The 111,752-nt window shown below is 64.4% G+C and carries 109 protein-coding genes, 3 tRNA genes and 1 pseudogene (1 of these 113 running past the window's edge); 41 read left to right on the forward strand and 72 right to left on the reverse strand.

Going from position 1 to position 111,752, the window contains the following annotated elements; all coding sequences use genetic code 11:
• Nucleotides 1-73: 73 nt before the first annotated feature.
• Nucleotides 74-688 (reverse strand): EamA family transporter RarD, encoded by a 615-nt coding sequence (gene rarD, locus ACS5Q0_RS04985; protein WP_473125505.1) that lies wholly within the window; start codon nt 686-688, stop codon nt 74-76.
• 394 nt (nt 689-1,082) lie between these two features.
• On the opposite strand from rarD, the gene ACS5Q0_RS04990 reads away from it, so the two are divergent.
• The 7 genes from ACS5Q0_RS04990 (at nt 1,083) to ACS5Q0_RS05020 (ending at nt 8,705) form a co-directional block, all read left to right on the forward strand.
• Nucleotides 1,083-2,279, forward strand: coding sequence for a tyrosine-type recombinase/integrase (locus tag ACS5Q0_RS04990; RefSeq protein WP_473125506.1), 1,197 nt, complete (start codon nt 1,083-1,085; stop codon nt 2,277-2,279).
• A gap of 623 nt (nt 2,280-2,902) precedes the next feature.
• Entirely contained in the window at nt 2,903-3,109 is a 207-nt protein-coding gene (locus tag ACS5Q0_RS04995) for a helix-turn-helix domain-containing protein (RefSeq protein WP_473125507.1), read from the forward strand.
• 78 nt (nt 3,110-3,187) lie between these two features.
• Complete coding sequence (locus ACS5Q0_RS05000; protein ID WP_473125508.1) at nt 3,188-3,529, forward strand: transcriptional coactivator p15/PC4 family protein; 342 nt, start codon at nt 3,188-3,190, stop codon at nt 3,527-3,529.
• Nucleotides 3,477-4,412, forward strand: coding sequence for a hypothetical protein (locus ACS5Q0_RS05005; RefSeq protein WP_473125509.1), 936 nt, complete (start codon nt 3,477-3,479; stop codon nt 4,410-4,412). Before ACS5Q0_RS05000 ends, ACS5Q0_RS05005 begins: the two co-directional genes overlap by 53 nt.
• A 1,715-nt stretch (nt 4,413-6,127) precedes the next feature.
• Nucleotides 6,128-7,561, forward strand: coding sequence for a TadE/TadG family type IV pilus assembly protein (locus ACS5Q0_RS05010; RefSeq protein WP_473125510.1), 1,434 nt, complete (start codon nt 6,128-6,130; stop codon nt 7,559-7,561).
• Between the two features lie 9 nt (nt 7,562-7,570).
• The gene (locus tag ACS5Q0_RS05015) at nt 7,571-8,014 is read left to right on the forward strand and encodes a TadE/TadG family type IV pilus assembly protein (RefSeq protein ID WP_473125511.1); all 444 of its coding nucleotides are present in this window, start codon (nt 7,571-7,573) and stop codon (nt 8,012-8,014) included.
• The gene (locus ACS5Q0_RS05020) at nt 7,989-8,705 is read left to right on the forward strand and encodes a TadE/TadG family type IV pilus assembly protein (protein WP_473125512.1); all 717 of its coding nucleotides are present in this window, start codon (nt 7,989-7,991) and stop codon (nt 8,703-8,705) included. Before ACS5Q0_RS05015 ends, ACS5Q0_RS05020 begins: the two co-directional genes overlap by 26 nt.
• Nucleotides 8,706-8,983: 278 nt before the next feature.
• On the opposite strand, the gene ACS5Q0_RS05025 is transcribed toward ACS5Q0_RS05020, so the two are convergent.
• Nucleotides 8,984-9,373, reverse strand: a complete 390-nt coding sequence (locus ACS5Q0_RS05025; protein ID WP_473125513.1) for an ester cyclase — start codon at nt 9,371-9,373, stop codon at nt 8,984-8,986.
• Between the two features lie 746 nt (nt 9,374-10,119).
• Here ACS5Q0_RS05025 and ACS5Q0_RS05030 point away from each other — a divergent pair.
• Nucleotides 10,120-10,470 carry a response regulator gene (locus ACS5Q0_RS05030; RefSeq protein WP_473125514.1) on the forward strand — a complete coding sequence of 117 codons (351 nt, stop codon included), beginning with the start codon at nt 10,120-10,122 and terminating at the stop codon, nt 10,468-10,470.
• Between the two features lie 28 nt (nt 10,471-10,498).
• Here the strand turns inward: ACS5Q0_RS05030 and ACS5Q0_RS05035 are convergent, their stop codons facing one another.
• Complete coding sequence (locus tag ACS5Q0_RS05035; RefSeq protein WP_473125515.1) at nt 10,499-10,711, reverse strand: hypothetical protein; 213 nt, start codon at nt 10,709-10,711, stop codon at nt 10,499-10,501.
• Nucleotides 10,712-10,874: 163 nt separating this feature from the next.
• On the opposite strand from ACS5Q0_RS05035, the gene ACS5Q0_RS05040 reads away from it, so the two are divergent.
• The gene (locus tag ACS5Q0_RS05040; protein WP_473125516.1) at nt 10,875-11,183 is read left to right on the forward strand and encodes a ComEA family DNA-binding protein; all 309 of its coding nucleotides are present in this window, start codon (nt 10,875-10,877) and stop codon (nt 11,181-11,183) included.
• 330 nt (nt 11,184-11,513) lie between these two features.
• On the opposite strand, the gene ACS5Q0_RS05045 is transcribed toward ACS5Q0_RS05040, so the two are convergent.
• Entirely contained in the window at nt 11,514-12,017 is a 504-nt protein-coding gene (locus ACS5Q0_RS05045) for a helix-turn-helix domain-containing protein (RefSeq protein ID WP_473125517.1), read from the reverse strand.
• Nucleotides 12,017-12,442 (reverse strand): hypothetical protein, encoded by a 426-nt coding sequence (locus ACS5Q0_RS05050; protein ID WP_473125518.1) that lies wholly within the window; start codon nt 12,440-12,442, stop codon nt 12,017-12,019. Before ACS5Q0_RS05050 ends, ACS5Q0_RS05045 begins: the two co-directional genes overlap by 1 nt.
• 365 nt (nt 12,443-12,807) lie before the next feature.
• Here ACS5Q0_RS05050 and ACS5Q0_RS05055 point away from each other — a divergent pair, with 365 nt between their 5' ends.
• Nucleotides 12,808-13,368 carry a hypothetical protein gene (locus tag ACS5Q0_RS05055; protein WP_473125519.1) on the forward strand — a complete coding sequence of 187 codons (561 nt, stop codon included), beginning with the start codon at nt 12,808-12,810 and terminating at the stop codon, nt 13,366-13,368.
• Between the two features lie 168 nt (nt 13,369-13,536).
• Here ACS5Q0_RS05055 and ACS5Q0_RS05060 read toward each other — a convergent pair whose 3' ends face one another.
• On the reverse strand, nt 13,537-13,851 hold the full coding sequence (locus ACS5Q0_RS05060; RefSeq protein ID WP_473125520.1) for an integration host factor subunit alpha: 315 nt from the start codon (nt 13,849-13,851) through the stop codon (nt 13,537-13,539).
• A 354-nt stretch (nt 13,852-14,205) separates the two neighbouring features.
• Here ACS5Q0_RS05060 and ACS5Q0_RS05065 point away from each other — a divergent pair, with 354 nt between their 5' ends.
• Together ACS5Q0_RS05065 and ACS5Q0_RS05070 are read left to right on the forward strand one after the other, a co-directional pair.
• Entirely contained in the window at nt 14,206-14,856 is a 651-nt protein-coding gene (locus ACS5Q0_RS05065) for a hypothetical protein (RefSeq protein WP_473125521.1), read from the forward strand.
• Nucleotides 14,857-15,202: 346 nt separating this feature from the next.
• Nucleotides 15,203-15,421, forward strand: coding sequence for a hypothetical protein (locus tag ACS5Q0_RS05070; protein WP_473125522.1), 219 nt, complete (start codon nt 15,203-15,205; stop codon nt 15,419-15,421).
• A gap of 358 nt (nt 15,422-15,779) precedes the next feature.
• Here ACS5Q0_RS05070 and ACS5Q0_RS05075 read toward each other — a convergent pair whose 3' ends face one another.
• A complete protein-coding gene (locus tag ACS5Q0_RS05075; RefSeq protein WP_473125523.1) occupies nt 15,780-16,031 on the reverse strand; it encodes a DUF6894 family protein in 252 nt (83 codons plus the stop codon).
• A gap of 588 nt (nt 16,032-16,619) precedes the next feature.
• Here ACS5Q0_RS05075 and ACS5Q0_RS05080 point away from each other — a divergent pair.
• Nucleotides 16,620-17,000 (forward strand): response regulator, encoded by a 381-nt coding sequence (locus tag ACS5Q0_RS05080; RefSeq protein WP_473125524.1) that lies wholly within the window; start codon nt 16,620-16,622, stop codon nt 16,998-17,000.
• 55 nt (nt 17,001-17,055) lie between these two features.
• Here ACS5Q0_RS05080 and ACS5Q0_RS05085 read toward each other — a convergent pair.
• Nucleotides 17,056-17,255: pseudogene (locus ACS5Q0_RS05085) on the reverse strand (transposase); the annotation flags it as partial.
• A 456-nt stretch (nt 17,256-17,711) separates the two neighbouring features.
• Here ACS5Q0_RS05085 and ACS5Q0_RS05090 point away from each other — a divergent pair.
• A complete protein-coding gene (locus ACS5Q0_RS05090; RefSeq protein WP_473125525.1) occupies nt 17,712-20,015 on the forward strand; it encodes a VCBS domain-containing protein in 2,304 nt (767 codons plus the stop codon).
• Nucleotides 20,016-20,172: 157 nt separating this feature from the next.
• On the opposite strand, the gene ACS5Q0_RS05095 is transcribed toward ACS5Q0_RS05090, so the two are convergent.
• Nucleotides 20,173-20,409 (reverse strand): hypothetical protein, encoded by a 237-nt coding sequence (locus tag ACS5Q0_RS05095; protein WP_473125526.1) that lies wholly within the window; start codon nt 20,407-20,409, stop codon nt 20,173-20,175.
• A 152-nt stretch (nt 20,410-20,561) separates the two neighbouring features.
• On the opposite strand from ACS5Q0_RS05095, the gene ACS5Q0_RS05100 reads away from it, so the two are divergent.
• Complete coding sequence (locus ACS5Q0_RS05100; protein ID WP_473125527.1) at nt 20,562-20,777, forward strand: hypothetical protein; 216 nt, start codon at nt 20,562-20,564, stop codon at nt 20,775-20,777.
• 181 nt (nt 20,778-20,958) lie between these two features.
• Here ACS5Q0_RS05100 and ACS5Q0_RS05105 read toward each other — a convergent pair whose 3' ends face one another.
• From ACS5Q0_RS05105 to ACS5Q0_RS05115, 3 genes are all read right to left on the reverse strand, one after another.
• Nucleotides 20,959-21,093, reverse strand: a complete 135-nt coding sequence (locus tag ACS5Q0_RS05105) for a hypothetical protein (protein ID WP_473125528.1) — start codon at nt 21,091-21,093, stop codon at nt 20,959-20,961.
• Nucleotides 21,094-21,125: 32 nt separating this feature from the next.
• Nucleotides 21,126-21,374, reverse strand: coding sequence for a hypothetical protein (locus ACS5Q0_RS05110; protein WP_473125529.1), 249 nt, complete (start codon nt 21,372-21,374; stop codon nt 21,126-21,128).
• Nucleotides 21,375-22,180: 806 nt separating this feature from the next.
• Nucleotides 22,181-22,271 (reverse strand) — tRNA-Ser (locus ACS5Q0_RS05115).
• Nucleotides 22,272-22,451: 180 nt separating this feature from the next.
• On the opposite strand from ACS5Q0_RS05115, the gene ACS5Q0_RS05120 reads away from it, so the two are divergent.
• Nucleotides 22,452-22,805, forward strand: a complete 354-nt coding sequence (locus ACS5Q0_RS05120) for a RidA family protein (RefSeq protein WP_473125530.1) — start codon at nt 22,452-22,454, stop codon at nt 22,803-22,805.
• A gap of 9 nt (nt 22,806-22,814) precedes the next feature.
• On the opposite strand, the gene ACS5Q0_RS05125 is transcribed toward ACS5Q0_RS05120, so the two are convergent.
• Entirely contained in the window at nt 22,815-23,624 is an 810-nt protein-coding gene (locus ACS5Q0_RS05125) for a glycosyltransferase family 2 protein (protein ID WP_473125531.1), read from the reverse strand.
• Nucleotides 23,625-23,765: 141 nt separating this feature from the next.
• On the reverse strand, nt 23,766-24,611 hold the full coding sequence (locus tag ACS5Q0_RS05130) for an endonuclease/exonuclease/phosphatase family protein (RefSeq protein ID WP_473125532.1): 846 nt from the start codon (nt 24,609-24,611) through the stop codon (nt 23,766-23,768).
• A 213-nt stretch (nt 24,612-24,824) separates the two neighbouring features.
• Here ACS5Q0_RS05130 and ACS5Q0_RS05135 point away from each other — a divergent pair, with 213 nt between their 5' ends.
• The gene (locus tag ACS5Q0_RS05135) at nt 24,825-27,356 is read left to right on the forward strand and encodes a heavy metal translocating P-type ATPase (protein ID WP_473125533.1); all 2,532 of its coding nucleotides are present in this window, start codon (nt 24,825-24,827) and stop codon (nt 27,354-27,356) included.
• Entirely contained in the window at nt 27,353-27,799 is a 447-nt protein-coding gene (gene cueR, locus ACS5Q0_RS05140; RefSeq protein ID WP_473125534.1) for a Cu(I)-responsive transcriptional regulator, read from the forward strand. Before ACS5Q0_RS05135 ends, cueR begins: the two co-directional genes overlap by 4 nt.
• A gap of 50 nt (nt 27,800-27,849) precedes the next feature.
• Here the strand turns inward: cueR and ACS5Q0_RS05145 are convergent, their stop codons facing one another.
• Both ACS5Q0_RS05145 and ACS5Q0_RS05150 read right to left on the reverse strand, forming a co-directional pair.
• Nucleotides 27,850-28,272 carry a VOC family protein gene (locus ACS5Q0_RS05145; protein ID WP_473125535.1) on the reverse strand — a complete coding sequence of 141 codons (423 nt, stop codon included), beginning with the start codon at nt 28,270-28,272 and terminating at the stop codon, nt 27,850-27,852.
• 172 nt (nt 28,273-28,444) lie between these two features.
• Nucleotides 28,445-29,023 (reverse strand): tyrosine phosphatase family protein, encoded by a 579-nt coding sequence (locus ACS5Q0_RS05150; RefSeq protein WP_473125536.1) that lies wholly within the window; start codon nt 29,021-29,023, stop codon nt 28,445-28,447.
• A 286-nt stretch (nt 29,024-29,309) separates the two neighbouring features.
• Between ACS5Q0_RS05150 and ACS5Q0_RS05155 the strand changes: the two genes are divergently transcribed.
• The 4 genes from ACS5Q0_RS05155 to ACS5Q0_RS05170 all read left to right on the forward strand — a co-directional run bounded on the left by ACS5Q0_RS05155 (nt 29,310) and on the right by ACS5Q0_RS05170 (nt 31,848).
• Nucleotides 29,310-30,014: a L,D-transpeptidase gene (locus ACS5Q0_RS05155; RefSeq protein WP_473125537.1), complete on the forward strand. Its 705-nt coding sequence runs from the start codon at nt 29,310-29,312 to the stop codon at nt 30,012-30,014.
• 109 nt (nt 30,015-30,123) lie between these two features.
• Nucleotides 30,124-30,327, forward strand: coding sequence for a YgaP family membrane protein (locus ACS5Q0_RS05160; protein ID WP_473125538.1), 204 nt, complete (start codon nt 30,124-30,126; stop codon nt 30,325-30,327).
• Nucleotides 30,328-30,405: 78 nt separating this feature from the next.
• Nucleotides 30,406-30,792, forward strand: coding sequence for a DUF1622 domain-containing protein (locus ACS5Q0_RS05165; RefSeq protein WP_473125539.1), 387 nt, complete (start codon nt 30,406-30,408; stop codon nt 30,790-30,792).
• Between the two features lie 243 nt (nt 30,793-31,035).
• Entirely contained in the window at nt 31,036-31,848 is an 813-nt protein-coding gene (locus ACS5Q0_RS05170; protein WP_473125540.1) for an alpha/beta fold hydrolase, read from the forward strand.
• Nucleotides 31,849-32,005: 157 nt separating this feature from the next.
• Here ACS5Q0_RS05170 and ACS5Q0_RS05175 read toward each other — a convergent pair whose 3' ends face one another.
• The 4 genes from ACS5Q0_RS05175 to galE form a co-directional block, all read right to left on the reverse strand.
• A complete protein-coding gene (locus ACS5Q0_RS05175; RefSeq protein ID WP_473125541.1) occupies nt 32,006-32,980 on the reverse strand; it encodes a phosphoribosylaminoimidazolesuccinocarboxamide synthase in 975 nt (324 codons plus the stop codon).
• Nucleotides 32,981-33,197: 217 nt separating this feature from the next.
• Complete coding sequence (locus ACS5Q0_RS05180; RefSeq protein WP_473125542.1) at nt 33,198-34,286, reverse strand: LolA family protein; 1,089 nt, start codon at nt 34,284-34,286, stop codon at nt 33,198-33,200.
• A 232-nt stretch (nt 34,287-34,518) separates the two neighbouring features.
• Nucleotides 34,519-35,049, reverse strand: a complete 531-nt coding sequence (locus ACS5Q0_RS05185) for a DoxX family protein (RefSeq protein WP_473125543.1) — start codon at nt 35,047-35,049, stop codon at nt 34,519-34,521.
• A gap of 146 nt (nt 35,050-35,195) precedes the next feature.
• Nucleotides 35,196-36,188: a UDP-glucose 4-epimerase GalE gene (gene galE, locus ACS5Q0_RS05190; protein ID WP_473125544.1), complete on the reverse strand. Its 993-nt coding sequence runs from the start codon at nt 36,186-36,188 to the stop codon at nt 35,196-35,198.
• Nucleotides 36,189-36,299: 111 nt separating this feature from the next.
• Between galE and ACS5Q0_RS05195 the strand changes: the two genes are divergently transcribed.
• Entirely contained in the window at nt 36,300-36,611 is a 312-nt protein-coding gene (locus tag ACS5Q0_RS05195; RefSeq protein WP_473125545.1) for a hypothetical protein, read from the forward strand.
• Between the two features lie 159 nt (nt 36,612-36,770).
• On the opposite strand, the gene ACS5Q0_RS05200 is transcribed toward ACS5Q0_RS05195, so the two are convergent.
• From ACS5Q0_RS05200 to ACS5Q0_RS05230, 7 genes are all read right to left on the reverse strand, one after another.
• A tRNA-Phe gene (locus tag ACS5Q0_RS05200) sits at nt 36,771-36,846 on the reverse strand.
• A 96-nt stretch (nt 36,847-36,942) separates the two neighbouring features.
• Nucleotides 36,943-37,149 carry a DNA gyrase inhibitor YacG gene (yacG, locus tag ACS5Q0_RS05205; protein ID WP_473125546.1) on the reverse strand — a complete coding sequence of 69 codons (207 nt, stop codon included), beginning with the start codon at nt 37,147-37,149 and terminating at the stop codon, nt 36,943-36,945.
• Between the two features lie 20 nt (nt 37,150-37,169).
• The gene (locus tag ACS5Q0_RS05210; RefSeq protein WP_473125547.1) at nt 37,170-37,820 is read right to left on the reverse strand and encodes a Maf-like protein; all 651 of its coding nucleotides are present in this window, start codon (nt 37,818-37,820) and stop codon (nt 37,170-37,172) included.
• A 105-nt stretch (nt 37,821-37,925) separates the two neighbouring features.
• Nucleotides 37,926-38,777 carry a CDP-diacylglycerol--serine O-phosphatidyltransferase gene (gene pssA, locus ACS5Q0_RS05215; RefSeq protein WP_473125548.1) on the reverse strand — a complete coding sequence of 284 codons (852 nt, stop codon included), beginning with the start codon at nt 38,775-38,777 and terminating at the stop codon, nt 37,926-37,928.
• A 252-nt stretch (nt 38,778-39,029) separates the two neighbouring features.
• Nucleotides 39,030-39,731: a phosphatidylserine decarboxylase gene (locus tag ACS5Q0_RS05220; protein ID WP_473125549.1), complete on the reverse strand. Its 702-nt coding sequence runs from the start codon at nt 39,729-39,731 to the stop codon at nt 39,030-39,032.
• A gap of 156 nt (nt 39,732-39,887) precedes the next feature.
• Nucleotides 39,888-41,813 (reverse strand): ABCB family ABC transporter ATP-binding protein/permease, encoded by a 1,926-nt coding sequence (locus ACS5Q0_RS05225; protein ID WP_473125550.1) that lies wholly within the window; start codon nt 41,811-41,813, stop codon nt 39,888-39,890.
• Nucleotides 41,814-41,902: 89 nt separating this feature from the next.
• Complete coding sequence (locus tag ACS5Q0_RS05230; RefSeq protein WP_473125551.1) at nt 41,903-43,225, reverse strand: LysM peptidoglycan-binding domain-containing protein; 1,323 nt, start codon at nt 43,223-43,225, stop codon at nt 41,903-41,905.
• A 129-nt stretch (nt 43,226-43,354) separates the two neighbouring features.
• On the opposite strand from ACS5Q0_RS05230, the gene ACS5Q0_RS05235 reads away from it, so the two are divergent.
• Nucleotides 43,355-43,963: an LOG family protein gene (locus ACS5Q0_RS05235; RefSeq protein ID WP_473125552.1), complete on the forward strand. Its 609-nt coding sequence runs from the start codon at nt 43,355-43,357 to the stop codon at nt 43,961-43,963.
• A gap of 461 nt (nt 43,964-44,424) precedes the next feature.
• On the opposite strand, the gene ACS5Q0_RS05240 is transcribed toward ACS5Q0_RS05235, so the two are convergent.
• The 4 genes from ACS5Q0_RS05240 to cysS form a co-directional block, all read right to left on the reverse strand.
• Nucleotides 44,425-44,874 carry a DMT family transporter gene (locus ACS5Q0_RS05240; RefSeq protein ID WP_473125553.1) on the reverse strand — a complete coding sequence of 150 codons (450 nt, stop codon included), beginning with the start codon at nt 44,872-44,874 and terminating at the stop codon, nt 44,425-44,427.
• Between the two features lie 232 nt (nt 44,875-45,106).
• Nucleotides 45,107-46,702, reverse strand: coding sequence for a citramalate synthase (gene cimA / locus ACS5Q0_RS05245; RefSeq protein ID WP_473125554.1), 1,596 nt, complete (start codon nt 46,700-46,702; stop codon nt 45,107-45,109).
• Nucleotides 46,699-47,208, reverse strand: coding sequence for a GNAT family N-acetyltransferase (locus ACS5Q0_RS05250; RefSeq protein ID WP_473125555.1), 510 nt, complete (start codon nt 47,206-47,208; stop codon nt 46,699-46,701). Before ACS5Q0_RS05250 ends, cimA begins: the two co-directional genes overlap by 4 nt.
• Nucleotides 47,209-47,335: 127 nt before the next feature.
• Nucleotides 47,336-48,805, reverse strand: a complete 1,470-nt coding sequence (cysS, locus tag ACS5Q0_RS05255) for a cysteine--tRNA ligase (RefSeq protein WP_473125556.1) — start codon at nt 48,803-48,805, stop codon at nt 47,336-47,338.
• A gap of 293 nt (nt 48,806-49,098) precedes the next feature.
• Here cysS and ACS5Q0_RS05260 point away from each other — a divergent pair, with 293 nt between their 5' ends.
• Complete coding sequence (locus ACS5Q0_RS05260) at nt 49,099-49,425, forward strand: hypothetical protein (protein WP_473125557.1); 327 nt, start codon at nt 49,099-49,101, stop codon at nt 49,423-49,425.
• Between the two features lie 132 nt (nt 49,426-49,557).
• Here ACS5Q0_RS05260 and ACS5Q0_RS05265 read toward each other — a convergent pair whose 3' ends face one another.
• Nucleotides 49,558-50,064, reverse strand: coding sequence for a CreA family protein (locus ACS5Q0_RS05265; RefSeq protein WP_473125558.1), 507 nt, complete (start codon nt 50,062-50,064; stop codon nt 49,558-49,560).
• A gap of 244 nt (nt 50,065-50,308) precedes the next feature.
• On the opposite strand from ACS5Q0_RS05265, the gene ACS5Q0_RS05270 reads away from it, so the two are divergent.
• From ACS5Q0_RS05270 to ACS5Q0_RS05280, 3 genes are all read left to right on the forward strand, one after another.
• Nucleotides 50,309-51,433, forward strand: coding sequence for a DUF2865 domain-containing protein (locus ACS5Q0_RS05270; RefSeq protein ID WP_473125559.1), 1,125 nt, complete (start codon nt 50,309-50,311; stop codon nt 51,431-51,433).
• Nucleotides 51,434-51,584: 151 nt separating this feature from the next.
• Nucleotides 51,585-52,556, forward strand: a complete 972-nt coding sequence (locus tag ACS5Q0_RS05275; RefSeq protein ID WP_473125560.1) for an ABC transporter ATP-binding protein — start codon at nt 51,585-51,587, stop codon at nt 52,554-52,556.
• Nucleotides 52,553-53,314 carry an ABC transporter permease gene (locus ACS5Q0_RS05280; protein WP_473125561.1) on the forward strand — a complete coding sequence of 254 codons (762 nt, stop codon included), beginning with the start codon at nt 52,553-52,555 and terminating at the stop codon, nt 53,312-53,314. The genes ACS5Q0_RS05275 and ACS5Q0_RS05280 overlap by 4 nt, the downstream gene beginning before the upstream one ends.
• 122 nt (nt 53,315-53,436) lie before the next feature.
• Here the strand turns inward: ACS5Q0_RS05280 and gltX are convergent, their stop codons facing one another.
• The 5 genes from gltX to gor form a co-directional block, all read right to left on the reverse strand.
• Entirely contained in the window at nt 53,437-54,777 is a 1,341-nt protein-coding gene (gltX, locus tag ACS5Q0_RS05285) for a glutamate--tRNA ligase (protein WP_473125562.1), read from the reverse strand.
• A gap of 66 nt (nt 54,778-54,843) precedes the next feature.
• Nucleotides 54,844-55,407: a hypothetical protein gene (locus ACS5Q0_RS05290; RefSeq protein ID WP_473125563.1), complete on the reverse strand. Its 564-nt coding sequence runs from the start codon at nt 55,405-55,407 to the stop codon at nt 54,844-54,846.
• A 14-nt stretch (nt 55,408-55,421) separates the two neighbouring features.
• Entirely contained in the window at nt 55,422-57,155 is a 1,734-nt protein-coding gene (locus ACS5Q0_RS05295) for an NAD+ synthase (protein ID WP_473125729.1), read from the reverse strand.
• Nucleotides 57,156-57,532: 377 nt separating this feature from the next.
• Nucleotides 57,533-58,918 (reverse strand): class II 3-deoxy-7-phosphoheptulonate synthase, encoded by a 1,386-nt coding sequence (locus tag ACS5Q0_RS05300; protein ID WP_473125564.1) that lies wholly within the window; start codon nt 58,916-58,918, stop codon nt 57,533-57,535.
• Nucleotides 58,919-59,099: 181 nt separating this feature from the next.
• A complete protein-coding gene (gene gor, locus ACS5Q0_RS05305) occupies nt 59,100-60,485 on the reverse strand; it encodes a glutathione-disulfide reductase (protein WP_473125565.1) in 1,386 nt (461 codons plus the stop codon).
• A 288-nt stretch (nt 60,486-60,773) separates the two neighbouring features.
• On the opposite strand from gor, the gene ACS5Q0_RS05310 reads away from it, so the two are divergent.
• From ACS5Q0_RS05310 to ACS5Q0_RS05320, 3 genes are all read left to right on the forward strand, one after another.
• Entirely contained in the window at nt 60,774-61,745 is a 972-nt protein-coding gene (locus ACS5Q0_RS05310; RefSeq protein ID WP_473125566.1) for a Bug family tripartite tricarboxylate transporter substrate binding protein, read from the forward strand.
• Nucleotides 61,746-61,814: 69 nt separating this feature from the next.
• The gene (locus tag ACS5Q0_RS05315) at nt 61,815-62,285 is read left to right on the forward strand and encodes a tripartite tricarboxylate transporter TctB family protein (protein ID WP_473125567.1); all 471 of its coding nucleotides are present in this window, start codon (nt 61,815-61,817) and stop codon (nt 62,283-62,285) included.
• 7 nt (nt 62,286-62,292) lie between these two features.
• Nucleotides 62,293-63,792: a tripartite tricarboxylate transporter permease gene (locus ACS5Q0_RS05320; RefSeq protein WP_473125568.1), complete on the forward strand. Its 1,500-nt coding sequence runs from the start codon at nt 62,293-62,295 to the stop codon at nt 63,790-63,792.
• A 247-nt stretch (nt 63,793-64,039) separates the two neighbouring features.
• Here ACS5Q0_RS05320 and ACS5Q0_RS05325 read toward each other — a convergent pair whose 3' ends face one another.
• The 3 genes from ACS5Q0_RS05325 to ACS5Q0_RS05335 form a co-directional block, all read right to left on the reverse strand.
• Nucleotides 64,040-64,543, reverse strand: a complete 504-nt coding sequence (locus ACS5Q0_RS05325) for a DUF2059 domain-containing protein (protein ID WP_473125569.1) — start codon at nt 64,541-64,543, stop codon at nt 64,040-64,042.
• 30 nt (nt 64,544-64,573) lie between these two features.
• Nucleotides 64,574-65,269, reverse strand: coding sequence for a ribose-5-phosphate isomerase RpiA (gene rpiA / locus ACS5Q0_RS05330; RefSeq protein WP_473125570.1), 696 nt, complete (start codon nt 65,267-65,269; stop codon nt 64,574-64,576).
• Nucleotides 65,270-65,392: 123 nt separating this feature from the next.
• Nucleotides 65,393-65,848, reverse strand: a complete 456-nt coding sequence (locus ACS5Q0_RS05335) for a hypothetical protein (RefSeq protein WP_473125571.1) — start codon at nt 65,846-65,848, stop codon at nt 65,393-65,395.
• Between the two features lie 93 nt (nt 65,849-65,941).
• On the opposite strand from ACS5Q0_RS05335, the gene ACS5Q0_RS05340 reads away from it, so the two are divergent.
• The gene (locus ACS5Q0_RS05340) at nt 65,942-66,643 is read left to right on the forward strand and encodes an HAD family hydrolase (protein ID WP_473125572.1); all 702 of its coding nucleotides are present in this window, start codon (nt 65,942-65,944) and stop codon (nt 66,641-66,643) included.
• A 128-nt stretch (nt 66,644-66,771) separates the two neighbouring features.
• Here the strand turns inward: ACS5Q0_RS05340 and ACS5Q0_RS05345 are convergent.
• Nucleotides 66,772-66,846: transfer RNA gene (locus ACS5Q0_RS05345), tRNA-Val, on the reverse strand.
• 185 nt (nt 66,847-67,031) lie between these two features.
• The gene (locus ACS5Q0_RS05350) at nt 67,032-67,400 is read right to left on the reverse strand and encodes a gamma-butyrobetaine hydroxylase family protein (protein ID WP_473125573.1); all 369 of its coding nucleotides are present in this window, start codon (nt 67,398-67,400) and stop codon (nt 67,032-67,034) included.
• A 100-nt stretch (nt 67,401-67,500) separates the two neighbouring features.
• Here ACS5Q0_RS05350 and moaA point away from each other — a divergent pair, with 100 nt between their 5' ends.
• The 3 genes from moaA (at nt 67,501) to ACS5Q0_RS05365 (ending at nt 70,538) form a co-directional block, all read left to right on the forward strand.
• Nucleotides 67,501-68,538: a GTP 3',8-cyclase MoaA gene (moaA, locus tag ACS5Q0_RS05355; protein ID WP_473125574.1), complete on the forward strand. Its 1,038-nt coding sequence runs from the start codon at nt 67,501-67,503 to the stop codon at nt 68,536-68,538.
• A gap of 102 nt (nt 68,539-68,640) precedes the next feature.
• Complete coding sequence (locus ACS5Q0_RS05360; RefSeq protein ID WP_473125575.1) at nt 68,641-69,456, forward strand: transporter substrate-binding domain-containing protein; 816 nt, start codon at nt 68,641-68,643, stop codon at nt 69,454-69,456.
• Nucleotides 69,457-69,605: 149 nt separating this feature from the next.
• Nucleotides 69,606-70,538, forward strand: coding sequence for an NAD(P)-dependent oxidoreductase (locus tag ACS5Q0_RS05365; protein ID WP_473125576.1), 933 nt, complete (start codon nt 69,606-69,608; stop codon nt 70,536-70,538).
• 81 nt (nt 70,539-70,619) lie between these two features.
• Here ACS5Q0_RS05365 and ACS5Q0_RS05370 read toward each other — a convergent pair whose 3' ends face one another.
• From ACS5Q0_RS05370 to cobT, 6 genes are all read right to left on the reverse strand, one after another.
• Entirely contained in the window at nt 70,620-73,067 is a 2,448-nt protein-coding gene (locus tag ACS5Q0_RS05370; protein ID WP_473125577.1) for a caspase family protein, read from the reverse strand.
• Between the two features lie 99 nt (nt 73,068-73,166).
• A complete protein-coding gene (locus ACS5Q0_RS05375; protein WP_473125578.1) occupies nt 73,167-73,373 on the reverse strand; it encodes a hypothetical protein in 207 nt (68 codons plus the stop codon).
• Between the two features lie 10 nt (nt 73,374-73,383).
• Nucleotides 73,384-74,175, reverse strand: a complete 792-nt coding sequence (locus ACS5Q0_RS05380; RefSeq protein WP_473125579.1) for an enoyl-CoA hydratase-related protein — start codon at nt 74,173-74,175, stop codon at nt 73,384-73,386.
• A 6-nt stretch (nt 74,176-74,181) separates the two neighbouring features.
• Entirely contained in the window at nt 74,182-74,826 is a 645-nt protein-coding gene (locus ACS5Q0_RS05385) for a uracil-DNA glycosylase family protein (protein WP_473125580.1), read from the reverse strand.
• Nucleotides 74,827-74,871: 45 nt separating this feature from the next.
• Nucleotides 74,872-75,375, reverse strand: coding sequence for a thermonuclease family protein (locus ACS5Q0_RS05390; protein WP_473125730.1), 504 nt, complete (start codon nt 75,373-75,375; stop codon nt 74,872-74,874).
• A 2-nt stretch (nt 75,376-75,377) separates the two neighbouring features.
• Complete coding sequence (gene cobT, locus ACS5Q0_RS05395; RefSeq protein WP_473125581.1) at nt 75,378-76,403, reverse strand: nicotinate-nucleotide--dimethylbenzimidazole phosphoribosyltransferase; 1,026 nt, start codon at nt 76,401-76,403, stop codon at nt 75,378-75,380.
• Between the two features lie 78 nt (nt 76,404-76,481).
• On the opposite strand from cobT, the gene cobS reads away from it, so the two are divergent.
• The 3 genes from cobS to ACS5Q0_RS05410 are packed head-to-tail and all read left to right on the forward strand — an operon-like array spanning nt 76,482 to nt 78,245.
• Entirely contained in the window at nt 76,482-77,318 is an 837-nt protein-coding gene (gene cobS / locus ACS5Q0_RS05400) for an adenosylcobinamide-GDP ribazoletransferase (RefSeq protein WP_473125582.1), read from the forward strand.
• Nucleotides 77,319-77,334: 16 nt separating this feature from the next.
• Nucleotides 77,335-77,532, forward strand: a complete 198-nt coding sequence (locus ACS5Q0_RS05405; RefSeq protein WP_473125583.1) for a DUF1289 domain-containing protein — start codon at nt 77,335-77,337, stop codon at nt 77,530-77,532.
• Nucleotides 77,532-78,245, forward strand: a complete 714-nt coding sequence (locus ACS5Q0_RS05410; protein ID WP_473125584.1) for a retropepsin-like aspartic protease family protein — start codon at nt 77,532-77,534, stop codon at nt 78,243-78,245. The genes ACS5Q0_RS05405 and ACS5Q0_RS05410 overlap by 1 nt, the downstream gene beginning before the upstream one ends.
• A gap of 3 nt (nt 78,246-78,248) precedes the next feature.
• Here the strand turns inward: ACS5Q0_RS05410 and ACS5Q0_RS05415 are convergent, their stop codons facing one another.
• From ACS5Q0_RS05415 to dusA, 3 genes are all read right to left on the reverse strand, one after another.
• Entirely contained in the window at nt 78,249-79,046 is a 798-nt protein-coding gene (locus tag ACS5Q0_RS05415) for an ADYC domain-containing protein (protein WP_473125585.1), read from the reverse strand.
• Nucleotides 79,047-79,097: 51 nt separating this feature from the next.
• The gene (locus ACS5Q0_RS05420) at nt 79,098-79,328 is read right to left on the reverse strand and encodes a hypothetical protein (RefSeq protein ID WP_473125586.1); all 231 of its coding nucleotides are present in this window, start codon (nt 79,326-79,328) and stop codon (nt 79,098-79,100) included.
• Nucleotides 79,329-79,520: 192 nt separating this feature from the next.
• Nucleotides 79,521-80,531, reverse strand: a complete 1,011-nt coding sequence (dusA, locus tag ACS5Q0_RS05425; RefSeq protein ID WP_473125587.1) for a tRNA dihydrouridine(20/20a) synthase DusA — start codon at nt 80,529-80,531, stop codon at nt 79,521-79,523.
• A gap of 235 nt (nt 80,532-80,766) precedes the next feature.
• Here dusA and ACS5Q0_RS05430 point away from each other — a divergent pair, with 235 nt between their 5' ends.
• On the forward strand, nt 80,767-81,087 hold the full coding sequence (locus ACS5Q0_RS05430) for a hypothetical protein (RefSeq protein ID WP_473125588.1): 321 nt from the start codon (nt 80,767-80,769) through the stop codon (nt 81,085-81,087).
• A gap of 56 nt (nt 81,088-81,143) precedes the next feature.
• Here ACS5Q0_RS05430 and ybaK read toward each other — a convergent pair whose 3' ends face one another.
• The 7 genes from ybaK to ACS5Q0_RS05465 form a co-directional block, all read right to left on the reverse strand.
• Nucleotides 81,144-81,614: a Cys-tRNA(Pro) deacylase gene (gene ybaK / locus ACS5Q0_RS05435; RefSeq protein WP_473125589.1), complete on the reverse strand. Its 471-nt coding sequence runs from the start codon at nt 81,612-81,614 to the stop codon at nt 81,144-81,146.
• A gap of 25 nt (nt 81,615-81,639) precedes the next feature.
• Nucleotides 81,640-82,248, reverse strand: a complete 609-nt coding sequence (locus ACS5Q0_RS05440) for an urease accessory protein UreE (protein ID WP_473125590.1) — start codon at nt 82,246-82,248, stop codon at nt 81,640-81,642.
• Nucleotides 82,249-82,304: 56 nt separating this feature from the next.
• On the reverse strand, nt 82,305-82,790 hold the full coding sequence (locus ACS5Q0_RS05445; RefSeq protein ID WP_473125591.1) for a nucleoside deaminase: 486 nt from the start codon (nt 82,788-82,790) through the stop codon (nt 82,305-82,307).
• Between the two features lie 5 nt (nt 82,791-82,795).
• Complete coding sequence (xdhC, locus tag ACS5Q0_RS05450; protein ID WP_473125592.1) at nt 82,796-83,761, reverse strand: xanthine dehydrogenase accessory protein XdhC; 966 nt, start codon at nt 83,759-83,761, stop codon at nt 82,796-82,798.
• Nucleotides 83,758-86,085 (reverse strand): xanthine dehydrogenase molybdopterin binding subunit, encoded by a 2,328-nt coding sequence (gene xdhB / locus ACS5Q0_RS05455; RefSeq protein ID WP_473125593.1) that lies wholly within the window; start codon nt 86,083-86,085, stop codon nt 83,758-83,760. The genes xdhC and xdhB overlap by 4 nt, the downstream gene beginning before the upstream one ends.
• Nucleotides 86,086-86,089: 4 nt before the next feature.
• Nucleotides 86,090-87,583: a xanthine dehydrogenase small subunit gene (xdhA, locus tag ACS5Q0_RS05460; protein ID WP_473125594.1), complete on the reverse strand. Its 1,494-nt coding sequence runs from the start codon at nt 87,581-87,583 to the stop codon at nt 86,090-86,092.
• Between the two features lie 100 nt (nt 87,584-87,683).
• Nucleotides 87,684-88,124, reverse strand: coding sequence for a VOC family protein (locus ACS5Q0_RS05465; protein ID WP_473125595.1), 441 nt, complete (start codon nt 88,122-88,124; stop codon nt 87,684-87,686).
• A gap of 200 nt (nt 88,125-88,324) precedes the next feature.
• On the opposite strand from ACS5Q0_RS05465, the gene pepN reads away from it, so the two are divergent.
• Complete coding sequence (gene pepN, locus ACS5Q0_RS05470) at nt 88,325-90,976, forward strand: aminopeptidase N (RefSeq protein WP_473125596.1); 2,652 nt, start codon at nt 88,325-88,327, stop codon at nt 90,974-90,976.
• 306 nt (nt 90,977-91,282) lie between these two features.
• Nucleotides 91,283-93,502, forward strand: a complete 2,220-nt coding sequence (locus ACS5Q0_RS05475; RefSeq protein WP_473125597.1) for a PAS domain-containing sensor histidine kinase — start codon at nt 91,283-91,285, stop codon at nt 93,500-93,502.
• A gap of 244 nt (nt 93,503-93,746) precedes the next feature.
• Here ACS5Q0_RS05475 and ACS5Q0_RS05480 read toward each other — a convergent pair whose 3' ends face one another.
• The 14 genes from ACS5Q0_RS05480 to ACS5Q0_RS05545 form a co-directional block, all read right to left on the reverse strand.
• Nucleotides 93,747-96,713: a bifunctional [glutamine synthetase] adenylyltransferase/[glutamine synthetase]-adenylyl-L-tyrosine phosphorylase gene (locus tag ACS5Q0_RS05480; protein WP_473125598.1), complete on the reverse strand. Its 2,967-nt coding sequence runs from the start codon at nt 96,711-96,713 to the stop codon at nt 93,747-93,749.
• A 78-nt stretch (nt 96,714-96,791) separates the two neighbouring features.
• A complete protein-coding gene (locus ACS5Q0_RS05485; protein WP_473125599.1) occupies nt 96,792-98,213 on the reverse strand; it encodes a HAMP domain-containing sensor histidine kinase in 1,422 nt (473 codons plus the stop codon).
• A gap of 10 nt (nt 98,214-98,223) precedes the next feature.
• Entirely contained in the window at nt 98,224-98,922 is a 699-nt protein-coding gene (locus ACS5Q0_RS05490) for a winged helix-turn-helix domain-containing protein (RefSeq protein WP_473125600.1), read from the reverse strand.
• 208 nt (nt 98,923-99,130) lie between these two features.
• A complete protein-coding gene (locus ACS5Q0_RS05495) occupies nt 99,131-100,336 on the reverse strand; it encodes a S1C family serine protease (protein WP_473125601.1) in 1,206 nt (401 codons plus the stop codon).
• 108 nt (nt 100,337-100,444) lie between these two features.
• Nucleotides 100,445-100,906 carry a cytochrome c-type biogenesis protein gene (locus ACS5Q0_RS05500; protein ID WP_473125602.1) on the reverse strand — a complete coding sequence of 154 codons (462 nt, stop codon included), beginning with the start codon at nt 100,904-100,906 and terminating at the stop codon, nt 100,445-100,447.
• Nucleotides 100,907-100,910: 4 nt separating this feature from the next.
• Nucleotides 100,911-102,893: a heme lyase CcmF/NrfE family subunit gene (locus ACS5Q0_RS05505; protein ID WP_473125603.1), complete on the reverse strand. Its 1,983-nt coding sequence runs from the start codon at nt 102,891-102,893 to the stop codon at nt 100,911-100,913.
• A gap of 15 nt (nt 102,894-102,908) precedes the next feature.
• Nucleotides 102,909-103,367 (reverse strand): cytochrome c maturation protein CcmE, encoded by a 459-nt coding sequence (gene ccmE, locus ACS5Q0_RS05510; protein WP_473125604.1) that lies wholly within the window; start codon nt 103,365-103,367, stop codon nt 102,909-102,911.
• Nucleotides 103,364-104,479, reverse strand: coding sequence for a c-type cytochrome biogenesis protein CcmI (gene ccmI / locus ACS5Q0_RS05515; protein WP_473125605.1), 1,116 nt, complete (start codon nt 104,477-104,479; stop codon nt 103,364-103,366). Before ccmI ends, ccmE begins: the two co-directional genes overlap by 4 nt.
• A gap of 71 nt (nt 104,480-104,550) precedes the next feature.
• Nucleotides 104,551-105,948: an ATP-binding protein gene (locus ACS5Q0_RS05520; protein WP_473125606.1), complete on the reverse strand. Its 1,398-nt coding sequence runs from the start codon at nt 105,946-105,948 to the stop codon at nt 104,551-104,553.
• On the reverse strand, nt 105,945-106,622 hold the full coding sequence (locus tag ACS5Q0_RS05525) for a response regulator transcription factor (RefSeq protein WP_473125607.1): 678 nt from the start codon (nt 106,620-106,622) through the stop codon (nt 105,945-105,947). The genes ACS5Q0_RS05520 and ACS5Q0_RS05525 overlap by 4 nt, the downstream gene beginning before the upstream one ends.
• Before the next feature lie 16 nt (nt 106,623-106,638).
• Nucleotides 106,639-106,953 (reverse strand): PepSY domain-containing protein, encoded by a 315-nt coding sequence (locus tag ACS5Q0_RS05530; RefSeq protein WP_473125608.1) that lies wholly within the window; start codon nt 106,951-106,953, stop codon nt 106,639-106,641.
• A 96-nt stretch (nt 106,954-107,049) separates the two neighbouring features.
• Nucleotides 107,050-107,808, reverse strand: a complete 759-nt coding sequence (locus ACS5Q0_RS05535; RefSeq protein WP_473125609.1) for a glycoside hydrolase family 108 protein — start codon at nt 107,806-107,808, stop codon at nt 107,050-107,052.
• A 9-nt stretch (nt 107,809-107,817) separates the two neighbouring features.
• Nucleotides 107,818-109,356: a DUF2793 domain-containing protein gene (locus tag ACS5Q0_RS05540; protein ID WP_473125610.1), complete on the reverse strand. Its 1,539-nt coding sequence runs from the start codon at nt 109,354-109,356 to the stop codon at nt 107,818-107,820.
• A 199-nt stretch (nt 109,357-109,555) separates the two neighbouring features.
• Nucleotides 109,556-111,752: the 3' portion of a baseplate multidomain protein megatron gene (locus ACS5Q0_RS05545; RefSeq protein ID WP_473125611.1), read on the reverse strand. It continues 1,664 nt past the right edge of the window; only the last 2,197 of its 3,861 coding nucleotides appear in the window; the start codon falls outside the window, past its right edge — the gene reads right to left on this strand; its stop codon occupies nt 109,556-109,558.

Consider the following 111,752-nt stretch of genomic DNA (forward strand, 5'->3'; position numbering starts at 1 on the left):
GTGCGCTCGCGGCGGGTGAGATCGACAAGATAGCGCTTGAGCATGGGAGAGCCCTCCCTCAGATCCGCTCAGTTTACACCCCCTCGAACCATCCCGCAGCTCCCCTGTGGCAAAGGACTAGCGGCCCGACCTGCACGGTCTTTCGCACGAGACTGTAGAAGCCGAAGCTGAAAGCCAGCGTCAACGCGACCCACGGGATCTCGCCCGACGACACCGCAAGCAACACCACACCCGCGCCGGCGAGCCCGCAGGCAATGATCTGCGCCGGGTGAAGACGCTCTCTCAGGACGAGAACGCCCAGCGCGACATTGATCAGCGGGTTGATGAAATATCCCAGGCTTGTCTGGACGAGGTGCCCGCTGTTCACGGCCCAAATGTAGACCAGCCAGTTCATGCCGATCAGAGCGGCGGACAGACACAGCAGCCCAAGCCTGCGACTGAAAGCCAGAACTTCGATGAGTTGCCCTAACTGCCTGCGAAAGGCGATCAGCCCGAGCGCGAACAGCGTGGCCCATACGATTCGGTATGCGAGGATCTGGAGGGGCGGTACGGACGAGAGAAGTTTGAAGTGCAGTGGGACGACCAGACCCCACGTGAAGAAAGCGGCGAGCGCGTAAAGAATCCCGGTCCCCGCGGCTCCCGCCTCGGGCCGGGCCGAAGCCGGCGCAGTCTTGTCCTGGTGTTTCATGGGGTGCTGCACAGAATGAATACGATGGGGCCGCCGCCTGGGTCGTAGCCGGATTCGGCCCGCAGGGATAGTCGCACGTACCACAGTTACGCTTTCCGGATCGCTCTGACCCTGGTGCGCACGGCGTGGGACCACCGCCACAGCAGGCGCACCCATGGCAGGGTCGCCGACGGGGTGCCGAAAGGCGAAAACGCCTTGAATCTCAATTATTTAGAATAGTAAAATGGCGGAGACGGAGTCCGCCGAACCATAGTTCCTCCACGTCCACTGATGTCTACGGGCGCGGCAATAAGATCAGCATTCCTAGCATGATACGTCTTCCCGCGTCCGAGCGCGTCCGCTAGAATCCAGCTCATCGGGTGGGGAACCCGGTGGGGAAGCGGAGGGCCGAGCGATGTCCAAGCAGCTTCACAAGCTCAGCGCCAGAGAGGTCGCAACGCTGGCGAAGCCAGGGCGGCACTCGGATGGCGGAGGGCTCTATCTCAGCATCTCTGCCAACGGTGCCCGCTCCTGGGTCTTCATGTGGAAGGTCGCCGGAAAACGCCGCGAGATGGGCCTCGGATCGCTACGCGATGTCCCGCTCGCGAAAGCCCGCCAGAGAGCGGCCGATGCCCGGCAGAAGCTCGTCGATGGCCTCGATCCGATCAGCGTGCGGGACCGGCCGAAGGTGATGACTTTTGGCGAGGCGGCCAATGCATTCATTGACAGCATGTCCAGTTCTTGGCGCAACGAGAAGCACCGCGCTCAGTGGACGATGACGCTGACAGTCTACTGCGAGCCGCTCCGGTCCAAATCAGTCGCCGTGATAGAAACAGGGGACGTCCTCAAAGTTCTTCAGCCCCTCTGGACAACCAAGCCTGAAACGGCGTCGCGCCTGCGAGGCCGGATCGAGCGGGTTCTCGACTTTGCCCGCGCTTGCGGGCAGAGGTCCGGCGAGAACCCAGCTCGCTGGCGAGGGCATCTGGATGCCCTCCTGCCCGGCCGGCAGAAGCTCACACGAGGCCATCACAAGGCGATGCCCTTCGATGCGGTGCCCGCCTTCATGAACGCCCTGCGGGAGCGCGAGGGTGTTGCTCCCCGTGCTCTGGAGTTTGCCATTCTGACCGCTGCCCGCTCCGGCGAGGTGCTAGGAGCCTGTTGGAGCGAGTTCGATCTGGAGGCGCGGATATGGACTGTGCCCGCCGCGCGCATGAAGGCAGGCCGCACGCACAGGGTTCCGCTCCCCGAACGAGCAGTCGAAATCCTGCGCGACCTGGAGCGGGACAGAATCAACGAGTTTGTCTTTCCGGGCCTGAAGCGCAATCGGCCTCTGTCTGGCATGGCGCTGGAGATGGTGCTGCGCCGGATGAAGGTGGACGCGACGGTGCATGGCTTCCGGAGCGCCTTCCGTGACTGGGCCGGTGAGCGGACCGCATTCCCGCGCGAGGTCGCTGAGGCTGCTCTCGCTCACCTCGTCGGCGATGCAGTCGAGCGTGCCTACCGGCGCGGCGATGCTTTGGAGAAACGTCGCAAGCTGATGGAGGCGTGGGCGCGGTTCTGCGAACCGAGGACGGGCGCAGCCGTCGTCCCGCTTGACCGGCGCGTGGGGTAAGGTCGAAGGACATCTCGGCCCGTGCTAGTCAAGGGTTCCTTGCCCTGCGTCATGCCCGGACAATGGTCAGAAACAATGGCCAGAAATGACGCGCACAGCCGCTTCGTGCCTTTTCTGAGTTCTTCCCTCTAGGCGAAGCAGCTTTGCTCGTCCTGCGCCCGTTTTCGGCCATTCCTCGACTGCGGAGTCACAAGGCGTAATCGCTCCATCTGGTCGGCTGCCTTGATCCGCTCCAGGGTGGTGAGCAAACTCTCGCCCTGGAGTCGAGTTTCTGGACAGCGGGGTCCCGGCGCAGGGGCGGCAAGCCCGAGAGCCTCAGAATGGCCGATAGGAGTCTCTCGTCCGCGCTAAATCCGGAATGCAATTTATATGCGCGGCTTTGTCTCTGCGGCATGTTTGTGCGATGTGTGCCGCCGCCGTCTGTCGGAGAATGGAGACGTATCCAGGACGCCCTGGATGCGCATCGGCAGCTGCCGATGCCTCACTTTCCATTCCGGCCCCGAAAGCCAGGAGATAGTGAAGGCGTCCAGACCAGCATTCCATCGGCCCATTGGATCGAACCGCTGGCCATCCGGCCTTCTGCACTTCGGCGCTCGGGGCGGGGAACCTCCAGGGAGGACCCGTTGAGCACCAACGACAACGACCGCGAAATCGACGGCCTGTCGATCAAGGAGACGGCGCAAAAGTCGGGCTGCGGACGCAGCTCCGTCTACGCGGCCATCGCCGCTGGCGAATTGAAGGCACGTAAGCTTGGCCGCAGGACCATCATCTTGGAGCGCGACAGGCGGGAGTGGCTCCAGCGCCTGCCGCTGCTCAAAGCCAAAGCCTAACCGATCAGCTCTCGCGGAACCGTGCGAGAAAAGCCCCGCAGCAGACGGGGCATCTGGCGGGGCCAAGGAGATATCTGCGTGAAAACAAATATTGTCGCGCGCCCGAGGCTGCGCAAAGGCTGGCCCCGCTCGCTCACTCCTCTCGATGAGCAGCGCGCCGAGCAACTGCCTGACCTCCCGGTGACCATTGCCGAATGGCGGCGCAACGCCCGCGAGACTGTCCGTGTGCGGCTTGGCCGGTTCAACGGTCAGGCCACCGTCGACATCCGCTGCTGGTACAGCGACACGGCTGGCGAGCGGAAGCCAGGCGGGGGCGGCCTGACCCTTTCGGTCAAGCACCTGCCGACCTTGGCGGAGGCGCTGAACGATGCCCTCGCTCAGGCCCGTGCACTGGGTCTCCTGGCGGATGACGCTCCTTAACGCCACAATCATCGACAGCCGGACCACGAACTCCGGCCGCCGCAAATTCGGCGGCGCGCGACGGGCATTCGTGCTCCTGCGCCAAGTCCAGCGCCTTGCCCGCTGGCGGCTTGCTCAGGGCATCGTGATCGATGCCCACGCGCAGCGGCAGTTCGCCTGGGTCATGGCCAAAATCATCGCCTCGGCCGAACTCTCTTTTGCAGAGCGCCAGAAGCTCAACAGGCTGCAGGATCATGACCCAAGGCATGGTCTCGATTTCTTCACGCTCACCCGCGCTCTGAAGGATGCAGGTCTACTGGATGACGCAGGCTCCGGTTCGTTCGACGAAGCCGAACTCATGCCCCTCATCCACAACGTGCAGGCATGGCACGACGAACACCCGAACAGCCCTATCAGCGGCAAGGCTATCGGCAAGGCTCTCGCTCTCACGGCGCTGGAGCGGAACGAGGTCCAGTGCTGGAACATCGAGGCCATCGATGAGAGTAAACGGCAGCGTGAGACCCGCAACCGGGCGAGAAAGCGGCAGGCCGACTGGGAACGGGCATCTGTCCAGCGAAGAGAGGACGGGCGCATGCTGCGGTCCGAATTTCTCGCCCGAGCCGAGCGACGCCGCGCGTTTTGTGAGCAGCACGGGATCACCGACCGCACGCTCGGGCGGTGGCTCAAGCAGGGCAAAGCACGGATCGTGAACGGCGATGTCCGAAGTCTGTCGCTCTGCGATATACCTTTAGAGAGCGGCGCGACAGACTTCGGACATGGGGCTGCCGATCCCTCCGTCCCGCCACGCGATATCAGCTATTGGCTCCAGCGGCTCAACGAGTCCGACACGGAGTATTTCGGCCGGTCGCCATGGCCAGTGACTGAGGCTTCCGAAGCGGCTTAGTCGGGTTCTTGAGCCAGTACCGTCCGCCAAACCCGCCATGTCGGCGCTGGCGTGGCCTACGGCCACATTGGGCTGCCAGCCGACAGAGCGAGAGTCCAACCGGCGCGCCCTCCCGTTCCCCGCTCGCTTGCCTCCTCTGAAAACCACACACTCGCGACTGAGCGCAGCGAAGGAGCTGTGTGATGCTGGCCAGTCGCTCAGACAATACCGCGAGAGGGCACGAGGTGCGGGCAGATACCCCGCAGGTCTTGCGGCGGCTGGTGTTGTGACTTTCAGGTGGTCTCGCCACCGGAAGGAGATTCCGCTGGCCCACGGGAAGGTCGTCAATGCGCTGCCGAGGCTTGCTGGCAAGATTTCAGCGAGGTGCGGGTCGAGAGGTGTGGGCATCACGGCATCGCGCCTAGCGCGGCTCGTGGCGGAGCCGTTTAAACAGCTCGCATTCAACGGCTCGCACGGAATGCCGTCGGCCTGTAGGACCATGACTGCGCGGACGAGCCTACGGCATCGCATCCAGGATTTAGACTCGTCTTCCGCTCCAGGATTCAGACTACCCCAGCCCCGCTACGGGCGGAAATGATTGAAGCGGCATGGAGGTCGGCCGGCTTCTGCGGCTTGCTTTCGAGCCCTGCCGCTCGGGCGTCGGCACGCCAAGCCCGAGGAATTTTCGAGCACCATAAAAAGGGGGCGAGCCAGCGGCTCACCAGCATTTTGCGAGGCAGTCACGCGCGGGAAGGTCATCGGCGATGGCGGGGCTGGCAATCCGCCGGGTTTCTCGCGAAGACGTCGCAACAATCTATCACTTCACCGAAAGTAACGAGGAGTTTTTGCAGGCCCTAAAAAGGGCAAGGAGCTGGCCGACATCAACACGATCAATAGCCTGTTCAGGCGCGCCAGTGGCGACGACCAGCCGACCGAAAAGCTGACCGCGTGCCGCAGGGCGACGGTGTGTGGCGGCCGCTCCTGGCCAAGTTTCATGAGCAGTCAGCGCCACGGTTCGTGAGTTTTCCGAGGCCCTAAAAAAGGGCCCCGCGCGGGCCGAGGCTGGACAACCGAGCGCAGGGGCGTCCGGTCAATTTCGAAGGCCCTTTATGGAACCGGGGTCGGCGACGGCGAGAATAACTCTCTTTCTTACTTTCTTATCGATTTAGTCGCCTCACTGGAGCGGATGGAGCAGGAGGCATGCATCACGTCCGATTGTGGGCAGTAGGCAAGAACCCCCTTTTGCCTGAATAAGGCGCAAATCAATAGATTAGCTCATGTTTCAGGAACTCTCGCGTGGAGAAAACAAGACTAAAAATCCGAGAAAGATGACGCCGCCAATCCAGAGTGTGGTTTGCATAGTAACTACAGGGGCCACTTCAAACGCCTGTTGCCCTAGCTGAGATGTAATGTGTGCAAGATATATGCAGCCTGCAAAGCCACCTATGCCCCAGAGATAAAACATAATGAAAAACACTTTCCCGCGTAGGCCGAGCTTCGAAGTTGTCCTCTGCACTGCGTACCTCATCCCGGTAAGTATTGACTTATATCTGAAGCTAGGCTGCTATATTTACAGTAACCAAGCACTGTTTGGCAGCAAGTATCTCCAAATGGGTACCTCGATATTGATACGAAGCTTGGCTTGACAGCATCACCGCGGCTCATTTTTGCTATGTGAAGATTATCCGCTGGGGCGCGAGACCATGTTGCCATTCCCTGCATCGTTAACGAGCCGGATGCTTAAAACATTCGGCAGAGATACCCAGGGGGCCGCATTAATCCTTTTCACCATTATGGTGCCGGTCATCATCGGGTTCGTTGGTCTTGCCATTGATGCCAGCCGATACAGGCAACTCCAAACAGAACTCAAAGACTTGGCAGATGCCGCTGCTCTTGCAGGTGCGAAAGAATTGGATGGGCAACCGGCAACAGCAACAAGAGCTTCTGCCATACAGCGCGCCCGAGATGCCGCGATGAACCTCTTGGTGAATAATCCTCGCTGGGCTGATGACAATGGAGGATTACAGATTGGAGAGCCGAGATTTTTCACAAAGCTGGACCCGGATGTCGTTACCACTTCGTCGGAGGAAGCCTATTATATTGAGGTCACTACTACGACCCGGACGCTGACAGGATGGTTTATCGCTGCGCTAACATCGGATACGTCTCATACAGCCCGAGAAACATCCGTCGCCGGCACAACCTACGCCGCCTGTGACGTCACTCCCCTTCGCATCTGCTATTCTCCACCGTCGGACTTCAATCCAGCAGTCGGCACACAATTCCGTCTAAGGGCCCAGGGTGGGGGGACGAATGCGAATGGTGATTTCGCGATTGTTGATCCTCCAAACGACACTCAAAGCAATCGCGTTGCCCTCAACCTCGCATCCCCAAGCCCTAACTTCTGCTTCAGCAATGGAAATACCGTAACTCCTGGCAATAAGGTGAGTTCTGTTTGCGATGGGATGAACGTTCGCTTCGACATGTACCCGAGCGGCGGCAGCCCTGAAGTTAGTACGATCAAGACATTCCCGCCCGCGCCCAATGTATTGAAGGGCAACGCAGCCTTGGCATGCAATGGCAATAAGGTAGCCGAAAACCAGCTTCCACGCGACACCCTGTTCAGAACGACAACAAGTACTGGCTGGGAGGGCGCAGGTGATTGGAAGGATGGTACGGCGCTGGACAACTATTTGAACGCGCACCACAGCAATAAAACCCAGGCGTTCCGGGATCTCCTCAAAACCTCGACGACGCGCTACCAACTTTACCTGCGCGAGCTTGGCCTCGAACTCGCGTACGATCAGGACGGGAATCCGCTTCCCCCGAGCCCCATCGGGTCGGAACATCTTAGTCCGGGCGATCTCCCGACTATGCCAAATGCCAAGGAAAATCCGTATCCGACGAAGTACTTTGCCAATAATGGTGAGGCTGCGGCGACGAGTCTTGACCCGGATCGGCGCGTCTTCTTCGTCGCAATCGTCGATTGCTCCAATAATAGGGGCAATGCCACGCCGCCGCGCCGCTCGAACAAGTACGCCAGGATGTTCATGACGGAGCCTGTTAGCCCCCCGAGCCTGGGTGCGGAGCTTTACGCCGAGTTCGTCAATTTCGTGAAGCCCGGTGACGCCAGTGGGGTTCTGCACGAAATCGTTCAACTCTACCGTTGAGTCCCCTCCATGATCCGTTCTCTAAGACAATTTTGGAATTGCACCTCGGGGGCGTCGCTCGTTGAGGTGACGCTTGTGATGCCACTCGCAATTGCCTTGATGGTCGGTGGTGTCGAGTTCGGCAGGGCACTCTATGCCTACCACACGGCTGACAAGGCTGTGAAAAGTGCAGCGCGTTACCTTGCCAGGCTTCCCACGGCAGCCGTCAATCAGTCCTGGGCGCTCACGAACGCGCGCAATCTCGTTCTTACGGGAACGTTGGATGGCAGCGGAGGCCCCCTGATTCGAGGATGGTCGGATCCCAACTCGATCACCCTGACGGCCACCTCACCTCCCAACATCATCCATTTGGAAGCTCGGGTTCCTTTCAACACCCCGATGTTATCCGCAATCAATCTTCCAGAACTGATCACTTTCACGGTGAGACATGAAGAGCGTTACATTTCTGAGTAGGCTGCTGCGTGATAACGCGGGCGCATCACTTGTTGAGTTCTCGGTTGCATTCCCGGTTCTCGCACTCGTCGCGCTTGGCACCGTTGATGTGACGTATTTGCTTTGGGACTGGAACTCGGCTGCCAAGGCGACCCAGGTCGGCGTGCGCTTCGCGGCAGTCTCGGATCCGGCGGCTCAATACAGGGCCAGCGCAGGGCAAGGTGGACTACAGTACATTACTAAACTGGAGAAGAAATGGGATCTGGCCCACATGGGCGAGCCCTGTTTGACCGCCACAGGCAGCGAGGCAAGCTACTGCCCGCAGATCCATACGGTCTGTACGAGTGCAGGCTGCACCAGTCGTTGCACCGATGCGTCCTGTATTGGCGGGTACGAACTCAACGCAACTGCCTTTAATACCATCGTCGACCGGATGCAGCGGGTGTTTCCTCGCATTCAGCCGCAGAACGTTCAGATTACCTACAGAACAACTGGCCTTGGCTTTGTAGGGCGTCCCGGCGGGCTTCCGATGACAGTGACGGTCAGCCTCCGGTGCATGACGCATGATTTCTTTTTCTTGGATGGTTTGATGGGATGGCTCACGCCACCAGCCCCAGATGTTTGCACGGGCACCCCTGCTGGCTGGCCGGTGTCACCTTCGCCCGCAACGCTCATTACCGAAGACTTGGAGACAGTCTCAACTGGCATCTAGCGGCGGACACCCAGTTTGCAGTTTGTGCCAACCAAGTCGGTTGACCAACTCCACAGATTGATTGGCTCCCGTCTCCATAACGCCACGTAACGCAGGCCGCACCGTCTCAGAGTTATCGTCTTCCTTCGGCTCCTGGCTATGTGTCGACGAGCGGAAGTTGACTACAGCGAACGGCATACGACGGTTTGTGAATCTTCCGAGGCCCTAAAAAGGCCCCGCGCGGGCCGAAGCTGGATTGCCGAGCGCAGGGGCGTCCGGTCAATTTCGCGTAACATCTGCTATGAAAGCTGAGCTTCGATTGCGGTCTTGTCGATCACCGACCAGACTCTTTTGATCCTATCCGCCTTGAACTCATAGAAGACGTTTTCAGTGAACGACACGGCACGACCATTGACAGGCAGATCGAGAAAGCTGCCCTTCGGCGAGCAATCGAACTTGAGACGGGCGGCGATGAAGGGTGGCTCGCAAACCAACAGTTCGGCTTCAAAGCGGAGGTCTAGGATTTGCAGGAAATCGTTCTGAAGCATCGCTCGGTACCCTGCTGCGCCGAACGTGTGATCGTTATGGCTCACCTCGTCATCCACGAACTCGCCTAGGCGGGGCCAATCCTGTGCATTGAGGCAGTCAAGGTATGCTTGATAGATCGACCGGAGGTCGGCGCTGGTCATGTCTACCTCTCACGTCATGCGAGCTTCCGATAAGCGGGATTATAAGAACAGTCACCGTTGCTTAACCCTGCGGGACTACGAAGCGTTCAGGCCGCGTAGCGTACCAGGCTCAAAAACCCATGCCCCCGTTCGGATGCTCAGCCGGACGGAGTTCTTTAACGGGCTGTTAACCATCCTGCGGCGACCATGCCTTATCTGATCGATGCAGATCAGGGATCAGCACTCACGTCCAAAGCAGTCGGGGCGCGGATGTACCGCCTCGATTTGCTTTGGGGACGGGGGGCGAAGACTGCCTCAGGGCGCAAGCAGGATCAGGGCCAGGATGATTGATCTCTCGAATGCAGCGCAATGGCTCGAAGGCATCTTCAAAAACTTGCAATTCATCTGGACGTCTCCTGAAATCCTCTCCTGGTCCACATCGATTGCCTTGCTGCTGATCTCCTCAATCACCGTGTGGACTGTGAGACGGCGTCGACAGGCTGCTGTCATTGAGTGGCGTAGGACATTAGCATCTCGCGCACGTGCCTAATTTCGCGGAAGGCCGTTTAGGGAACCGCCATCTCAAGTCTGCTGGGAAGGAGATGCCGGCTGATCCAGTCCTGCGCCGCATCCAGATCAACAAAGGCGGGATGAGTGACCCCACCCGGCCGCCCAAAGACCACCTCCAGAAACCACTGCCACGGAACCGGAGCCGGTTGATGATATCCTCTAGCTGTCCATGTATGCTCAGCATGGATAGGAGCATCATGAAAGTTCTGGTCGTTGAGGATGATCCGTTTGTGCGGGAGATGGCCGTAACCCAGCTGGAGGAGGCTGGTTACGAGGTCATCGAGGCGGCCCATGGCGGGCAGGCTCTGAGGCTCCTGCAAACCGGGATCACCGTCGATGCCCTTATGACTGACATTCGGATGCCGGAGGTTGATGGCTGGAAGGTGGCCAGGGCCTATCGCGAGCGTTTTCCGCGACTGCCTGTCATCTACGTGACGGGCTATACGGAGCAGATGCAGCCCGTCCCAGGAGGGGTCATTGTCAAGAAGCCCTACAAGATGTCTCTGGTGATTGGTATCTTAGGACCCAACTCGGTTGAGGAGGCGTGATCCCGAGAAGCGCCTTTTTGAACAGTTTTTACGGTCGTGTGAGGATGTCGAGGATGCGCTCCCGCTGCGCGTAAAAGTAGTCGAGAACCTGCTCCAGCCCCTGCAGCACGGCCTTGGCTGTTTCGGCATCGAAACCCTGCTCGGTCATCCGCTCGATCCGGGCGACCTGCCTGGAGACGAGCCGCTGGGTCTCGGCGATATTCTTCTCAAGCTGGGCGAGTTCCGGGTGTAATTCAAACATGGTCGCCCATAAATCATGGGATCGGGTGCGAGTTCCCCAACAGATCCTGAATTTCTGATCAGCCCATTCGTAGAATACGATAGGCGTCGCTCAAAACTGGTGCAATTGCTCGCGGATCTCGGCAATAAAGTGGGAGAGAAGCGTCTTTCTGGTGGAGAGACGATTGGCAATCACTCCACAAATGTCTCTCGATGATGATCCTAAGTTAGGATCAGGGAACGACAGCGTGCCCCCTCCCTACGCTCAAACCTCCGATGGGCCAATTTCAGGTTTGCGTCTGCCGGTCTACGTCTGGAAAGTGCTCAAAGAGGAAAACATTGCTACCCTCGATCAATTGAGGGCGCTAGCCGGCAATATTGAGCAGGTGGTCCCAGGCATTGGTCCCAGGATGGCCGAAGCGATCAGAACAGAACTCGCCCGTGTAGCGGCACGCGAAGGCAACGCTGACGCGCCCCAATCGCCTGACACGTGATGGCGGGCATAAATTCCGAGAAGACGCTCCATGGAGCAGGTGTCATGAAATTTCATTAAATGGTACCGCGCCTATGGACGAACCCCTGATCAAGCGCGCAGATGCCGCTATAGCGGAGGCGACCCAGCTCCGTGAGGGGCGTCAGCGGTTCCGGGCCGAGGCCGAGCACCAAGTCGAACGGATGCACCAAACCGGGTGGAGTTGGATCCGCTGCTGCCGCACCTACCTGAGAAGCTTGGGGTCGTGAGAGGACCCCTCGCGCGAGACGAGGCGAAATGGTCTGCGAACAGCACCTTTTCAGACCATCAGGCCGGGTTGACCGGCCTGTTTCTACATAACTCCAGGTAACGCAGGTCGCACCATGTCAGAGCTGTCGTCTTCCTTCGGCTCCTGGCCATGTGTCGACGAGCGGAGGTTGACTACGGCGAACGGCATACCCTCAGGCAGCTCGTGCTCCTGCACCTGCTTGTCGCGCCACTTGCCGGGCTGCCGGTTTTTCAGCCAGTTCAGCGCCGCGCCCGCATCCGGCGGGACGTGCACGATGGTCTTTGCGCGGATGACGTCGCCCTGAAAGCAGAAGACCTTCTCGCTCTCGTACTCGTAGCCGCAGGCCCGCTTGTGGAAAGACACGGCAACCTCGCCATCGGCAGGCAGCTTGCCGCGCATGACCGCCTCGGAAAATTTGGGATGCTTCCTCTTCCACTCATAGAACGTGTCCACGCTGATCTCGAAGAAGTCCGCGATTTCCTCGTCCGTATGCTTGAGGAGCGCCAGCTTGTAGGCGTGATCCGGGTGGTAGTCCGGCCGGTATTTGGTCGGGCGTCCAGCGGGCATTACTCGCTCCTCATAGGAATATTGCGTCCCGGCTGTTCGAGCATGATGTCGTTCCAGAGCGCATCGTTGAAGGCTGCTGCGGCATGCGGGCCGATGGCCTTCATCTCCGTCATCTTGGCCTCCAGCATGTCCGCCAGCTCCGTGCGTCCGGTCCCGTGGCAGAACCAGAGCGCCCAGGTGTAGGCCGGATACGGGTCGCCCTTGGCGCTAAGTCTGGCGGCCTTGCGCCTGGCCTTCAGCCGAGCAGCAGCGAGGGCGTCGGCGAACTCGGGCTGGGCTCCTTCCCATTCGTAGATCACGTAGACGGGCACCTCAAAGAACCGGGCGAATGCCTCCTCCTCAGCCCCGAGACGGGCTAACCTCCAGACCTGCTCGGCATATTCCTGACGGTATTCGGGCGGTTGTCCTGATGCGAGGCCGGTCATGCTGTAAGTTCCGTCGGATCGATCCTAAGCGTAGGCAGGCTGACCTGCTCCTAGTTCTCTTTTTGTTCTATATCATGCCGATGGCATCCTGTCCTCGCCCAATTGACGGCAGCAAGATCAGGGCATTGTTCCTGTTTATCCACGTCCTGTTGGCGCAGCTTTTGTCTGTATTGGGCGTTGTATTTGCGAACCTTGAACGGGGTATTAGGCTCTTGCAGACGATGCGAGCTGCTCCAGCAGGCTAATCCTCAACCTGTACTCAAGCTGAATGGCTTTGTTGGTGAACGTTCAAACAGGGCAGTCCACGCTCAGACCTGTGAAGGGTTGGCTCATCCGTTAGCCAATACCAAAACAGAGAACCACACATGCGCCTTACACTTGTTCCGTTTGCTCTTCTTGCCGTCACGCTGGCTAGTTCGCAAGCCGGTGCAGCTGAAACCGCTGTGCAGGGTCAACTGCATTCGAAGACCGGCGTCGAGGCCAGCAAAGTAACGGCGGGGGCTCAGACCGATGGAAAGCTCAAAGCCTCTACGAGGATACCAGCCGCGGTGAGCGGCGCAGCGGCCAAGGCGAACGCGACCGGCGCTGCCACCGCTCAGGCCAAGGAGCAGAAGCTGCTAAAATCCGGCGCCACTGGCGGGGCGGCCGGAGGCGTGCATGCAGGCTCAGGAGCCGGAGCATCGGGTACGGCAAGAGGCCATGCGGGCTCCGCGAATACAGCCGGAGCGGCAGGAGCCGACGTGGGAGCCCGAGGCTCGGCGGGTGTCAATGCCAGCGCGGGCGGTTCCACGGGAGGCAGTGTCGGGGCGACTGCTGCAGGGTCAGGCTCCGTTGGCGCTGACATCGGCGGGGCCGCCGGTGGCGCAGCCGGAGGTGTCGGGAGCGCCGCCGGTGGCAGCGTGGGCGGAGCCGTAGGGATTCGCTGACGTGGCCAAATGACAGACAGGCGGCTGCATCCTGCAGCCGCCTTTTGCGTTGCTTGATGGTGTGGACCCGACGGGCGGCCTCTCCCTGTCAATTTCCCTGGCCATCACTGCATAGACATCACGCGCGGCACAGACACAGCGAGTTGCGCTCCCCTGTCCCGTTCGGCTTTACCCCGAATGGAGCTTGTTTTTGTTGCCATTGATGTGAGCCTTGAGAACTGGTGACGGATTGAACGTGACGACCCGCCGCGGTCCAATTGGCACCTCTACTCCTGTTTTAAAGTTGCGGCCCACCCGCTCCCCTTTTCTGCGCACCGTGAAGGTGCCGAAGCCTGACAGCTTCACATTCTCACCTGCTGCCAGTGCCGCCCGAATCTCCGCAAGAACCTGTTGGACAAGCTCGGCTGACTCGGCATGGGAGAGGCCGAGTTGCTGGCGCACGGCCTCCATCAACTCCTCTCGGGTTACGGTCTGGCCCGCCATCATCCTGCTCCTGCCAACGAAAACCGCTCTAGCGCGAACCGAGGTGCTGTCTCAGGAAGGCCGCCGCAACCCATTCCTAGACAGGCAGCAGAGTGCCTGATTGGCCGGGATATGGCTGTATCGGGAAGGTCACAGGGATCTTTCTCGTGCGTGCATCCATCGGCGGGCAATAGCTCAGCTTTGACCGGCAGAGAGGGATTTATCCTTTGCTAAGCATAAGATGAGCCTCCTACGCATTCTGAATATCTTTCTAGGAATGTGCCGGAACCTTGTCTTTCGTCGGGCGTCATCTAGCCACCTCGGCCGCTCTTCTGCGGCGGGCCTCCATCAATACCTGCTTATGTAAGGTGAATCATGATGCGTTCGCACGCTCTCGCTTTGTCCGGTGCTGCCCTTCTCACCCTCTTCTCCTCGCCATCGTTTGCTCAGACCATTCGTTCCGGCCTGCAATGCGTGCCGGATGTCGCCAACGCCTCTCTGTATCAGAACTGCCGCCTGCGCATTGTCGCGGGCCAGGAAGTGTGCCGCTGCGCAATTCGCCCGCAGGCTCTGCGGCGGTTGGATCATATCCGTGATCAGGATGCGCTCGCCACCGGCTCGGTCAATCGGAGCCTGACGGGCAGCCGGTTTGGTGAGGGAACTCCTGGTACCGGCGCGGCAATCGGCGGAGGGACCCTTGGCAGTGGGTCGACGGGCAATAGTGCAACAGGCGGCGCTGTGGGCGGCGGCTCCGCAGGTCGCGGCACTGGTGGCTCGGTTGCCGATAACGGCGGCAGGACCGGCAGCGGGAACATGGGCAGTGTCGGTGGCGATGTGGCCGACAGCGGCAGCAACGGTCGTGGCAACGGGCCGGGCAACAACAATGGCTTGGGCAATGGCTCGGAGCCCGCCGACAACACCGACACTGACGTGAAGGGTACCGATCCTTCCAATCCGGGCGGCGGAGGCGGCAGAGGCGGCAACAGCGATACCGGCAGGGGCGGAGGGAACGGAGGCAGGAAGTGATAAGTGGCGAGTTGCATGTCGAATCGGTGGTGCCGCTGCGCAACTCGTCCGCATACGCTCAAATGAAATTCTGTCTGTTTCTATTCATGCGTGAGCGGAAACTGGCAGTCTTTCTTCCTCTGAGGAATTACTCCGGCCGAGATGTTAGGATTATCCACTTGGCATAAAGCTTTATTCCAGCCATGGGCTATGGTGGGGCTCTGGCGAGCTTTCGCAGAGGACCCGCCAGGCGCAAGGGGAAAGCAGGAGCTGCCGCTGGGGGCAGGGTCTGCACAGTGAAGGGGCCTGCTGTTTGGATTGATCCGCAGCGGCCCCTGATCCTGATCGACGGGAAGATGAGGCTCTCATGATCGTGTTGATGGTTGCCGCCGTGATCGGCGGTGCGGGGACTTTCGTCGCGCTCTGGTCCTACGGCTTCCTCATCGCTCTGATCGGGGCACTGTTCGGTGGAAGCCTCATCACGCTCCTGGCGGGCCTGCTTGTGGCCTTCCTGCGGACTCGGGCCGAGCAGAGGCAGGAGCCCATCACTCAAGCTCCTCAACACGACATACGGGCCGCCGCGTAGACCCACTCCCGGTCTGGCGCGGCCCTGGCTCGCCGCAGCCTCTCGCGGGGCCGCAGTGACTTGGCAGAGGCGATCCGGCCCTCCTCCGCGAGGACCGGATGGGCGCGGCCCGTTGCCAGAAGTTGAACATCCGGGTCAATGCGGATGGTGTCGAGCCCTGGGGGGCAAGCCGAGCACCTTCGGGAACTGGGCTGCGATTATGTGCAGGGTTAGCTTTATTCTCAGCCGTTATCCGCATCACAGGTGCCGTGGCTGCTCTCGGCGTGGGATGCACAAGGGGGTGGGCAGACGCAACCGAGTTAGCCGCACAGGCTGTCGGCTCGTGGACGCAAGACTGTGCTACGCCGGAGTTTCGGCGCTAATGCCGAGAGGAACTTTCTGAGTATGGATCGTTGAGCGGGAGGCTCTCAATGACGTGTCCGGCGTCATCCGTGATGTCCAGCCTCCAGCCCTGCCACTCAGCAGCCGACAACGGGTCTTCAGCCTGCAGCTCCTGAACAACTTCCATGGCATAGATCACGGCAGCCTGAATGTTCGTGACCAGAACCCCCTCCTCGTCGCGGATCATGTCCTTTCCATTGCTGAGATTGAAAAAGAAACGGGAGGGCATTTGGGACGATCACAGCAGCCAAATCGGGAATCCAGGCGATCCAGATCGATAAACATATGTTAGTTTTCTTCAACCCAGAAAATGTTCTGCAACTTTATCTTGTGTTTCAGCTGAACGGTGAAGCATCCAATCAGCTGGTGGCGGCAATGATCGATGTACCCCAAAGCGCGCATAGTGCTCTTTGCACTGTTACATATTGCAACCGTCGCCTTGGATTAACTACGCTGCCGTTCGTAAGTATCCTGAGACCGGAGTTGCTTTTCCATGGTGCAGGACGGCGGTCGTCCTCAACAGCCCGACGCCAACAGCGAGCGCCAGCGCGTCAAAGAGCATGTCAGGCGGATGCTCCGTAAGACGGCCGCAGAATCGAAGCAAACCTCGGATCCCAAGAAGCCTGAGTGAAGTCGCCTTCGGGCACAAGTGCGTCGATCCCGCTGTCGTATCCAGTGGTTACGTCTCTTCCATGACACGCCCGAGACCCGATCCATCTCAAGAGGATCTATCCGGTGTGGAGTCTTCCCTCAAAATTCGGCTTTGCCCCCTTGGACAATCATCCTATCTTTCGCGTCCATGTCAGAGCCCGATATCATGGCTGCGCCTCCTGTGGTCCTCATCGTCGAGGATGAGCCGCTCGTCCGCGCCCTCGCTGCCGAGGTTTTCGAGGAAGAGGGCTTCGAGGTCATCGAGGCTTCGACGGCTGATTATGCCATGACTATTCTCACCACTCGGGACGACGTGAGCGTGCTCTTTACTGACGTTGAGACACCCGGCCAGTTGAACGGCTTAGATCTGGCCCATGCGGCCAAGACGCTGTATCCGCAGATGGTGGTGATTGTCGTCTCAGGCAAACTGCCGTCCGGCTTTAGCGGAGTGGCACCCGAGGCTCGCTTTGTACCGAAGCCTTATCGGATGAATAACGTGATCTCGATGATCCGCAATGCGCTCGACGAGCGACCAGATCAAGCATAGCAGTACCCCCTCTGCAATTGATCGTGAGTGAGATCAGACCTACCATTACGGCCTATCAGCGCCTGATCCAGACGGCGGCGAGACAGAGCACGCCCATGAAGGATCGGGTGGTCCTCTCGTAGCGAATTGCAACGGCGCGCCATTCTTTGCGCCTTGCCCAGAGCCTCTCGACGACATTGCGGGTGGTGCCGATCCACTCCGGACAGGCCACCGGCGCCTCTTAGCCTTGGCCAGGATCGCCGGCCTCGAACCTCCGCCGCAGATCCTGCGGCGGTGTGTCGCCCTTGGAACGGCATTGCTCCACCAGCGGCTCTAACATGGCTCCTTCCCAAAAACAGGACGAGCAAAACGCCTCTAAGTGCAAAGAGATCAAGACATGAGTTGCCGTAAATAATTGTCAATTATTGCCAATACATTCGCCCTCCAGAAAACCAATAAACAATTCGGATAAGCATATATATATTGAGTAATACCGAAGGGGTATATTTATTTCCAAATCTTCGGATGTTAAGACTATTTCCATATCGCTAACTGTCAGGCCCGCATCGCAGCGGTTTTGCAAAAAAGACAGGGCAAGTCGCTTAAGGAGCGCAGGACTGCAGTTCTGACGCCTGTTCGACCAACCTCGGCGAAAGCCATTTCACTCCTTCAACAAAGGCCCGAGCACACGAGGATGGCCTTGCGTGCGAGCGACAGAACATGAGTTTTCGAATGCTTCTTTCCACTGCTGATCTTCCTCTAACGTTCACCGAATACCTCGCCGCGAAAGGTATCTACGTCGAAAAAATCACCCAGAGCGAGTTCTCTACAAATTATACGGCGTGGCTTACCTCGGTTTTTAATAACGACGCCGTACAAAGCTGGCTGGCTACGAAGGGCTATTCCTTCTCAGATGGGCAATTCACTGTTGCCATCAACCAGAATAGTGCATCCTTTCTGCCGACCATCTCGTACAAGTCCGGCGGGGTGACGATTACGATAGATCAAGCTACGCTGGACGCATTATTTAGTACGAAGGACTCGATTGAGGTTACCACCGGGAAGGTGTCGCAAGAGCGCTGGTACGCTGATCTTAATGAAGCGCCAGTTATGCACCTCAGTGACCAAACCTTCCAAGAAGATCACCCAGTATCCTTCTCCATCGCCGGCAAAATTACAGATGCCGACAGCGCGAGCCTGACCTACACCGCAACTCTCGCGAACGATGCCTCCCTGCCCTCATGGCTCACGTTCAACGCCGCAACTCAGACTTTCTCGGGCACTCCACCGCAGAACTTCAACGGCGAACTTATCCTCAAAGTCACGGCAAACGATGGCCTGCTCTCGGTATCCAGTACCTTCAAGCTAATTGTCGAGAACGTCGAGGACGAGGCCACCGGCTCGTTCAGCTACACCGGCACGGCGCAGGAAGGCGGCAGCCTGACGGCGGCGCTGTCCGCCACCGATGAGGACGGGGCGATCACCTCCACGACCTACCAGTGGCAGGTTTTCGACGGCACCACCTGGACCGACATCAGCGGCCAGAACACCGACACGCTGAGCATCCCGGACGACCAGAGCCTGGTCGACAAGGACGTGCGCGTGGTGGCGACCACCACCGATGCGCGCGGCGGCACGACGGTGTTCGAAGGCGCGGCGCACACGATCGAGAACGTCGAGGACGAGGCCACCGGCTCGTTCAGCTACACCGGCACGGCGCAGGAAGGCGGCAGCCTGACGGCGGCGCTGTCCGCCACCGATGAGGACGGGGCGATCACCTCCACGACCTACCAGTGGCAGGTTTTCGACGGCACCACCTGGACCGACATCAGCGGCCAGAACACCGACACGCTGAGCATCCCGGACGACCAGAGCCTGGTCGACAAGGACGTGCGCGTGGTGGCGACCACCACCGATGCGCGCGGCGGCACGACGGTGTTCGAAGGCGCGGCGCACACGATCGAGAACGTAAACGATTTACCTATCTTCGGAGGCCAGAATACAGGTCAGGTAACCGAGGACGGCACAACCACGACCAAGGGCCTGCTCACCATCTCCGATGAGGACGGCCAGGACTCGTTCAAGGCTGGCACATTCACCGGCACCTATGGCTCGCTCGCCCTGCTGGCGGATGGCAACTGGATCTATACGCTGAATAACAGCACGTCGGTGGTTCAGAACCTGACCTCTGCGGATCACAAGACCGAGACGTTCGCGATCCAGGCCGAGGACGGGACCCCGCACTCGATCGTCATCACGGTCAATGGTGCCGACGAGCCGATAACCTCAACGGCTCCGACCAACGTGACCTTCAATGCGACGGCTATTTCGAACGCAGGGCCACCGTCCGATCTGACCGGAAAGGTGCTTGGCTCATTCTCGGCGACCGATACGAGCCCGAACAATGGGATTGGGATTACCTATACCCTCAAATCCGCCACTCTAGACGGCTCAAGCACATCGGTCAGCAGCCTGTTTCAACTGACCGGCTCGGACCTCAAAGTTCTGAGCAATCTTTCACCGGACTCGGTATACCATCTGACCGTCACAGCGGCCGATGGAGCGGCAGGGACCGACTACTCGTTCAACATCATCGTAGGCAAAAACTCCGCCGACAGCCCTTTGAACGGTTCGTCAACCCCTACACCGACCGACGTGATCTATGGTCTTGGCGGGAAGGATGTCATCTTCGGCGGTACTGGAGCCGATCAGATCTTCGGCAACACAGGGGATGACGATCTCTATGGCGGCGCTGGTGTCGACAAGCTCTGGGGCCAGGAGGGTGCGGACCGGTTCTTCTTTCGGGCTGACGAGACAGGAACGGGAGCAGGCAATCGTGATCAGGTGATGGACTTCAGCATTGCACAAGGTGACATGCTTTGCTTCGACGTGCTGAATCCTCAGACGACGCAGAATTGGAGCGCGACGACGGTCAACGGGAACACGATTATCTTCGTTGAGAATCTGGGCGAAGTTGAACTTGTAGGGGTGAACCTGACGAAGTCCGCATTGACCAACTACGTCTTGTTTTTCTAACAAACTTAGCATTAGTGGATGCCCGGACGCCATAGCCCGGGCATCACCTTGCTACGGCCTGTTAGGGCTCGATCCAGGCGAGAGTGGTGACTGAACAGCGGATTTCATGATACCCGAATAGCCGTTGCCTTCTTTGCTGCCGAGTGCCTCTACAATTTCATGCAAAGATCAGTTGGATATGCATCTCCAACTGGTTGACCTGTCGCACATAGGGAGTGCGCCGCTCCTGATGGCGCATTTTGAGTGTGGTGATTGTCGTCTGCTTCACAGATTCCTCCACCCCGCTCTGCTGGACCGTTTCCAGGTCCTTGCTGAACTCGAAATCGAAATCGGCCAAGGCCCGCAACAGCGACTGCATCAGCGGCAGAACGTCGGACGAGTAGATGCCTGTCATCTGCTGAGGCATTCTTGAGGTCAGGCTTTTGTCCGAGCTGGGAAGCATCATCATCCTCCAGGTTCTTGTTGTTCCTACCGGGTCATCCACCCCTCGCGCGGCTGTGCTCCGCGAGGCTCTGGTGAGGCTCTGCACGAAGGCAGGAATGGGGCTTGGCGATTGAGAGCCTAGTGCAGCGTCTCTGGGTGCCAAGTCCTAAAGAGCACTGGCCGCTTCCAGAGGAGAAAATGATCCTGCTCGGCAAGGCGCAACTGCTGATCGTTTTCGAGACGTGCAATTTGCGCCTCGATAGTTGCCAGCTGGCGCTCAAGCCTAGCAGCACGCCGACGGGTACGCGGTGGCAGCTTCCGCTTCTTGCTTGTCATTGAAGCACCCCAAACTTGCAGCCCTGCCATTGTCCTGAGAGAATGCTTGGCAGTTTGCTGGCAATGATGCAGCGCCCCTAGAGTCTCTGTTTATTTTGATTTGACTATGCTGCTTCGGCGGTCGTCCGTCTGTCGGGAACGCAACAGACCAGTAACTTTTCATTAACTTATGTTTGCCGCGGCTCTATAGCGTGATCATGGCTTCCAGCCTGACGCTGGTCTGCTCCGCTTGAGGGGGAGCAGATTCGGCGACCGAAATCGCGTGCGAGCGTGGAGGCGATGCGTCGAGATCGATCTTGAGATCACTGATGGCGTCCATGACAGCCTTAAGTGCGCGAGACGGGACGGGTCTCAATTCGGCGCTTCCGACGAGGGCTGCCCCATGCTGGCTGAGTCTGCGGCCATCAGCAGCCCTTCGGCTAACTCTCGCGCCTGCTTCGGCGTCATAGCGATGGACAGCTTCTGCCGGATGCCAGCAGCATAATCCTCCGGTGTCGCGGCATACTCGATCACCATCATCGCGTCCCGCTCGTCCAGGGTTCCGACTGTAAAGCTGGTCATCGCTCTGATCTGGTCACGGGCGATAGGCTCTTTTGGCATCGGCGTGGCTCCTTTCAGGGACTGCGATCAGACAGGGAGCGCCTGACCGGCCAAGAGGGACTGGCGAGCGCGAGAATCGTGCTGCTTTCTGGCAGCCGGGCGGTGGTCTCGGTTCACGATGATAACCTGCAACCCCGAGATCGAGAATCCAGCCAGATCATCCCTTCTCGTGGCCCCTTCAAGTCACCAGCAGATGCAGGTAAAAGGGCTGCCGCAACAGCTCTGGCTAGCCAAGCACCGTCGTCAATCCGAGCCAAGTTCGCGCGAGAAGGCCGGGAGAGCTATTGGCGCTAATGGCACAAGCGGCATAGTACCCCAGTGCGGTCACCCGGCAGGAACTCCCGTGATCCATTCCCGGACGTGATACCGCAAGACCTCTGATGGCCGATTCGGCTTGGCTCCAGCCACCGTTCGGAGCGGTAAATTCTGCGACCTGAGGGACCGGCCTCTCACCCAGGTTGGACGTGGTGGCTGATTTTCAGCGGCGCGGCTTGGAAGGATAAACAGGCCGTGCAACCAAGACGGTCTGTGGGACCGGCGAGTTGTCGTTGGCGGGCATCGGCGAGCCTCCAGAATCGTTGCCACCACGGATGTTGCCGGAAGCGTGACCACTTGGCTCAAATTCGAAAGGGGTAATCCGCCTGAAATCGTGGTCACTGCGCTGCTTAGCTTGCGCGAGCTAGGCTGTTGTTGAAAACTGCAGTACCAACAGGGCTATGTTATCGCCGCAGGTGGGGAAGGCGGTGGGGTTTGTTATCCCCTCTCACCAAATCCACTATAACTCGCAGTAACTTAGCAAAGGTAAGTGGCGGAGACGGAGGGATTCGAACCCTCGATACCCTTTTGGGGTATGCTCATTTAGCAAACGAGTGCCTTCAGCCTCTCGGCCACGTCTCCGTTCGCGAAGGGGCGAGTGCGTGACAAGCCTGCTTCGTTGGTGGCGCAATAGACGCGAACGGCCGCCCTTCGTCAAGGCCAAAAAGCATCCCGCACAGAGGGAAAACCGCGGGCGGGACCTGGGCCGTACGGTCCTCCCCATGGTAGGAGGCGCCATCGCAGAAACGAAAGGAGCCTGACGTGGCAGACATCAAGCGGATCGGCGTTGCCGCCCGTTACAGCGACCTCGTGATCCATGGGAACACAGCCTATTTCTCAGGCTATGTGCCCGAGACCACCCTGGAAGGGACGGTCACGGAGCAGACCCGGGACGTGCTGGCGCAGATCGAGCAGTCCCTGACCGAGATCGGCAGCGACAAGTCCAAGCTCCTGCAGGCCACGATCTGGCTGACGGACATGGCGTCCTATGACGAGATGAACGCGGTCTGGGACGCCTGGGTCGTGCCGGGCCACACGCCCGCGCGGGCCTGCGTTCAGGCGAGGCTCGCCGATCCAGCCTATGCGCTCGAGATCCAGGTCACGGCGGCGCTCTGACGAGGCGCGTTACGGCGAAGGCGTTCGGGCCTGCTCGGCCTTGGGGGCCTTCGCCATCGAGTTCAGGCGCTTCTTCTCATAGTGCTTCGCCAGGCGCAGGTGGCGCCAGATGGCGTAGTTCATGGCGATGAGGAAGCCGTAGGTCCCCCGCAGGAAGTGCAGGCGCCCGAAATAGGCCTTGATGAAGGCCGCCGGGAATTCGAAATAGACCCGCCACGTGGGGATGGAGACTCCCCTCACCTCGAGGTCGAGGGCGAGCTGGTCCGTGTAGAAATTGAGCTTGGCGATCTGGTCCCCGAGCGAGCGGATCGAGCGGTGGTGGACCAGACCTTTAAGCTTTCCGACCTTCGTGCCCGGCCTCAGCTCGACCCGGTCATGGACCAGGGACGTCGAGTAGCGGCCCGCATCGCGGCGATAGAGCCGGACGGGCGCGATCCGGTATGCCAGAGGATGCGGCGCGGCCTCGCCGGGATAGGTCTCGGCGATGCGGATGCCATAGGCCTGCCGGGGCGGTTCGCCCTTCGTGAAAAGGGCCCTGATCTCCTCTCGCAAGGCCGGCGAGAGCTCCTCGTCCGCGTCGAGGTTGAGCAGCCATTCATGGCGGCACTGGTCCTCGCCGAAGCGCTTCTGCTGGCCGTAGCCCGGCCACGGATTGAAGATCACCCGCGCACCCAGCTCCTCGGCGACCGCCTGGGTCCCGTCGGTCGAGCCCGAGTCGATAACGACCAGATCATCCGTCAGGTCGCGAACGGCGCGGATGGTCGCTCCGATCCGGTCGGCCTCGTTCTTGGCAATGATGAAGACGGAGAGTGGAAGCATGGCAACGGGTGCCTAGCCGCCCTCAGGAAAGATGGCAAGAGGTTCCAAGTCCTTAGCGCGCCCTTGCCGTCCCGTGTTGTTTTTTGGCCCGAGGCATCTCGCGGCATCCAAGCTTGAGCTGGGGAGAGGCGCGGCGCCCCCCTACCGCTCCGGAGCGGTATTCTGCGCCGAGGAAAGAAGCTCTCCCTGCGGTGCCTCTCTGCGGCCGGGGGCGAGGACCTTGGCATGGCTTCGCACCCGCAGTTCCGCGAGCAGGGGGAAATGGTCCGACGCGACCCGGGTGAGCACGGTCCGGACCGGAGCGGCATTCATCACCTCCACCGAGCTGGTGACGAAGACATGGTCGAGGCGCAGCAGGGGCGCGCGGGTGTGAAAGGTCGGTTGCGGCTCCCCATGAGCGCTCGAAAGCTGCGCGTCCCGCAGCCGATCGGCGATCATCCGGTAGGAGCGCGAATAGGGCGGCGCGTTGAAATCTCCGAGCAGGACCGCCGGATCGGCACATTCGGGATGCCCGATCCAGTCGGGCCCCACCAGCGCCGTCGCCTGGGCCCGGCGCTCGCCAGAGCGGAGGGACAGGTGGGCATTGATGACATTGACCACTTGCCCGTCGATCTCAGTGCGCACCCACAAGGCGCTCCGCTTCTCGAAGGAGGGCCTGGTCGATTGGGTCGGCAGCCGCCCGGACTTCACGAGGTAGGCGGGATGCTTGGTGAGGATGGCGATCCCGTACTGCTCCCCCAGGATCCGGATCGTGGGCTGGAAATGAAGATCCATCCCGAGCTTCTCCGCCACCACGGCGGCTTGGTCGGCCTCCCCCGCCCTCGTGCGGCCGACCCGTACCTCCTGAAGCGCGACGATATCCGGCTCGCAGGCCGCGATGACCTCTGCCGTCCGCGTTGGCGAGATCTTTCGATCGGTGCCCAGCCAGCGGTGAACGTTGTAGGTGAGGATTCGGAAGGGGCGCCCCTGGTGTTGGCTGTGCTTCAAAGGTCGGTACCAGCTCGATCAATGGTGACGATGGACATGCATGTCCTCCCTGCAGGCATGCGGCGACAGCCCGCGACCTATGGCGCGAACATGTCGGAACAATGGCCCACGATCCGCCCAAGTTCCTGGAAAACGCAACCGTAAAGGCGGCTTGACCTTCCCATGATTGGAAGGATTACACCTTGCCCCTATATAGGGATCAGGAGATTCGAGATGGCCACCCCCAACCGTTCCACCGCCCCGGAGAGCTTCGACATTCCCATCCAGGGAATGAGCTGCGCCTCCTGCGTCGGCCGCGTCGAGAAGGCCATCCGCGCGGTTCCCGGCGTGACCGCCGCCAACGTGAACCTGGCGACGGAGCGGGCACGCGTCTCCTTCGCGGCCGATCAGGCTGATCCCCAGGCCGTGGCCGAAGCGATCCGGGCCGCGGGCTACGAGCCCGCGAAGAACCATGTGGACCTCGCGATCACGGGCATGACCTGCGCATCGTGCGTCGGCCGTGTCGAGAAGGCGCTCAAGCGCGTTCCCGGCGTGGTGGAAGCCCATGTGAACCTCGCGACCGAGCGCGCCAGCGTCGATTATCTCGGCGGCGCCGACGTGGTGGCCAGCATGATCGCGGCCGTCGATGCGACGGGCTACGAGGCCGGCGAGATCCGCCAGAGCCAGGACCAGACGGACCGGGAGCGCGCGGCCCGCGAGGCCGAGATCTCGGGACTCAGGCGTGCGCTGACCATCGCGGCCGTCCTCACCCTGCCGGTCTTCGTGATCGAGATGGGCTCGCACTTCATCGAGGCCATCCACGACTGGGTCATGAACAGCCTTGGCCACCAGACCAGCTGGTATCTGCAATTCGCCCTGACCACCCTGGTCCTGTTCGGCCCGGGCCTGCGCTTCTTCCGGAAGGGCGTTCCCGCCCTGCTGCGCGGAGCGCCGGACATGAACTCCCTCGTCGTCCTCGGGACCAGCGCGGCCTACGCCTATTCGGTGGTGGCGACCTTCCTCCCCGGAGTGCTGCCGGCCGGCATGGCCAATGTCTATTACGAGGCCGCCGCCGTGATCGTGACGCTGATCCTGCTCGGCCGCTTTCTGGAGGCCAAGGCCAAGGGCCGTACCTCCGAGGCCATCAAGCGCCTCGTCGGCCTCGCTCCGAAGACCGCCCGCGTGATCCGCGACGGCGCCGCGCGGGAGATCCCGCTCGATCAGGTGCTCGTCGGCGACATCGTGCAGGTGCGCCCGGGCGAGAAGGTGCCCGTCGACGGCGAGGTGCTGGACGGCTCCTCCTTCGTCGACGAATCCATGATCACCGGCGAACCCGTGCCGGTCCAGAAGTCGCAGGGCGCGGAAGTCGTCGGCGGCACGATCAACAAGACCGGCAGCTTCACCTTCCGCGCCACGCGCATCGGTGCGGACACGGTCCTGTCCCAAATCATCCGCATGGTGGAGCAGGCGCAGGGCTCGAAGCTCCCGATCCAGGCGATGGTCGACAAAATCACCGCATGGTTCGTGCCCGCCGTCATGGCGGCGGCGGCGCTGACCTTCGCCATCTGGCTCGTCTTCGGGCCGGAGCCTGCCCTCACCTTCGCGCTCGTCAACGCGGTGGCTGTACTCATCATCGCCTGCCCCTGCGCCATGGGCCTGGCGACCCCGACCTCGATCATGGTCGGCACGGGCCGCGCCGCGGAACTCGGCGTGCTCTTCCGCCAGGGCGAGGCGCTGCAGAGCCTGAAGGAGGTCGGCGTCGTCGCCCTCGACAAGACGGGCACGCTCACGCAGGGTCGCCCCGATCTGACGGATTTCGTGACCGCCGAAGGCTTCTCCGAGGCGGACGCGCTGAGGCTCGCCGCGGCTGTGGAGGCCCGCTCCGAGCATCCGATCGCGCAGGCCATCGTCGCGGCCGCCGAGCGGCGGGGTCTCACGCTTCCCGCCCTCGACAGCTTCGAGGCCGTGCCCGGCTTCGGCGTCTCGGCCATGGTGGAGGGCCGCAAGATTGATGTCGGCGCGGATCGCTTCATGCGGAAGCTCGGGCTCGATGTCGCCGTCTTCGCCGACACGGCGGCCCGCCTCGGCGCGGAGGGCAAGAGCCCGCTCTATGCCGCTATCGACGGAAAGCTCGCAGCCATCGTCGCCGTGGCCGATCCGATCAAGGACTCGACGCCCGAAGCCATCGCCGCCTTGCACGCCATCGGACTCAAAGTGGCGATGATCACCGGCGATAACCGCAAGACCGCGGAAGCCATCGCGCGGCGCATCGGCATCGACGAAGTGGTCGCCGAGGTGCTGCCCGAAGGCAAGGTGGATGTAGTGAAACGCCTGCGCGAAGCCCACGGCCGCATTGCCTTCGTGGGCGACGGCATCAACGACGCGCCCGCCCTCGCCGAAGCCGATATCGGCATCGCCATCGGCACGGGCACGGACATCGCCATCGAGAGCGCGGACGTGGTGCTCATGTCGGGCGACGTGCGCGGCGTCGTCAATGCCATCGCCCTGTCGAAGGCGACGATCCGCAATATCGGGCAGAACCTGTTCTGGGCCTTCGCCTACAACGTGGTGCTGATCCCCGTGGCCGCGGGCGTGCTCTATCCCTTCGACAGCACCCTGCTCTCGCCCATCGTCGCGGCGGCCGCCATGGCGCTCTCCAGCGTGTTCGTGGTCGGCAACGCGCTGCGCCTGCGCCGCTTCAAGGCCCCCATCGAGTCGCGGCAGAGCCAACAACCACTCGTCCAAACCGCAGGAGGTGCGGCATGAATATCGGACAAGCAGCTTCGGCCTCCGGCGTTTCCGCCAAGATGATCCGGTACTACGAATCCATCGGCCTCGTCCCCAAGACCGTGCGCACGGAAGCGGGGTACCGCGTCTATTCGCACGACGACGTGCATACGCTGCGCTTCATCCGCCGTGCGCGCGATCTCGGCTTTTCGGTGGAGCAGATCGCCGATCTCGTCTCGCTGTGGCGCGACCGCGAGCGCGCGAGCAAGGACGTGAAGGCCATCGCCCTCGGCCATGTGGACGTGCTCGAGCGCAAGATCCGCGAATTGCAGGAGATGGCCTCGACCCTGAAGCATCTCGCCGAGAATTGCTGCGGGGATTCGCGCCCGCACTGCCCCATTCTCGAGGAGCTCGCGAGCGAGGAACCCCTGCCCGTCCACGCCAAGGCGGATGCGCGCTTCGGCGCTTTGGGCAAGGCTTGAGAGGCTGAGACAATGCACCCGCCGCCTTCCGACGGCGGGTGCGGCGGTTCCTACACGCCGAATGTCACATGTCCCTGGGCGTCGATGGCCCATGCGGGATTCCACGCGATCTCCCATGCATGCTCGTCGGGATCGGCCACATAGCCTCGCATGCCCCCATGGGGCGGCGCGTCGGCCGGCCGCATGATCCTGCCGCCCGAACGGGACAGCCGCTCCAAGGTGGCCTGCACATCCTCGCGGAAGGCGACATTGTGGGCGAGAGAATATGCGCCGTGGGCGGCGAGATCCTCGCGTTGCATGTCCGCCGCGAGGGCGCTCCGAATCCAGGTTCCGAGGACGAAACCGTTCATCTGGTAAAAGATGATGTCTTCGTTCTCGAAGACAGGGCTCCAGCCGAAACCTTCGACATAAAAGCGGCGCGAGCGGGCGAGATCGCGCACGCCGAGCGTGACGACGGATACTTGTTGTTGCATCGAGTCATGTCCCTACGTTGTCCTGACGCACCATGCGCCAGGGCTCACGTCATGGGACTTGGCGCATTCGCGCCAGTCAGAACTTCCCGCAGGAAGCGACCGGGCTAACCAAACCGGTCCGCCTTTTTCGACAGGGGGAGAGTACCCGCCTCTGCCTCCCGGTCAACCCGGATCAAGCCGCCATGTCGACTTCACGGCCTCGGCCGAGGTCCTGCATCCACTGCGCGAACTCGGGCGTGCGCCGGATCTGGAAGCCATAGTGCCGGCGCAGCGCATCGACGAGGCGGCCGTTGCGGGACAGGAGGTCGTCGGCGAAGGCGATCATGCGCGAGTTCGGCCAGGCCTGGGGCCTGATCTCGACCAGGCGCTCGAAGAGGCGGTCCTCGCTTTCGTCAGGAATGCTCTGCGCCATGAGCGTGAGCATCGCGGCGGTCGAACGGGAGATGCCCATGTGGCAATGGACGAGCAGGTGCCCTTCCGTGCGCTGCGCCCTGCCCGCCGCCACCTCGTCGCCGAAGCGCAGCACGGCCTCCACATGCTCGGGCTGCGGCAGGATCATGCCCTCGATGGGATTGATGATGTCGTGGAAGCGCAGGATCGTGCGGTGATGGGGATCGTAGGCGCCGAAGGCCTCCGGATCGGGATGGTCCGGATCGAGGATCGAGAGCACATGCGTCACGGCCCTCTCCTTCTGCTCCGGCAATTCGGAGATCCCGCAGATCGTCAGCATGGAAACGGAGAGAGATTGCATCGCGTCACTCGTTGAAAGGGAAGTCGCCAGTCGCATGGCCCTGCGCGAACGTTGTACTCATCCCGGGGGAATACTTTCAATCCTGCCAAATGATTGTGTCCTTTTGATCACAGCTCGGCTCAGCCACATTTTTGCCATTGCGGTAACACCTTGTTGTCACCAGCTAGGCTATGAAATCTTCGGATACGTACCGCCGCCGCCACCAAATGCTGGCGGCAAAAGCGAAAAAACCAGAAACTGCGAGCCTCCCCCACTGATGTTTGCTCTTACGGCCCCACGCTTGCCCATGTTGCGAAACGCCATCCGCTTCTGCGTCCTGCTTCTCCCGATGGCGCTCGCCGCCTGTGTCACCACGTCGGCTCCACCGCAGCAGGCGGCCCGCCGCATCGACCCTGCCTACATGGCCATGTACGGCGCGCGTCCGGACGAGTCGCATCCGCTTCCCGCCACCGATATCTCCGAAGTCGACTCGCGCTTCCTGCGCCGGGAGGTCGCCTATTACGGCCGCGAGGAGCCCGGCACCGTCGTGGTCGATACGCAGGCTCGTTATCTCTACCTCGTCCGCGAGGGCGGCCGCGCCATCCGCTATGGCATCGGCGTCGGCAAGGAAGGCATGGCCTGGGCCGGCCGGGCCCGCATCGGCCGAAAGGCCACTTGGCCCAACTGGACGCCCACCGCCGCGATGATCAAGCGCGAGCCCGAGCGCAACCGCCCGTGGGCCAGCGGCATGCCGGGCGGCCTTCAGAACCCGCTCGGCGCCCGCGCGCTCTATCTCTACAACAACGGCGCCGACACCATGTACCGCATCCACGGCACGACGGAGCCCTGGTCGATCGGCCAATCGGTCTCCTCCGGCTGCATCCGCATGTTCAATCAGGACGTGATCGATCTCTACAACCGCGTGCCCGTCGGCTCGCCGGTGGTGGTGCTGAACGGTCGCAGCCCCTTCAACGACGTCGAACCGGAAGAGGCCCGCGTCTCCTACTACTGAGCAGACGCCTCCTCGACCATGGATCAAGGGCCGGTCTCCGACCGGCCCTTGTCTTTGTGACTGTGCCCGTCTTGATGTATCATCGGTACGTCTCTGCTGGAGGCATGCCATGACTGTCGAACGCGCGATCCTTCTGACCGTCGGCGGGCTCATTATCGTCAGCGTCCTGCTCGCCGTTTACGTCAACCTCAATTGGCTCTGGCTCACCGGACTTCTCGGCGCCCATCTCGTGCAGGCCTCATTTACGGGTTTCTGCCCCGTCGTGATGATGTTCAAACGCCTCGGGCTTCCCAGCAAGCCCGGTTTCACCTGAGCGAACGGCCCCCTCCTCTGGAGGCCTGTGCGCGCTGTCCTATGAATCAACGTCCATGCTCCATGCAAAGGATTGCCCATGGACGACTGGTTCCCGCAGGCCCTGAGGTTCACCACGCGCGCCATCGAAGTGGGCGGCATCGCCATCATCGTTCTCGGCACTCTGGGGGCGACGCTCTCAGTTCTCTGGCAAGTCCTGCACGGGCGCCGGTGGGATGAGGCCTTCGGAGACTACCGTTCCAATCTCGGGCGAGCGATCCTGCTCGGCCTCGAATTTCTCGTCGCCGCCGACATCATCAATACGGTCGCCATCGAGCCGTCCATCGATAGCCTGCTGATCCTTGGCGGCATCGTGCTCATCCGCACGTTCTTGAGCTTCTCCCTCGAAGTGGAGATCGAAGGGCGCTGGCCATGGGAGCGGCACAAGAGCAAGCCTGACGATAAGAGCAGCCCACGCGTAGCTTGACGGTTGACGGAGCGGAATTCCGCTCATAAGAAAACAAACCGGCCCGCAAGCCGCCGCCGCCCTTCAAGCGTCCGTCGGCTCCCACAATCTGCCTTTTCCCTTCGCCCCACCGGTGTGTGGATGGCGTGTGATCGCACACATCAGCCAGCGATCCTCTCCGGCAGGTTTTCCTTTTGACGTGAAGCAGCCTTTTCTCCTGGCCCGAATGCCGTGGCGGGCTGCTTTCAGCGACAGCTTTCGACCATGACGAGTTTCGAAACAGGCACATTCCTGAGCCGAATTCCCTTCGCGAAAATCGGCTCCGGCCCCGACCCCATCATCGTTCTCAACGGCGGACAGGCCTTCGTCCGGCGCCCTACGCCTGCGCGCACGAAAAGAGACGCCAAGCGCATCGCGCGGCTCCTCCCGCCTCATCGCACGGCCTATGTGATCGGCTACGATCACACGCCACCTCCAGGCTACAGCATCGACACCATCGTCGGCGACGTGTCGCGGATTCTGCGCGACGAGATCGGCCCTGCGAGTGTGATGGGCATCTCCTTCGGCGGCTTCGTGGCGACGCGCCTTGCCGCCGACCATCCCGCTCTCGTGAAGGATCTGGTGCTCATGGTGAGCGCCCATCGCTTCTCGCAGGAGGGCCGCCGCAGCATCGACCGGCAGATCGCATGCGCGTGGCAAGGCGATTTCGAAGGCTTCCTCGACGAATTCGGCCTCGTGTTCCGCCGCCCGTGGCTCAACTGGCTGCTGCGCATGCGCCTGAAGCAGGAGCGGGACCGGCTCCAGGAGACGATGAACGATCCCGCGACCATCGTGCGTGGCCTTCACGCCGTGGCGGGCGAGGATTTCGGCGCGGATCCGGAATGGCTGAGGACGATCCGGGCCCGCACGCTCCTCGTCGGCGCGACGCGCGACCCGTTCTTCGACGTCGATGCAATGGAGGAGACCGCCCGTCTGATCCCGTCCTCGCAGCTCAAGCTGTTCAGGGGCGAAACGCACATGCTCCCCGTCGAGCGGGCGCGGGACGTGGCAAGAACCGTGAGGGCGTTTCTGCAGTGACGATCAGGAGCGCGGGAGCCTTCCCGCCCTCGGGCTCCCTCCGTCATGGCCGCACTTGTTGCGGCCATCCACGTCTTGGACCCACGGCACCTGAAAAGACGTGGGTGCCCGGCTCAAGGCCGGGCATGACGGCGCGTCGCGGAACCGGTTCGATGCACTAGAAATAGCGCGCCAGATTCGTCCGGATGCGCTCCAGCACGGGCACGCCCGGATCCGGCAGGGCGAAGGTTTGGCCGGTGATGCGCTCGTAGGCGTCGATATAGACCCGCGAGGTTTCGAGGATCACGTCGCTGGGGATTTCCGGGATGGGGTCCTTGTAAGGATCGCAGCGGGCGACGACCCAGCTACGCACGAAATCCTTGTCAAAGCTGTCGGGCCGCTCGCCCGCCTCGAAGCGCCTCGGATAGCTCTCGGCGAACCAGTAGCGGCTGCTGTCGGGCGTGTGGATCTCGTCGGCGATCATGATCCGGCCCGCCTCGTCGATGCCAAACTCGTATTTCGTGTCGACGAGAATGAGACCGCGCGCGGCCGCGAGCTCGCGGCCCTTGGCGAAGAGCGCCAGCGCGTAGTCAGACACCGTCTTCCACTGCTCAGGCGTGAGGAGCTTGCGCTCCACGATCTCGCCTGAAGTCAGCGGCTCGTCATGGCCGCCGTGGAAGGCCTTCGTGGTGGGCGTGATGATCGTCTGCGGCAGCTTCTGGTTGTCACGCATCCCGTCCGGAAGCGTGATGCCGTACATCTCGCGCTGTCCCTGCTTGTAGAGCGAGAGGATCGAGGTGCCGGTGGTTCCGGCGAGGTAATCGCGCACCACGATCTCGACGGGCAGGATGGTGAGCGTCTTGCACACGGCCACGTTCGGATCGGGATAGTCGAGAATGTGGTTGGGGCAGATGTCCGCCGTCTGCTCGAACCAGAAACGGGCGGTCTGCGTGAGCACCTGCCCTTTGAGCGGAATGGCCGCCAGGTTGCGGTCGAAGGCGCTGATACGGTCGGACGCGATGATGATGCGCCGCCCATCGGGCAGATCGTAATTGTCGCGCACCTTGCCCCGGTAATGGTTCGGCAGTTCCGGGATCGTCGCATCCTCGAGGACGTAACCGGCATATGCCCCTAGGGCTGCTTGATCGACCATGCTCACCTGCCACGGCTGTTCGGGTTCCGGCCCTCCCCGGGGCCACGCCGAGTTCTAGAGCATCGAACGCAGGAGTGGGAACCGGTTTTGCGTGAAAAGATGCTCGAAACCACAAAGTTGAAGCTGCGGATGTGAGTTCGATGGCACGTCCGATGCCCTGGACCGAGCTCTCCGAGAGGTGAGCCCCGGCTTCAGAACCACGCAGCTTCCCCCGGTTTCACTCGGCGCTGGCGTTCTTGCGCTGCACCACATTGAGGCCAGAGAGGACCACCGTCGTCTCGTAGCCCTGGGAATCCACGACGGTCCATTGCTTGAGGGCGTTCGCGCGGCTGTCGAAGCGCAGGGTGATCTTCGACGTGCCGCCGAGCGTCGCGCTGTCGTCGAACGCCACGGTGATCATGCCGTCGCGGCCAATCTGCACGTCACGGACCTTCGTGTCGCGCGCGAGATCCACGTTCTCCTGCACCAGGAACTTCAGGGGCGTCTGGCCGACGGGATAAACGTCGTTGGTGCCGAGCTTCTTGTCCCGGATCGCCACGTTCCGCCCATCGGACACGATTTCCAGGGTGCTCGGCGGCGCATAGGCGAAGTGCAGCCGCCCTGGACGCTGCACGGAGAGCGTGCCCTCCACCTGCTGCCCGTTGGGGTTCTTCTGCACGAAATAGGCGGACATCTGGTCCATGCTGTTGAAATAGGCGTTCACCCGCTGCAGGGCCGCCGCCGGAGAGGTCGGATTGGGCGGCGAAACCGGTGTGGCGGGGGCCGCCTGGGCCGCGACGGAGGTCGCTGTCGGAGCCGCTTGAGCGGGCGTCGCACGCGCAGGCTTCGGCGGCTCTGGCACCTTGACCGGAGCGGGCTCGGGAGCCTTCGGCGCTTCGGCGGCCTTGCTTTCCGGCTGCGGCGCGGGCTTTGCGGGTTCGGGAGCGGCCTCTTTCACCGCGGGCGCGGCAGGAGCGGGTTTAGGCTCCTGCGCGACGGTCGGCTGGGGTTGAGGCTGCGCGGCCTGCTGCCTGGGAGCAGGTTTCGGCTTGGGCGCTGCGGTCTTGGTCTGTGGTTTGGCGGGGGGCTTGGCCTGTGCCTGGGCCGGCGCCGCAGGCGCTGCGGGTTGCGCCTGCTGGGCTGGAGCGGGCTGCGCTGGAGCCGATTCCGGCTGCGCCGCCGGTGCGCCCTGCCCTTGCTGGGGCTTGAAGATGCCGTCGAGGAAGCGCGTCAGCGGATCGGACGGCCGCTGTTGAGCGGCGACCGGCGTGGCGAACGCCAGGACGAGGGCAAGACCGGCGGAACGTCGCAAAGACTTCTTGAGCATGACTCGACTGCAAACCCGAAAAACAAGACTTATCCGCAAGGCGGCTCACCGCGTAACCGTGGCGGTCCAGCCTTATCGCGTCGATAAAGGGCTGAATGAAGGCATTAATCTGGGGATGAAAGCGAGTCGCGTCCAGAGCATCGGACATGGAAATTGGAGTCGCGCCCGCGAGCCGCTCCGATGCTTCCTTCTCGGAAAGGAGCATCGTTCTCTGGGGGCCGATGACGCCCCGTCAGGCGGCGTTCGCGTATTCCTCCTCGTCCTCTTCGGGGCGGACCGGAGCAGGCTTCGGCCGTGGCTTCGCCGCGCGCGGTCGGGACTGGCGCTTCTTCTTCGCGGGCTTCCTGCTCCACATGCCGCTCCACCAGCCCTGCCAGCTCCAGGCTCCGGGACCGACGAGCAAGTAGAACATCAGGCTGGACAAGACGCCGAGATTAGCAAGGAACACCGCCTGCTCCGCCTGGCGGTTCAGGCCGCCGTAATCCCAGAACCGGTGCAGGGCCCCGGTGGAGACCGCAAGGGTAGCGATCAGGGCCAGGGCGCTCACGCGCGGCGCGAGACCGAGGATCAGGGCAAGAGGCGCCACGATCTCGGCGACCGCGATCACCGCCGCCACGATGTCGCCGTAGGGAACGCCTTTCAGGGTCAGCGCCGCCGCGAAGCCCGAAATATTGGCGAGCCGGCCGATGGCGGGAGGCAGGAAGCAGCAGGCCAGCAGGACGCGCCCCAGGAGCAGAATACCGTTCGTCGCGCCCGCATTCATGATCAACCCTCTCCTCTTGCCTTGCGGCCCGGAATCGCGGGCCGCCGGTCCGCATTAGAGGCGGAGGTTCTTAACCTGTTCTTAGCGTACGCGGCTTTCCACGCCTTCTTGAAGCCCGGCGGCCGGGGAGCCCGTCGTCCGATGCCTCAAAGTCGCATGTTCCTCTCGCGCAGCATGCTCTCCCAGCGCAGGGTGTGCTCCACGATGGTCGCGAGATCGTCGTAGCGGGGCTGCCAGTGGAGCCGTGAGCGGATGCGGGTGGAATCCGCCACGATGGTGACCGGATCCCCCTCACGCCGGGGCGCGAGGCGAGCCTCGAGCGGACGCCCCGAGACCTTGCGGACGGTGTCGATCACCTGCGACACCGAATAGCCGTGCCCGTATCCGCAATTCACCACCAGGCTCTCGCCGCCCGCGCGGAGATGGTCGAGCGCCTGCATATGCGCCCCGATCAGGTCACTCACATGGATGTAGTCGCGGATGCAGGTGCCGTCCGGGGTCGGATAATCGGTGCCGAACACCTCCATGGAGGGCCTCATGCCGAGCGCCGTCTGGACGGCCACCTTGATGAGGTGAGTCGCATTCGCGGTGCATTGCCCGTGGCGCATGGCGGGGTCCGCCCCGGCCACATTGAAGTAGCGCAGGACGACGAAGCGCATGCCGTGCGCCGCCGCAACGTCCCGCAGCATCACCTCGGTGAGCTGCTTGGAGCTCCCATAGGGGGAGAGCGGTGCAAGGGGCGCATCCTCCGAAAGCGGCCTGTCGGAAGCGTCGCCATAGACCGCCGCCGTGGAGGAGAAGACGAAGGTCTTGATGCCCGCTGCCACCGCCGCAGCCAGGAGAGAGCGGCTCTTCACCGTGTTGTTGAGGTAGTAGCCCAGCGGATCGCGCACCGATTCAGGAACGACGAGCTTGGCGGCGAAATGCACGATGGCATCGATGGAATGGGCCTGCAGGTTCTGGAGCACCAGCTCGTAATCGCCGACATCCCCTACGACGAGGGGCACATCGTCCGGAACGGACCAGCGAAAGCCCGTCGAAAGATTGTCGAACACAACGGGATTGTGGCCCGCATCGCGCAGAGCCAGAACCATGTGGCCGCCGATATAGCCGGCCCCTCCAGTCACCAGAACGTTCACGGGATCCCTCGATGATCTTTTGCATCATCCTGACGTGAACGGGGCTGGATTTCCAGTGCGGCCTGCTGGCAATACAGACGGGCTACACGTCCAATGATGATAGGGTGCTGCATGAGCGAACGGACGGAATACTGGTGGGTCCACCACGATTCCCGGATCCAGCCGGCGGAGGTCGGCTTCGTCGGCGGCATTCCCGTGCATTTCCGGTTCATCGGCACCGCGGGCCAGGTTCGGGCGGAATCGGCCGAGCTGATCGAACGCCTGCCCGCGCCGCCTGCGCCCGTCTTCCGCCCTCAACCCGCCATGACCGCCGCCCCCGCCGCGAAGCCGCAGAAATCCGGCTCCTGGCTGTGGTTCATCGGCATCCTGCTCCTGATCTTCGTCGCGCAATGCTCGGGGCAGATTTTCGACGCGATCAAGTGAGGATCGAGGCCATGACTGAAATGCACAGCGATGTCGTCGGTTCGAGGCCGCTTGCATTCACGAACGGCGGATTCCGCGCATTCGGATGCGCATAGCCCATAACGCAAAAAGCGCTCCATGGGAGCGCTCATCGAACCTTCATTCGTGCAGAGAAAGAAGTGGTGCCCAGGGGCGGAATCGAACCACCGACACTGCGATTTTCAGTCGCATGCTCTACCAACTGAGCTACCTGGGCATCCGATGCGCGGCGTTGCCGTGCGCGTCGTGGGCGGTTGTATAGTCAGACCTTCGCCGCCTGTCCAGCCATCGGACGAGAAATTCTGGAAGAAATTTATTCGGCGTCTTCCCGGTCGTCCTCGCCGCGATCCTCCGGGTCGTCGACGGCGGGAATCGCATAGCCGCCGGAGAGCCACCGGTTCAGATCGACATCCGCGCAGCGCTTGGAGCAGAAGGGCTTGAATTCCGGGCTCGACGGCTTGCCGCAGATCGGGCATTTGCCGGTCGACGTCAAAGGCTTGTTCTCGTTGGCAGGGTCCATGCCTCGCTCCTCTTTCGGAATCAGGCAGCGTCGAGCCAGGTCCCGCGCACGGGAAACCCCTCGCCGTCGAGCAGCGCCACGGCCTCGTAGAGCGGCAGCCCCACCACGTTGGTGTAGGAGCCGACGAGCTTCACCACGAAGGTGCCCGCCAGCCCCTGGATGGCGTAGCCGCCAGCCTTGCCGCGCCATTCGCCCGAAGCGAGATAACGCTCGAACTCCTCCCGTGAGAGACGCTTGAAGCGCACGCGGGTTTCCACGAGCCGCTCGCGGACCGAATCCTTCGGCGTGATGAGGCAAATGGAGGTGTAGACCCGGTGCGCCCGCCCCGACAGCATGCGCAGGCAGGCCGCCGCCTCGTCCATCACCTCGGCCTTCGGCAGGATGCGCCCGCCGGCCACCACCACCGTATCGGCGGAGAGGATGTAGGCGTCCCGCAGATCCTCGCGGTTGCGGGCCGTCTTGCGGGCGACTTCCGCCTTGGAGCGGGCGAGGCGCTTGGCCAGATCCTTGGGGCCCTCGTTCTTCAGCGGCGTCTCGTCCACGTCGGCGGGCAGGAGGGCATCGGGCTCGATGCCGGCCTGCTGCAGAAGGGCGAGCCTGCGGGGCGAGGCGGAAGCCAGAACGAGCTTCGGACGCCAGCCGGAATTCGACACCTCGGAAGAAGACGCCACTTTGATCTCCACGCTCCAGGGCCGCTGATGCCCTTCACGACAATTGACGATTTGCCGGGCGCAAGCCTTGCGCCCGGTCACAACATGGCACCGGCAACGCTTGAATCAAGCGGCGGGAGGCGGCTCGCTTTCCGTCGGCGCCGGCGGGGTCGAGAGACCCTTGGCAGCCTCGGCGCGGTCGAGCTGGCGATAGCGCATGACGCTGAACGGGATCGAGCCCAGGAAGAGAATCGTGATGCCCGTCAGCATCTCCCAAGGAAAGTTGACCAGGAGCCCGAACACGGCCACCGACAGCACGAAGATCGGCAGCACCCACTCGCGCGGGACCTTCAGGCCGATGGTCTTGCCGGAATAGACGGGGATCGTAGACACCATCAGGAAGGCCAGTCCCAGCAGGTAGACGAGAGCGATGGGCGCGACCGCGGGCCCGACCGGGAATCCCAGGAACGAGAGATACAGGGGCAGCATCGAGGTCAGCGCGCCCGCGGGAGCGGGCATCCCGGTGAAGAAGTTCTTCTTCCATTCCGGCCGGTGCGGGTCGTCGAGCATCACATTGAAGCGGGCGAGGCGCAGAACCATGGCGATGGCGAAGACCAGGACGGCGATCCACCCCACCGCTTTCAGCTCATGGAGCAGGAAGCTGTAGAGGATGAGGGCGGGCGTCACGCCGAAATTGACGAAATCGGCCAGGGAGTCGAGCTCGGCGCCGAAGCGGGACGTTCCCTTCAGCAGGCGCGCCACCCGGCCGTCGACTCCATCCAGCAGCGCCGCCACGACGATGGCGACGACGGCAGGCTCGTACCGCCCCTCGAAGGCCAGCCTGATCGCGGTGAGGCCCAGGCATAGGGCAATCAGCGTGATGATGTTGGGAACGATGACGCGAAACGGCACGGGCTTGAAGAGCCGCTTGCGCGGTTCGTTCGGATCCGGGGCGAAGGGAGGAAAAAGATCACTCATGGCATGAACCTAACGCATCACACGGAAAAGTGGACCCGGTTTTCACTAACGTGGCCCTTCGGGTCGCTGGCGCGGCCCTTCGGGTCGAAGATCCGGCAATGCCTGGAAGGGAGGAGCCAGCCTGACCCGTGAGCCGAGCTGAGCAGGTGCGGTCATGGGAGAAGCGCAAACGGCTGTGGACAGTTCCATCCGGGGATCCGGCAAGGGGCTGGAAGGAGGGCGGGATCCCGCCCTCCCCGGCGCAAGGGCGGATTAGCCGTTGCGGTATTGGCGGGCGGGCTCGTTGGCGGTCAGGTCCGCCAGGACCGTCTCGCCTGCCACCGCGGTCTGGCCGAGGCCCACGAGAACCTGGGCGCTCATCGGCACATAGATGTCCAGCCGCGAGCCGAACCGGATGAGGCCGAAGCGCTCGCCGGTGCTCAAATGGTCGCCCACCTTGACGAAGGACACGATGCGGCGCGCCACGAGGCCCGCGATCTGCACGACGCCGATACGGGTCCCCGCCGTCTCGATGACGAGGGCGTTGCGCTCGTTGTCCTCGCTGGCCTTGTCGAGCTCGGCATTGAGGAACAGGCCGGGCGTGTAGAGGATCTGCTCGATCCGGCCTGTCACCGGCGAGCGGTTCACGTGGCAGTCGAACACGTTCATGAAGACCGAGATGCGGGTCATCGGCTCAGGGGGAAGGCTCAGCTCCGCCGGAGGCACCGCAGTGGTGATCAGGTTCACCCGTCCGTCCGCCGGAGAGACGACGAGGCCCTCCCGCAGCGGTGTGACGCGCGGCGGATCACGGAAGAAGTAGCAGACCCACACCGTGAGGATGGCGCCGATCCAGCCGAGAGGCGACCACAGCCAAGCCAGAACGATGGTCGCGAACAGCGCGATCAGGATGAAGGGATACCCCTCCTTGTGGATCGGGACGAAGATGCGGCGCATCGATTCGAGGACGTCGGTCATTCTCTTGAAGCCTTGCTGGAGCATGGTCGGAACTGGCAAGAACCGGTTGCTCGCCCGGACCATGCGGCAAAAACGAATCAAGAGCCTGATCACGGTTCAAGGGGACTTGATCAAGCTCTTGTGTTTGCAAGGGGATGGCAGGAGCCGGCGTTCCCGTCAACCTGCCACGCTTTCCTTGGTCCGCTCCTCCGACCCCTCCTCCTCTTCGGCGCGTTTCAGGGTCTCGCGGGCCTCGTCGGCCTGGCGCTGGCGGTTCCACATGGAGGCATAGACGCCGCCATGGGCCAGAAGGCTCGCATGGTCGCCCCGCTCCACGATGCGCCCATGGTCGAGGACGATGATTTCGTCGGCCCCGATGACGGTGGACAGGCGATGGGCGATCACCAGGGTGGTGCGGCCGCGGCTGACCCGGTCGAGAGCGTCCTGGATCTCCTTCTCCGTGAAGGTGTCGAGAGCCGAGGTGGCCTCGTCGAGAACCAGGATCGGCGGAGCCTTCAGGATGGTGCGGGCGATCGCCACGCGCTGCTTCTCGCCGCCCGAGAGCTTGAGCCCGCGCTCGCCCACCGGCGTATCGTAGCCCTCCGGCAGAAGGCTGATGAAGCGGTCGATCTGGGCGAGGCGCGCCGCCTCCCTCACCTCCTCCGGAGTCGCGTCCCAGCGGCCGTACTGGACGTTGTAGCCGATGGTGTCGTTGAACAGCACCGTATCCTGCGGGACCATGCCGATCACCTTGCGGAGAGAGGCCTGCTGCACGTCGGCGATGTTCTGTCCGTCGATGAGGATGCGCCCGCTCGTCGGCTCGTAGAACCGGAACAGCAGGCGCGAAATGGTGGATTTTCCCGCGCCGGAAGGCCCCACGATCGCGACCGTATGCCCTGCGGGGACCTCGAAGGTCACGCCCTTCAGGATCGGGCGCTCCGGGATATAGGAGAAGTGCACGTCCTCGAAGCGCACGACCGCCTGCTTGACCTCGAGCGGCTTCGCGCCCGGCTTGTCCTGGATCTCGGGGTTCTGCTCGATGATCCGGAACATGTCCTCGATGTCGATGAGCGCCTGCTTGATCTCGCGATAGAGCATGCCCATGAAGTTCAGCGGGATGTAGAGCTGGACCAACATGGCGTTGACCAGCACGAAGCTGCCGATCGAGGCGCGCCCCTCCATGATGTCCCGCGCCGCCAGCACCATGACGATGCCCATGCCGATCGAGAAGATCACCGCCTGGCCCGCATTGAGCACGGCGAGCGACGTGTAGGTCTGCGTCGAGGCTTTCTCGTAGCGCTCCATGGAGCGGTCGTAGCGCGCGGTTTCGCGCTGCTCGGCCCCGAAATACTTCACCGTTTCGTAGTTGAGCAGGGAATCGACCGCCTTGGTGTTGGCGTCCGTGTCGGAGTCGTTCATCTGCTTGCGGATCGAGATCCGCCACTGGGTCGCCTTGTAGGTATACGCGAGATAGATCACCACCATCACGAAGACGACCGCCGAATAGACCCAGTTGAACTCCCAGGCGAGAAGGCCCAGCACCAGCGCGAATTCGAGGATGGTGGGGATGAGCGTCAGCACCATGAGGCGTGAGAGTTCCTCAATGCCCTCGCGGCCACGCTCCAGCACGCGCGTGAGGCCGCCGGTCTTGCGCTCGAGATGGAAGCGCAAGGACAGGCGATGCATGTGCTCGAAGGCCTGGAGCGCGAGATTGCGCACCGCATGCATGGCGACCTTGGCGAAAAGCCCGTCGCGCACCTGAGTCAGCACCGCCATGAGGATGCGCGTGACGCCGTAGATGATCGTGAGCAGGATCGGCGACTTCCACAGCCAGGAGCCTGCGGTAGCCGCCGCTTCGGCGGAGCCGCCCGCATGGCCCGTCACCGCCACGAGCGCGTCCGTCGCCCATTTGAAGGCGAAGGGCGTCACCATGGTCACGCCCTTGGCGACGAGGAGCAGGCCGAAGGCCAGGAAGACCCGGCGCTGAAGGTCGGGCCGCCGCTGCGGCCAGAGATAGGGCCAGAGCTTCGTCCAGGTCGCGGCCAAGCCGTTGGGCTTGCGCGCGGCGGCGCTCGTCGAAGGGACGGTAGTGGTGGGAGGCATGACCAGAGAATCCGAATGAACTGTCGGCCCCCGATATAAGGGATCGGAGCGAGGAATTCACCCCGCCCCGTGCCCGAACCTCGGCTCGATCAGTTGGTTCCCGGCTCTTGCTTGTTGGGAAGCACGAAAACCTGGCCCGGATAGATGAGGTTCGGGTTGCGGATCTGCTCCTGGTTCGCCCCGTAGATCACGGTGTAGCGGTAGCCGCTGCCGTAGATCCGCTGGCTGATCCGCCAGAGATTGTCGCCCCGGGAGACGATCGCCGTGTTGATGTTGGGGATCACGACCGTTCCCGCGGCCGCCACCTGGGCCTCAGTGGGCCTCCCGGCCGTCTCGGCCTGGGCGGACGGGGCCGGGGCCGGAGGAGCCGATGCCGCGGCCGCCGTGGGCTCGGCGGAGGCCACCTGGACCGGAACGTTGAAGCCGACCTCGGCCCTGGACTTCACCTGGCCGGAGACCGGATCCACATCGTCGAGGCGGATGCGGTACTCGCCCGGGCGGACGCCGGAGCCGATGGAGAACGACACCTTGCCGTCTCCCCCTGCCCCGCCGGGAGCGATGAGAGCGTCGTTGAGATACAGGCGCACCGTTGCGCCGGGAGCCGACTGGCCCGACACGAAAAGCTTTCCGCTCTCGGTCTCGACGCTGACGATCTTGATCTCAGGCCTGGGCGCGGGCTGGGCCTTGGGCTCAGGGGCGGCATTCGCCTGCTGCGACTGTGGCTGCGAAGACGGCGCGGCGGACTCGTCGACCTTGGCCGGAATCTCGGGCTCCTTCGGCGCATTCTGCGCGACCTGCGGCTCGGGCGGCTCGGGATTCGACAGGACGACCGTGGGCTGGTCGGGCGTGGTCAAGGTGACGAGGGGCCGCTTCTGGGCCGCATCGATGACCACCGTCACGCTCTGCACGGAGCGCTGGCGCACCCCGTCCGGCGCGATCGATTGCAGCACGATCTGGTGAGAGCCCGGCGGCAGGGCCGGCGGCACGATCGCAAAGAGGCCGGAGGCATCGGCCACGGCGCGGGCATGAACCTGATCACCCCTCAGGAGCTCGATGGTCGCGCCCGCGGCGGCGCGGCCGGCGATCACGCTCTCGCCATTCGGCTCCACGCGCACGAGATCGAAGGACGGCACGACGGGCCCCTCAGCCGGCTTCGAGGCTACAGGCTTCAAGGAGGAAGGCTTGGCGTCCGCGACCTTGGTGTCCTGTGTCTTCGGCGGGAGAGCGTCGACGGCGGGTTTCTGCGGAGGAGTCACCTGCTGCATGGCCGCCTGGGGAGCGCCGGCCTGACCCGTAGATCCGGACGCGCCGGGCCATGCCCAATAAAGAGCACCGACGAGAACTGCGACGACGCCGGCTGCTGCCGCACCGAGAATTGCAATGGTACCTTTGATCTCTGTCGCCTGCGACATGTGCTTTTTCTCAACCGCGGCACTTTCGTGCATTTAAACCGTTTATCTTTCAAAAGGCTACGGCCATAAAAGGGAATCTCTATGTTTTATGATACGACGCGGGAGGCTCCCCACCTCCCCGAAGGGCCCATGTCAGATCTCAAATCTATTCAATCCATCTGTGTTTATTGCGGCTCCGGTTTCGGAGACGACCCCGTTTTCGCTGAAAATGCGGCGGCATTGGGTCAGGCTATGGCCGAACAGGGAATCAATCTCGTCTACGGCGGCGGCAATGTCGGTCTCATGGGCACGGTCGCCCAATCGGTGCTGGATCATGGCGGCTATGTCACCGGCATCATTCCGGACTTCCTCAAATCGCGCGAGAAGCTCCTCGACGACATCCAGGAGACCATCGTCGTTCCCGACATGCACACCCGCAAGCGCCTGATGTTCGAGAAGGCCGACGCCTTCGTGGCCCTGCCGGGAGGCATCGGAACGCTGGAAGAGCTGGTCGAACAGATGACCTGGGCGCAGCTTGGCCGTCACACGAAGCCGATCCTGATGCTCAGCACCAAGGGCTTCTGGAAGCCCCTGCTCACCCTCTTCGCCCATATGCGCGACCAGGGCTTCATCCGGCCGGGGCTCGAACTCAGCTATCTCGTGGCTGAAAAGGTCGAGGACGTCATTCCGATGGTCGAGGCCGCCGCGCGCCGCGTCGGCATCGTCGGAAACGCAGATCTGATCGAAACGAAGTTCTGACTCAGAAAACGATATTATGTTGCCAAAATAAGGTATAGCTTGGCCGCATGTGAACGAGTTGTTGTTCGGGTACATGCGGAATGAGCCTCTTGCTTTCTCGCTTCTGTATGGTTGCGGCGCTGATCCTCGCCGCAACCGCGTCCACGGCAGGTCGAAGCCGGCAACAACGCTGACAGTGACCAACGGCCGCGAAAAATTCACCGCAGTTGAGATTGTCGTCAGCGTGGGCAAAAAAAACGCCCGTCTCTCCACTCCCTTAAAGCCCAAGGCCACGGCGAGCATGAGGATCCCTCGAACAAGAGGCTGCACGGTCAGCATCCTGGCAGCGTTCAGATACGAGTCGGACGTCGAGGTCGTAGAGATCGCTCCGTTCGACATATGCCAAGGAACGACATCGATCTCGTTTACGTTGACGGACCCTCCATCCCTCCCCTGAAGCCATCAGACGATGAGGAACCGTCCTATCCCGCGCGCGATAGGACGAGGCCGCTCAGGATGAGCAGCGCCGCCACGACGCGCTGCCAGGAGATCTCCTGCACCGGCAATCCGAACGCCCCGACGGCATCGAGAACGAGGGCGGCGACCACCTGCCCGAACACGAGCGCCGCCACGGTGCTGACCGCGCCGAGCTGCGGCACACCCCAGATCACGATGGCCACATAGAACGCTCCCAAAAGCCCTCCGAGCCAGGACCACCACGGCGCGGACGCGATGGCGCCGCCTGACGGCAAGGTTCCGCGAAACGCGCTGATGACGGCGAGGATCACAAAGCCGATTCCGAACGAGATGCAGGCGGCCATGAGCGGATCGCCGAGCGAGCGCGCCAGCGCCGCGTTGATGGGAGCCTGCGACGACAGGAAGACGCCGCCGAGAAGAATGCCTGAAATCGGCAGCAGGAGTGAGATGTTCATGGATCGTCTCGGTCTGTGTCTGAACGGTTCATAACGCATTGGGCGGGCTCGGGGGGCACGTCACCCCCAAAAAAGCGGCCCGGTTTTCCGCTCGCTCGTCATCATGGCCGGGCTCGCCCCGGCCGTCCACGACTTGGAAACGCTGCGTCACAAAAGACGGGGATCCCCGGGACTGATCCCCGGATCAAGTCCGGGGACGGGGATGACGAAGAAGCGGAGAGTGCCCCATTCTCTAAAGCGTCGCCCCGCTCTTCAGGAGCTTGTAGATCATGGAATCGATCAGGGCCTGGAAGGATGCGTCGATGATGTTGGCGGAGACGCCGATGGTGGTCCAGCGCTCGCCCGACGCATCGGCGAACTCGATCAGGACGCGGGTCACGGCGTCCGAGCCGCCCTGGTAGATGCGCACCTTGTAGTCCACCAGCTCCAGATCCTGGATCAGGTGCTGATACTTGCCGAGATCCTTGCGCAGGGCCACGTCGAGTGCGTTCACTGGACCGTTGCCTTCGGCGGCCGAGATGAGGACCTCATCGCCCACCCGCACCTTCACGATGGCTTCCGACGCGGTGACGAGTTCGCCCATCGCGTTGTACCGGCGCTCCACGTTCACCGAGAAGCGCTCCACGTCGAAGAAGGCCGGCACCTCCCCCAGGATCCGCTTCACCAGCACGTAGAAGGAAGCATCCGCCCCCTCGAAGGCGAAGCCCTCGGATTCCTTGCGCTTCACCTCGTCGAGCACGCGGGCGATGCGCGGATCGCCCTTCTCCAGCGAAAAGCCGCAACGATTGAGCTCTGCCAGGATGTTCGATTGTCCGCCCTGAACCGAGACCAGGACCTTGCGCGCATTGCCGACGACTTCCGGCTCCACATGCTCGTAGGTGCGAGGATCCTTCAGCACGGCGGAGGCATGGATGCCCGCCTTGGTGGCGAACGCGCTCGCGCCGACGAAGGGCGCGTGACGGTTGGGCTGGCGGTTGAGGATTTCGTCCACCTGACGCGACACGTGGGTGAGCTGGCTCACGGCCTCGTCCGTCACGCCGAGCTCGAAGCGGGAAGCGTAGGAATCCTTCAGCTTCAAGGCCCCGATGAGCGTGATCAGGTTCGCATTGCCGCAGCGCTCGCCAAGGCCGTTGAGCGTGCCCTGGAGGTGCCGGGCGCCCGCCTCCACGGCGGCGAGCGAATTGGCGACGGCGCAGCCGCAATCGTCGTGCGTGTGAACGCCCAGATGCGCGCCCGGCACGACTTGCGTGACGGCGCTCACGATCTCAGTCACCTCGTGGGGCAGCGTGCCGCCATTGGTGTCGCAGAGCACGACCCAGCGCGCCCCCGCCTCGTATGCGGTCCTCGCGCAGGAGAGCGCAAAATCCGGATTGGCCTTGTAGCCGTCGAAGAAGTGCTCGCAATCGACGATCACCTCGCGGCCCTTCGCGCGCGCGGCCTCGACGCTGTCGCGGATGCCGGCGAGGTTTTCCTCGAGCGTCGTCTCGAGCGCCACATGCACGTGATAGTCCCAGGCCTTGGCGACGAAGCAGATCGCATCGGCAGCGGCGTCGAGGAGCAGGGACACGCCGGGATCGTTTGAGACCGAGCGTCCGGCTCTCTTCGTCATGCCGAACGCCGTGAACTTGGCGTTCTTCGTGCGCTTCTCCGCGAAGAAGGCGGTGTCGAGCGGGTTCGCGCCGGGATAGCCGCCTTCCACATAATCGATGCCGAGCCTGTCGAGGAGCGTCGCGATGGCCCTTTTGTCCTCCAGCGAGAAGTCGACGCCGGTGGTCTGCGCACCATCGCGCAGAGTGGTGTCGAAGAGATAGACGCGCTCGCGGCTCATGACGACATTTTCCTATCCTCGACGGGGGCGAGGCGCTTTTCCATGGTGGTGGTGCCGAGCCACTCGTCACCGAGCGACAGGGTATTGCGGCGCTGAGGCTGGAACCCGTGCTTCTGGAAGAAGGGTTGCGCGTTGTCGCTGACCTCCGCCACGAGGCGCGCGGCGCCGCGCGCCGTCGCGAGCCTCTCGATCGCATCGTAGAGCATGGCGCCGATGCCCTGCCCCGCCACGGCGGGATGAACGTGGAAGAGCTCGATCAGCTCGTTGTCCTTCAGCGCGATGAAGCCGACGGGCGAGCCTTCGACCGTCGCCACGAGGGTGAGATTCTTCGCGAGCCTCCCGGCGAAATCCTCGTCCTCCGCCTGGAGCATCCAGGCTTCCTGCTGGGCTTCGCTGTAATCCTCGCCCGTCAGTTCCTCGATGCTCGCCTGGAAGATCTCGACGAGCGTCGGAAGATCGGCGGGAAGGAAGGGGCGCAGTCCCGGTTTCGGCATCGATTGTCCCATCAGCAAGCCCTTTCCTGAGAAACGCTCTCGTCATGCCCGGGCTCGACCCGGGTATCCACGTCTCGATCGCGGCAAAGGCGTGGATGGCCGGAACAGGTCCGGCCATGACGGTGAAGAGCATCGAGGCTCATCGCGCGACCTCCCAGGTGGTGGTGCCGTCCTTGTTATCCTTCACCACGACGTTGAGCGCCGCGAGCTCGTCGCGGATGCGGTCGGACTCGGTCCAGTTCTTCGCGGCGCGCGCCTCTTTCCGCGCCGCGATCAGGCGCTCGACCAAAGCGGGATCGACGGCAAGCGCGGCCTGCTTGCGGGCCTTCCAACCCTCCGCCCCTTCGAGAAGGAAGCCCAGGGCGCGCAGGTTCGCGCCAAGCTCCTCATGGGCGCCCTGCCCGTCGAGAGCATGCAGCTCCGCGAGCATCTTCGGCGTGTTGAGGTCGTCCGCGAGAGCCTCGACGATGTGATCCGACAGCCGCACGGCCTGGCCGTGGCCGGCAAGCTCGTACCAGCGGTCGAGGGTCTTCTGGCTCTCCTCGAGTCCCTTCGCCGTCCAGTCGATGGGCTGCCGGTAATGGGTGCGCAGCATGTTGAAGCGCAGCACCTCGCCCGGCCAGTCCTTCAACAGGTCGTGGATGGTGAAGAAGTTGCCCAGCGACTTCGACATCTTCTCGCCTTCGACCTGCAGGAAGCCGTTATGCATCCAGACATTGGCCATGCGCGGCGTCTCGAACGCGCAGCAGCTCTGCGCGATCTCGTTCTCATGATGGGGAAACACGAGATCGATGCCGCCGCCGTGAATGTCGAAGATCTCGCGCGCCGTCGGGTCGGAGCAGGACAGCCTGCTCTCGAAAGCCTGGATCAGGTGCTTCCACGACATGGCGGAGCACTCGATGTGCCAGCCGGGGCGGCCCGGGGTCTTGATGCCGGCGGGCGACGGCCAAGCCGGATCCTGCGGGCCGGACGGCTTCCAGAGCACGAAATCCATGGGATCGCGCTTGTAGGGAGCCACGTCGACCCGGGCGCCGGAGAGCAGCTCGTCGAGGGAGCGCTTCGAGAAAGCGCCGTATTTCGGCACGTTCGGGAGCGTCTGCATGGCGGCGACGGAGAAGAGCACGTGGTCCTCTGCCACGTAAGCGGTACCCCGTTCGATCAGGCGCTCGATGATCATGCGCATCTCGTCGATGTGCTCGGTGGCTCTAGGTTCCACGAAGCTCGGCCGTTGGCCGGGCTCGTTCACATCCTCCGGCATGAGGACGCCCAGGGCCCGAATGTCGGCGTGGAACTGCTCCTCGGTCTTCCGGGTGACCTCGCGGATGGCCTCGTTATGGGGCAGGCCCGGGTAATCGCGGGCGGCGCGGGCGTTAATCTTGTCGTCCACATCCGTGATGTTGCGCACATACGTGACCGCTTCCGGACCGTAAACATGTCTCAGAAGACGGAACAGAAGGTCGAAGACGATGATGGGGCGGGCGTTGCCGATATGGGCGTAGTCGTAGACCGTGGGGCCGCAGACATACATGCGCACGTTCTCCGGATCGATCGGGACGAACGGGTCCTTCGACCGGGTGAGCGTGTTGTAGAGCTTCAGCTGAGGCGCCATGAAACCAGGTCCCTGTCAGGCCACAAGGCCGGAGATTGGTTTCATTCTTGGAATGAGAACGAGACGGCTCCAGCCAGCGTGGTCGCTAGCCGCAAATAATCCCGGAAATGAGGATCGTTGCCGTGTTCATGAGATCATCAATGCCCCGTCCCGGAGCAGGCGTCAAGGTTCCCGTGCCGGGAAGCACATTGCATTTGCATCCATGCAAGAAACGGGTCTTAACCAAACCCGTTAGACCTTTATTCACGGCCTGCCGTGATAGTAAAGCACCTATTCAATCGATGAGGTTTTCTATGCGCCGCGCATATGCCGTGCTCGGGTTGGGCACTGCCGTCTTCATTTCAGCCGCGTCCCTGACGCTGCTTTCCGACGGCACGCAGGCCTCATCGACCGAAGCCACCTTCCTCGTTCCCGCCGCCGATGGCTACGGCGTCGCGGAATGCCTCATCTCAAACCAGGCTTGTGGCCAAGTTGTGGCAGACACCTGGTGCGAGGCTCAAGGGTACGCCCGGGCGGTCTCCTTCCGGCAGGTCCGGCCCGAGGAGACGACAGGCTCGATCCAGAAGGTCTCGGTCGGGACCGACGAACTCCGCCCTGTCGCGGTCACCTGCTTGAACTGATCTGGTATCCCTTCCGCCACTCCACGTCATGGCCGCACCTGTTGCGGCCATTCACGTCTTTGGTGCACCGCGGGTCTCAAGGCGTAGATGCCCGGCTCAAGGCCGGGCATGACGGCAGAAGCAAAGACTGCCTTACTTATTCAGCCAGTCTCCGCATTTGGGCGGGGTTTCCGTGCCCCAGGGCATGAGCGGCACGGAGGAGGTCGAGTTCTTGGGCGAGCCCTCGATGGGCCGATCCGAATAGACCATGTAGACCAATGTGTTGCGCTTCGCGTCGCAGCCGCGGACGATCTGCATCTTCTTGAAGATGAGCGAGCGGCGCTCGCTGAACACCACATCGCCCTGCCCGAAACGCTGCTTGAACTTGACGGGGCCGATCTGGCGGCAGGAGAGCGAGATGTCGGACACCTCCTCGGCCACGCCGAACGTGCCGGAGATGCCGCCCCGCTCCGGGGTCGTGTAATGACAGGCCACGCCCTCCACGAGGGGATCGTCGATCCCGTAGACGGCGAGCTTGTCGTCGGGGGTCAGCGCCCGCCAGACGGTGGACTTCTTGAAGATCAGATCCGGCTCCTGGGCCAAGGCGCCCGTAGCGCCTCCCGCGACGAGGGCAAGGACCAGAGCGATTCGAGCGAGCATTCCCGTTCTCTCCAAATTGTTACGCTGACATGTGGGGATGCCGCCCGCCTTTGACGAGAGCCGGGAAAGCCCCGCAACCTTATTTGCTCCCGGAGCCGGATGAGGATACATGCATCCTGCCGTCTTGCAGCTTCACCGGAGGCCTGCGAGAGGGTAATCACAATAGGGCCCAATTCCGGCGTCACATGACCAGGCAGATCTTGACCATGACGCCGTATCGGACCCGAGCTCTGCGATCAGCTTGATGACAAAGACATTCCTTCTCCGCACCCTCCTCGCCGTGACGGCCTTTCTGGCCGCCGGACAGGCCGCCTTCGCCCAATCGGCCGAGTGCCAGCGCTTCCGCGCGGAGCTGGCGAATCTCGAGCGCAGCGGAGGCGGAGCGCCGACCGGGCAGATGCAGGCCCAGCGGGCGGAGATCAACCGCCTGGTCCAATACTACAATTCGATCGGCTGCGAGCGCGGCCCCTTAGGGTTCCTGGCGGGCCCCGCCCCGGCCCAGTGCGGCTCCATCGCGGCGCAGATCCGGCAGCTCGAGGCCGGCTATGCCCGTCTGGCCTCTCAGGCCGTCGACCCCTCCGAGGTCGACGCGCGCCGCCGCCAGCTCCAGGCCGCCGTGCAGCAGAGCTGCTCGGGCGAGCAGCCTCGCGGCTTCTTCGAATCGCTCTTCGGCCCGCCGCGCGGTCAGCAGCCGCAGCAGGTCATGCCCGAAGGCCAGCCGATCATCGCCGACGAAGGGCAGCCGGCCCTCGGCGGCGGACGCCTCATCTGCGTGAAGTCCTGCGACGGCGCCTTCTTCCCGCTCACCAGCCCGCCCGGCGGGCAGCAGAGCGCGGACGAGATGTGCCAGGCCCTCTGCCCCGGCACGGAGACGACGGCTTATGCCTATCCCGGCGGCGACGAGGGCCTGACCCGCGCGGTCTCGCTCGCGGGCAACAAGCCCTACACGTCGCTCGCCAACGCCTTCAAGTTCCGCAAGACCTTCGACGAGAGCTGCGCCTGCAAGCGGCAGGGCGAGAGCTGGGCCGTGGTCCTGCGCAAGGCTGAAAGCATGCTCTCGCAACGCAAGGGCGATGTGATCGTCACCGCCGAGAAGGCGGAGGAAATGTCGCGTCCGAAGGCCGTGCAGGCCCGCAAGGCCGCCGAGAAGAAGGCGGACGAAGAAGAGAAGGCCGCCGCCGAAAGCGCCGCCGCTGCCCCGACGGCCAGCAAGGAATCCTCCGGCATCGGCCCGCAATCCATCGAAAGCACCCGGATCGTCGGCGAGAACGAGGGCAACCAGCAGGAAGTCGTCGCCGGAAACGGCCAGAAGAAGACCGTGCGCGTGATCGCGCCGAATCTCATCCCGGTGCCGAACCCGCAGAACTGATTCTGTCGCCATGACGGTTCCGTCATGGCCGGGCTTGCCCCGGCCATCCACGTCTTTGAGCTTCCCGTGCAGGAAAGACGTGGGTGCACGGCACAAGGCCGGGCATGACGCGGGGGAGTTCGCGCGCCGTTTTTGTGCTATCAAGCGCCCCATGAAACCGCTCGACCACCCTCATATGCCGCAAGCCTCCGGCGGGCCCGACCCGATCATCTCGGTCTCCGGCCTGTCCAAGACCTATGCCTCCGGGTTCCAGGCCCTGCGCAACATCGACCTCACGATCCGCCGGGGCGAGATCTTTGCCCTGCTGGGCCCCAACGGCGCGGGCAAGACGACGCTGATCAGCATCGTCTGCGGCATCGTCAATCCGAGCACGGGAACGGTCACGGCGGACGGGCACGACATCATCCGCGACTATCGCCCGGCCCGCACCAAGATCGGCCTCGTGCCGCAGGAGCTCACCACCGACGCCTTCGAGAGCGTGTGGGCGACGGTCAGCTTCAGCCGCGGGCTCTTCGGCAAGCCCGCGAACCCCGCCTATATCGAGAAGATCCTGAAGGACCTCTCCCTCTGGGAGAAGAAGGATACGAAGATCATGGCGCTCTCGGGCGGCATGAAGCGCCGCGTCATGATCGCCAAGGCCCTCTCGCACGAGCCGAAGATCCTGTTCCTGGACGAGCCGACCGCCGGCGTCGACGTGGAGCTCAGGCGGGACATGTGGAACATGGTGCGCGGCCTGCGCGAGAGCGGCGTCACCATCATCCTCACCACTCATTACATCGAGGAAGCCGAGGAGATGGCCGACCGGATCGGCGTGATCAACAGGGGCGAGATCGTGCTTGTCGAGGACAAGCACGTGCTGATGCAGAAGCTCGGCCAGAAGCAGCTGACCCTGCATCTGCAGAGCCCGCTCACAGCCCTGCCCGCCGACCTGCAATCCGAGAATCTGCAGCTCTCGGCCGACGGAGCCGACCTGATCTACACCTTCGACACGCAGAGCGAGGAGACGGGCATCGCCACGCTCCTGCGCCGGCTCAACGAGCACGGCATCGACTTCAAGGATCTTCGCACCTCCGAGTCGTCGCTCGAGGACATCTTCGTCAGCCTGGTGAGGGGGCGCCCGTGAACGTCTACGGCATCAAGGCCATCTACCTCTTCGAGATGGCGCGCACCTGGCGCACGATCATGCAGAGCATTGCGTCGCCGGTTCTCTCGACCTCGCTCTATTTCATCGTCTTCGGCTCGGCCATCGGATCGCACATGGCCAATATCGACGGCGTGAGCTACGGCGCGTTCATCGTGCCCGGGCTCATCATGCTCTCGCTCCTGACGGAGAGCATCTCGAACGCCTCGTTCGGCATCTACATGCCGAAATTCACCGGGACCATCTACGAGATCCTCTCCGCGCCCATTTCCGCCATCGAGACGGTGATCGGCTATGTGGGCGCGGCCGCCACGAAATCGGTGATCATCGGCGCCATCATCCTCGTCACGGCGCGGATCTTCGTGGATTTCTCCATTCAGCATCCGGTCTGGATGGTCGCCTTCCTGGTGCTGACCTCCGTCACCTTCAGCCTCTTCGGCTTCATCATCGGCGTATGGGCCGACAGCTTCCAGAAGCTCCAGGTGGTCCCGCTGATGATCGTGACGCCGCTCGCCTTCCTCGGCGGCAGCTTCTACTCCATCAACATGCTGCCGCCCTTCTGGCAGAAGGTCGCCCTGTTCAACCCGGTGGTCTATCTGGTCAGCGGCTTCCGCTGGAGCTTCTACGGCGTCTCGGACGTGGATGTGGGCATCAGCCTCGGCATGACGTTTCTCTTCATGCTGATCTGCCTCGCCGCGATCTGGTGGATCTTCCGGACGGGCTACAAGATCAAGGCGTAAGGCACCGCCCTCGTCGTCATGGCCGGGCTTGACCCGGCCATCCACGTCTTGAGAACCGCACCGCTGGGTAAAGACATGGATGCCCGCAACGAGTGCGGGCATGACGGGAGAGGCAGTGCGCTCTACGCCGCCTGCCCCGACAGACGCGCCTTCGCGCGCTCGGGACCGATCAGCGGCAGGAGGCTTGCGAGTTCGGGGCCGTGATCGAGGCCGGTGAGCGCAAGCCGCAGGGGCATGAACAGGGCCTTGCCCTTGACCCCCGTTTTCGCCTTCACGGCTTCGGTCCAGGCCTTCCAGGTCGACCCATCCCACGGCGCGTCCGGCAGAAGGTCTGACGCCGCATCGATGAAGGCACTGTCCTCGATGACGGGCGTCACCGGGCCGCGCACGACCTTGGCCCATTCCGCCACGTCCCGCACCTTCGTGAGATTGCCCCGTACCGCGATCCAGAACGTCTCACCCAGATCCGCGTCGAGCGCGGCGAGGCGCTCGCGTACGGCCTCGTAGGGCATCTCGTGGATGAGGCGTGCGTTGAGATGCTCCAGCTCGCTCTCGTCGAATTTCGCAGGCGCGCGGGAGATGTGGGAGAAGTCGATGAGCCTGGCGAGCTCGTTGAGATCGGCGACCGGGCGCACCGCCTCCGCCGAGCCGACGAGAACCGCGAGCGAAGCCACCGCCTGCGGCTCGAGCCCCGCATCGCGCAAGCCCTTCACCGAGAGATGGCCGAGGCGCTTGGAGAGCCCCTCGCCGCTCGCGGTGATCAGCAGGCTGTGATGCGCGAAAGTGGGAATGGCAGCGCCGAGCGCCTCGAAGATCTGGATCTGCACCGCCGTGTTGGTGACGTGGTCCTCGCCCCGGATCACGTGCGTGATCTTCAGGTCGATGTCGTCGACGACGGACGGAAGCGTATAGAGATAGGTCCCGTCCTCGCGCACCAGCACCGGATCGGAGAGAGAGCTGCAGTCCACGTGGCAATCGCCGCGCACGAGATCGTTCCATGCCACGTTCACAGGGTCGAGGCGGAAGCGCCAATGGGGCTTGCGCCCTTCGCTTTCGAGCTTGGCGCGCTCCTCGTCCGTGAGCTTCAGGGCGGCGCGGTCATAGATCGGAGGCAGTCCGCGCGAGAGCTGGCGCTTGCGGCGAAACTCCAGCTCCTCCGGCGTCTCGTAGCAGGCATAGAGACGGCCGGTCGATTTCAGCTGTTCCGCCGCCGCGTCATAGAGCGCGAAACGCTCCGATTGGCGCACCACGATGTCGGGCGCAATGCCCAGCCAGTTCAGATCGGCTTCGATGGAATCCGCATATTCCTGCTTCGAGCGCGCGAGATCCGTGTCGTCGAAGCGCAGGATGAAGGTGCCCCCTTCCCGGCGCGCGAAAAGCGCGTTGAGCAGGGCCACGCGTGTATTGCCGATATGGATGTGCCCGGTCGGGGACGGGGCGAAGCGAACGATGGGCTTGGACATGATAACCCTATGGCGAAGCAAGCCAGTTAGCGCAAGTCGCGGAAAAAGTTTTCAGCCGATATACCGTCAAAGGACTCCGCCATCTCGCAGGACCGATGCCGCTTTCAAGGCTCTCATTACAACGGCACCGATCTCTTCATGGGGGCCAAAGCCAGCCGTGCCCTGGACCGTGAGTTCTCCGTGCAGACTATTGAAGGGGCCGGCATTGACCAAAATTGCGGTGTTCCTGGTTTCCACATGGACAAACCATACATTCTCCTGGAATGACCGGACAGATTTTGCGCCCGACACCTGGTATGCCTTCCAGTCCGAGGCCTTTCTTGTCCGCTCCAGCCGGGGTGTCTGCGGTCTGAACTGAAGAAGGTGATCGCACACCAAAAGACCAAGATCGCTGCTTGCAATATCAACTTGAACAACGGTTGGCTCTCCAACCTCCACGATTCCCGCCACAGGACACAGGATCAGCTTTTCGCGGAAGAGATAAAGGCGAGCCCTCAGCTCCTGCCCGATCTCCTTTTTTCGCTTCGCCAGCTCAACCCAGGAACCCTCAGGGGTTACACGCGGCACCGGAACATATGGCGCGTCGGATTGGCGCTTGAGCCTTTGAGCGACGGCTGACCAGATCGACACGTCAGTCTTTACCCCTAAACATCCATCGAACCCATGCGCGGCTTGCCGATGGCGCGTTCCAGGGCCTCGTCCTTCTGGTGAGCGGCGAGGCCCTGGTCCCGGAAGCGGTTCACGATGGGGTAGCGCCGGTCGCGGCCGAAATTCTTGCGCGTCACCTTCACGCCCGGCGCGGATTGCCGCCGCTTGTATTCGGCGAGGTAGAGCAGCCGCTCCACCTTCTTCACCACCTCGGGGTCATAGCCCTTGGCGACGATCTCGGAGACGCGGAGCTCCTCCTCCACGAGGCCGCGCAGGATCTCGTCGAGGTCCTCGTAAGGCGGCAGGGAATCCTGGTCCTTCTGGTTCTCGCGAAGCTCCGCCGTGGGCGCCTTGGTGAGAATGTTCTCGGGGATCACGATGACATCGGGGCCGAGGGCCCCCTTCGGCTTCCAGCGGTTGCGCAAGTCGGACAGACGGTAGACCTCCATCTTGTAGAGGTCCTTGATCGGGTTGAAGCCGCCATTCATGTCGCCGTAGATCGTGGCGTAGCCCACCGACATCTCGGACTTGTTGCCGGTGGTCACCACCATGGCCCCGAATTTGTTCGAGATCGCCATGAGGATGGTGCCGCGCGCCCGGCTCTGAAGGTTCTCTTCCGTGATGTCGCGCTCCCTGCCCGCGAACAGCGGCTGGAGCGCGGTCTCGAAGCCTTCCACCGGCTCGGCGATGGGCAGGATGTCGTAGCGCACCCCGAGGGCGCGGGCGCAATCCTCCGCGTCCTTCAGGGATTGGCCGGAGGTGTAGCGGTAGGGCAGCATCACGCAATGCACCCGCTCGGGCCCGAGCGCATCCACCGCCATGGCGGCGCATATGGCGGAGTCGATGCCGCCGGAGAGGCCCAGCACCACGCCGGGGAAGCGGTTCTTCTCCACGTAGTCGCGCAGGCCCAGGACGCAGGCGGCGTAATCGGCTTGCCCCGCCTCCTCGATCGTGGCCATGGGGGCCTCGCGACAGACCCACCCCTCCTCGCCCTTTTCCCACTGGGTCAGGGCCACGGTTTCCTCGAAGGCCGGAAGCTGGCAGGCCAGCGAGCAATCGGCGTTGAGGATGAAGGATGCGCCGTCGAAGACCAGTTCGTCCTGGCCGCCGACCTGATTGAGATAGACGAGCGGCAGGCCGCTTTCCGTCACCCGGGCGGCGGCGATGTTGAAGCGCTCCTCCGTCTTGCCCCGGTGATAAGGCGAGCCGTTCGGCACGAGCAGCAGCTCCGCGCCCGTTTCCGCCAGGCACTCGACCACGTCGCCGGTCCAGATGTCCTCGCAGATCGGAATGCCGATGCGGATGCCGCGGAAGTTCACGGGCCCCGGCATCGGGCCTGGATCGAAGTTCCGCTTCTCGTCGAACACGTCATAATTCGGCAGGTCCACCTTGTAGCGGACCGAGATCGAGCCGCCGTCGAGAAGCGCATAGGCGTTGTAGAGCTCGTCCCCCTCCCGCCACGGCAGGCCGATGAGCATACCCGGACCGCCATCCGCCGTCTCGCGGGCCAAGCGCTCGAGGGCGGCGCGGCATACGTCCTGGAAGGCGGGCTTGAGCACGAGATCCTCCGCCGGGTAGCCCGCGAGGAACTGCTCGGCGAACATCACGAGATCGGCCCCCTTGCGGGCGGCATCGGCACGGGCGCGGCGGGCCTTCTCCTCGTTGCCGGCGACGTCGCCGACGATCGGATTGAGCTGCGCGAGAGCGATTTTAAGCGTGTTCTGAACCATGGTCCCCGAGAAGTAGCGCGCCGCCGGGTGCGCAGCAATGCGAAGCGGGAACGTTCCCCTGCTGTTGGCTCCTGGGATGCCCGCAATCGTCATGGCCGGGCTTGCCCCGGGGATGATGGAGAGAAGTGGGCTTGGTGCGGAAGCCGGGGGTACGCCCGAAAGTCCTTGGAACCCAATACAGCTCAGGTCGTTGTACCCACACGTTTTATGCAATGGAGGCAACGATGTTGAAGGGTGGTTTGCTTTGGCTGATCGGTATTCCTCTTCCGATCATCCTGATTCTCTACTTCATGGGCTGGCTGAGCTAAGTTCTATTGTCGCGTATCATTCACCCATGACAGTAAAAGGGGCGCTCATGGCGCCCCTTTTCTTGCGTTTCATTCGGCGGCCAGAGGAGCGGGCCGCTCCCGCGACTGCCGCTCGCGCTTGATCAGCTCCGAGGTCAGGAACGCGATTTCCAGCGCCTGCTCCGCGTTGAGGCGCGGATCGCAATAGGTGTGGTAGCGGTCGGAGAGGTCCGCATCGGTGAGCGCGCGGGCGCCGCCGGTGCATTCCGTCACGTTCTTGCCGGTCATCTCCAGATGGATGCCGCCCGCATGCGAGCCTTCCGCCTGGTGGATGGCGAAGAAGTCCCTCACCTCGCCCATGACGCGCTCGAAGGGGCGCGTCTTGAAGCCGGAAGCGGCCTTGATCGTGTTGCCGTGCATCGGATCGCAGGACCACACCACCGTGCGGCCTTCCTTCTGCACGGCCCGGATCAGGCCCGGCAGATGGTCGGCCACCTTGTCCGCGCCGAAGCGGCAGATCAGGGTGAGGCGGCCGGCCTCATCCTCGGGGTTCAGGGCGTCGATGAGCTTGAGGAGCCCGTCCGCCGTGAGCGACGGGCCGCATTTCAGGCCGATCGGGTTCTTGATGCCGCGCATGTATTCCACATGGGCATGGTCGAGCTGGCGCGTGCGGTCGCCGATCCAGACCATGTGGCCGGAAGTGGCGTACCAGTCGCCGGTGGTGGAATCCACGCGGGTCAGGGCCTCCTCGTAGCCGAGCAGCAGGGCCTCGTGGCTGGTGTAGAAATCCGTCGAGCGCATCTCGGGATGCGTCTCCGGATCGATGCCGATGGCCCGCATGAAGTTGAGGCTCTCGGTGATCCGCTCGGCCAGCTCGCTGTAGCGCGAGGATTGCGGCGAGTCCTTCACGAAGCCGAGCATCCACCGATGCGCGTTCTCGAGGTTCGCGTAGCCGCCGGTGGCGAAGGCGCGGATCAGGTTGAGCGTCGCAGCCGACTGGCGGTAGGCCATGAGCTGGCGGCGCGGATCGGGCGTGCGGGCCTCAGGGGTGAATGCGATGTCGCTGATGATGTCGCCCCGGTAGCTCGGCAGCTCAAGGCCATCGATCGTCTCGGTCGCGGAGGAGCGCGGCTTGGCGAACTGGCCGGCCACGCGGCCGATCTTCACCACCGGCGAGCCGCCGGCATAGGTGAGCACCACCGCCATCTGCAGGAACAGGCGGAAAAAATCGCGGATATTGTCGGCGGAATGCTCGGCGAAGCTCTCGGCGCAGTCGCCGCCCTGAAGCAGAAAAGCCTCGCCCTTGGCCACCTTCGCCAGATCGCGTTTCAGCTTACGGGCCTCGCCCGCAAAAACGAGCGGGGGAAAGCCTGCGAGCTGCTGCTCGACGCTTTCAAGCGCCTCGGGATCCGGAAAGGCCGGAACCTGCTGGATCGGCTTGTTTCTCCAGCTGTTGGGCGTCCACCGCTCAGTCATGACACTTGCTCCCGTGTCGTTCGTATCCTCTCGCTACCGCAATAAGCGGCACGGAGAGGCACCTATACACGACACAAACAAAAAGGCGAGTGCCGAAAGGACGCGTTTCGGACCCCAAATTCACGATGATCTCGGGAGCGCCGGACGGGGCACGGCCAAGCCAGGATCTCAAAGCCTCGCATCACCCGACGGCCACCGGCTTCTTGACCGCGACGGGGGTCCGCATGGTCACGAGTTCCTCCGCGGCGGTGGGATGGACGGCCACGGTCCGGTCGAAATCGGCCTTGGTCGCTCCCATGGTGACGGCGATGCCCGCAAGCTGGATCATCTCGCCCGCGTCGTGCCCCATGATGTGAACCCCGACGACTTTGTCGGTGGCCTTTTCGACGATGAGCTTCATGAATACCCGCTCCGCCCCGCCCGACAGGGTGGCCTTCATGGGCCGGAATGCGGTCTTGTAGACGTCGATGTCCCCGTAGATTTCCCGGGCGGCCGCCTCGCCGCAGCCGATCACGCCGATCTCCGGGGTCGAGAAGACCGCCGTGGGGATCAGGTCGTGATCGACGATGGTGGGCTTGGCCCCGAACACCGTGTCGGCGAAGGCGTGGCCCTCGCGGATGGCGATGGGGGTGAGATTGGCGCGATTGGTCACGTCGCCGACCGCATAGATCGACGGGATCAGCGTCTGGGAATAGGCGTCGACCGGGATTGCCCCCACCTCGTCGACGGTAATTCCGGCCTTCTCCAGACCGAGGCCCTTGGTGTTCGGGCGGCGTCCGGTCGCGACGAGCACCTGATCGACGGCGACGACCGAGCCGTCAGACAGGGTCGCGGCGATGCCGTCCGCCGTCTTGTCCAGGCGCGTCAACGTCTTCTTGAGAGCCAGCGTGATCCCGCGCTGGGCATAGGCTTCGCCCAGAGCATCGCGCACATCCTCATCGAAGCCGCGCAGGAGCTTGTCGCCCCGGTGGACCAGGGTCACCTGGCTGCCAAGCCCCGCGAAGACCCCGGCGAATTCCACGGCGATGTACCCGCCGCCGACGATCATGATGCGCTTCGGCTGCGCCTGCAGGTGGAAGACCTCGTTCGAGGTGATGCCGAGCTCGCCGCCCGGAATGGGAGGATCCATGGTGGGATGGGCCCCGACCGCCACCAGGATGGTGCGGGCGCGGATGCGGGCTCCGGTCGTCAGGACGTGAACCGTATGAGCATCCTCGATCACGGCCCGGCTGCTGACGATCTCGACCCCAGCCTTCTCCAGGTTGGCCCGGTATATCCCCTCCAGCCGGTCGATCTCCTTGTCCTTGTTGCGGATGAGCGTCGCCCAATCGAAGCTCGGCTCCCTCACCGTCCAGCCGAAGCCTGCCGCGTCGTGGAACTCGTCGGCGAAGCGGCTGGCATAGACCATGAGTTTCTTGGGCACGCAGCCCCGGATGACGCAGGTGCCGCCGACCCGGTACTCCTCCGCGATCATCACCTTGGCGCCGTGGCCCGCCGCGATGCGGGCGGCGCGGACCCCGCCCGACCCGGCTCCGATGACAAAGAGGTCGACATCGAACTGGGGCATGGGCTGGTCTCCAATGGAATCGGCGGGTCGCTGACCCTCATATAATGGCGGCGCCGCCATTGCCGCCAGTGCCCCCGCCAAGCTGGCAGGACATGGCCCGCATGCAACGGGCCGCAGCGGAGGAAGAGCCCAAGAGACGGGTTTTCCGCGCCGGTCCCGCGGCCGCCGGACCTTAAGCCAAGGTTCAATACCGATAAGGAACTCAGATGCTTGCCCCAGGGGCAAACCGGCTTTACGGTCGCCCGCACACGTTCTGACGTGACGTTTTAGTCCCATGGAGGAAACAGAATGAGGCAACTTCGTAAGAGCCTCTGGCGCAGCGCCCTCGCTGCGGCGGCGGTTGCAGGCTTCGTGACATCGGCGGCCGCCCAGATGGAGCTGAAGATCATGGCCCCGGCGGCGCCTGGCGGCGGCTGGGACCAGACGGCCCGCTCCATGCAGCAGGCCCTGACGCAAGCCGGCATCGCCAAGGGCGTGCAGGTCACCAACGTTCCCGGCGCGGGCGGCTCCATCGGCATCGCCCAGCTCGTGAACAACTCCAAGGGCGACGGCAACCAGCTCATGGTCATGGGCTATGTGATGGTGGGCGCCCTTCTGACCAACAAGTCGCCCATCACGCTCGATCAGACGACCCCCATCGCCCGCCTGACCGCGGAATACGAGGCGATCGTGGTTCCGGCCGATTCCCCGATCAAGTCCGTCAAGGACCTGGCCGCGGCCATTAAGGCGGATCCGGCGAAGGTCACCTGGGCAGGCGGCTCGGCCGGCGGCGTCGATCACATCGCGGCGGCGCTCTTCGCCAAGGCGGCCGGCGCCGACCCGACCAAGATCAACTACATCCCCTTCTCCGGCGGCGGTGAGGCCCTGGCGGCCATCCTCGGCGGCAAGGTGACGGCGGGCATCTCCGGCTACGGCGAGTTCGAAAGCCAGATCAAGGCCGGCAAGCTGCGCCTCCTCGGCCTGAGCTCCCCGGCCGACAAGGCCACGGCCGATCTGCCCTCCATCAAGGCCCAGGGCATTGACCTCGAGATCGCCAACTGGCGCGCCGTCGTGGCCCCTCCCGGCATCTCCGCCGACCAGAAGAAGGCCCTGACGGACGCCATGGACAAGATGGCGAAGTCGAAGGAATGGCAGGAAATCCTGAAGGCCAAGGGCTGGGAGGATGCCTACCTGTCCGGCGACGCCTTCGCCAAGCGCCTGACCGAGGAAGTGGCCCGCACGAAGGAAGTGCTGACCGCCGTGGGACTGGTGAAGTCGTAAATTTCGCGTTAATCCCCGTCGAAGCGCCGCGTTCCCAGAGCGCGGCGCTTTTGTATTAGGATATTCCTCATGTCATCTCAGCATCGGCGCATTGACGCAGCTGGTCTCGTTATCGCCATCCTCCTTCTCGCCCTGGCCGGCATGGTCTGGTGGGACATGACCAAGCTGCAGCTCCTCTCCCCTTACGACGTCGGCCCGAAGGCCATGCCCGTCATCGTGTCCGCCGGCCTCGCCCTTCTCGCCATCGGCAACGGGATCGGAGCCCTTCGCGGCAGCCTGCCCGTGCGCGAAAGCCTCGATTGGAAGCCGATCATCCTGATCATCGGCGGCCTCGCCGTCCTGATCACCCTCATCGCCATCGGCGGCGGCTTCATGATCGGCACGGCCATTCTGTTCGCCACGACCTCCGCGGCCTTCGGTCGCCGCGCCTTCTTCGTGGATCTCCTGATCGGCGCCGTCATCGCCGTCGTGGTCTACCTGCTCTTCGCAAAGCTCCTGACCTTGTCCCTGCCGGCAGGGCCGCTCGAACATCTCCTCTGAGGCCCCCATGGAAGCCTTCGTCTCCCTAGCCCACGGCCTGACCGTGGCGATCCAGCCGATGAATCTGCTTTTTGCGCTCGTCGGCGTTCTTCTCGGCACGGCCGTCGGCGTTCTGCCCGGCATCGGCCCGGCGCTCACCGTGGCGCTCCTGCTTCCCGTCACCTTCAAGCTCGACCCGGCGGGCTCGATCATCATGTTCGCCGGCATTTATTACGGTGGCATGTATGGCGGCTCGACCACAGCGATCCTCATCAACACCCCGGGCGAAAGCGCCTCGATGGCCACGGCCCTCGAAGGCAACCTGATGGCGAAGGCCGGACGCGGCGGTCCCGCGCTGGCGACCTCGGCCATCGGCTCCTTCGTGGCAGGCACCTTCGCGACCCTCGGGCTCGCGCTGCTCGCGCCCTACCTCGTCGACCTCGCCGTCCGCTTCGGCCCCGAAGACTATTTCGCCCTGATGTGCGTGGCCTTCGTCACCGTCTCGGCCACCTTCGGCGATTCTCCGATCCGCGGCCTCACGAGCCTCTTCATCGGTCTGCTTCTGGGCCTCGTGGGCATCGACATCCTGTCCGGCCAGGCCCGTCTGAGCTTCGGCGTGCCGGAACTCTACGACAACATCGAAGTGACGACCCTCGCGGTCGGCCTCTTCGCCGTGGGCGAGGCCCTCTACGTCGCCTCGCGCCGCCATGTTCACGAGGAAAAGCTGGAATCCGTCCGCGGCTCCCTCTGGATGACGAAGGAAGACTGGAAGCGCTCCTGGAAGCCCTGGCTGCGCGGAACCGCATTCGGCTTCCCCATCGGCGCCCTTCCTGCGGGTGGCGCGGAGATCCCGACCTTCCTCTCCTATGCGACGGAGAAGAAGCTCACCAAGCATCCGGAGGATTTCGGCAAGGGCGCCATCGAGGGCGTGGCCGGTCCCGAGGCCGCCAACAACGCCTCGGCCGCAGGCACCCTGGTGCCGCTCCTGACGCTCGGCCTGCCGACCTCCGCCACGGCGGCGATGATGCTGGCGGGCTTCCAGCAATACGGCCTGAACCCGGGCCCGCTGCTCTTCGCCGAAAAGCCCGACCTCGTGTGGGGTCTGATCGCGAGCCTGTTCATCGCCAACGCCATGCTGCTGGTGCTGAACCTGCCGCTGGTCGGCGTGTGGGTGCGCCTGCTGGCGATCCCCCAGCCCTGGCTTTACGCGGGCATCCTGGTCTTCGCGACCATGGGCACGATCGCCGCCAACCCCTCGCCCGTGGAACTCATGATGCTGGCCGTGTTCGGCGTGCTCGGCTTCCTGATGCGGCGGTTCGACTTCCCGATCGCTCCGGTGGTCGTGGGCCTCATCCTGGGGCCGGTGGCGGAAAGCCAGCTGCGGCGCGCCCTGTCGATCAGCCTCGGCGATCCGATGGTCCTGCTGCAGAGCCCGATTTCCGCGACGCTTCTGACCATCGCGCTCATCGCTCTTGTGGCCCCGTTCATTCTCAAAGGGCTCGGGCGCTTCAAGGCAGTCGAGGACTAGAGCATCGTGCGGAAAAGTGGATCCGGTTTTCACTAACGTGGCCCTTCGGGTCGCTGGCGCGGCCCGCTGGGTCCGCGTCGAACGATGCTCTTGTTTAAGGAGAATGCATCGGAGGGGTCCCAAAAGTGCAAATCCACTTTTGGGTCCGATGCTTTAAGAAAAACGCATCCAACAAAAAAGGCCCGGGAAACCGGGCCTTTTTTATGAGATCTGCAGGGCTCTGCAGTTCTTCGGGAGGCGTATCCGCTCAGTTCAGGGCGTGACCGCGCTTAGTCATTTCCTCTCGGGCGCGGGTCATGATGAACTCCGAGGTCCGCTGCGACCACAGATCCATCTGGCGCACCACATCGTCGAGAACCGCCGGCTGAAGCTGCACGTATTTCTGGCCAACGGCCGACTTGTAGAAGGTCGCGACCTCCTTCAGCTCCGCCTCGGTCATGCGCGAGGCCAGGATGCGGGCGCTCGCGTCGATCAGCTCCTGCTTCTTCTGCTCCACCTCAGGCCGCAGCATGGCAACGACCGCGTCCAGGTCCTTCTGGATCTCGGGGCTCGTGACGCTCATGCGCTGCAGGCGGACGAGCAGCGGGCCCGTCAGCGCATCGAAGGCGCCCGTGATGCCGGAGCTGATGGCAACCTCGCGCCCAGCCGCCAGATGGCTGGCGGGCAGCTCGGCCTGCTGGGCGAAAACGGGGCTCGCCAGCAGGAACAACGCGACCGAGGTCGCAGCCAGTCGGGAAGCGGAACGGATCATAGAAGGGACTCCAATCGTGAAGGCTTAGGGTCAGAGCTGACCGAGTTCGACAAGCCCCTCCCCGGTCGCGAGGATCGCACCGGTGGCGAGACCGAGAAAGAGACCGTGCTCGACGACTCCGGGAATGTTGTTGAGCGTCGAAGCGAGGACATTGGGTTTGTCGATGCGTCCGAGATGGGCATCGAGAATGAAGTGGCCCCCGTCGGTGACGTAGGGTGCTCCATCGGCGGCGTGCCGAAGGCGCAGCTCGCCGGTCATGCTGAGGCTTTCCAGCAGTTTGGCGATGGCCCGCTCCGTGGCCGTGAGCCCGAAGGGAACGACCTCGATGGGCAGGGGAAACTTGCCGAGCTTGGCGACGCGCTTGGATCCGTCAGCGATCACGATCATGCGGGCGCTCGCGGAAGCCACGATCTTCTCCCGCAGCAGCGCGCCGCCGCCGCCCTTGATCAGACGCAGGTCGCTGTCGAGCTCGTCGGCCCCGTCGACCGTCAGGTCGAGTTCCGGCATCTCGTCGAGGGTCGCGAGCGGAATGCCCTCGCGCTGCGCCTGCTCGCGGGTCGCCTCGGAGGTCGGCACGCCGACGATCTTCAGGCCGCCGCGGACGCGCTCGCCGATGGCCGCAACGAAATGCGCCGCCGTCGAACCGGTGCCGAGGCCCAGCCTCATGCCGTCTGTGACGAGCTGGGCTGCCTTTTCGGCTGCTGCACGCTTGAGATTGTCGCTCACTGAGGACCTCTAGTTTTTCGTCCCGCCCGAGAGGCAGGCCGCAGCCCGCCTCTACCATGCGAGGGTGTTAAAAAGAAAGATGGTTTCATATCCGCCCGGAGCAGAACGCCCTGGAACCTGGGGTCAAGGACGCTGGGGCGAGGCTCCCGTACCCGAGCCGCCCGCCGGTGTCGATGCGGAAGGTGCAATTGTCGACGCAGCGGAAGACGGCCGCGCCTGCGGCGTGCACACGACCCGCTCGTCGAAGACATAGCAGATACTCATGTCGCCCGTGCGGTAATTCACGCGGAAGACGCCTCCCTCCCGCTCGTGGCGCGACGCGACCAAGCCGTATTCTCCGGGCTGTTGGGCTCCGGCGCCTTCGCCCGGGCTGAAGCAGAGCGTCACCCCGATCGTGCCCTCCTGCAGTCCGTACTGGCACGAGCTGACCTCGCCGGTCACCCGGTCGATCCGGTAGATCCGGTTCAGGTCCGTCTGCGGCGCGGGCACGAAATCGTAGGACGCCGCCAGGGCGGAACCCGGCAGGCCCGTCAGCGCCAGGGCCATCGACACAAACGCCGCGCAACCAAAAAGCCGCATTCATCACTCCATTACGGTAAGAACGAATCAACCGGGGGCACCATATCATTCCCGCCGATTGATTCCCTTGCTTTGAGCAGGTAACCGAGCCGCATGACCATTCATACCGCGCAAATCGCCCCGCCCATCGCCGTCTTCGACCTCGATGGAACCCTGGCCGACACGGCCGGCGATCTGGTGGGAACTCTCAACGTCATCCTCGGGCGGGAGGGCCTCTCCCCCCTTCCCGTCGTGAAGGCGCGCGACATGATCGGTGTGGGCGCGCGGGCCCTCATCGAGCGCGGGTTCGAAGCGGCCGGCAAGGAGCTGGCGCCGAGCCATCTGGACGAGCTCTATCGCCAGTTCATGGTGCATTACGGCGAGAACATCTGCATCGAGACCGAGCTTTTTCCGGGGGTCGCAGCGGCTCTCGACCGGCTCGAAGAGGCCGGTTTCCTTCTCGCGATCTGCACCAACAAGGTGGAAGAACACTCGGTCAAGCTCATGGACGAGCTCGGGATCGGCCACCGCTTCGCCGCCAATTGCGGGCGCGACACCTTCAAGTACTTCAAGCCCGACCCGCGGCACCTGACCCTAACCATCGAACGGGCAGGCGGCGATCGGTCGCGGGCGGTGATGGTGGGGGATTCGCGGACCGACATCGTCACGGCGCAGAACGCGGGCATTCCGGTGGTGGCCGTCCCCTTCGGCTATACGGACGTTCCGGTGAAGGATCTCAACCCCGATATCGTGATCGATCACTTCGACCAGCTCTTCGCCGCCGTGGAGACGCTGATGAAGCCGATGGCCGCATGAAGCCCCTCTTCGGCGACCCGGATCCGGTTCGCCGTCAACGACGAGCGACGATCCGCGCAAAAGGCGAGCGGCTCGCGCCTGGCTCATTCGCGCCTGCGTTCTTGAGATCTGATCTGTCAGGAAGGAAATGGTGGGCGCGACAGGGATTGAACCTGTGACCCTTCGCGTGTGAAGCGAATGCTCTCCCGCTGAGCTACGCGCCCTGACCAGCGCCTTCTAAAGGCGTCGAAGGCCCTGCGTCAAGCCACAGAGTTGAGAACAGGGACAAGAATTTTCAAGCGCCGGTCAAAGTCGTGGATGCCCGGCCCAAGGCCGGGCATGCCGAGGAAGGTGTCAGGAGGCCCGGCCAGCATCCCGGGACGACAGCGCGGGAGCCGCACCTGAACAATCAGCGCACTCTTTCCCGCGACTGGCCCTTGGCTGCAAGCTCGTCGAGATAGGCCTGCCACTTCTCCGCGCAACCGGCCCCGAGCTCGTACAGATAGCCCCAGCCGTAGATGCCCGTGTCGTGCATATCGTCGAAGACGAGCTTGACCGCATAGTTGCCGACCGGCTCGACGCCGATGATCTCCACGTCCTTCTTGCCCGGCACGGTCTTGCGCTCGGAGGGGGCGTGGCCCTGCACCTCCGCCGAGGGGCTGGTCACGCGCAGATATTCGGCGGGAAGGTCGAAGGCCGCTCCATCGTCGAAGACGATGCGCAGGCTGCGCCTGTCCTTGGCGAGGCGAAGCTCCGTGGGCCAGCGCTCGGCTGTCATGGTGTTGGTTCCCTTCCAGGCTTTTTTCCTTTGACGAGAGCTGCTTGAATTCTACATTGAAGGCAAGCCTTCGTACGCCAACATCGAGGACAAGCCCCTGATGCGGGGATCACAAATCGAGCTTCCAGGCCCCTCCTCCGCCCCGGCCCTGCTGGACCCGTTCGGGCGCGCGGTGACCTATTTGCGCGTTTCGGTCACCGACCGCTGCGACTTTCGTTGCGTTTATTGCATGTCGGAGGACATGTCCTTCCTGCCCAAGCGCGATCTCCTGAGCCTGGAGGAGCTCGACCGCATCTGCACGGCCTTCGTCCGGCAGGGCGTCCGCAAGCTGCGCATCACGGGCGGCGAGCCGCTGGTGCGGCGGGACATCATGACCTTGTTCCGCTCCCTCTCGCGCCATCTGAATTCCGGCGACCTCGACGAGCTGACCGTGACCACGAACGGCTCCCAGCTCGCGCGGTTCGCCCGCGATCTGGTCTCGTATGGCGTCAGGCGCGTGAACGTCTCCATCGACACGCTCGACCCCGACAAGTTCCGCCGGATCACCCGCTGGGGCGACCTCGCCAAGGTGATGCAGGGGCTCGATGCGGCTCAGGACGCCGGTCTCAGGGTGAAGATCAATGCGGTGGCGCTCAAGGGCGTCAACGAGGACGAGATCGAAAGCCTGATCCAGTGGACGCACGGGCGCGGCATGGATCTGACGCTCATCGAGGTGATGCCGCTCGGCGAAATCGACGGACAGCGCATCGATCAGTACCTCCCGCTCTCGGAGGTGAGGCGGCGTCTCGAAACGCGCTATACGCTCCAGGATCTCGCCGAACGCACCGGCGGCCCGGCGCGCTATGTGAAGGTGGCGGAGACGGGCGGCAAGCTCGGCTTCATCACGCCGCTGACGCATAATTTCTGCGAGAGCTGCAACCGCGTGCGGCTGACCTGCACGGGACAGCTCTTCATGTGCCTGGGCCAGGAGGACGCCGCCGATCTGCGCGCGCCCGTCCGCGCTTCGGAGGACGATGCGCTGTTGAACCGGGCGATCGCCGATGCCATCGCCCGCAAGCCCAAGGGGCACGATTTCATCATCGACCGGAACCATGCCCGCCCTGCCGTCGGCCGCCACATGAGCATGACGGGCGGTTAAGCCTCCAGCCCGACGGAGAGACCGGAAACGTAAGGCTTTCTGTCAATTGACGGTTCGTGGCTTTTCCCGTGATATCGCGGCTGAACAAACGGGCTGAGAACTGTGAACGCAGTCGAAACGGGGCGGAAATTCGCAATCCTTGCAGGGGTCGTTGCTGGACTCCTGGCCGGGCTTTCCCCGTCCATGGCGTCGGCCGAGGAAGCCGCGCCTCCACCCTCGGCTCCGATCCGCATCGCGATCGAGGGCGCCTACCCGCCCTTCAACTTCATCGATCCCAACAGCAACGAGCTGGAGGGCTTCGAGGTGGATCTGCTGAAGAGCCTCTGCGAGGCGATGCAGGCTCGATGCGACATCGTCCAGCATGAATGGGACGGCATCATCAAGGGTCTCCTCAACAACGAGTATGACGCGATCATGTCGTCGATGGAGATCACCGAGCGGCGCCAGAAAAAGATCGCCTTCACCGATCCGTACTACCGCATCCCGGCCGTCTTCATCGGCTCCAAGGAAGTGGCTCCGGGAGAGGTCACGCCTCGGGCGCTCGCGGGCAAGAGGATCGGCACCATCGAGCGCAGCGACCATGAGACGTATCTCAAGACCTTCTACAAGGATTCCGAGATCGTCCTCTACGCGAAGGCGGAGGAAGCCAATCTCGATCTGCTCGTCGGGCGGCTCGATGCGGTGTTCGCGGACGAGCTTCTCCTCTCGAAGTTCCTGCAGAGCCGAGAGGGTGAGTGCTGCCACGTTCTGGGCGATGCGCCCTCCGATCCGCCCTATCGCCGGGAGGCTTACGGAATCGGCCTTCGCAAGGACGACGCCGAATTGCGCGCCCGGTTCAACCGCGCCATCGCGCAGGTCAAGGCGGACGGCACCTACGACCGGATCCGCTCCCGGTATTTTCCCTTCGATATCAAATAGGGCCGTTTGCCCCCCGCGCGTTCGCTTCAGAGCATCGGACGCGAAACGTGGGTTCCCTTTTGGCCTCGATCCGATGCTCCCTTCTGAGATGAGCGCATCGTTCGGCGCGGACCCAGCGGGCCGCGCCAGCGACCCGAAGGGCCACGTTAGTGAAAACCGGGTCCACTTTTCCGCACGATGCGCTAAGAACCAAACAGACGAAACGGGAGCTGATGATGGCGAAGGTCGCTTTTCTGGGTCTGGGCGTGATGGGCTATCCCATGGCGCGGCATCTCAAGGACAAAGGCCACGAGGTGACGGTCTACAACCGCACGGCGGCGAAGGCCGACAAATGGGTGTCGGAGAACGGCGGCCGCTCCGCCGGGACGCCGCGCGAGGCCGCGATGGGCCAGGAGATCGTGTTTGCCTGCGTGGGCAACGACGACGATCTGCGCCAGGTCACCACGGGCGAGGACGGCGCGTTCCACGGCATGGGCCCGGGGACGGTGTTCGTCGATCACACGACCGCTTCGGCGGAAGTCGCGCGCGAGCTCTACGGCGCGGCGAAGGACAAGGGCTTTTCCTTCGTCGATGCGCCGGTCTCGGGTGGTCAGGCCGGCGCGGAGAACGGTGTCCTCACCGTCATGTGCGGCGGCGATGCCGACGTCTACGCCAGGGTCGAGGCGGCGATCATGAGCTTCGCCCGCGCCTCGCGCCTGATGGGCCCGGCGGGCGCCGGCCAGCTCACCAAGATGATCAACCAGATCTGCATCGCGGGCCTGGTGCAGGGCCTCGCGGAGGGCATTCACTTCGGCAAGAAGGCCGGGCTCGATATCGAGGCGGTGCTGGACGTGATCTCCAAGGGCGCCGCCGGATCGTGGCAGATGGAGAATCGCGGCAAGACCATGAACCAGGGCAAGTTCGATTTCGGCTTCGCCGTGGACTGGATGCGCAAGGACTTGTCGATTGTCCTCGACGAGGCCCGCAGGAGCGGCGCGAGCCTGCCCGTCACGGCTCTCGTCGATCAGTTCTACGCCGATGTGCAGAAGATGGGCGGCAACCGCTGGGATACGTCGAGCCTCATCGCCCGCCTCGAAAAGTGAGCCCGGGCGGCTGTCGGCCACAAACCCGAAAAGCATGAAAAAGCGCCGGCCCTTCATGGGGCCGGCGCTTTCGTTTTTCCCTCACCGTTCCTCTTTGCAGGGACGCCCGGGCAGACAGGGCGGCCTGTTCTGGGCCGGAGCGGGAGCCCTCCGAACCTCCTCGCGGGCGGAAGGCGCGCGCGGGGGAGCTGCCGGTCGGAAGGCGGGCGCTTCCGGCTGCGGCCTGGCCGCAGGGGCGAACCGAGGAGGCTGAGGCCTCTCCTGCGGAACCGGACGAGGCTCCATCATCGGCTGCGGCCGCCGGATCTCTCGCGCCTGCGGCGCAGGCCGGTCGGGCTCGGGCCGCATCTGCGGAACCCGCGGGGCTGCGGGCTCCACACGACGCGGCGCCTCGATCCGCGGCTCAGGCCTCGGCTGCACGACAGGACGCGGCGGACGCGCACGCTCCTCCTCCCGGACGACCGGGCGCGCCGGGCGAGGTTCGATCTGACGATCGTCATCGAGGCGGGGCCGTGGAGGACGCGGCATCGCAGGGCGTTCCTGCTCGACGCTGGGGACCGGACGCGGTGCGGCAGGCCTCACTCGCTCCGTGTCCAGACGCGGGCGCGGCGGCGTGGCAGGCCGCTCCCGCTCGACATCGGGACGCGGCTGACGGGCTACGGCCGGGCGGTCCCCCTCGATTCGGGGACCCGGGATACGCGGCGCGGCATCAGGAACCTCCCGTGCCGATGCGGCGGGACGCGGCGCCGGCGGAAGCGTCGGCCGCGGCGCCCGGTCCTGCCTGTCGTCATCGGCAGGGACGGGCCGCCCGGGAGCGCCGGGCGCGGGAGCGAACGGGCGCGGAGCCACAGGCGAAGGACGATCCGCCTCCGGCCGTGCGGCCGCCGGCACGGGAATCGGACGGCTCGGCAGGCGCGGCCTCCGGACCTCGGGCGCGGGCGCGGACGCGTCAGGCCGGATATTCGGCTGCCGCGGCGCGGCCGGGCGCAAGGAGACCGGAATCGGCTCAGGCTGCGCGACCAGCCCAGGCTGGCGCGGCACGACCGGAGCCGGACGGAAGCCGCGCGGAGGGCGAGGCGCGTCCTGCCGGCCCATCAGGGGCGAGGCGATCGGCGGCGGGGCCACCGGGATCGCGACGGGGCCGCGGGGCGTCACGGGTGCGATCGGCTGATAGAACGAGCGCGGCGGACGGGCATAGCGCGGGACTGGGATCGGGGCCGGGATCGGCAGCACGCCGACCAGGACCGGGGGCGGAGGCGGCTCCCGGATGATCGTGACGAACTCCACGTCCTCGTCATCGTAATAGGAGCGGAAATAGACCGGCGGCGGCGGGGGCGGCGGAGCCTCGCGGATGATCGTCACGACTTCCACGACCTCGACCCGCTCTACCACGGGAAGCGGGGGCGGCAGGTCGTCGTAGACCACCTCCTCGAAGACCGGCGGCGGCGCGACCGGCGCGGACAGGCGCACGAGCCTGCGGCGGCAATCCGCGGCATGCGGGCCCTCCGGATAGCGGCGCAGATAGGTCCAGTACGCTTCGCTGGTGTTGTGGCTGACCGTGCGGCGCCAGACGACCGCCTCGCGGCGGGCCGCCAGCAGCGCCGCGACGCGGCGGGCGAGCGGATGATCGGGATAGCGCCGCAGGAAGGCCTGGTAATCCTGGATGGTGTCGCGCTCGACGGCGATGTTGTAGGCCTCCTCGGCGGGCACCTCCTCGATGCGGCGCACCTCGCGGACGGGAGGCGGCACCGACGCAGATTCCTCGGGCTCGAAGAACACGAAGGACGCATCGCCGAGATTGGCCATGTGCCAGGGAGTCTGCAGGCCCTGCGTCGTCTCGTGCGTGCGCAGGCGGACGCGATTGAACACCTCGTCCAGGGGCACGCCGGGCTGGCGGATCGTTTCCGCGAGAGCCGTGGCGTAATGCCCGTAAGGCCCGGGCGCATCGCCGGTGGTGATGCCCGGAGCAGAGGAGAAGGCGATCAGGAAGCCGGCGGGTGGCTCCATGAGAGCCAGGCCACGGGCGATCGGGTCGCTGCCGGCCGGGAGCGAAAAGTCGCGCGCCATGTCGGCGACGACGACGCGCGTCCGGGCCGGAATGCGCTCCAGCGAGCGGACCAGATCCGACAGGCGAAAGCCCTCGATCGGGATATCGGCATCCCGCTGGATTCGGGCGTCGACCGGCAGGAGATAGTTCTCGCCTTCGAGCTGCAGGCCATAGCCCGAGAGATAGACCATCACCGCATCGTCGTTCCCGAGATCCTGGGCCTTGTCCAGGAAGTCGCGCACCACGCCACGCAGATCGTTGGCGTTCAGGTCGCGACCCTGAACCACCTCGAAGCCGGCGCTGGTGAGCGTCTGGGCGATGAGGCCCGCGTCGTTGGCGGCGGTGGCGAGCTGGCGGCCGTCATAGGCGCTCTGGCCGATCACCAGTGCGAGGCGCTGCTGCGCGGAAGCCGAGGAAGCGGATCCCGCAAAGGCCGTCAGAACGAAGACGGTAAAAACGATAGCACGTTTCAGATGGTACACGGTGCGCGAACCTTTCTCGCTCGATGAAGCGGGCATTGCACGGCGAAGGTAAGAAGATCCGGTTGAACGCGTCGTGAACAAACTGGGGCGCCCCAGCGACTACCGCCGCGTTACGGTGAGATAGACGATGAAGGCTCCAATCCCGAGGGCCAGCAGCGTGATGACCAGCTCGCGGGACTCGCCCGTGAACGCCACGTTCCGGTACATGTCGGAGAGGCGCTGGGCATGTTCCGGATCGCGGCCCACGAAGAGCCCGATCACGACGGCCAGGGTTGCGAGAATGAGGATCCAGGGCAGGCGGCGCATGGCGGTTCCCTCACCGGCCTTCGAAGCGCGGAGCGCGCTTCTCGCGGAAGGCCGCGATGCCCTCAGTGAAATCGCGGCTGAACCCCGCCTCTCTCTGAAGCCGGGCCTCGACATCGAGCTGGGCCTGCAAGTCGTTGGAGAGGCTTTGCGCCACGGCCTGCTTGGTCAGGCGCTGCGCCAGGCCGGGACCCTGGGCGATTGCGGCCGCGAAAGCGGCGACATCGACCGCGAACGAGGCATCGTCGAAGACCTTGAAGACGAGGCCCATCCGCTGCGCCTCCTCGGCGGGAACCGGCTCGGCGGTGAGCATGAGGGCGAGCGCCCGCTTGGGGCCGACGAGACGCGGCAGGATCCAGGTGCCGCCCGCGTCCGGGACGAGGGCGATCCTGGCGAAGGCCTCCTGCAGATAGGCGGAGCGCGCGGCCACGACGATATCGCAGGCGAGCGCGATGTTCATGGACGCGCCGACCGCCGGACCGTTGAGGGCCGCAATGGTGATCTTGGAGTAATCGGCGAGCCTGAGGATCAGGGGATTGTAGTCGCGCTCCAGCGGAGGTCCGAGATCGATGCGGCCCTGCTCGTCCTTCGGCAGGTTCTCGGTCAGATCCTGTCCCGAGGAGAACGCCCTGCCCTCCCCGGTCAGCACCACCACGCGCACGGCCTCGTCCCGCTCGCACCGGTCGAGAGCTTCCCGCAATTCGGCATGCATGGTGCCGTTCAGGGCATTCAGCTTGTCGGGCCGGGCCAACGCGATGGTGGCGACAGGCCCTTCCACGGTGCAGCGCAGGGTCGTCAGGTTCATGCCGTCTCAAGCCTCCGAATAGTCACGCTCGAACATAGAGCGGATTTCGGAGCGAAGAACAGGCAAAAGCTCGTCTTCGAACCAGGAATTGGTCCTGAGCCAGCCGTTGTTGCGCCAGGACGGGTGCGGAAGCGGGAGGATGCGCGGCTTTTGTGGACCTGCGAGAATCTCCCGCCATCGCCGCACGGTAGGGGTCAGGCCGTCCCGGAAATCGTCGCCCAAATGCCAGGCTTGGGCATATCGGCCGATGAGCAGGACGAGTTCGAGACGGGGGAGCGCCTGAAACAGCGGCCGCCGCCAGGTGTCCGCGCATTCCTTTCGCGGCCCCAGGTCTCCGCCCTTGGCATCCTGTCCCGGGAAGCAAGCCCCCATGGGCACGATGGCGACCTTGGACGCGTCGTAGAAGTCCGCCCTGTCGAGCCCCAGCCATTCCCGCAGCCTCGCGCCCGAGCGGTCGTCGAAGGGGATGCCGCTCGCGTGGGCCCGGGTTCCGGGGGCCTGACTGGCGATGCAAAGACGCGCCGAGGCGCTGCCCTGGATGATGGGACGCGGCTCGTGAGGCAGGGCCCGGCCGTGCCGCGGCGCATCGCGGCATATGCGGCAGGCGCGCAGGTCACGGGCGAGTTCATCGAAATCGGGAGGGGAATCCATTCGTCACAGATGGGGATGGCCGCCATCTTTCGCGAGCGGCGTGCCTCACTTGCCCGCGCGGGAGCGCCGCCAATCCTGCGGCCGCTCGAAGTCGCCCGCCCAGAGCCCGGCCCCGCGGCTGCGCGCTAGCATCTCCTGCGGGTCGTAGTCTCGTCCGTAGGAGACCGCCCAGCCCTCCTCCACCATGCGGGCGCCGATGTCGCTCCCCTTCACGGTGCAGCGGGCGAGAATGCGCCGGTAGCGGTCGCGGCCGGACGAGCGGCATTGCACCGCCTCGCCGGAGACGATGTCGATGAGCGCCCGGCGCGCTGCGTCGCCGCAGCGGTAGGACCGTCCCGAGCGCGTGCAGCTCTGCTCCATCTCCGGTGCGTCGATGCCCTTCAGGCGGATCCTGTCGTCGCCGATGCGGATCGTGTCGCCGTCCGTGACATGGGCGCGGCCCTCCAGAGCGCGGCCATTGGGCTTCAGGGCGATCACCGACCCGCCGGCCAGGGCCAGGGCGATGATCAGGGACGGGAGGCCGCTCCCCCTGGAGCGGCGTCGGCGCATCCTCACGACAGGCGCTCGGAGACTCCCGCCTGGCCGAAGGTCGCCATGTCGCGATGGACGGCGGCGGCGGCCTTCACGATGCCCATGGCCAGAGCCGCCCCCGATCCCTCGCCCAGGCGCATGCCCAGCGCCAGGAGCGGGATCTTGCCGAGGCGCGCGAGCACGTCCTGATGCGCGCCCTCCGCGCTGAGGTGACCGGCCACGCAATGGTCGATGGTCGAGGGGTGGATGGCGTGGAGAACGGCCGCCGCAGCGGTCGCCACATAGCCGTCGAGCACGACGGGAATCCGCTGGAGGCGGGCCGCCAGGATCGCGCCCGCGATGGCGGCAACCTCGCGGCCTCCGAGGCGGCGCAGCACCTCGAGCGGGTCCTTGAGGTGATCGCCATGGTGGGCGATCGCAGCCTCGACGGCGGCGATCTTGCGCTTCAGGCCCTCGTCGTCGAGCCCGGTGCCGCGCCCGACCCAATGCTCCGCAGGGCCCCCATAGAGCGCGGCGTAGATGGCGGCCGCCACGGTGGTGTTGCCGATGCCCATTTCGCCGACAGCCAGCAGGTCGGTGCCGCCGGCAATCGCCTCCATGCCGAAGGCCATCGTGGCGACGCAGGCCTTCTCGTCCATGGCCTCCGTCTCGGTGATGTCGCCCGTGGGCATGTCGAGGGCGAGGTCGAACACCTTGAAACCGAGGCCATAGGCCGCGCAGATCTGATTGATGGCCGCGCCGCCCGCCGCGAAATTCTCCAGCATCTGGCGGTTCACCTCGGACGGATAGGCCGACACGCCCTTGGCCGTCACGCCGTGGCTTCCGGCGAACACGCATACCAGCGGACGGTCCACGGTCGGATTGGGCTTGCCCTGCCAGGCGGCGAGCCACTCGGCCAGCCATTCCAGGCGCCCGAGGCTGCCGGCCGGCTTCGTCAGCTGCCGGTCCCGCAGCCGCACGGCTTCGATGGCCGCCTCGTCCGGACCGGGCATGGTCGTGATCAGGCGGCGGATGTCGTCGAAGGGCGAGGATGCGGGATGGGTCATAGGGGGCTCCGGCCCGTCAGGGCATTGCGGAATCTGATGCGGCGTGACCTATAGCGGGCGAACCACCCGGGGTGAAGCATGTCCGAGCAAATCGAAACGCCGCAGAACGCCTCGACCGGCTTCTGGCGGACGCTTGCCGTCGATTTGGCCCACTGCCTGCGCTTCTATTCCCGGCTTCCGGTGCCAGTCCTGCCTTGGGAGCAGAACGCCCATGCGCTGCCGGACTTCCCCCGCCTCGTGCGGGTCCTGCCCCTCGCGGGCCTCGTCCTCGGCATGCTCCCGGCGCTCGCCCTCGCCTGCGCGCATTTCCTCGGACTCGGCCCCTGGCTCTCGGCCATCCTCGCCGTCGCGGCGGCGACCCTGACCACCGGAGCGTTTCACGAGGACGGGCTCGCCGACACCGCCGACAGCTTCGGCGGCTCGACCCGGGAGCGCCGGCTGGAGATCATGCGCGACAGCCGGATCGGCTCCTTCGGTGCCTCCGCCCTGTTCCTCGTCCTTCTGCTCCGGATCGGAGCGCTGGCGCATGTGACGATGGTTGCCGGGTGGACGACCGGAGTCCTGGCGCTGCTGATCACGGCCTCCCTCTCCCGCATCGCGGGCCTCATGCCCCTTGTCTTCCTCTCCCCGGCCCGCATCGACGGCGCGGCTTATGCGGTGGGACAGCCATCCCAGGAAAGCTTCTGGCTCGCAGCGGGACTGGCGGGGCTCATCGCCATCGTCCTCGGCCTGATCGGCGCTCTGCCGCCGCCGGGCATCGCCCTGATGGTCGTGTTGTCCGGGCTGATCGGCTGGGGGTTCATCCGTCTCGCGGACCGGCACCTCGGCGGCCAGACGGGCGACATCGCCGGGGCGGCCCAGCAGATGGCGGAGATCGCCGCGCTGATCGGCCTCTTGACCGCGCTCCAGCCGTAACGACATGTGAGGAATCATGGTCCGCGTCTCCAGCCCCTGCATCCGCGTCTGCACCCTCGACCCCGAAACCGGGCTCTGCGAAGGCTGCGGCCGCACGCGGGAGGAGATCACGCGCTGGTACCGCCTGCCGGAGGAGGAGCGCCAGAAAATCATGGCGCAGTTGCCGGAGCGCATGCGCGAGGCCTTCGCCCCCGAACGCGACAAGGCCGAGTGATGCCGGGGATTCGTGGCGCAGGCGGGTTGCTGCTGATCGCGGCGCTGCTGATCGCCCTCTTCGCCGATGCCCCCATCGCCGATCTGTCTCCCCTCGAGGCCGCAGGTCTCCTGGGCCTCGGCGGCATCAGCCTGATTCTCGCCGCCTCTATCATCGAAGGTTTCGGCCAGCATTGGACCTATGGCGTGCAGGCGACCGCCGTGAGCGGCGGCGTGCTGATCGCGCTCCTCGTGACGTACGCCTCACGCAGCGAGTTGCAGACCGTTCTCGACCGCGCCATCGGCGACATCGCGGTCGGACGCACGGTGGTGACGCCGAATGGCGAGGTGGTCGCGGCGCGCAAGACGGACGGCAGCTTCCTGCTCCAGGGCAAGGTCAATGGGCATGACACGCGCTTCGTCTTCGACACCGGCGCGAGCACCGTGGTGCTGCGCGCGGACAATGCGATCACCCTCGGCTTCAAGCCGGAAACGCTCGATTATTCCGTTCCCGTCGCAACGGCGAACGGCGGGGCGCTCGCGGCTCCCGTCGTCATCGAGAGCCTGTCCGTCGGGCCGATCACCGAGCGCAACGTGCGCGCGCTCATCGCCCGCGAAGGCGTGCTGCACGCCAATCTCCTCGGCATGACGTTCCTGGAACGCCTCGGCTCCTACGAGGTGCGTGGCAACCGCCTGATCCTGAGGGCGAAGGACACTCTCAGCCGAGCGGAGTGACCGTCACTTGCGCCCGGGCTCGGTCACCGCCGATTGGTTGAAAATGAGCGCGCGCGGATCCGCGCGCATGGCATCCTCGCTGCAGGCTTCCGGCCCGAGGTGCCCCTTGAGGCGCGGGTAGCGTTCTGCGAGCTCATCGAGGGTGATGTTGTCGGGAATGCGCGGGTGCGCGACGCAGATCGCCCCTTCCGCCCCCCAGGCCGCCTCGAACGCCATGCCGGCGGCGACGCCCGGATCCTGAATCCCGAACCGGTCGTAGAGATTGACCAGGGTGCCGTTCTTCGTGCTCGGGCGGTCGTCGCCCCCGTAATCGGCGCGCAGCAGGTGGATGCAGGCCCGGAGAAGGTCGCCCATCGGTACGCCCTCCCTCGCCTCCCAGGGGCGGTATCCGAACAGGACGCACTTGCCCTCCGCGCCACTGGTGCAGGTGAGATTGAAGCCTCCCTTCCCATCGGGGAATGCGAAGGCCGCGCGGCGCCCGCCCGGATCGGGATGGCAGAGATCCGTCGCGCCCCCGTCGGCCTGGTGCACGGACAGGTGATAGAGCGGCAAGGGCGCGCGAAGGATGGTCCGGTCCTCCTCGAACCCGTCGATCCGGACCTCGACGTCCTGCTGCCCCTGCCGGAGGACCAGCGTCATGCCGACGAGGTCGTCCCCGCGCAGGATACGGCCATCGTCGAGCCTCAGGACCAGTTCCGTGTCCTCGAGCCGGATCTGCCCTTCGAGGGCCTGCAGCGGCAGGCCCCGTCCGAAGGCAAAGAGGAGGATCAGCCCCCAAAAGAGGACAGCACGTCGGCGCATGGGATCGACGGCTCTCCGGCGCGCCGGAGAGCCGCTCGCTGCTTCGTGGATTTACTTGAGAAGGACGCGCGAACCGTCCTTCAGGAGGACGGCCTCCACCTTGTCGGACGCAAGGCCCTGCCTTGCGATCCCGTTGACGGTGATGCCATTCGCACTCAGGCCGTTCGCGCCATTCGGCGGCGGCCTCTCATCCTCGATCCCGGCAAACCAAGCCTGTGCCTCCGCGGCTGCGACGAGGCCGAGCCCGAGAGCAAAGGCGGCTGAGATAGAGCGGATCTTCATGATGGTCTCCCACAATGTTCGGGTGGCGGCAGCAAGCTTGGCCATTCCCGACATGGCTAAAATAGCTCGAACATTGTTTCAGTAAAGACCATGCGATGTAATTTCATTCACAGGCGTGCGGTATCGCACCCGTCGGTATGGCCCGAGACCGACTTCTCGCCCTCTGCCGCCAGGATCCGCTCGCCCGAATGGTCAGGCCGCGTCCGCCGCTGCGTTTGCCTGATCCAGGCGCTCCATGGCGCGGGAGACGTGCGCCACCGCATCGCGAAGGGTCTGGAGATCGGCTCCCGGCTTGACCGCTTCCGTCGCCAGATGACGGCGGTAGGCCCGCGCTCCCGGGCGGCCCGTGAAGAGGCCGAGCATGTGCCGGGTGATTCTGCTCAGGCGCTCGCCCTTCTGCAACTGCGCAGCGATGTAGGGTTCGTAAGCCTCGATCGCCTCGAAGCCGTCGGCTACCGGCGGCTCCTCACCGTAAAGCTCCCGGTCCACGCCGAGCAGGATCTCCGGCTCGTGATAGGCGACACGGCCCAGCATGACCCCGTCCACATGCGCGAGATGCCCGTAGATCTCGGCCCAGCTCTTGATGCCGCCGTTGATCGCGATGGGCAGGTCGGGCCGCACCGCCTTGAGACGATAGACACGGTCATAATCCAGAGGCGGAATGTCCCGGTTCTCCTTGGGCGACAGGCCCTTCAGCCAAGCCTTGCGGGCATGGACCGTCAGCTCGTCGCAGCCGGACGCGACGACGCATTCGGTCAGGCGGTCGAGGGCCTCTTGCGTGTCCTGATCGTCCACGCCGATGCGGCACTTCACCGTCACCGGCAAGGAGACGGCAGCCTTCATGGCTGCCACGCATTCGCCCACGAGCACGGGCTCCTGCATGAGGCAGGCCCCGAAACGTCCGTTCTGTACTCGATCGGAGGGGCAACCCACATTGAGGTTGATCTCGTCATAGCCGAAATCGGCGCAGATCTTGGCCGCCTGGGCAAGCTCCTCCGGGTTCGATCCGCCGAGCTGCACCGCCACCGGATGCTCGGTCTCGCTGAAGCCGAGGAGCCGCTCCCGCGGCCCGAAGATGACCGCGCCCGTGGTCACCATCTCCGTATAAAGCCGCGCCCGGCGCGACATGACCCGGTGGAACGCGCGGCAATGCCGGTCGGTCCAGTCCATCATAGGCGCAACGGTGAAGAATTTCTGGGTCATCGTTCAGGTGCGATCGGGCTCGGGTCAGGCGGCCCTTTTCCAATATCGCGGCGACGATCACAAGGAAAATAAGCGATCGCCAGTGTCACACGCGGGCCGCGACTACCTAATCTTGGCTAATATCGTTCCGCACATCAAGCATAAAATTGTATATTTTTCTTATCGGCAACGCTTGGAACACTCGCCCTGAGAATACGTTCTCCAGGTCCAATAACCGCATCCCTCAAGGAGCGTAATGATGAAGAAAGTGCTTGGTATTACTTGTGCTGCCGCCATGATGATGGCGCTTCCTGCGGCGACGTATGCGCAGACTTCTCACGGAAACATAAACGCGAACAGCGCAACTCAATTTGCACCCGGTCAGAAGATGAAGTCGGATACGTCCGGCTCGGTGACCACCCCCGGCGCTTCGGGTTACGCCCCCGGCCACCAGATGAAGTCGGATACGACCGGCTCCGTCACGGCCCCTGGCGCTTCCGGCTACGCCCCCGGCCAGCAGAAGAAGCTGCCGACGGGCGCCTCGGGCTCGACCTCCTCGACGGTCAAGGTCAAGTAACTCTTCTCGCGGATTGCGGAGGGACGTCGCGCGCTCCCTCCGCGTCCTTTCCGATCTCAGATCAGATCTGCCACCTTGGCGCCTAGCGCCGAGATGGCATCACTTGGTTTCAGCCTGACCTGAAGCCCACGCTGGCCGCCGTTCATGTAGACCTCTTCATGAGCAAGGGCCGCTCGCTCGACGAGAGTCGGAACGCGCTTCTTCTGGCCGAAGGGGCTGATGCCGCCCACATGATAGCCGGTGACCCGCTCCGCATCGGCGGGCTTCATCATCTGCGCCGCCTTGCCGCCCAGAGCCGCGGCAAGCTTTTTAAGGTTCACCTCCCGGTCGGAGGGAACGACGACGCAGGCCGGCTTTCCATCCACCAGCACCATCAAGGTTTTGAGCACGCCGTTGGGATCCACCCCCATGGCCTCGGCCGCCTGCAGGCCGATGCGCTCCGCGTCCGGGTCATACGCGTAAGCATGGACCGTGAAGGGAACGCCCGCCTGCTGGAGGGCCTGCGTGGCCCGGGTCGTCTTGGACATGAGGTGGCTTCAGGACAAGGCGGGATCAGTGATCGTGCTTGTGCCCATGATGGTGGCCGCCGCAGCCGCAGCCGTGACCATGCTCATGGGGATGATCGTGCCCATGCTCATGACCATGCTGGTGATCGTGCGAATGCCCGTGCGCATGATCGTGATGGTGGTGCTCGTGCCCGTGGTGATGCCCATGGCCGTGCTCATGGTCGCAGACATGGGTGCTGCGCTCCGGCTTGAACGGGCGCTCCACCGGGGTCACCGTACAGCCCTGCCCGCGCGCCAGCTCCGCGAGAGCCGGGTCGTTCTCGATATAGAGGGCGTCACCCGCGATCTCTGCGAGGCCGTGGTTCGAGCCCAGGTGCCAGGCGAGGCGCATGAGACGAAGCGGGTTCTCGGCCTTCACCTCCAGCAGCGCCTCGGGCTTGGCCTTCACCTGAACGAGGCGGCCATCCTCAAGGCGGAGCGCATCGCCGTCGTTGATGGTGGTCTCCATGTCGAGATCGAGCAGGATCTCCGTGCCGCCCTCACCTTTCAGATTCGCCTGCCGGCGGTTTCTGGCCGTGTGGTCGAGGGTCACCGTGTCGACGACACGGTCGGCCTTCACGGCGGGCTTGCGGACGATGGTGGTGACGCGGGGCATGGCTGTGTCTCGGGTAAGGTCTGGATGAGCGTTAGATAGGAAGCGCAGGGAGACAGTTAATACGCGATCTTGTCCGCCTTGTCGGCCCAGGCGTCGAAGACGGCCTTGGCCTCCAGGCTCGGCAGGTGGTCCATGGGGATGAGGCGCTCCGAGACCGGCTTGGGAATCTCGTCGTAGATCAGGCTGTCGTCGAAGCCGATCGCGGCGGCGTCATCGCGGGTATTGGCAAAGACGATGCGCGACACCCGCGCCCAATAGGCGGAGGCCAGGCACATGGGGCATGGCTCGCAGCTCGTATAGAGCGTGGCGCCCTCCAGGGAGAAATCACCGACCGCCTGGCAGGCGCGGCGGATCGCCGTGACCTCCGCATGGGCGGTGGGGTCGTTGGTGGAGGTCACCTGGTTCCAGCCTTCGGCCAGAATCGTCCCGTCGCGCACGACCACGGCCCCGAAGGGACCTCCGGCCCCCTCATCCATGTGCTGGCGTGACAGCTCGATGGCGCGCGCGAGATAGCGCTGGTCTTGTGTGTTCATGTCCGTCATGACGCTTATGTATCGCCTGGGAACACGAGAGGCGAGCGATTTCGGTCGAGCCGGCGGCGCTCCCGCTCCTGAAGCAGCTGGGCGGCCACGGAGGCGGCGATGACCGCCGGATCCTTGTCGGCGATGCCCGAAATTCCGATGGGGCAGACCAGCGATGCGATCGTCTCCCGGGGCATCCCGATCTCGCGGAATCGCTTCTCAAACCGCGCCCGCTTCGTGGCGCTGCCGATCAGGCCCACATAGGGAAAGCCGCGCCCCAGGGCCGCCGCCGTGATGGCCAAGTCGAGCGGGTGGTCGTGCGTCATCACGAGGATGAAAGAATCCGGCCGCGCCTGCTCGATTTCGGCTTCGGGGCTCCGCATGCGGACAGCCGCCGCATTCGCCGGCACATGGGAGGGAAAGGTCCCCTCCCGGTCGTCGAGCCAGCGCACGGAAAATGGCAGAGGGGCGAGCGCCAGCACGAGCGCGCGGCCCACATGCCCCGCGCCGAAGAGAAGGACGGGCGTGCGATCCTCGCCATGGGTCTCGCGCCATTGCGCCCCCGGGCCCGTATCCGCCACCGATGCCAGCTCGCGCCTGACGCGCCCGTTCTCCAGGCTGCATTCGACGTCGAAGAGGTTTCCCTTGGCCTCGGCTTCGACGAGAGGCGCGATGTCGTCGAGGTCGCGCCGGTCGAAGGTCTCGACGAGGATCTTCACCCGCCCGCCGCAGCACTGGCCGAGATCGGGGCCGAGCGCCTGATCGACGATTCTGGCCGGTCCCCGCCCCTCGCCGAGCATCTCACGGGCCACGTCGAGCATGAGGAATTCGAGCTGGCCGCCGCCGATGGTGCCGTGGAACGCGCCGTCGGGCCGCACGACCATATGCGCCCCGACCTCTCGCGGCGCGGAGCCCTTCACCTCGTGCACACTGATCAGGGCAGCAGCCCCATGCCGCGTAATGAAATCGGTGAGTTGGCGCCAGACCCTCACCCCATGAGCCTCCCCCGCAGAGCCTCGCAGGCGCGCAGGATCGCCTCTGGGGTCGCGGGCGCATCGAGCGGCACGGGCTTCGAAGGATCCAGCGCATGGACCGCATCGGCCAGGGCGCAGAACACGCTGTTCGCGAGCATGATCGGCGGCTCGCCGACGGCCTTTGAGCGGTAGACCGTCTCCTCCCGGTTGGCGTTGGGATAAAGCGCCACGCGGAAATCGGCGGGCACATCGGAGGCCACCGGGATCTTGTAGGTGGAGGGGGCGTGCGTGAGGAGATGCCCGTCCTTGCCGAATACCAGCTCCTCCGTGGTAAGCCAGCCCATGCCCTGCACGAAGCCGCCCTCGATCTGGCCGATATCGATGGCCGGATTGAGAGACCGGCCCACATCGTGAAGGATGTCCGCGCGCAGAAGCCGGTTCTCGCCAGTGAGCGTATCGACGATCACCTCCGAACAGGCAGCGCCGTAAGCGAAGTAGAAGAAGGGACGTCCCGTTCCCTTCTCGCGATCCCAGGTGATCTTCGGCGTCTTGTAGTGTCCCGCCTCAGAGAGCTGCACGCGGCCGAGAACACACCTCTTCACCAGCTCGTCGAAGGGGATGCTCTCGTTGCCGATGAACACGCGGTCGTCGCGGAATTCGATCTGATCCTCGGGCACGCCATAGGATTCGGCCGCATGGGCAATCATGCGCTTCTTGATCGCGCCCGCCGCGATCTTCGCGGCCATGCCGTTGAGGTCCGAGCCGGAGGACGCGGCCGTGGGTGAGGTGTTTGGGACCTTGGCCGTCGTCGTGGCGGTGATGCGCACGCGCTCCATGGCGATGCCGAACTCCTCGGCCACCACCTGCGCCACCTTGATATAGAGCCCCTGCCCCATCTCCGTGCCGCCGTGGTTGAGATGCACGGAGCCGTCCTGGTACACGTGCACCAACGCGCCCGCCTGGTTCATGTGCGTGAGCGTGAAGCTGATGCCGAACTTCACCGGCGTCAAAGCGATGCCGCGCTTCATGATCGGCGAGGTTGCGTTGTAGGCCGCGACGGCCTTGCGGCGCTCGCGGTACTCCGACGTCTTCTCGAGCATGCGCACGAGATCGTGGAGCGTATCCGTCTCTTCCACCTCCATGCCGTATGGCGTGAGATTGTCGCCCGGCCGGTAGAAATTGGCGTAGCGCACGTCGAGCGGATCGCGGCCCGTCGCCCATGCGATCCGGTCCATCACATGCTCGATGGCGAGCATGCCCTGCGGGCCGCCAAAGCCGCGGAAGGCGGTGTTCGAGACCGTGTTGGTCTTGAGCCGCTTCGAGGCGATGTGGACGGCGGGCATCCAATAGGCATTGTCCGCATGGAACATGGCGCGATCTACCACGCCGGCGGAGAGGTCCGCCGAATAGCCGCATCGCGCAAGCAGATCGACGGCGTAACCCTGGATGCGTCCGTCATCGTCGAAGCCGACGCGCCAGTCGCAGCGGAAATCGTGCCGCTTGCCCGTGAGAATGAAATCATCGTCGCGGTCCAGGCGGATCTTGCACGGACGCCCGGTGACGCGCGCGGCCAGGGCTGCCGTCACGGCCCATTGCGTCGCCTGGCTCTCCTTGCCGCCGAAACCGCCGCCCATGCGTCGGGTTTCGCAGGTCACGTAGGCGTCGGGAATGTCGAGCACGCGGGCGACCACGTGCTGCACTTCCGTCGGGTGCTGGGTCGAGGAATAGACATGGATGTCGCCGTCCTCGCCCGGAATCGCGAAAGCCACCTGCCCTTCGAGATAGAAGTGCTCCTGCCCGCCGACGCGAAACTGGCCTTCGAGCTGTTGCGGCGCGGCCTTGAGCGCCGCATCCACATCGCCGCGGCCATAGGCGTAATCGGGCAGCACGGTCTCGCCGCGCGCGAGCGCGTCCTCCACAGTGATGCTCGGCGTTTCGGACACGATCTCCATCACCGCCTTCTTCACCGCCCGCCGCGCGATGTCGCGGGTCGTCGCGACGACCGCGAACACGGCCTGCCCGAGGAAGCTGATCTCGCTGTCCACGAACAACGGATCATCGCCGAAGGCCGGCGAGACGTCGTTCCTGCCGGGAATGTCGGCGATGGTGAGAACAGCCACCACCCCCGGCGTATCGCGCACCGCGGAGACATCGAGTGACACCAGCCGCCCGCGCGCTTTGGGGGCTTGGCCGATGGCCACGTGGAGCGTGCCCTCCGGCTCGCGAATGTCGTCGATATATTGCGCGACGCCCTGCACATGCTTGGAGCCGGAATCGTGCGGCAGGGGCTGACGGACGTGGCGCAGCGTTTCCGAATCCATAGGCTTGGTGGGTGCGTTCATGGCCTTACTCCGCTGCTTCGAGCGCCTCGCGCTGGCCGATGATCCGCGTCGCGCGCGTCTCGCCCGACGCGATTTCGCTCAACGCCTTGAAAACGAGATTACGCGCCACCGTCAGGCGGTAAGCGGCAGAGGCGCGGTGATCGTCGAGGGGTTGATAATCGCGCGCGATGGCGGCCATCGCCTCGCCCCAGCTCGATGGCTCATCGAGAGAAACGCCTGCGAGCGCGGCTTCGGTTTCCAGCGCGCGCTTCGGAATGCCCGCCATGCCGCCGAACGCGATGCGGGCTCCGGCGATCCTTCGCCCGTCGAGCGTGACTTTGAAGGCGCCCATGACAGCGGAGATATCCTCATCGAAGCGCTTGGATACCTTGTAGGCGCGGAATGCCTCGTTCTCCCTTGGCTTGGATACCTTGACGCTGCACACGAACTCGCCTGGAAGGCGGTCCTGCTTGCGATAGGCGATGAAGAAATCCTCGAGAGGAAGCGACCGAACCACCTCGCCTCGCCGTAGTTCAAGTTCGGCCCTCAGAGCGATGAGAGCCGGCGCGAGATCGCCGATGGGCGACCCATTGGCAATGTTGCCGCCGACCGTGCCGGAGGCGCGAATCTGCGCCGAACCGAAGCGGCGCACGAGCTCGCCGAGATCAGGATCGATGTTCTTCAGCGCAGAGAAGGCCCGCGCCAGGGTAGCGGCAGCGCCAAGGCTCAGCACATCCCCCTTATCGTCGATATGATTTACGATGTGACAAAGGCTGGTGATGCGTCCGAGCCAGATGATCTTTTCAAGCTCCGCCATGCCCTTGGTGATCCAGAGACCCACATCGGTAGAACCTGCAACCAGCGTGGCATCGGGATGTTGCATGTAAAGATCGGCGAGCGATGCTTCGCTGGCGGGAGCGGCGAAGAAACCGTTCCCGTGAGGGATGAAGATGTCTTGGCGATCCCTCAACCCGTTGAGCCCCCGCGCCGTCTCCTCATTCGCCAGCGAGAAGGAATCACCCGGCCCCTCGGCGCAGGCCTGCAAGGACGCGTCCACGATAGGCCGATAGCCGGTACAGCGGCAGAGATTGCCCGCCAGTGCATCGTTGACCGCCTCCCGGGTCAGAGGCCTCGGATGATTCTGATAAAGCGTGAAAAGGCTCATCACGATGCCGGGCGTGCAGAAGCCGCATTGCGAGCCATGGTTTGCGACCATGGCGGCCTGGACGGGGTGCAGCTTTCCGTCTTTCGCCAGGTCCTCGACCGTGACGACCTCTGCCCCGTCCACCTGGCCCAGGAGGAGGATGCAGGCATTGACCGGCTGATACCAGACGTGGTCGCCCCAGGCACGGCCAAGCGCTACGGTACAAGCCCCGCAATCGCCTTCGGCGCAGCCCTCCTTCGTTCCGACCCGGCGCTCCTGAAGCCTCAAGTAATCCAGGAGCGTGGTGCGCGGGTGAAAGCCGGAAACTTCGATGAGCTGACCATTGCGCCAGAAGCGGATCGCGTCTCGTGCCAAGATATTCCTCCGCCGGGTTCTTCCCGGCCTCTTATGGTGGGTCGGGAAGAATGGCGGAGCAAGGGCTTTTCGCCAAGGAGACTTTCTGCGGATGCCGGTCTTACCAGGAACCGGTATTCGGCATGGAGGCCCAGGGCTCTTGCACGGGCTTGGGCTCGCCGCGCTGCAGCAACTCGATGGAGATGTTGTCGGGCGTCCTGATGAAGGCCATGTTGCCGTCGCGGGGGGGACGATTGATGGTGACGCCCGCCTCCATCAGCTTCCGGCAGGTCTCGTAGATGTCGTCGACCCGGTAGGCGAGATGGCCGAAATTCCGGCCTCCGGAATACTCATGCTCGTCCCAGTTGTAGGTCAGCTCCAGAAGCGGAGCCTTGGTATCCTTGGCCTTCTCCACGTCCCCGGGGGCCGCCAGGAAGACGAGAGTGTAGCGGCCCTTTTCGTTTTCCGTCCGGCGAACCTCGACGAGACCGAACTTGTTGCAGAAAAAATCAAGCGACTGCTCCAGATTCGACACCCGGACCATTGTGTGGAGGTATTCCATAAATCATCTCCCTTATAAGGCTCGCCCAGGGTGATGGCGCATTTGGCGGAGAGATCAAGACCTATGCTTTTTACCCGCGGAAAAAGCCTTGGAATTGTCCAACTGGACGTGACTTTTATCAGCCGTCGCTTCAGACAGTCTGCCCCCATGCCGTCGATCCGCCACGATTCAAGGTAATTTTATTCTACAGAGAGTTGCCGATGCGCACCGATGTCGCCCAGATCGTTCGCCTTGAGGATTACCGGCCCAGCGATTTCCTCATCGACCGGGTCGAGCTGGACGTCAGGCTTCATCCGACGGCGACGAGGGTCACGGCGACGCTGTCCCTGCGGCCCAACCCGGCCGGGCGCTCGGACGTTCCCCTGGTTCTCGACGGCGACGAGGTGAACCTGAAATCCGTCGCCCTCGACGACCGGCCGCTGGAAACCGGCGAGTTCGAGGCTCAGCCCCAGTCTCTCACGATATCCCAGCCTCCGCAGCACCCCTTCAGGCTTACCATCGAGACCGAGATCAACCCGATGGCGAACACCAAGCTCATGGGCCTTTACCGGTCGGGCGGGAATTACTGCACGCAATGCGAGGCCGAGGGCTTCAGGCGCATCACCTATTTCCTCGACCGGCCCGACGTGCTCGCCGTCTACACCACGCGCATCGAGGCGGAGCGCGAGGAAGCTCCGGTTCTGCTCGGCAACGGAAACCCGGTCGAAAGCGGACCCGTCGAGGGGACCGACCGGCATTACGCCGTCTGGCACGATCCCTTCCCGAAACCGTCCTACCTGTTCGCGCTGGTCGGCGGACGCCTCGGCCGCGTCGCCAAACCCTTCAGGACGATGAGCGGACGAGACGTGGAGATTGCAGTCTACGTGGAACCCGGCAAGGAGGACCGCGCCGGATACGCTCTCGACGCGCTCGAACGCTCCATGGTCTGGGACGAGAAGGTGTTCGGCCGCGAGTACGATCTCGACGTCTTCAACATCGTCGCCGTCTCCGATTTCAACATGGGCGCGATGGAGAACAAAGGGCTCAACATCTTCAACGACAAATACGTCCTGGCGAGCCCCGAGACCGCGACCGACACGGATTACGCGAATATCGAAGCGATCATCGCGCATGAGTATTTTCACAACTGGTCCGGGAACCGCGTGACCTGCCGCGACTGGTTCCAGCTCTGCCTGAAGGAAGGACTGACGGTCTTCCGCGATCAGGAATTCTCCTCGGACGAACGCTCGCGGCCCGTGCACCGCATCGCGGAGGTGAAAGCCCTGCGGGCGCGGCAGTTTCTCGAGGATGCGAGCCCCCTCTCCCATCCCGTGCGGCCGAGCCAGTATCGCGAGATCAACAATTTCTATACCGCGACCGTTTACGAGAAGGGCGCCGAGATCGTCCGCATGCTCAAGACGCTCATCGGCGCCGAGGATTTCCGCCGCGGGATGGACCTCTACTACGAGCGTTGCGATGGCACCGCGGCCACGGTCGAGGATTTTCTGAAAGCCTTTGCCGATGTCACCGGACGCGACCTCACCCATTTCGCGCGCTGGTATGCCCAATCCGGCACGCCGCGCGTGAGCGTGAGCGGGCATTTCGACGAAGCCGCGGCAACCTATCGCCTCGACTTCGAGCAGCGGACGCCGCCGACATCCGGACAACCCACGAAGGAGCCGATGGTGATCCCCGTGGTGCTCGGTCTCGTGGCCGAGGACGGGAAGGCGATGCCGGCCTCCTGTGAGTGCGTGAATGCGCGCGGCGTCTTCATTCTGGACAAGGCAGAGGACAGCATCACGTTCACGGACGTTCACGCGCGCCCTGTTCCCTCACTCTTCCGCGGCTTCTCGGCGCCCGTGAAGCTTTCCCTCGACCTTTCGAACGAGGATCTTCTCGTTCTGCTCCGGCACGACACGGACGCGTTCAATCGCTGGCAGGCGGCGCAGACGGTCGCGATGCGCACGCTCGTCGCGCTCTCGACGGGAGCACCGGTGAGCGACGAGGAAAAGGACTCGCTCGCCTCCGCTTTCCGCTCCTTCATGGAAACGGACGCTCTGATCGATCCAGCCTTCGCAGCGCTCGTCCTGACGCTTCCCAGCGAAGCCGACATCGCTCAGGAAATCGGGAAGGATGTGAACCCTGACGCGATCCACCGCGCCCGCAAGGCTTTGCGCCGACATATCGGCAAGGGAAGCTTCGCGCACCTGGTGCAATTGCATCGTTCTCTCACGCAGACGGAGCCCTACAGCCCCGATGCCGCGAGCGCCGGAAGGCGAGCGCTGCGCAACGCCGCGCTCGACCTCCTCGCCTCGGCCGATCAGCGCGAAGGAGAGAGACTTGCGAGCGAACAATTCGAGACCGCCAGCAACATGACGGATCGACTGGCGTCCTTGAATGTTCTGATGACGATTCCCGGAATGGTTCGAGAGAACGCCATCAGGAGCTTCGAAGAGCGCTATCGCAACGAGCCGCTCGTGATCGACAAGTGGTTCACTCTACAGGCCGCGATCCCGGAAGACACGACGCTCGATCGCGTGAAACGCCTGATGGAACACCCTGCCTTCTCGTTCAACAACCCGAACCGCGTGCGCTCCCTCGTCGGCAGCTTCGCGATGCTCAACCAGGTGCAGTTCAATCGGGAGGACGGAGCGGGCTACGCGTTTCTCGCATCCGTCGTGCTGCGCGTCGACGAGCTGAATCCCCAGCTTGCATCAAGGCTGCTCACTGCCTTCAGCACGTGGAAGATGATGGAGCCCGTTCGTCGCTCTCACGCGCGGCGGGCGCTGCAATCGATTGCGCAAAAGTCGAATCTTTCCCGCGATGTAGGAGACATCGTGAATCGATCGCTTGAAGAGAGCCAGGCAGCCTGAAGCAGGCTTGGCGCAAGCCGCGCCGGGTCGAGTTATCCCGAACTATCCCCAGGCCTGAAGGGGGATGAGAATTTTTTATTAACCAAACCGATCCTATAGCTGGACAAATCACCTGCCCGTGATTCTATTGTTGATGATTCGGAGAGATGCGGCACGTCCTCCGAATGAGGACAGTTTCGGTTCCGAAGGGAGCATCGCATGGCGGGGGCGGTGACCGCATGCGTACCCGCACGCGCGGGTACGATTCTAGGTGTAGCGAGATCGGACGCAAACCCGGCTTATCGCCGGCTCGAGCAATATGAATCCTTGCTCAGGCTTGCTGTTCCGGCCGTTCTCATTCTCTTTCTCATCACCTTGGCCGGCAGCGCCTGGATTCAGATCCGCGACGGCCGCCGCGACACTCTGCTCGACGCCATCCAGGACATCGACATCATTGCCTCGCTTTCCGCTGCGAAGCTTGCCAACCACCGCGCTCCCGCGGATCGCGCGCAGGCCGCAGCGGAGCTCGGCACACTCGCCAAGGACATGCCGGCGAGCGCCCTGAGCCAGAACCGGACCCTTCTCCTGATCAATCATTCGGGCGCGGTCATCGCCACCTATCCCGAGATGGACGACGCCCCGCGGACCCTGGCCGAAATTCTCGGCGACGCGCAGCCTCTGGCGCTGTTCGCCGACCGCGCAGGCGTGATGACGGTCAGAATGGCGAGCGGCAACGAAGGCATCGCGACCGTGCGCGCGCTCCCGGCGTCATCCGGCCAGATCGCCGTGGTTCAGCCCCTGCCCCACGTTCTCGCGGGCTGGTGGACGCGGACCATCGGTCATGTTTCCCTGCTCGGCGCGACGATCATGGTGCTTCTCGGCATCGGCGTCGCATACATGATGCAGGCCAACCGCGCCCGCGCCGCCGACGAAGTGTGCGAGAAGGTGCGCGACCGGATCGACTCCGCCCTGAATCGCGGACGCTGCGGCCTGTGGGACTGGGACATCGGACGGGGCCGGATCTACTGGTCCGATTCCATGTATGAGCTGCTGGGCTACGAGCGGCAGGACGAGTTCCTCTCGTTCGGTGAAGTGAACACCATGATCCATCCGGACGATCAGGATCTCTACACGCTCGCAGAGCAGCTCGCTTCCGCCACCACGTCCCTTGTCGATTACGAGTTTCGCATCCGCAGCATCACGGGCGACTGGGTCTGGCTGCGCGCCCGCGCGGAACTGATGAACGATCCCGACGACGCCGCGAGCCATCTCGTCGGCATCGCCGTCGACGTCACGGAGCAGCGCGGCCTCGAAGAGAAGACCGCCCGCGCGGATGCGCGCCTGCACGACGCCATCGAGGCCATTTCCGAGGCCTTCGTCCTCTGGGACGCCAACAACAATCTCGTGCTCTGCAATTCGAAGTTCCAGAAGCTCCACGAGCTTCCGGCCGATGCCAACCTGCAGGGCAAGTCCTATGCCGAAGTGATGGCGCTGGGCCGCCCGCCCGAAGTGCAGCATCAGTTCCTGCGCCGCGAGCAGCAGGACGTGGGCGCGCGCACCTTCGAGGCACGGCTGCAGGACGGCCGCTGGCTCCAGATCAACGAGCGCCGCACGAAGGACGGCGGCTATGTGTCGGTCGGCACGGACATCACCGCACTCAAGCGTCATGAGCACCGCCTCGTCGAATCCGAGAAGGAACTCATCGCCACCGTTCTCGATCTCAAGCAATCCCGCCAGAAGCTCGAGGCGCAGACCCAGCAGCTTGCGGACCTCGCCGAGCGTTACCTGGATCAGAAGGCGCAGGCCGAGAGCGCCAACCGCGCGAAGTCCGAGTTCCTCGCCAACATGAGCCATGAGCTGCGCACGCCGCTGAATGCCATCATCGGCTTCGCGGAGGTCATGCAGAGCGGCATCTTCGGTTCGCTCGGTTCGGAGAAGTACGAGGAATACTGCGCCGATATCCGCTCGAGCGGCGAATATCTCCTGTCCGTCATCAACGACATTCTCGACATGTCGCGCATCGAGGCGGGCCGCACGACGCTCAAGAAGCAGCCTCTCGAGATTCACGCGTCAATCCAGCGGGCGCTCAAGCTCGTCAGCGAGCAGACAAAGGCCAAGAACCTCGTCGTTACGGTCGACGTGACGCCTGAAGACATCGTGGCGCCCGCAGACGAGCGTGCGCTCCATCAGATCCTCGTGAACCTGCTTCAGAACGCGACCAAGTTCACCAGCGAAGGCGGCTGCATCACCGTGCGCACCCGTCTCGCCGGCGGCGCCGTCAACATCTATGTCGAGGACAACGGCATCGGCATCCCGGACCATGCCCTTCACAAGCTCGGCCAGCCTTTCGAGCAGGTCGAGACCGAGTTCTCGAAGAGCTACAAGGGTTCGGGCCTGGGCCTCGCCATCGCCCGCTCACTCGCGGAACTCCATGGCGGCAGCCTCCGCATCAAGAGCCAGGAAGGCGTCGGCACCATCGTGCTCGTCCACTTGCCTCTCGCCGAAGCCACGAACGCCGACATCGCCCTCGCGGACGCCGCTGCCTAGAGCATAGGACGTAAGTTCGAACTCACGCCCGATGCTCTAGGCTTTTGATTGTGAGCCTCTTTCCACGCAAAACCGGTTCCCACTTTTGCGTCCGAGGCTCTAGGACGTTCCCTGGCATCCTCCACCGTCATCCCCGGGCTTGTCCCGGGGACCCACGTCTTGAAAGCGCGGTGTTTCCGAAGACGTGGATGGCCGGGACGAGCCCGGCTATGACGGGAGAATGAAAGCAGCCGCTGGAACCCGGTCAGCTCAGGACGCGGTCGTAGATCTCCCGCACATGCTCCCGCATCGCGTTCAGATGCGTCAGCAGCACCTTGGCATCGGGCAGGCCCGCGATCGTCGCGAGGCGCTTGAAGATGGCGGGCGGAACGCGGTCGGGCTCGAAGGGACCTTCGATCGCCAGCCGCTGCCATTGGAAGATCGCGTTGAACTGCCGATGAGCCTCGACGAGATCTTTCGCATCCCCACCTGAGAGCAGCCCGAGTTCGCTCACCTCGTGAAAGGTTTCTTCCGAAGGCAGTCCGATCAGCGAACTATGCCGGCTTGCATGCGCGAGAACGAGCGCCTGCGCGACGAAGTCGAGGTCGGTCAAACCGCCCTTTGCGAGCTTGAGATCCCACGGGTCGTCGTCGCCTTTCTCCTCGGCGATCAGGTCGCGCATCGCGCGGACTTCAGAAATGACGTGACGCGCATCCCGCTCGGCGCCGACGATATGTTTGATGGATTCCGCGACGCGCGACGCGAAGTCGGGATCCGCGAACAGGATGCGGGCGCGCGTGAGAGCCATGTGCTCCCACAGATCGGCCTCGCTCTGCTGATAGGCGACGAAGCCCTTGTACTGCGAAGCGACCGGCCCTTTCCCGCCCTGAGGCCGCAGGCGAAGGTCGACCTCGTAGAGGAGCCCGCGCCGGGTCGGCACGGTCAGCGCCGCGACGAGGCGCTGGGTGAGGCGGGTATGATACACGACGGCGTCGAGGGCTCGGGGCCCCGTGCTGTCGCGCTGTTCCTCATCGAAATCATAGATGACGACGAGGTCGAGATCCGAGCCTGCCGTGAGTTCCTTTGTGCCGAGACGGCCGAGTCCGAGAATGGCGACCTTGGCGCCGGGAACGATTCCGTGTTCGGCCTCGAATTCCTGCCGGACACGCTCGAAGGATGCTCGGACGATTGCGGACGCGATCGCCGCATATCCCTCGCCCGCCTGTGCGGGCGAGATGATTCCGGAGAGAAGCCGCGCGCCCGTGATGAACCTCATCTGCCGCCCCGCATCGCGGGCACGGTCGAGAAACTCCTCGTAATTGGCGGGGCTCCCGATGATCTGCCGCACATGCTGTTCGATGGCGGCCTCGTCGACCCGCGGAATGCCGAAGGCGGGGTCGATCAGGACATCGAGTACATGCGGCGATTGCGCCACCGTGTTGGCGAGACGCGGGGCCGTCCCGAGAAGGTCCGCGAAGCGAAGGCGCAGCTTGTCGTGAGATTGCAGGATCGTGAGGAGTTCAACGGCGGCCGGCATGCGGCCGAACGCACTGTCGAGAGCGGCGAGCGCCCCATCGGGATCGGCGGTGCCGCCGAGGGCGGAGAGCAAGGCGGGGGTCAGCTCGGTCAGCACCTCGCGCGCCCGCGCACTGGTGATGGCGGAGCGCCGTCCGAAATGCCAGCCGCGCACGGTCTCGGCCGCCTTCTCCGGCTCGCGGAACCCCATGCGCTGGAGGGTGGCGAGCGTTTCCGGATCGTCGCTGGTGCCGGTAAAGACCAGGCTGCCCACGTCGGACGCGAGCTCCGGCCCCTCCTCGAAGAGCAGCGCGTAATGGCCCTGCACGATCTTCGCCTGATCCGTCAGCGCCTTCGAGAACGCCTTGAGGCTGGGATAGCCGCAGAAGAGGGCGAAGCGCTTGAGGTCTTCCTCGTCAGAGGGAAGCCGCTGCGTCTGCTCGTCGGCGACCATCTGGAGCCGGTGTTCGATGGTTCGCAGGAAGCGATAGGCGTGAGAGAGTTCGTCGCGCGCCTGAGCCGTGATCCAGCCTTCGTTGTGCAGCTCCACCAGCATGTCGAGGGTGCGCCGCCCTCGAAGCGCGGGGCGTCTGCCGCCGAACACGAGCTGCTGCGTCTGCACGAAGAACTCGATCTCACGGATGCCGCCACGTCCGAGCTTGATGTCGTGTCCCGCCACCGCAATTTCGTCGTGCCCGCGCACCGCATGGATCTGCCGCTTCATGGCGTGCACGTCGGCGATGGAGGCGAAGTCGAAATACTTGCGCCAGATGAAGGGGCGCAGCTCCTTGAGGAAGGTCTCGCCCAGGGCCAGATCGCCCGCGACGGGCCTCGCCTTGATGAAGGCCGCGCGCTCCCAGTTCTGCCCGAGCGTCTCGTAATAGATATAGGCCGAGGACAGCGACATCGCCGTGGGCGTCGAGCCCGGATCCGGACGCAGGCGGTAATCGACGCGATGCACGTATCCGTCCGGCGTCCGCTCCTGCAGCAGCTTGGCGAGCTGCTGGGCGATGCGGGTATAGATGGTCGTCGCTTCGGCGCCCTCCTTGATCGCCCGCGTTTCGGGATCGAAGAAGATCACGAGGTCGATATCGCTCGAATAGTTGAGCTCCCCTGCCCCGTGCTTGCCCAGGGCGAGCACCGTGACGCCCGAGCCCTCACCCGGATTTTCCGGGTTCTGGAGCGTGATGCGGCCGAGATCCGCATTCTCCATCAGGATCAGATTGAGGCCGCCCGAGACGGACGCATCCGCGAAGCCGGAGAGGGCCTGCGTCACCTCCTCCGTTCCCCAGAGGCCGCCGATATCCGCGAGAGCCACCAGAAGTGCATGGGCGTTGCGGTTGCGCCGAAAGGCTGCGGCCGCATCGTCGCGGGTCATCTCGCCCGCGCGCATGCGGCGGAACAGGTTGGCCTGATCGTCGAGGATAGAGGAATGGACGGCCTCGGGATCCTCCAGCGCGAGCCGCGCCGCGCGCGCCGGATCGGCGAGGACGAGCTGCCAGAGGAAGGGAGAATAATCGGCCAGGCCCATCAGGAGATCGCGGAGCAACCCCTCTTCGAGATGCGGCAGCAGCGCCGCAGCCTTCGGCTCCCGGCGGACGCGCTCCATGAACTCCGCGAGTTCAGCCTTGGCCTTCTTGAGATCGGAAACGGGCGGGGCCTGCGTCAGGCGGCTGATGAGGGAGCGGTTCTGATCCGGCACTGCCAATCCATCCATGTCTTGAGATGGCCTGAGTGTTCACGCCGCCGGGCAAGAGGCAACCGAAAAGTGAGCCGTCTCCCTTCGACGTGAGGCTCAGGCGGCGGACGGCAGGGCGACCTGCGAGACCGGGGCCTCCTTCAAAGGCAACATCAGGACGACGCGAAGCCCGGGCGCATTGTCCTCCAGCAGGAGTCGTCCCTGGTGGAGCCGCGCCACGGCGGCGGCAAGGCTCAGGCCGAGACCGAAGCCCGGACGCGAGCGCGCCGATTCCAGCCGCACGAACCGCTCCAGGACATGGCTGCGCTCCTCCTCCGGAATTCCCGGCCCGCGATCCGCCACGACGATCCTCACGTCCTGACCGATGCGCTGGGCTGACACGGCGATCGTCTGTGGGCTGCCATCGGGAGCAGCTCCGTATTTGAGCGCATTGTCGAGGAGATTGGCCATCGCCTGGCCCAGCAATTCGCGGCTTCCGTGGATCGGCAGTTCGTTTTCGACAGACACGTCGAGCGAAACGCCGACTTCTTCCGTCACAGCCTCGTAGAGTTCGGCGACGTCCCGCACGGCTTCCGCGGCATCGAAATCGGCCAATCCCTCGCGCGCATTGCCCGCTTCCAGCCGGGCGATCATGAGAAGCGCGTTGAAGATGCGGATCAGATTGTCGCTTTCCTCGATGGTGGCTTCGAGGGCCGCCTTGAGTTCGTCGGGGGTCTTGGCCGTGCGCAGCGCCTCGTCCGCCTTGTTGCGCAGCCGCGTCAGCGGCGTCTTGAGGTCATGCGCGATGTTGTCGGAAACCTCGCGCATGCCGCGCATCAGCTCGCCGATACGGTCGAGCATGTCGTTGAGGTTCTCCGCCAGGCGATCGAGCTCGTCCCCCGTTCCGGCCACCTTCAGCCGCCCGTCGAGATCGCCCGCCATGATATCGCGTGTGATGTCCGTCATGTCGTCGACGCGCTTGAGCACGCGCCGCGCGATGAACCAGCTGCCCAGGCAGCCCAGGACGCCGATGAACAGCAGGGAATAGCCGATCGCCTTGTGGATGACGTCGCGAAGACGTATTCGCTCCTCGATGTCGCGGCCGACCAGCAGGCGGAAGCCGCCCGGCAGGAGATAGACGCGCACGAGGGCGACGTTGGGCTTGGTATCCGTCTCGTCCGTGCGGTTGTAGAGCGTCTCGAACTGCCCGACGCGGTCGATCACGCCGGGAGGCAGGGCCCCGACATTGCCGGCGACCCTTTCGCCGAGTTCCGTCGTGACGAGATAGAGCGACGCGCCGGGCTGGCGGGAGCGCCGGTCGACCACGTTCACCAGGCGACGGAGCCCCCCGTTCCTGTATTGCTGCGCCAACCCGCTGATCTCGCTCTCGATGGTCGAGACGAATTGGTCGGTCAGCACCTTCTCGGCGCTCCAGGCGACGTAGCCCAGCGTCACGAAGGCGAATAGCGTGAAGACGACGAGGTACGCGAAGGACAGCTTGAACGCGGTGGTCCGGAAGAGCTTGCCAAGGCCGGTCATTGGGGCACGCTCATTCCTCTCCCTCCACCGAACCGACCCGGACCATGTAGCCCGCGCCGCGGATGGTGTGGATGAGGGGCTTGTCGAAGCCCTTGTCGATCTTGGACCGCAGCCGAGAGACGTGGACGTCGATCACGTTGGTCTGGGGATCGAAATGGTAATCCCACACATGCTCCAGCAGCATGGTGCGCGTGACGACCTGATTGGCGTTCTTCATCAGGTATTCGAGCAGCCTGAACTCGCGGGGCTGCAGCACGATCTCATGACCCGAGCGCGTCACGCGGTGGGACAGGCGATCGAGTTCGAGATCGGCGATGCGGTAGATTGTCGGCTCGGTGCTCGGCGCGGACGCGCGGCGTCGCGAGAGAACTTCGACGCGGGCCAGGAGTTCGGAGAAGGCGTAAGGTTTCGGGAGATAATCGTCGCCGCCCGCCCGCAGGCCCTTCACCCGGTCGTCTACCTGTCCCAGGGCGGAGAGAATGAGCACCGGCGTCTCGACCTTCTGTTCGCGCAGAGAGCGAATGAGCGAGAGGCCGTCGAGTTTCGGCAGCATGCGATCGACCACGAGCACGTCGTAATCCCCGGCCTCGGCCATGGCATAACCGTCGAGCCCATCGGCGGCATGGTCCGCCACGTGGCCGGTCTCCCGGAACGCCTTCACGAGGTAGGAAGCCGCCTCTTTGTCGTCCTCGATGATGAGAATCCGCATAGCCTGTCTTCAACGCACTCCAAAGCATCGGAGTGATATCGCACTCACCTCCGATGCTCCCTTCTTCGATGAGCGCATCGTGCGACGCGCCAAGCCCGCGGCGGACCGACCCTGGAGGGGGAGGAGGCCGGCTCACCGCGGGCAGAAGACACCAGGTGTCGGGGGCAATCAACATCTAACATCCTGGCGCCTGTTCGCTGCCGAAGGATCAGGCTCCCTTCGGCTGACTGGCGACCTCGAGGGTAACGGTCCGCTCCTTGCCCTGGCGCCAGAGAGTGAGCGACAGGGTCTTGCCGGGCGCGACCTGGGCGACCTTGCGCGAGAGGTCCTTGGCCTCGTTGATCGGCTGGCCGTCCACGGCGATGATGGTGTCGCCCGTCTGGACGCCCGCCTTCGCGGCCGGACCGTCCTTGATCGCGTCGGCCACGAGGGCGCCCTTCGCCTCCTTGAGGCCGATGGCCTCCGCGATCTCCTTGGTGACCGGCTGCATCTGCACGCCGATGAAGCCGCGGGTCACGGTGCCCTTGTCCTTGAGCGACGCGACGACCTGCTCCACGGTGCTCGCCGGAATGGCGAAGGCGATGCCGACGCTGCCGCCGGAGGGCGAGTAGATCGCCGTGTTCACGCCCACGACCTCACCGGAGAGGTTGAAGGTCGGGCCGCCGGAATTGCCCTTGTTCACCGGCGCGTCGATCTGGATGAAATCGTCGTAGGGGCCTGCGCCGATATCGCGGTGCTGGGCTGAAACGATGCCGGCCGTCACCGTGCCGCCGAGGCCGAACGGATTGCCGACCGCGAGCACCCAGTCGCCGATGCGGGCCTTCTGCTCGGCGAGGCGCACATAGGGGAAATCGCTGCCCCCATCGACCTTGAGCAGGGCGATGTCGGTCTTGGGGTCGGTGCCGATCACCTTGGCGGGCAGCTCCTTGCCGTCGTCCATGGTCACGGTCACGTCGGCGGCGTTCTCCACCACGTGGTTGTTGGTCACGACATAGCCGTCAGCCGAGATGAAGAACCCGGAGCCCAGGGCCTGACCGAACTGACGCGGCTGCTGACGGTGCCCGCGTGGACCATCCGGCTGCAGGTCGCGGAACTGGCGGAAAAAGCGCTCCATGGGGCTGCCGGGCGGAAAATCGGGGAGTGCGAACTGCTGGCCATCCTCATCGTCGCGGGACGCCACGTTCTGCACCTTGACCTTCACGGCGACGACCGCGGGCTTCACCTTGTCGATCATGTCGGCGAAGGACGGCAGGCCCTGCATCGGCTGCGACATGGAGCGCAGCTCGGCATGGGCCGGACTGGGAACGACGAGCCCGGTTTGAACGGCGCCGCCCGCGATCAGGGCGGCGACTGCCGCCGCGCCGAGCCATTTGGCCGTCCTTTTACGGATGGGAGCAAGAACCTTGTCCGACATCTCTCTTCTCTCCTGAAAGAACCTTTTCTCGGTTCGTGTGAGGAGGAAGATGGGGGTTCGCGCCTTACGGCACTCTCACCTCAAGATGAAAACTTGGTAAGGTTTCGCTCAGGAGGCCGAGCGGTCCCGGCTGAGCAAAGCCTCCAGGGCCTTCTGCTCCTCCTCGTCGAGGGTTTGAGCGCCTTGCGGACGCCTGCGGAGGGCGACATAGGCCCCTACGGCCCCTAACACGAGGACCAGGGCCGGGGTCAGCCACAGAAGCATGTTGTGGGCGCTGAAGGTGGGTTTCAGCAGGACGAACTCGCCATAGCGCTGCACCAGGAAGTCCCGCACCTGCTGGTCGTCGTCGCCGGCCACGAGCCGCTCGCGCACGAGAAGCCGCAGGTCCTTGGCGAGTTGCGCATCGGAATCGTCGATGGACTGGTTCTGGCAGACGAGGCAACGCAGGCCCGAGGAGATGTCCCGCGCCCGCTTTTCGAGAGCCGGATCCTTCAGCACCTCGTCGGGCTGAACGGCGAAGGCCGGCCCGCCGACGGCGAGGAGAGCGAGAAGGGCAAGAACGAACCGCATGACGTCACTCCGCAGGGACAGGCGCGGCGGCGGAGACTTTGGCGCGCGTCGGAGCGCCGATCCGCAGCCGACGATCGGTCAGGGAGATGCCTCCCCCTAAGGCCATGATGAGAGCGCCGATCCAGATCAGCAGCACGAGGGGCTTGTAGTAAAGCCGCACGCCCACCGAACCGTCGGCCTGCACGTCGCCGAGGCTGACATAGACTTGCCCGAAGCCCACCGTCATGATGCCGGCCTCGGTCGTCGGCATGCCGCGGGTCACGTAGAGGCGCTTCATGCTCTCCAGGGTGCCCAAAGCTTGGCCATCGCGGAGGATGGTGAAGACCGCCGCATCCTCCCGGTAATTGGCCTCGGTGCGGGGGACGACCCGCTCGAGCCGGGCCTCGTAATCTCCGGCCTTGATACGCTCGCCGATCTTGACCGTCGCGAGCGCTTCCACGCCCCAGGCGGTGGCGGCGATGCCGATGACCGTGAGGCCGACGCCAGCATGGGCCAGCACCGTGCCCCAGGTGGAGCGCGGCAGGTTGGCGGCCTTGCGCCGGGCGACCGACAGGGGCGTGCCCTTGGACCAGGAGCGGGTCACGATCTCGTTCAACGAGCCGAGCACCAGATAGACTCCGAGGCCGATTCCGAGCGGCGCTGCGACGGGGCCGCCATGCGTCATGGCGAAGATCCCGACCGTGGCGAGGAGCGAGAGGCCGAACACGGCATAAAGGCGCTGCGCGGTCCCGAGGAAATTGCCGCGCTTCCAGGCGAGCGTCTGGCCGAGCGGCAGGAGCATCAGCAGCGGGATGATGAGCGGCAGGAAGGTGAAGTTGAAGAACGGCGCGCCGACGGAAATCTTGTCGCCGGTCAGCACCTCCAGCGCGAGCGGATAGAGCGTGCCGATCAGAACCGTCGCGCAGGCAGTCGCCAGGAACAGGTTGTTCACGACGAGGGCGCCCTCGCGGGAAACGGGCGCGAACAGGCCGCCCTGCTTGAGCAGGGGCGCGCGCCAGGCGAAGAGTGCGAGCGAGCCGCCGATGAAGAGGATGAGAATGCCCAGAATGAAGGTGCCGCGCTCCGGGTCGACGGCGAAGGAATGCACCGAGGTCAGAACGCCCGAGCGCACGAGGAACGTGCCGAGCAGGGACAGGGAGAAGGTGAGGATCGCGAGAAGGATCGTCCAGACCTTCAAAGCGTCGCGCTTTTCCATGACGACGGTGGAATGGAGAAGGGCCGTGCCCGCGAGCCACGGCATGAGGGAGGCGTTCTCCACCGGGTCCCAGAACCACCAGCCACCCCAGCCGAGTTCGTAATAGGCCCAGTACGAGCCCATGGCGATGCCGAGCGTCAGAAAGGCCCAGGCCCCGAGGGTCCAGGGGCGGACGATGCGCGCCCACACCGCGTCAATCCGCCCGTCGATCAGCGCCGCGATGGCGAAGGCGAAGGAGATCGAGAAGCCGACATAGCCGATGTAGAGCAGCGGCGGATGGATCGCGAGACCGGGATCCTGCAGCAGCGGGTTCAGGTCCTGTCCCTCGGGGGCGGCCGGAATGAGCCGCGTGAAGGGATTCGACGTGAGCAGGATGAAGAGCAGGAAGGCGATCGTGATCGCAGCCTGAACCGCCAGCGTGTTGGCCTGGAGCCGCAGCGGAATGCTGCCTCTCGCGAGAGCCACCACGGACCCGAACAGCGCGAGGATGAGCACCCACAGGAGCATTGAGCCCTCGTGGTTCCCCCAGACACCAGAGATCTTGTAGATGAGCGGCTTGGCCGAATGCGAGTTCTCGACCACGTTCACGACGGAAAAGTCGGAGGTCACGTAGGCGAAGGTCAGCGCCAGGAACGAAAAGGCGATGCAGGCAAAGACGGCGAGGCCCGTCACGGGCGCCACCGACATCAGCACGGGATCGTTGGCGCGCGCGCCCCAGAGCGGCACGACGAACTGGATCACGGATAGTCCGAGCGCCAGCGCAAGCGCGAAATGTCCAGCCTCAACGAACACCAGACTCTCCCTACTCTACTGCGTCTTCGGCGCGGCGTTGGCTTCACCTTGCCAATGACCTTGCTTCTTCAACGTATCCGCCACCTCGCGGGGCATGTAATTCTCGTCGTGCTTGGCGAGCACGGAATCGGCGCGGAACAGGGTGGCGCTCTCCAGAACGCCTTCGGCCACGATGCCCTGCCCTTCCCGGAATAGGTCGGGCAGCAGCCCCTTATAGCGGACCTGGATCGCGCCCTGCGCATCCATCACCTCGAAGGTGATCTGCTGGTCGGCCCCGCGCTGCACGGACCCTTCCTTCACGAGCCCTCCCAAGCGGAGGCGGGTGCCGGGCTGTACGTTCTTGGCCTGAATGTCGGCCGGCGAATTGAAGAACACGATCGTGTCGTTCATCGCGTAAAGCACCAGACCGAGGGCGATCGCCAGGATACCTCCCGCGAATCCGATCAGGGTCAGGCGTCTCTGCTTTCTGGTCATGGTCCTGCGTCAGTCAGTTTCATTTCGCGCGCCATCGCGTCGATGGTCTTCAACCCGGCCTCGTCCTGCGCCAGGGCCTTCCGGGCCCGGTCGGCCGCGGCCTTGGCCTTGTCGCGCTGCCCGAGAACCGCATAGGAACGGATCAGGCGCGCCCATTCGTCGGCAGACCCGCCCTGGGCCTCGAGACGCTCGGCCAGGCCCGACACCATGCGGGCGATGTCCTCGGCTCCGATCCGGGGCGCGTCTCCCGCCGCTTCCGCGGCAGGCGGCTGCTCACCGCCGAGATTGGCCAGACGCTGCCGGACGACGCCGACCCACGGGGCGCCTTCCGGCGAGGAGGCGATAAGCGCGCCGTAAGCCTGCTTGGCTTTCTCGACCTGCCCGTCCTGCTCGGCCGCGACGGCCAGATAGAACCGCGCCTTTGGCGAGGCTTTGTCCAATTTCACCGCCTGCTCGAAAACCTTCTGGGCGTCGGCCGAGACGAGTCCGTCATTGGCGAGCACCATGGTCTCTCCGACATTGGACAGCCGCTCCGCGCTCGGGCCGAGATAGCGCACCGCGGATTCGTAAGCCCTGACAGCATCACTGATCCGCCCCATGCGGATATAGACCGGAGCCACCACCTCCCAGCCGCGTCCGTCCTCTGGATTCTTGGCCAGATGCGCCTCGATCTGGGCGACGGCGGCCATGAGATCGAGGCGTTCGCCCTGCGCCCGAACCTCCTGCCGCTCCGGCGGATGGGTCATGAGGTGCGGCGATCCATAGGCCCCGTAGAGGACGAGCGCCATGATCGGAATCACGGACAGAGCCAGTGTCGACGCGGCCCGGCGACGGCGCAGGGCGGGCTCGCCCAGAGCCGCGAAAACGTCCGCATCCGCCATGCCGGTCGCACGCAGAAGCCGGCGTCCGGCCTCGGCCTTGGCCGCCTCGGCCTCGCTCGGAAGAAGCGCTCCGCGCTCGCGGTCCCGCTCGATTTCGGCGATCTGCTCGCGGTAGAATTGGGTGTCCGGGTCCACCTGTCGCGCGGCGAGCGCCTTGTGGCGCGAGAGCGGCCAAAGCACCGCCATCACGGCAACCGCCGTCATCAGCAAGAGTATGATCCAGATCACCATGAATTCCCAAATACTCCGAGTCCTCGTCAAGCACGACGGTGGCACGGTGTCACGCGTAAAAGTACATAGGGTCAGCCTCTATCCCCCGGGAGCTCGAGCACGCATCGAAGTCCGCCGAGGGGCGCGGCCTCGAGCTTGAGCGAGCCTCGATAGAGCGCAGCGAGATCGCTGACGATGGACAGACCCAGGCCGGATCCGGGTTTCGTTTCGTCGAGGCGGCGGCCGCGCTTGAGGACCTCGGCCCTCGCCGCTTCCGGAAGCCCGGGGCCGTCGTCGTCGATCAGCAGGCGGAAGCGCGGGCGGTCGTCGTCCTCGCGGATGATCTCCATCGAGATCTCTACCTTCCGGGAGGCCCATTTGGCGGCATTGTCGATCAGGTTGCCGGCCATCTCCTCAAGATCCTGCTTCTCGCCCCGGAACCGCAGATCGGGCGGAATCGCCAGTTCGAAGGCCAGGTCTTTGTCGCGATAGATCTTGGCGAAGGTCCGCGCGAGGCCTGCGATCACCGGCTCCACTTCGGTCAGCGTTCCCAAGGTGCCGGCGAGGGCTGCGGCCCGGGCGCGGTCCAGATAGTAATTGACCTGATCGCGCATCAGGGCCGCCTGCTCGCGCACCCGGGCGGCGACTTCGTCCGGCGCGTTCTCCGCCTCGTTCATGATGATGCTGAGCGGCGTCTTGAGCGCGTGAGCCAGATTGCCGACCTGAGTGCGGGCGCGCTCCAGGATCTCCCGATTCGTGTCGAGCAACAGGTTCAGCTCGCTCGCGAGCGGCGAAATATCCCGGGGATATTCACCGGCGATTCGCTCAGCCTCCCCACGGCGAATGGCCCCGAGGGCGCTGCGGAGATTGGCGAGCGGCCGCAGGCCGAAGCGGATCTGCAGGAGCGTGGAGAAGCCGAGCGCCAGACCGAGCAGCGCGAAGGTGATCGTCAGCGCGAACAGGAAGTCGCGGACGCTCATGTCGATTTCATCCGCCGGCCCCGCCACGCGAATGATGTAGCGGCCGTCCTCGCCCAGATCGATGTCCCGCTCGACGATGCGCAGATTGCGCTCGTCCGGCGCCTTGCCGTAGCCGCGGCGGATCTGTCCGAACCGGTCGTCGGGGCTGATGGTGAGGCTCGGGATCTGGCCGCCGAACAGGGATTTGGACGAGCGGATTTCGCCCGGCTTGGCGTTGGGCCGCGCCACCTGCCAGTACCAGCCGGACAGGGGCAGCTCGAAACGCGGATCGCCGATCGGGCCGAGGTCGCGGTCGGGATCGCCCGGAGCCACCAGGTTGGAGGCCAGGGTATTGGCGTAGACGAGAAGGCGCTGGTCGAAGGCCCGCTCCGTGTTGTCGCGGTAGAGCGCCTGCAGGATGAGCCCCGCGACGAGGAGGATCGCGAAGCTCCAGAAGACGGAGGAGACCGCAAGCCGGACGGCGATCGGCCGACTCGCGAAGCGGTTCAGGATCGGGCGAAAGCCGCTCACGATTTCGTGTGGGTCTGGCTCGCGTCGAGGAGATAGCCCAGGCCGCGGACGGTCTGGATGATATCCACGCCGAGCTTCTTGCGCAGGCGGCCGATGAAGACTTCGATGGTGTTCGAGTCGCGGTCGAAGTCCTGATCGTAGAGATGCTCCGTCAGCTCGCCGCGCGAGACGATGCGCCCCGTATGGTGCATCAGGTAGGACAGGAGCCGGTATTCGTGCGAGGTCAGCTTCACGGGGTTGCCGTCCACCGCCACGCGACCCGAGCGGGTGTCGAGCTTGACCGGGCCGCAGGCGATCTCGCTCGTGGCGTGGCCCGTGGCCCGGCGCAGCAGGGCGCGGACGCGGGCCAGCAGCTCCTCCATGTGGAACGGCTTGGTCACGTAATCGTCGGCCCCGGCGTCGAAGCCCTGGACCTTGTCGCTCCAGCGGTCGCGGGCGGTCAGGATGATGACGGGGGTCTTCCGGCCGTCCCGGCGCCAGGCCGTGAGGACGGACACGCCGTCCACCTTCGGCAGGCCCAGGTCGAGGATGATGGCGTCGTAAGGCTCGGTTTCCCCGAGGAATTGCCCCTCCTCGCCGTCGAATGCCGTATCGACCGCGTATCCCGCCTGTTCGAGAGCGGTCACGATCTGTTTATTGAGGATCTTGTCGTCCTCGACAACGAGAAGGCGCACGTTTCGAGCTTTCTTTTCACTGGACCGATTTGACCCGCCCGGACGAGCCGTCGATCGTCACTTGAACGATACGACCGTCCTTTTGCAAGGCCATGATCACATAAACCAGGGTGTCGCTGCTTCGGCAGAGGCTTGCCCGCACCACGTCCGCGTTGGGAACCTGGCGGCGGGCCGTCATGACGGCGGAGGCAGGCGCGACGACGCCCTTGGAAGCCACGGCCTCCTGCATTTCCCGGGGCGGCAGGCAGTTATTGAGAGCCGAGGTCGCGCTTTGCGCGGACGCAGCCCCCACCATTCCCCACACCGCGATGACCAGCCAAACCAGACGCATGCCGCCTTATGCCTTTGCAGCACTGAATGAATTCTGAATGCTAAAGAGCATCGGATCGCCGGGCGGACCCCCGAAGGAGCCGCCCGGCGCGACAGTCTAGCTCGCAATTCTGCGGGTGGCCAGAATCCGGAAAATCGTGGAGGCTACGAAGCTCGCCGCCGCGACGAACTGGAACAGGGCCTCCTGGAAGGCGCTGCCGTTGAGATCGGAGGCGTCGAAGCCGAACAGGCCGAGGATCACGGCGGCAAGGCCGATCAGGTTGGCCCAGACCGTGCGGCTCGACAAAAGGGATTTCGTATCCAGCATGTGCGGATGTCCTTGTTGGAGATGGGATGAAGATGCGAGCCGGATCGCCTCCCGCTCGACGGTGAGAACCCGCCTGCGCCACCCGCGCCCGAAGACGGGCCAAGTGACGAGGCGGGAGAGAAAGGCGAGGCGCTCGCGGGTCAGCCTGCGGATCGCCTCGGCGGAACCGGTTCTTCGGGCGGCGTCCAGCGTGACCGGGCCGATCAGCCCGTCGGCCTCGACGCCGAGCGCCGCCTGCAGGAGCATGACCGCGCGATGCGGGCCCGAATGGACGGCAAGATCCAAGAGCGCGAGATCGAGCCCTGGCGGGAGCTCATCGGCGTGGATCGCGTCCCAGTAGAAGCGGCGGCAGATGGCCGCCGCCTCCTCCTTCGTGAGATTGCGGACGTCCTCGACCGAGACCGGATGGCCTCTCGCCCGGGACAGCGTTTCGAGGGTGATCCCGAAATTCGTGGCCCCGCCGGGATCTTTGGGATGATGAGAGAAACCGCCCTCGTGCCGCAGGACGAGAGCCAGGGCGCGCTCGAAGGCCGTTGAAAAAGCCGCCATCGGGAGCGTTCAGAGCTCCGCCTGCAGGGCCAGGACGGCCCCGTTGCCGATATACAGGTTGCCGACGGCGCCGGCCGAGCCGGAGAAGGTGGTCGTGGCCTGCAGCCTCAGCACCACCGCCGCGGGGCCAGCCGGCCCGATGGTCATGATGTTCACCCCTCCCGTCGTCGTCACCCAGGCCAGGTTGCTGTTGCTGTAGAAAGAGATCTGGTTGCCCGAAGGCACGCTGCCGACCCAGGCGGCGCCGCTCGTGACCAACCCCGGACTGGCGCGCATGGGGGTGGGAAGGATCACGGGAATGTCGATGAAGCTCGTCGAAAGCCTTTGGCCGAAAGCCCCCAGGATCAGGGGCGACGAGCCGCTGGCGGGCATGGGCTGGTAATAGCGCCGGCAGAGAGCCTCTTCCCTGTCGAGCGGCTCCCCGGCCCAGGGCGTCGCGAAGGAGCCGATCTCCAGCTTCACGTTCCTGAAGGAGCACGCGGAAGCGGGATTGAGCCGGATTGTCACATGCCCCGTCTCGGCCGGGTCGAGCGTGACCGTCGCGGAGCGGCGGCCCGACCCGGCGGGAATCGTCGCCGCTTTCGATCCGATCAGGACCGGCAGCGGGCTGGAGGGATTTTCCACCGACAGGGTCAGGACCGCTCCGGCGAGGCTGGCGCTTCCAGCAAGAGCGGCGGCATGGGCCACATCGACGACCTGATCGAGGGCTCCGGTCAGGGTGACGGTTCCGTCCGCCGCCCGCGTGAGCGTGCAGCCACCAGGGCCTCCCTTCCAGCGGTCGAAGCCGTAGACGCCTTCAGCGAGAGCGCCGCCGGAGAACCCGCGCTGGTTCACGCGCAGCGAGGAATTGATGAGCAGGTTGGCGCGCGGCAGGTTGGACAATCCCTGGGGGAACGTCGCCACGCCCGTCCCGCCGTCGAGGAGCAAGGCATCGATCCATGCCGCACCGTCGGGCGAGACGCGGATGCTGAAATCATCATTGCCGATGAGCCCCGTCTCCGCCCGGCCGCTGAATCCGCGCTGATAGAGCTGCGAGAGGACATTGGCCGCGCCCGCCTTGTTGAGGACGAAGCGCAGATCGCCCGTCCCGCCCTCCTCCGTGCTCAAGGCCGAGAACAGGGCCGCGTTGAGCTTCGCCGAGAGGCGGTTCAGGTCGTCGGGCGTCGCTCCGATGCCGAGGCGGTCCAGATTGTCGAAGATCCGGCAATAATGGCCGAGGTCGCGCCACTGCCCGCCGTCGAAGACGACGAGGGCGTCCTCCGCCTCGACATAGGCGCGCCAGCCGGAACGCGGCGCGAAGAAGCGCCACGCTCCGAGATCGAAGAGAGCGATCGCGCCCTCGTGGCCGGCGAAGGCTCCCGTCCCGCCGGATCCGACGAGATAGCGGTCTCCTTCGTCCGGCGCGGCCGGAGGCGCCGCGCGCTCCCGCTCCTTCACGGAGAGATGGACGAGCGCGTCGAGCGACGACAGGGCTTCGTTGTGGGTGACATGCTTTTGCGCCTGCGCCGCGGCGAGCAGCGGCAGAGCCAGATGAGGCGTCGAGGTCATTGCGTGATGGGCCGTGAAATGAATGTGTGAAAAGTGTCGTGATGGGATGCGGGGTCCTGGATGGGCGCAACGCGTTCCCTCCCCCTTGTGGGGAGGGATTAAGGGTGGGGGTGTTGGCGCCAGACCTTGATAGGCTATCGCTTACACCCCCACCTCCACCTCCTCCCCACAAGGGGGAGGAGAGTTCGAGCAGAGCCCCCTACCGAACAGGCAGTGTGACGCTCGTCTCGAAGCCCCTGCCCGCGACGGCGCTCACTTGTGCGATCCGGAGGCGGAGCGCCGGTTGCGGAGCGCCGAAATCGACCATCTCCTGTTCTGTCGAATAGAGAACCGAGGCTTGGTCGCTCGTAAGCGTGCGAACGACGTTGCCTGCTCTCAGGATATCGATTTCGTAGCGTTCGAAATCCTCCGCGAGCGGAACGTCGACAGCCTCCCAGCCATCGCCGTTGCGCCGTGTCCGCCGGACCCACGCGATGTGCACGCCGTCCGCTTCGCGGTGGAGCGACGCGTGCACCGGGCTCATGGGCTTCAGGGCCTCGCGCCCGACGGTTGCGATGATCTCGACCATGGCCGGATCCGCGTGATCGCGCCCGGAAGGCCCGGCCCTGTAGCGCCAGGTCTGTCCGAGATCGGAGAGATCGGTCGACAACGGGGCAACCGCTTCGTCGAGGCGCACGACGAGCGCCCCTTCCGGCACGGTGCGTCCGGCCTCCGGCTCGGTTCCGGCGAGCCCGCGCAGAAGGCGCGAGAGACGATAGTTTCGCTCACCCGTCATCTCGGCGCGGGAAGCCGCGAGAATCTCCCACCGTCCATCGGTTCCCTGAATGGCGAAGAGATTGCCGCCCGCCAGCGTCGCCTCGTCGTCGAGAGAACTGATGGCTCCGGAGGAGATCTCGATGTCGAGCACGGCCTTGGGATCCCAGCGCCAGAGCGGCCCTGCGGGAAGCGCACTCCTGGTTCGCCCGATAACGGCGGGAAGGGTGACGATCCGGTACGGCGTGAAGCTCGCCCCATTGCCCGAGCGCCAGACGGTCACCGCGCCGGGCCATGGAGCGGCGGCAACGGCGATGAATTGCAAGGGCTCGGGATCGCCGAGGGTCGCGGGCAGATCGAGGATGACGACCTGCGGCTTGCCGGGTATTGGCGGCGGCCGGCGCGGCGGCTTGCCGATCGAGGAGCCCGGCTTCTCGAACACGGCGGGCTCCACGGCCCGCGTGCTCACCTTGCGGGTCGCTCCGTCGGCGATCCGCACGACGCGATGAAGCTTCGGGCCCGCCTCGGTGGGAAGGGAGATCACGTCCCCCGGCTCGATGTCGATGCGACGCGGCGAAAGTTCGAACTCCGCCCCTTCCCGTCCCGCCCACAGATCCTGCAGCCAGGAATCGGCGAGGCGTTGCGCCTCTGCGCGCCGCATGATGACCGCACAATCGGCGCGGGCTTCCCGGCGGCTCGATCCGGACAGGCGGCGCGAGGCCACGGCGGCGCGGCGATAATCCACATCGCTGTCCGTGTAGCCGATCTCCACCTGCTGCGGCAGCTCCGTTTCCTGGGAGCGCGTGAGCTTGAGCGCGGGCTCGTTTTCCATCATCACAAGGTCGTCCTTCGCCAGGGTGATGACCGAGCGCCCGCCGCGTCCTTTCCAGGCGATCCTGCCGCCGCTCGCGACGGCATCGACGCCGAACAGGCGCAGGAGCGGTTCGAGCGCGCCGCGCGCCGACATGGGCCGGTCGACCACATAGCCGTCGACGAAGCCGTCGACCGGGAGCGCGCCGGGATCGGCAAAACCGAAATCCTTGAGGATGGACGCGATCAGGCGGTCGAGCGGCGCTCCCTCGATCCGGCCCGTGATCCAGTGTCCGGTGTCCCAGTTGGGGCCGTCGCTCCAGACCGTGTCGTAATCGGGAAAGGCGGGGAAAGGCCGCGCATCCCATGCCCAGACGAAAGCGCTCTCCGGATCGACCATGCGCCCGCTGTAAAGCGACGAGACGGGGTTAGACGCGGAGGAGAAGCCCCGCTGGGCCGGATCGAACCGGGAGAGGATCGCTTCCAGGGCGCGCGCCTGGGCGAGATCGTCGCGCAGGCCCCGAGAGAACGGAGGATAGGCGGATTCGGAGGATTTCGGATCGGGAAAGACGTTCGGCCCGTTGGGTCCCTTGTCGACGGCGGGTATCCCGATCTCGGTCAGCCAGATCGGCTTCGATTGCGGCACCCATTCGGTCGCGGCGATTTCCCGTCCGTCGGATCGCTCCACATGCGGGCTCGACCACCAGGACACGAGATCCTTCTGCCGGAACATCCAGGGCTTGTCATAGGCGCCGTCTGTGATCGGCGTGCGCCTCTGGGCCGCCCGGTCGGATGCGCTCGCGTAGTACCAGTCGAACGCTTCGCCTGCGCCG

It is taken from the genome of Microvirga sp. HS2 (genome assembly GCF_055792805.1).

Excerpts from the sequence above, each read along its gene's own strand:
- rarD (WP_473125505.1), bottom strand. The coding sequence starts at position 688 with ATGAAACACCAGGACAAGACTGCGCCGGCTTCGGCCCGGCCCGAGGCG.
- ACS5Q0_RS04990 (WP_473125506.1), top strand. The coding sequence starts at position 1,083 with ATGTCCAAGCAGCTTCACAAGCTCAGCGCCAGAGAGGTCGCAACGCTG.
- ACS5Q0_RS05005 (WP_473125509.1), top strand. The coding sequence starts at position 3,477 with ATGCCCTCGCTCAGGCCCGTGCACTGGGTCTCCTGGCGGATGACGCTC.
- ACS5Q0_RS05010 (WP_473125510.1), top strand. The coding sequence starts at position 6,128 with ATGCTTAAAACATTCGGCAGAGATACCCAGGGGGCCGCATTAATCCTT.
- ACS5Q0_RS05015 (WP_473125511.1), top strand. The coding sequence starts at position 7,571 with ATGATCCGTTCTCTAAGACAATTTTGGAATTGCACCTCGGGGGCGTCG.
- ACS5Q0_RS05020 (WP_473125512.1), top strand. The coding sequence starts at position 7,989 with ATGAAGAGCGTTACATTTCTGAGTAGGCTGCTGCGTGATAACGCGGGC.
- ACS5Q0_RS05025 (WP_473125513.1), bottom strand. The coding sequence starts at position 9,373 with ATGACCAGCGCCGACCTCCGGTCGATCTATCAAGCATACCTTGACTGC.
- ACS5Q0_RS05030 (WP_473125514.1), top strand. The coding sequence starts at position 10,120 with ATGAAAGTTCTGGTCGTTGAGGATGATCCGTTTGTGCGGGAGATGGCC.
- ACS5Q0_RS05035 (WP_473125515.1), bottom strand. The coding sequence starts at position 10,711 with ATGTTTGAATTACACCCGGAACTCGCCCAGCTTGAGAAGAATATCGCC.
- ACS5Q0_RS05045 (WP_473125517.1), bottom strand. The coding sequence starts at position 12,017 with ATGCCCGCTGGACGCCCGACCAAATACCGGCCGGACTACCACCCGGAT.
- ACS5Q0_RS05050 (WP_473125518.1), bottom strand. The coding sequence starts at position 12,442 with ATGACCGGCCTCGCATCAGGACAACCGCCCGAATACCGTCAGGAATAT.
- ACS5Q0_RS05055 (WP_473125519.1), top strand. The coding sequence starts at position 12,808 with ATGCGCCTTACACTTGTTCCGTTTGCTCTTCTTGCCGTCACGCTGGCT.
- ACS5Q0_RS05060 (WP_473125520.1), bottom strand. The coding sequence starts at position 13,851 with ATGGCGGGCCAGACCGTAACCCGAGAGGAGTTGATGGAGGCCGTGCGC.
- ACS5Q0_RS05065 (WP_473125521.1), top strand. The coding sequence starts at position 14,206 with ATGATGCGTTCGCACGCTCTCGCTTTGTCCGGTGCTGCCCTTCTCACC.
- ACS5Q0_RS05070 (WP_473125522.1), top strand. The coding sequence starts at position 15,203 with ATGATCGTGTTGATGGTTGCCGCCGTGATCGGCGGTGCGGGGACTTTC.
- ACS5Q0_RS05075 (WP_473125523.1), bottom strand. The coding sequence starts at position 16,031 with ATGCCCTCCCGTTTCTTTTTCAATCTCAGCAATGGAAAGGACATGATC.
- ACS5Q0_RS05080 (WP_473125524.1), top strand. The coding sequence starts at position 16,620 with ATGGCTGCGCCTCCTGTGGTCCTCATCGTCGAGGATGAGCCGCTCGTC.
- ACS5Q0_RS05090 (WP_473125525.1), top strand. The coding sequence starts at position 17,712 with ATGCTTCTTTCCACTGCTGATCTTCCTCTAACGTTCACCGAATACCTC.
- ACS5Q0_RS05095 (WP_473125526.1), bottom strand. The coding sequence starts at position 20,409 with ATGACAGGCATCTACTCGTCCGACGTTCTGCCGCTGATGCAGTCGCTG.
- ACS5Q0_RS05105 (WP_473125528.1), bottom strand. The coding sequence starts at position 21,093 with ATGGACGCCATCAGTGATCTCAAGATCGATCTCGACGCATCGCCTCCA.
- ACS5Q0_RS05110 (WP_473125529.1), bottom strand. The coding sequence starts at position 21,374 with ATGCCAAAAGAGCCTATCGCCCGTGACCAGATCAGAGCGATGACCAGC.
- ACS5Q0_RS05125 (WP_473125531.1), bottom strand. The coding sequence starts at position 23,624 with ATGCTTCCACTCTCCGTCTTCATCATTGCCAAGAACGAGGCCGACCGG.
- ACS5Q0_RS05135 (WP_473125533.1), top strand. The coding sequence starts at position 24,825 with ATGGCCACCCCCAACCGTTCCACCGCCCCGGAGAGCTTCGACATTCCC.
- cueR (WP_473125534.1), top strand. The coding sequence starts at position 27,353 with ATGAATATCGGACAAGCAGCTTCGGCCTCCGGCGTTTCCGCCAAGATG.
- ACS5Q0_RS05145 (WP_473125535.1), bottom strand. The coding sequence starts at position 28,272 with ATGCAACAACAAGTATCCGTCGTCACGCTCGGCGTGCGCGATCTCGCC.
- ACS5Q0_RS05150 (WP_473125536.1), bottom strand. The coding sequence starts at position 29,023 with ATGCAATCTCTCTCCGTTTCCATGCTGACGATCTGCGGGATCTCCGAA.
- ACS5Q0_RS05155 (WP_473125537.1), top strand. The coding sequence starts at position 29,310 with ATGTTGCGAAACGCCATCCGCTTCTGCGTCCTGCTTCTCCCGATGGCG.
- ACS5Q0_RS05160 (WP_473125538.1), top strand. The coding sequence starts at position 30,124 with ATGACTGTCGAACGCGCGATCCTTCTGACCGTCGGCGGGCTCATTATC.
- ACS5Q0_RS05165 (WP_473125539.1), top strand. The coding sequence starts at position 30,406 with ATGGACGACTGGTTCCCGCAGGCCCTGAGGTTCACCACGCGCGCCATC.
- ACS5Q0_RS05170 (WP_473125540.1), top strand. The coding sequence starts at position 31,036 with ATGACGAGTTTCGAAACAGGCACATTCCTGAGCCGAATTCCCTTCGCG.
- ACS5Q0_RS05175 (WP_473125541.1), bottom strand. The coding sequence starts at position 32,980 with ATGGTCGATCAAGCAGCCCTAGGGGCATATGCCGGTTACGTCCTCGAG.
- ACS5Q0_RS05180 (WP_473125542.1), bottom strand. The coding sequence starts at position 34,286 with ATGCTCAAGAAGTCTTTGCGACGTTCCGCCGGTCTTGCCCTCGTCCTG.
- ACS5Q0_RS05185 (WP_473125543.1), bottom strand. The coding sequence starts at position 35,049 with ATGAATGCGGGCGCGACGAACGGTATTCTGCTCCTGGGGCGCGTCCTG.
- ACS5Q0_RS05195 (WP_473125545.1), top strand. The coding sequence starts at position 36,300 with ATGAGCGAACGGACGGAATACTGGTGGGTCCACCACGATTCCCGGATC.
- yacG (WP_473125546.1), bottom strand. The coding sequence starts at position 37,149 with ATGGACCCTGCCAACGAGAACAAGCCTTTGACGTCGACCGGCAAATGC.
- pssA (WP_473125548.1), bottom strand. The coding sequence starts at position 38,777 with ATGAGTGATCTTTTTCCTCCCTTCGCCCCGGATCCGAACGAACCGCGC.
- ACS5Q0_RS05220 (WP_473125549.1), bottom strand. The coding sequence starts at position 39,731 with ATGACCGACGTCCTCGAATCGATGCGCCGCATCTTCGTCCCGATCCAC.
- ACS5Q0_RS05225 (WP_473125550.1), bottom strand. The coding sequence starts at position 41,813 with ATGCCTCCCACCACTACCGTCCCTTCGACGAGCGCCGCCGCGCGCAAG.
- ACS5Q0_RS05230 (WP_473125551.1), bottom strand. The coding sequence starts at position 43,225 with ATGTCGCAGGCGACAGAGATCAAAGGTACCATTGCAATTCTCGGTGCG.
- ACS5Q0_RS05235 (WP_473125552.1), top strand. The coding sequence starts at position 43,355 with ATGTCAGATCTCAAATCTATTCAATCCATCTGTGTTTATTGCGGCTCC.
- ACS5Q0_RS05240 (WP_473125553.1), bottom strand. The coding sequence starts at position 44,874 with ATGAACATCTCACTCCTGCTGCCGATTTCAGGCATTCTTCTCGGCGGC.
- cimA (WP_473125554.1), bottom strand. The coding sequence starts at position 46,702 with ATGAGCCGCGAGCGCGTCTATCTCTTCGACACCACTCTGCGCGATGGT.
- ACS5Q0_RS05250 (WP_473125555.1), bottom strand. The coding sequence starts at position 47,208 with ATGGGACAATCGATGCCGAAACCGGGACTGCGCCCCTTCCTTCCCGCC.
- cysS (WP_473125556.1), bottom strand. The coding sequence starts at position 48,805 with ATGGCGCCTCAGCTGAAGCTCTACAACACGCTCACCCGGTCGAAGGAC.
- ACS5Q0_RS05260 (WP_473125557.1), top strand. The coding sequence starts at position 49,099 with ATGCGCCGCGCATATGCCGTGCTCGGGTTGGGCACTGCCGTCTTCATT.
- ACS5Q0_RS05265 (WP_473125558.1), bottom strand. The coding sequence starts at position 50,064 with ATGCTCGCTCGAATCGCTCTGGTCCTTGCCCTCGTCGCGGGAGGCGCT.
- ACS5Q0_RS05270 (WP_473125559.1), top strand. The coding sequence starts at position 50,309 with ATGACAAAGACATTCCTTCTCCGCACCCTCCTCGCCGTGACGGCCTTT.
- ACS5Q0_RS05275 (WP_473125560.1), top strand. The coding sequence starts at position 51,585 with ATGAAACCGCTCGACCACCCTCATATGCCGCAAGCCTCCGGCGGGCCC.
- gltX (WP_473125562.1), bottom strand. The coding sequence starts at position 54,777 with ATGTCCAAGCCCATCGTTCGCTTCGCCCCGTCCCCGACCGGGCACATC.
- ACS5Q0_RS05295 (WP_473125729.1), bottom strand. The coding sequence starts at position 57,155 with ATGGTTCAGAACACGCTTAAAATCGCTCTCGCGCAGCTCAATCCGATC.
- ACS5Q0_RS05300 (WP_473125564.1), bottom strand. The coding sequence starts at position 58,918 with ATGACTGAGCGGTGGACGCCCAACAGCTGGAGAAACAAGCCGATCCAG.
- gor (WP_473125565.1), bottom strand. The coding sequence starts at position 60,485 with ATGCCCCAGTTCGATGTCGACCTCTTTGTCATCGGAGCCGGGTCGGGC.
- ACS5Q0_RS05310 (WP_473125566.1), top strand. The coding sequence starts at position 60,774 with ATGAGGCAACTTCGTAAGAGCCTCTGGCGCAGCGCCCTCGCTGCGGCG.
- ACS5Q0_RS05315 (WP_473125567.1), top strand. The coding sequence starts at position 61,815 with ATGTCATCTCAGCATCGGCGCATTGACGCAGCTGGTCTCGTTATCGCC.
- ACS5Q0_RS05320 (WP_473125568.1), top strand. The coding sequence starts at position 62,293 with ATGGAAGCCTTCGTCTCCCTAGCCCACGGCCTGACCGTGGCGATCCAG.
- ACS5Q0_RS05325 (WP_473125569.1), bottom strand. The coding sequence starts at position 64,543 with ATGATCCGTTCCGCTTCCCGACTGGCTGCGACCTCGGTCGCGTTGTTC.
- ACS5Q0_RS05335 (WP_473125571.1), bottom strand. The coding sequence starts at position 65,848 with ATGCGGCTTTTTGGTTGCGCGGCGTTTGTGTCGATGGCCCTGGCGCTG.
- ACS5Q0_RS05340 (WP_473125572.1), top strand. The coding sequence starts at position 65,942 with ATGACCATTCATACCGCGCAAATCGCCCCGCCCATCGCCGTCTTCGAC.
- ACS5Q0_RS05350 (WP_473125573.1), bottom strand. The coding sequence starts at position 67,400 with ATGACAGCCGAGCGCTGGCCCACGGAGCTTCGCCTCGCCAAGGACAGG.
- moaA (WP_473125574.1), top strand. The coding sequence starts at position 67,501 with ATGCGGGGATCACAAATCGAGCTTCCAGGCCCCTCCTCCGCCCCGGCC.
- ACS5Q0_RS05375 (WP_473125578.1), bottom strand. The coding sequence starts at position 73,373 with ATGCGCCGCCTGCCCTGGATCCTCATTCTCGCAACCCTGGCCGTCGTG.
- ACS5Q0_RS05380 (WP_473125579.1), bottom strand. The coding sequence starts at position 74,175 with ATGAACCTGACGACCCTGCGCTGCACCGTGGAAGGGCCTGTCGCCACC.
- ACS5Q0_RS05385 (WP_473125580.1), bottom strand. The coding sequence starts at position 74,826 with ATGGATTCCCCTCCCGATTTCGATGAACTCGCCCGTGACCTGCGCGCC.
- ACS5Q0_RS05390 (WP_473125730.1), bottom strand. The coding sequence starts at position 75,375 with ATGCGCCGACGCCGCTCCAGGGGGAGCGGCCTCCCGTCCCTGATCATC.
- cobT (WP_473125581.1), bottom strand. The coding sequence starts at position 76,403 with ATGACCCATCCCGCATCCTCGCCCTTCGACGACATCCGCCGCCTGATC.
- cobS (WP_473125582.1), top strand. The coding sequence starts at position 76,482 with ATGTCCGAGCAAATCGAAACGCCGCAGAACGCCTCGACCGGCTTCTGG.
- ACS5Q0_RS05405 (WP_473125583.1), top strand. The coding sequence starts at position 77,335 with ATGGTCCGCGTCTCCAGCCCCTGCATCCGCGTCTGCACCCTCGACCCC.
- ACS5Q0_RS05410 (WP_473125584.1), top strand. The coding sequence starts at position 77,532 with ATGCCGGGGATTCGTGGCGCAGGCGGGTTGCTGCTGATCGCGGCGCTG.
- ACS5Q0_RS05415 (WP_473125585.1), bottom strand. The coding sequence starts at position 79,046 with ATGCGCCGACGTGCTGTCCTCTTTTGGGGGCTGATCCTCCTCTTTGCC.
- ACS5Q0_RS05420 (WP_473125586.1), bottom strand. The coding sequence starts at position 79,328 with ATGAAGATCCGCTCTATCTCAGCCGCCTTTGCTCTCGGGCTCGGCCTC.
- dusA (WP_473125587.1), bottom strand. The coding sequence starts at position 80,531 with ATGACCCAGAAATTCTTCACCGTTGCGCCTATGATGGACTGGACCGAC.
- ACS5Q0_RS05430 (WP_473125588.1), top strand. The coding sequence starts at position 80,767 with ATGATGAAGAAAGTGCTTGGTATTACTTGTGCTGCCGCCATGATGATG.
- ybaK (WP_473125589.1), bottom strand. The coding sequence starts at position 81,614 with ATGTCCAAGACGACCCGGGCCACGCAGGCCCTCCAGCAGGCGGGCGTT.
- ACS5Q0_RS05440 (WP_473125590.1), bottom strand. The coding sequence starts at position 82,248 with ATGCCCCGCGTCACCACCATCGTCCGCAAGCCCGCCGTGAAGGCCGAC.
- ACS5Q0_RS05445 (WP_473125591.1), bottom strand. The coding sequence starts at position 82,790 with ATGACGGACATGAACACACAAGACCAGCGCTATCTCGCGCGCGCCATC.
- xdhB (WP_473125593.1), bottom strand. The coding sequence starts at position 86,085 with ATGAACGCACCCACCAAGCCTATGGATTCGGAAACGCTGCGCCACGTC.
- ACS5Q0_RS05465 (WP_473125595.1), bottom strand. The coding sequence starts at position 88,124 with ATGGAATACCTCCACACAATGGTCCGGGTGTCGAATCTGGAGCAGTCG.
- pepN (WP_473125596.1), top strand. The coding sequence starts at position 88,325 with ATGCGCACCGATGTCGCCCAGATCGTTCGCCTTGAGGATTACCGGCCC.
- ACS5Q0_RS05480 (WP_473125598.1), bottom strand. The coding sequence starts at position 96,713 with ATGGATGGATTGGCAGTGCCGGATCAGAACCGCTCCCTCATCAGCCGC.
- ACS5Q0_RS05485 (WP_473125599.1), bottom strand. The coding sequence starts at position 98,213 with ATGACCGGCCTTGGCAAGCTCTTCCGGACCACCGCGTTCAAGCTGTCC.
- ACS5Q0_RS05490 (WP_473125600.1), bottom strand. The coding sequence starts at position 98,922 with ATGCGGATTCTCATCATCGAGGACGACAAAGAGGCGGCTTCCTACCTC.
- ACS5Q0_RS05495 (WP_473125601.1), bottom strand. The coding sequence starts at position 100,336 with ATGTCGGACAAGGTTCTTGCTCCCATCCGTAAAAGGACGGCCAAATGG.
- ACS5Q0_RS05500 (WP_473125602.1), bottom strand. The coding sequence starts at position 100,906 with ATGCGGTTCGTTCTTGCCCTTCTCGCTCTCCTCGCCGTCGGCGGGCCG.
- ccmE (WP_473125604.1), bottom strand. The coding sequence starts at position 103,367 with ATGACCAGAAAGCAGAGACGCCTGACCCTGATCGGATTCGCGGGAGGT.
- ccmI (WP_473125605.1), bottom strand. The coding sequence starts at position 104,479 with ATGGTGATCTGGATCATACTCTTGCTGATGACGGCGGTTGCCGTGATG.
- ACS5Q0_RS05530 (WP_473125608.1), bottom strand. The coding sequence starts at position 106,953 with ATGCGTCTGGTTTGGCTGGTCATCGCGGTGTGGGGAATGGTGGGGGCT.
- ACS5Q0_RS05535 (WP_473125609.1), bottom strand. The coding sequence starts at position 107,808 with ATGGCGGCTTTTTCAACGGCCTTCGAGCGCGCCCTGGCTCTCGTCCTG.
- ACS5Q0_RS05540 (WP_473125610.1), bottom strand. The coding sequence starts at position 109,356 with ATGACCTCGACGCCTCATCTGGCTCTGCCGCTGCTCGCCGCGGCGCAG.